Source organism: Klebsiella sp. LY (assembly GCF_004010915.1).
In the GTDB taxonomy this organism is placed as follows: Bacteria; Pseudomonadota; Gammaproteobacteria; order Enterobacterales; family Enterobacteriaceae; genus Klebsiella; species Klebsiella quasipneumoniae.
In genome coordinates this window covers 1,528,741-1,641,045 of the sequence record NZ_CP022444.1, presented here as the reverse complement: position 1 = coordinate 1,641,045, position 112,305 = coordinate 1,528,741, and the positions used below count along the sequence as shown (strand labels likewise).

The window sequence follows — 112,305 nt, the reverse complement described above, 5'->3', positions numbered from 1 at the left end:
CTGACACTTCCGCTGGCGTCACGCCGCTATCGAGCGCGACGGCAATATAGTGCTTCAGCTCGCCTGGCTGGTTGCGGGCAATCAGCATCGCCATGGTCACGATGCTACGGTCGCGGGCGGACAGGGCGTCACGTTGCCAGAGGTCGTTGCTGATGGCCTCGCGGCCGAAGCGCGCCAGCGCCGGCGACACCGCTTGAATATCAGCGTCCGTAAGGGTAGAAGGGGTAATTTTCATCATAGCTTCATCTCTTTGTTCGTTGGCATAAGCAAAATCAGACAGCACAAGCGACAAGGCTGCCGCGGCAATCACGTTTTTCATATTTGCTCCTTTCCGATCCACAGGGCGGATCGTTAGCGCGTCCACACCTGAGGATGGTCTTTTGTTTGCGGCGTGTTTTGCGCCATCACGCCGGTGAGGAAGTGCGGCTGATAGGCTTCTTCCAGATAGCGGATTTCTTCCGGGCTCAGTTGAAGGGCTACAGCGTTGACCGCGCCGTCAACATGATGCTTTTGCGTGGCGCCGACCACCGGGGCGGTGACTTTAGTCAGCAGCCAGGCCAGCGAAATTTCGGTCATGGAGACCTGATGCCGTTCGGCAAGTTCGGCGACGCGGGCAATAATGCTCCGATCCTGCTCTGCCGTGCGGTCGTATTTGCCCCGGGCATAATCATCTTCCACCGCTCGCCGCGTGTGGCCTTCTAAGCGGGCGAGACGGCCGCTGGCCAGTGCGCTATAGGGAGTCATCGCGATATTATCTTCCGCGCACAGCCCGAACAGCTCTCGTTCGTCTTCACGCATAATCAGGTTGTAGTGGCTCTGCACAGAAACAAAGGACGTCAGCCCTTCGCGTTCGGCAAGGGCGTTCGCCTTCGCCAGCTGCCAGGCATAACAATTGGAAATGCCAATCGCGCGCACCTTGCCGGCGGCGACAGCGGCATGCAGCGCCTCCAGCACGTCGATAACCGGGGTGTTGTAATCCCAAATGTGGTAAATGTAGAGGTCGATGTAGTCCATCCCGAGGTTTCGCAGACTCTGGTCAAGCGAGCGGGTGATCGCCTGTTTTCCGCTGATCCCCCCGGCAATCTGGGCAGCGGTTCGTGGCAGAAACTTGGTGGCCAGCACCACATCCTCGCGTTTTGCCATCTCCCGCAGCGCCCGGCCAACGTACCGTTCGCTGGAGCCGTTCTGATAGGCGATGGCGGTATCGTAAAAATTGATGCCCTGTTCCAGCGCGTAGCGGATGATCTCCCTGCTGGCTGTTTCGTCCAGCGTCCAGCGATGCTGGCCCGTTGACGGATCGCCAAACCCCATACATCCCATGCAGATGCGGGAGACCAGTAAGTCACTCTTCCCGAGCCGGGTATACTGCATCTTTATTTTCTCCCTTTGGGTTATTCCACCAGAGTTTTAAGCCGTGCGATCAGTGTGGCCGCGTGTTCCCGGGCACGCGTTTTTTGCTGAGCGATTTTGTCGGCATCCCGGTCGGCGTAGCTAATGCCGCAGGTATAAACCGGCGCCAGCAGCTCAAGATTGCACAGCCTGGCCGTGGTCTCGAAGGGAAGGAGATACTCCTCAATGGCATGGCCAAAGAAACCGTCAGCGGTATAGAGCGTCTGTGGCGCTCCCGTGGTGAAGGAGAGGATCAGCTTTTTACCACCCAGTTTCGCCGTTGAGCCATGGGCGAAGCCGTGGACAAAGACCTCGTCCAGCCACTGTTTCATTAACCCGGGCAGCCCATACCAGCTAAAGGGAAACTGCCAGACAATCACATCCGCCTGCAGCAGGCTTTCCTGCTCTGCGGCGATGTTGAATTTGCCGTCCGGATAGAGCCAGTCCAGACGACGGATTTCCGCATCAGGCAGGGCGGTCGCCAGCTCATCGAGGATGGTGGCGTTGGCGATGGAATGGTTAAGATCCGGATGCCCGGAAACGATAAGGATATGAGGCTTTCTCATCGTTACTCCTGAGGTTTAAATTCGGCAGAGAAGAGGTTTTCCCAGTTAATAAACGAGCCGAGTGGAATACACTCGAAGGTTAATAAACCCGCCTTCGCCAGTGGAAATTCGGCCATGATGTTATTCGCCTCTTCCACGGTGTCGCACTCGAGGAAAATAGCGACGCCGGGTCGGTCCTGACGGAAATAGATGTCGCGGATAAAGCCAGATTTATACAGGCCCCAGGCATGGAGGGCTTCCGCGGTAAGGTGCGGCGCATAGTGTTCCAGCGTTGCGCCGGGCGCGGGGATATCCAGACATAAAATTCGCATCGTTGTCTCCGGAAAGTCGTTATCAGCGGGAAGAGACAAAAGTATACGAGCCACAGGGAGTGAAGATTAGGCGGTCATTGACTTAAGAATATTTAGCCTGTACTTAATAATCAGGCGAGACTGTCGCAAGGAGATGCTATGAATAACGCCCTTTATAATCAAATACGCATCTTTCAGAGCATTGCGCGCGAAGGCAATATCTCGGCCGCGGCGAGGAAATTAGAAATCACGCCGCCGTCTGTTAGCAATGCCCTCAAGTTGCTGGAGGAGCATATCGGTCATCCGCTTTTTGTGCGTACCACCCGGCGAATCGAGCTGACGGAAACTGGCCAACAGCTGCTGGAGCAAACCGCTGCGGCGGTCGAGGTCCTGGAAACATCGCTGGAGAGCCTCCGCGATCAGAATCGGGAACCCTCCGGGGCGGTGAGAATTACGCTCTCGCGCTTTGCCTACCTGCTTATTCTTAAACCGGCGATGGCGGCTTTCTGTCAGCAATACCCGGGGATCCAGCTGGAAATATCGGTCTATGACGGTACCGTCAATATCATTGAAGAACGATTCGACCTTGGGATCCGCTTTGGCGATATTCTCGAAGGCGGGGTGGTCGCCCGCCCGTTAATGAAACCGTTTCGCGAAGGGTTATATGCCTCCTCAACCTATCTGGCCGAATATGGCGTGCCTGAGTCGCCCGCCGATCTCAGCCATCACCGGCTGATTGGCTATCGCTTTATTACCAACCACCGCATCCTGCCGCTGATCCTCAATGACCACGGCGAGCAACTCACCGTGGAGATGCCGGGGCAGTTAATCAGCAATGATATTGACGTCATGGCAGACGGTATCCGCCATGGATTGGGGATTGGCCGCTTGTTTGAACCTATCTGGCGGCTACAGCCCGATCGTGAACAGTTTCTACCGGTGATGGAGGACTACTGGAAAACCTATCCGCCGGTTTATCTCTATTACCCGAAAAACGCGGGTAAAACGAAAAGGGTGAAAGCCCTGATTGATTTTCTGATAGCGCATACTGCGGCATAAAGGCTATTTTGCGTGCGAAATGTCTGAAGACACCGGCCCTGTCTTTCCCTCTGTCTTAACCCTATACTCCCTGCGGATAAAGCGGTTTTTTATCGCGGTGCAACGGCTTATCCCATCGTCAACGCGATGGGCGGGGAATTTCAATAAGGGAGAGGCAGCAATGGGCAGACGCTTAATGGTCTGTGTGTTCGCGCTGGTGGCGTTTTCAGCCACTGCAGCGCATGGCCATCACGGCCAGTCGGTAATATCGGGCGCCGACGGCGGCAACGGTTCGGACGGCGGCAGTAGCGATAACTCCTCGGGCAGGGCAGGGTGCCCGGGCGGCACCGATCCCGATAAGCACGGCCATTTTTACCTGCCCGGCACCCGCGAACCCTGCAATCCTGGCCCTCAGGATGCAGAGAAAGTCGGGTCTTCCCGCTAGCGTTCAGCTCAGATCGTGCAGCGCTTTGTCCAGCGGCGGGGAAAGCTGAATATCCCGAAATGCAACCGCCAGTCCGCCGCGCTCCGGTGAGCAGCACATGACGCCGGCTTTTACCGGGCCTGGCGGAAAGTAGCCGAGACGCAGCAGCGGCCAGCGCTCGCCGTCGGTCGAATACTGCAGCCTTAACGCATCGCCTTTGCGGGTCAGCCGTAGCCAGAAAGTGCGCGGGTCGCCGGGGAAAAGCCCGGTGGCCCAGTCAGAGTGGGTTAACGTCAGCACGCTGCCGATGGCCGGGGCATCGTCATTAAACTCAATCCCCGCCTTCAGCCAGGTCTGCTCGTCTGCCATCATCATCAGCCCGGCCTGGTCGTAAAGCGTGGTGAAATCCGCACAGATTTTTGCCTGCAGGGTAAAATCGCCCTCCACCTCAGCGGCATAAAGATGGCCGGAGAAGCGTTCGAAGCCATACCAGGTATGGCGCCAGAAGTCGGTATGCTTATCGGTGACCACCGTCAGGCCGTCGGCATCGCGGTGCCACTCGGCAGGTTCATTAATCCAGTGAAAGGATGGCTGCATTTTTCCTCCGGAACAGGCTTATAACAGCGACTGCAGCGCGGGCGACGCCATGCTGGCCTCAAAGGGAATAATCTCCGTATGGGCGAGGCCCAGCTGCTGGAAGGGATCCTGACCCAGACGCGATTCCAGAATTTCCCGGCTGTCGCATTTCGCCAGAATCACCCCGCCGGTACGAGGAATACGGCGGCCGGAGGCGAGAAAGAGGCCGTCAGCATAGCATTTTTTGAGCCATTCGACGTGGGCGGGGATCGCGTTGTCAATCTCTTCGAGCGGTTTTATATACGTTAAAACAACCACATAAATCGTACTCATCCTGAAAACCCTGTCAATCCGATGGGATCTTCAGCCTGACACATTTCAATGATGGATAAAAGAAAGCGCGGCATTTTTGCGTGCTATTGAGCAGGAGGCGCGTGTTGCAACTGCAGGGAGATTTATCGCAGCTGTGAAAAAAACATATATGTATTTTCGAATGTATATTGATCTTTAATCGTGGTCCCGTATGCTGTCCGTCACGCTTGAGGAGAAACCATGTCTTTATTACCCCTGCAACTGTTCAAAAACCTCGCCGATGAAACCCGGCTGGGGATCGTGCTGTTGCTCAAGGCGCGGGGAGAGCTGTGCGTGTGCGATCTCTGTACGGCGCTCGCCCAGTCCCAGCCCAAGATCTCCCGCCATCTGGCAATGCTGCGGGAGAGTGGGCTGCTGCGGGATCGAAAACAGGGTAAGTGGGTCCATTATCGCCTCTCTCCGCAGATGCCGGCCTGGGCGGCGCAGGTGATTGAGCAGGCCTGGCTAAGTCAGCAGGACGATGTGCGGCTGATGATCAGCAGACTGACCGACGGGCCAGGTTGTCGGTAAAAAATTTATCTTATCATATATGATTTTTCGAATGTGATTGGTGGAGGAACGATGTTGCTGGCAGGTGCGATTTTTGTCCTGACCCTGGTGCTGGTGATCTGGCAGCCGCGGGGTTTAGGGATCGGCTGGAGCGCGGCCTTTGGCGCGGCGCTGGCGCTGGTCACCGGTGGCGTACAGATAGCCGATATCCCGGTGGTGTGGCATATCGTCTGGAATGCCACCGCCACGTTTATCGCCGTGATCATTATCAGCCTGCTGCTCGACGAGTCCGGCTTTTTTGAATGGGCCGCGCTACACGTTTCCCGCTGGGGAAGAGGGCGGGGTCGTCTGCTGTTTACCTGGATTATCCTTCTCGGCGCGGCGGTGGCGGCGCTGTTTGCCAACGACGGCGCGGCGCTGATCCTCACGCCCATCGTGATTGCCATGCTGCGGGCGCTGGGGTTCAGTAAGGGAACGATGCTGGCCTTTGTCATGGCAGCCGGGTTTATTGCCGATACCGCCAGCCTGCCGCTGGTGGTGTCGAATTTAGTGAATATCGTGTCGGCAGATTTCTTTGCCATTGGCTTCAGGGAGTACGCTTCGGTGATGGTGCCGGTCGATCTCGCGGCAATCCTCTCCACCCTGGCGATGCTGCACCTGTTCTTTCGCAAGGATATCCCACCCGCCTGGGATATGGCGTTACTGAAAGCGCCGGCCACGGCGATAAAAGATCCGGCGACGTTCCGTACCGGCTGGGGCGTGCTGCTGATGTTGCTGGTCGGCTTTTTCGTTCTTGACCCGCTGGGGATCCCGGTCAGCGCCATCGCGGCGCCGGGAGCGGGGATCCTGTTTGCTGTCGCGAAGCGCGGGCGAGTGATTAACACCGGCAAGGTGCTGCGCGGCGCCCCATGGCAGATTGTGATCTTCTCGCTGGGGATGTATCTGGTGGTGTATGGCCTGCGAAACGCCGGATTAACGGATTATCTGACCACGGTGCTGAACATGCTGGCGGAGCGCGGGCTGTGGGCCGCGACGCTGGGCACCGGTATCCTGTCGGCCTTCCTCTCTTCAATCATGAATAATATGCCCAGCGTACTGGTCGGCGCCCTGTCGATTGATGGCAGTGCGGCAACAGGGACGATCAAAGAGGCCATGATATATGCCAACGTCATCGGCTGCGATCTGGGGCCGAAAATCACGCCGATTGGGAGCCTGGCCACGCTGCTCTGGCTGCATGTGCTGGCGCAGAAGCACATCACCATCGGTTGGGGTTATTATTTCCGCTGCGGCATCATCATGACCCTGCCGGTGCTGCTTGTGACGCTGGCCGCGCTGGCGCTGCGTCTCTCTTTCAACCAGCCATGAGAACGTACTATGAGCATCACCATTTACCATAACCCTGACTGCGGTACCTCGCGTAATACCCTGGCGCTGATCCGCAACAGCGGCGCTGAGCCCACCATTATCTATTATCTGGAGACGCCGCCGTCGCGCGATGAGCTGCGTCAGCTGATCGCCGCGATGGCGATCCCGGTGCGGGCGCTGCTGCGGCAAAACGTCGAACCCTACGATGCGCTGGGCCTGGCGGAAGACCGGTTTACAGATGACCAGTTAATCGACTTTATGCTCCAGCATCCGATCCTGATTAACCGCCCGATCGTGGTGACGCCGCGGGGCACTCGACTCTGTCGCCCGTCAGAGGTGGTGCTGGAGATCCTGCCGGCGCCGCAAAAAGGCGCCTTCGTGAAGGAAGACGGTGAGCGGGTCATTGATCGGGCGGGGCAGCGTGTGAAATAGCGCGCAAAATGGCGCCGGCTATAGCAGCCGGCAAGCCTTGTAAATCCTGCCGCACGGTTGGCTCTCCGGGGGTAGCACCTGGATGGCTTAACAATATTCTCCCTTAGCGCTATTTCTGCCTCCTCCGGCCCGTTTCCCTTACTTTTGCTGTCGTTATACGCCCTGTCCGCACCGACGGTTTTTGTCCTTTGTTAATCAATCAACTTACTGTTTTTAATAAATAAAATTATGTATTCTGCACAATGGTATAATGTCAACGCCGTTTACGTTTTTGCGAACATTAAATCTATAAAACTAGATGTTTGTCGACTTTTCATCTAAAAAGGAGCGGTAAGGGGCTGGACAAAACCACTGCATGGTTATCAAATGGTTAAAAATACTCGTATCTGATGTTAAGACAAACAAATTATAAATCGTCAGCCCGCTTTATACGGTTAACTTGCGCTACGGCGCACCTTTTCTGGAGAATTTATGCATTCCTCTGTTAATAAAAACGAAAGCCGTACCTTTTTCGGCCATCCTTATCCGCTGGGCTCCCTTTTCTTCACTGAAATGTGGGAGCGTTTCTCGTTTTACGGGATCCGTCCCTTACTGATCCTGTTTATGGCGGCGACGGTTTACGACGGCGGGATGGGGCTGGCGCGGGAGAACGCCTCGGCGATCGTCGGGATTTTTGCCGGCAGTATGTATCTGGCCGCGCTGCCGGGCGGCTGGCTGGCGGATAACTGGCTAGGCCAGCAGCGCGCCGTCTGGTACGGCTCGATTCTTATCGCCCTCGGGCACCTGTCGATCGCCCTGTCGGCATGGCTGGGCAACGACCTGTTCTTTATCGGCCTGATGTTTATCGTCCTCGGTTCCGGGTTGTTTAAAACCTGTATCTCGGTGATGGTCGGTACCCTGTATAAAAAAGGCGACGCGCGCCGCGACGGTGGTTTTTCGCTGTTCTACATGGGGATCAACATCGGCTCGTTTATCGCGCCGTTAATCTCCGGCTGGCTGATTAAATCCCATGGCTGGCACTGGGGCTTCGGCATCGGGGGGATCGGGATGCTGGTGGCATTGATCATTTTCCGTGTCTTTGCCGTACCGTCGATGAAGCGCTATGACGCGGAGGTTGGCCTCGATTCCACCTGGAACAGCCCGGTGGCGAAAAAGAATGGCGTTGGGGCGTGGCTGCTGGCGCTGGCCCTGGGAGTGGCGGTGCTGGTCACGCTCATTAGCCTGGGCACGATCGTGATTAACCCGGTGGCGGTGGCCAGCGTGCTGGTCTATGTGATTGCCGCCTCCGTGGCGCTCTATTTCATCTGGCTGTTCGTCTTCGCCGGCCTGAGCCGTAAAGAGCGGGCGCGCCTGCTGGTATGCTTTATTTTGCTGGTCTCGGCGGCCTTTTTCTGGTCCGCGTTTGAACAGAAACCGACCTCCTTCAACCTGTTTGCTAACGACTACACCAACCGGATGATCGGCGATTTTGAAATCCCCGCGGTCTGGTTCCAGTCGATTAACGCCTTGTTTATCATTCTGCTTGCGCCGGTCTTCAGCTGGGCGTGGCCAGCGCTGGCGCGCAAAAACGTCCGTCCGGGCAGTATGACCAAATTCGTCATTGGCATCCTGTGCGCAGCGGCGGGCTTTGGCCTGATGATGCTGGCGGCGCAGAACGTCCTGAACAACGGCGGGGCCGGTGTGTCGCCGCTGTGGCTGGTGGGCAGCATCCTGATGCTGACGCTCGGCGAACTGTGCCTGAGCCCGATTGGTCTGGCGACCATGACCCTGCTGGCGCCGGAGAGAATGCGCGGCCAGATGATGGGGCTGTGGTTCTGCGCCAGCGCGCTGGGTAACCTGGCGGCGGGGCTGATTGGCGGTCATGTGAAGGCCGATCAGCTGTCGCTGCTGCCGGACCTCTTTGCCCGCTGCTCTATCGCGCTGCTGATCTGCGCCGCCGTACTGGCCGTGCTGATTGTCCCGGTCCGCCGTATGCTGGAGAACAGTCAGTCCAGCGCCGCGCAAAAATCCGTCAGCAACGCCTGACGCGATCCCCAGGCCGGTCCCCCGGGACCGGCTTGTTTTTTGTCCAACCCCCGCCTCAGCTGTGCAAAATCCCCTTTTCTGAATGCGCGATGTCCCATAACGTGAGCGTGTTCTTTGAAATCACGTCGCTTTCCGGTCCATAGTGTAGTCAGGTTTACTATGTGGTTAATATAAGGACACACCTATGCCAGCAGTCATTGATAAAGCATTGGATTTCATTGGTGGTATGAATACGTCTGAGCCAGTACCACAGTCTATGGATGAAAGTACCGCGAAGGGAATTCTCAAATATTTGAAAGAACTGGGCGTGCCAGCCAGCCCGGCCGATGTCGCTGAGCGCGGTCAGCAGCAGGGCTGGAGCGCCGGGTTTACCGACAAAGTGGCGGAGTGGGCTGAACGGGTCGCCGCCGGCGAACGGCTGGTGATTAAGCATCCGGAATTCTTTTCCACCTACATGCGCGAAGAGCTGCGCGCCCTGGTGTAATCGCCGCGCATCAATCCCGCGTCTTCTGTTAAATGCCTTCCCCATCCGGGAAGGCATTCTTGCTGATGACAAACCTGTTTGGTTATTGTGCCCGCATTTCTGCCGGGTGGCGGCTTCGCCTTACCCGGCCTACGAAAGGCAGCAATATCAAACCGTTATGCGGTTGGCTGTAGGCCCGCGCAAGCGCAGCGCCGCCGGGCAATCCCTGAAGATTGCCCGGTGGCTGATGACAAACCTGTTTGGTTATTGTGCCCGCATTTCTGCCGGGTGGCGGCTTCGCCTTACCCGGCCTACGAAAGGCAGCAATATCAAACCGTTATGCGGTTGGCTGTAGGCCCGCGCAAGCGCAGTGCCGCCGGGCAATCCCTGAAGATTGCCCTTTGGCTGCAGTTTGAATGCCTTCCCCTCCGGGGAAGGCATTTTTGTTACTGGCCGCGGTAGCCGCCGCCCAGGGCTTTGATCAGGGTAATGTCGGTGCTCAGCCGCTGGGCCTCAATGTCCAGGAGCAACAACTGCTGGGCAAGAACCGCCCGTCGGGCCTCTTCGGCGGCGTAGCGGCTGAGCAGGCCGCGCTGATAATGGGCGCGAGCGCTGTCGGTGGTGGTCTGCGCCGCGGTGACCTTCAGCTGCTGCAGCGCACGCTGCTGATTCAGGTCGTTAAGCTGGCTGGAGCTGATGGCGACATCGCGAACCGCGTCCAGCACCGCCTGGTTGTACTGTTTGATCAGAATATTGCTGGCGGTGCGCACCGACTGCAGATTGGCGTTCAGACGACCGCCGTCGAAGATCGGCAGATAGAGCCCGGGCAGCAGGTTGATCTGCTGGAAAGAGGACTTAAACAGATCCCCGACGCTCAGGGCGTTATAGCCCCAGAACGCTTTGATATCAAAATGGGGATAGAAGGCCGCTTTCGCCGCGTCGACCTGGCTCAGGGAGGCGGTCACGTACCCGCGCAGCGCCTGCAGGTCCGGGCGGCGGGCCAGCAGCTCGAAAGAGAGCGACGGCGGTAGCGTCTCCTGGAGCGCAGGCAGCGCTACCGGATGGATCGCCGGCATGCTTTGCGCATCGGCGCCGATCAGCGCCCGCAGGGTTTCACGATACTGGGTCAGCATCCCCTCGGCGCTAATGATCTGCTGGCGGGCGGCGAGCTGTTCGGCCTGGGCGTTGGCCACATCCACGCTATCCTCCACACCGCGTTGGGTCCGGTGCTCGTGGGCCGCCACCGAGAACTGGGCAATGCCCTCCAGCTCCTTCAGCAGCGCGATTTTCTGGAATGTCGCCTGCATGGCGAAATAGAGCTGCGCCACGCTGCTGGCGATGTCGAGCTCAATGCCGGCGGTCTCCGCCAGCCGGGCGTTTTTCTCGCCAATGGCGGCGGCGACCCGGGCGCGATCGGCTCCCCAGAGATCGATATTCAGCTGCGCCCCGACGCCAACGGTGTTCAGCGTATACCACGGACCGTTCTTATCCACCGGCAGGGAGTAGGAGTAGGGCCAGCTAAAGGATTTGTCGGTGATCCGCAGGCGGTTTTGCGCCGCGACGGCGGTGGCCTGCAGGCCCATCGCCGACTGGGCGAGTTCCACCGTAGACTGCGACTGGGAGATGCGCAGCCGGGCGGCCTGCATGGTCGGCGAATTCTGCAGCGCCCGGTTGATCAGCATATTGAGCTGAGGGTCATCGTAGGCCTCCCACCAGCGGGCTGCCGGCCAGTTGCTGTTCGCCAGGTGGATCACCTGCGCCAGCTGGGCCTGCTGCGGATTGACGATGGCGACCTGGGCAGGCTCGTCCTGAATCAGCGCGCAGCCGCTGAGCAGCGTCAGCGTCAGGGTAAGGAGAGTGCCGCGCAGCCGCGCGGAGAAAGGAAGGATCATCATGACGTTTTAGCCTGTTGCTCAGTCGCTATCGGTGTCGGGCCCCAGTCGGGCAGGGTGGCCAGCGCGGCGGCCAGCGCTGGGCCAAAGGGGTTAGTCAGGTCGGTGGCCAGCGGTTCGGCAGGGGCCGTTGCCTCCTGTTCGATACGTTCGGCGTAGCGCCGCAGCTGTTCGGCGCAGCGGGCCAGGGTCGGGTCTCCCGGCGCGGCGTTGAGCCGGTACCCTTCAGTGAGGCGGGCGATCTCCTCGGCCCGGGCGAGGGTGGCGCGCATCGGCCAGTTTTTCGCCTGGGGCCAGGGGTGGGCATACGTGCCCAGCGGTTCGGCGCGAACCCGATGGATAAGCGCTTCGCTGTCGGTGAAGGCGACAAACAGAGGGGCCAGCGGCACCGCATCGTGCGGGGCGGCGAGGCAGTCCGCCAGCCGGCGATAGAGTCCGGCGAGGCGCGATTTCAGCTGCGGCGCTTCGCTGTCCGGCCAGAGATATAAATGGACAATGGAGGAGACCAGCACCCCGAGCAGGATACCCAGCACCCGGTCCCGCAGCTCGGTGAGGTTAGTCAGCGGACCAAACCAGCTGAGGAAGGCCAGCGCAAAGGTGAAGCCAATCTGGATCCCGGCGTAGGCGATACGCTCCGAGCCGGCGGCAATCCAGGCCGCCATCGCCAGCACTGGCAGGGACATCGCCAGCAGCCCCGACAGCGAGTCGGTCCAGGGCTGGACAAAAACGATTAACAGCAGCGCCAGCAGAGTGGCGAACAGCGCGCCGCCGATGCGCAGCCACGTCTTTTGCATCGTGGCGCCCAGCCCGGGCTGGGCGACGATCACGCAGCTCAGCATAATGGTATGCAGTCCCTGCCAGTCGGCAGCGGTATAGAAGACATAGCAGATTAGCGTCGCCAGCAGGGTCTTGAGCGCAAAATGGAGATACGCCGGGTTGCGCCAGGCGTCCGGCGCTAGCAGGGGCGGCTTCTCCACCTCGCCCTGCGGCAGAGCAACGGGCTCACCCAGGGCCAGCCGCTGCAGAAGGGCTACCATCTCCTGCAGAACGGCGCGATTGACGCCGCGGCCGCTGAGCGCCAGGGGAGGAATAGCGCCGTCAAACGGCCCCTCGCTGAGGGCACTCTTCAGCTGCAGCACCGCCTGCGACAGCCGCAGGCGATCGTCGCTATCGGCCTCGTCCGCTTGCAGCAGCGCCGCCAGCTGGTAGCAGCGCAGGGTGGCGGCCAGCCGCGAGCGCCAGGCCTGGGGATCGGCGGCGATCTCCGGCGTCGCCCGGCTGGCCTGGGCGAACAGCGACTGCAGCTGGTTGAACTGCGCGGCGGTCTCGCCGAAGGTCGGTGGCGCTTCAGCGTCCGGGTCTGCCAGCCGGCTGGCGACCGCCTGCAGCATCTCCGCCAGACGCGCCTTAAACTGGTTGCCGGGAAAGGCCTGCTGAAAACAGGCGTTGACCAGCAGGGTGACGAGGATCGCGGTGTTAATCGCCACCCACAGCCAGAGCAGCAGCCGCACCAGGATTTCACTCTGGCTGGTCATCGACGGGAAGGTTTGGGCGTAAATCACCGCCAGCGCCACCACGAAAAAGGCCAGTCCCAGCTTGCCCAGCACCCGCATTAGATAGATGGCGCAGAAAAAGAGCGCCACGGAGGCCGCCAGGCGGATCAGCGGGTAGTCATAGGTCCACTTGATGATCAGCAGCACGCCGCCGAGCGCCACGCTGACGGTGACAAAAAAGACCACGCTGACTAACTTAATCATCAACACGTTAGGCTGGCTGACGTAGAACACGACGATCAGCGCGACGGCCAGAAAGGGGATCTGCAGGGTCATGAACAGGGTGATGAGCACCGCACAGCTCAGCGTCAGGCGCAGCGTGTAGCTGGCGCGTCCCGGTGCGTCGCGCAGTTCCTGGCGTAAAAAATGGGCGAGAGGAAACATCGCGTCGCCCGGCTACGGCTGCAGCACGGCGCTGGCCGAGGCGCCCATGCGGAACAGTTCCGGATCGGGATCGCTGACGGCGATTTTCACCGGGAAGCGCTGCGAGACGTGGACCCAGTTAATGCTTTTCTGGATCAGCGGCAGGCCTTCGATGACGCTCCCGCCTTCGGGCAGGACGCCGGAGCCGACCGAATCCACCACCCCGTTAAAGGTCCGGTTGTGGTTGGTCATCACGGTGATGCGCGCCGCCACCCCAGGGTGCACGTTGTTCAGGTCGGTTTCGCGGAAGTTAGCGATCACATACCAGCGGTCGTCATCCAGCAGGGTGAAGACTGGCTTCAGCGCCGAAGCGTACTGGCCGACGGTGGTTTTCAGCGCCACCACCACGCCGTTGAACGGCGCGCGCACTTCGGTGAATTCCAGATGCAGTTCGGCGAGGGCGATTTGCGCCAGGATCCCGGCGCGTTGCGCCACCATGGCATCCACGCCGGTCACAGCCGCCGAGGCCTGTCTGGCCTGCAGCAGCGTGGCCTCCAGCTCCGCCCGCGCCGCTTTCTCGGCGGTACGCGCCTGATCGAGATCTTCCTGCGAGGCAAACCCCTGCGGCACCAGCGGCTCAAGGCGGATGCGCGTGGAGGTGGTCTGCTTGACCAGCGCTCTGGCGCGCTCGACGGCGGCCGCCACCGACTGGGCGTTATACTCCTGCGCTTTGATGGTGCGCTGGGTCAGCATAATCTGCGCGTCGAGGGTCGTCAGCCGCGCTTTCGCGTCATCGAGCATCGCCTGATAGGGGCGGGGGTCGATGCGGAACAGCAGATCGCCTTTTTTCACCCGCTGGTTATCGCGAATGGGCATCTCCACGATGCGCCCGCTGACCTCGGGCACCACATCGATGGTATCGGCGTAGACATAGGCGTCATTGGTCTCTGGCGACGTTTGCAACTGCCAGATAACCAGGATCAACGCCAGGATGGCGGCCAGGACCAGCGCCAGCAGAGGCCATTTCTTGCGTAACAGGGGAGTGCGGGAAGTAGTCATAAGCGATCAGTGAACAAAAAACAGAAACCACAGCAGTGTGGCGAACAGGAACATCAGCGCGACATAGCTGAAGACCAGGGGAGAAAAGCGAGGCTGCCAGCCTTTACGGGTAATCAGGATATGGCAGGGGATCAGTAAAAACGCCCCGCCCAACAAGCAGAAAAACCAGCCGGGGAATGCGGCGCCCAGTACCGGGATCGCTGGTGAGAGTGAGCAGCCGGTTAGCGGCAAGACGAGCAGTAGCCGCGCTGGGCGGGCTATGGTGGCAATATGATTCAATGGAACATCCCTGAGTGCTCTTACCAGTGTGTCATGAGTGTAATCGCCTCGTTGCGGGAATGAAAGTCAACCGTTCGTTGACTGCGGGATCCTTGCGCGCCGGGAGAGGGGGAGGATGCGCCAAATCGCTCTCCTCACGCCCATTACCGACTTGCGCATAGTCAGCCGTCAAGCGGAGGACTATGCTTAGCCTGAAAGTCATAAAACAAGACCGAGGCAATGTCATGGATAAGGAATTACTGGAAGCCGGCTACCGGGCCTACACCGGGGAGAAAATCGACGTCTACTTTAATACGGCGATCTGTCAGCATTCCGGGAACTGCGTGCGCGGCAGCGCGAAGCTGTTCAATCTCAAGCGTAAGCCGTGGATCATCCCGGATGAAGTAGATGTCGCGACGGTGGTGAAGGTGATCGATACCTGCCCGAGCGGCGCGCTGCAATATCGTCATAAATAAGCGAGGAGAAGATGGAAATACTGGAAGGGCACAACAAATTTTATGTTAACGACGCGCAGGGTAACCAGGTCGCGGAGATTGTTTTTGTTCCCACCGGCGAACACCTCAGCATTATCGAACATACCGATGTCGATCCCAGCCTGAAAGGCCAGGGGGTGGGGAAACAGCTGGTGGCGAAGGTGGTGGAAAAAATGCGCCAGGAGCAGCGGAAGATTATTCCTCTCTGCCCGTTTGCCAAACATGAATTCGATAACACCCGTGAATACGACGATATTCGCGCCTGACGTACCGGCACCGGTGTAAACCGGTGCGCTTTTCTCTCGCCAGCGAATCCACGCCTTTAGTCACTCATCGCTTCCCCTCATGCCTGTACAAACGCCGACCGTGAGTTTGCTGATGAACGAGGCGGCTGCCTGTGCGGAAAGCGAGGGGCCAGATGCGGGTGATATTCCACCAGCTTTTTCACCCCCGCCAGCCGCTGAGCGTAGAGCGTTTTCTGGCTCAATCCGAGACGTTGCGACTGCTCGCCTATCGTCTGCCCTTGCAGCAGGGCGAGGAGCGCTTTGAGCTCGGCATGACTTAAACCGGCGGCCCGTTTTCGGTGGATCAGGGCGGCTTCACTGGCAAGGCGTTCAAGCCGCGGCGCGTTCTTCAGCCGATGGATCAGTTGCGCGCAGGGGAGGTCGGCAGGAGCGGCATGGACGTTGCGCAAACGATCCGGATGGCTCACCTGATAAAGCAGCGTTCGCCACAGCCAGATGGCCGGGCTGCGGCTAAGCATCAGCATCGGCAACGGGCGTGATGCCTGGTCGAGCAGCCTGGCCGCCTGGCGCAGTGTGGTGAGCATCCACAGGGGATCGTCAGGAAGAAAGACCACGATCCGCTTCACCGCGGCCAGCTCCCGCAGAGAGACGCCCTCCACCGGCAGCACGACGGGCCGCTTCCCCGCGTTGTGCATCAGCTGGCTCAACCCACGGGCGGCCAGCGAGCAGGGAGAGAGGATGTACTCGGTCATCATTGATAGACAAAGGTAATGCCGATGATCGACTGCACGTTGCCGGCGGTGACCTGGCCTGTGGTCCGGGCGTAGGTCGCCGTCAGGCCGAGATTGACCGGCGAGGTTCCGACGGTGCCCAGTGAGACAGTGCTGTTCGCCGGCACGGCGCTGCCGTTGCGGGTAAGCTGGACGCCTATCCCTTGCGCCGGCGAGGCGGAGGCGGTGTTAGTGAAGATCGCGTTAGCGCTGTCCGCGGTGGCGCCGGAGAGGTAATACCCCAGCTGTTGGCTCTGCGCGCAGTGCACGGTGAGCGGCACGGCCATGGAGCCCGGGTAGTCGGGGAGGGTGACGGTGACATCGCGGGCGGAGACATCGCAGCCGCCGGTGGGGACCACCACGTCGTTATTGGCGTAGATATTCCAGATGAACTGGAAGGAGTCGCTATTGTAGTTGTTAGTCTGATGCAGGATCAGCACCGCGATTAACGATCCTGCGGTGATCGCCACCCCGCCGGCGGTGCTGACCGGCGTCAGATACAGGACGGCCGGCCAGGGCTTATCGGTCCGGGAATCGTAAATCACCCGCGCCGTTTCCGTGGTGGTCGGGAAGGGGTAAGAGGTGCCGTTATATTTCACGGTGCCAGAGAAACTTGACAGCACACCGCCATAGGCGGATCCGCGCTGCAGGGTCACGTAGTCAGTGATCGTTTCCGGATAGTCGTTATGGCAAAAAATCTGCGTGGAGAGGTCGACCACCAGGTTTTGCCCGACGTTGACCGCCGGGGTCAGGTTAACGTAGACGTTGGCTGAGCCGCCGCCGATGGGGATCGTCGCGCCGGTGGCTGTTTTGCAGGCGAAGGACCAGGCGTTTATCGACCAGCCCAACAGCAGCAGGGTGGTGAATAAAGGGATAATTTTTTTCATCATGATGCTCTCCTGGCTCAGGCGTAGGTATAGGTCACGTTAATCACCGCCTGAATGGTGCCTTGCGTGGCGCCGCCGTTGACCGACAGGGCCCTGACCTGCAACGGGAAGCGGGCGGACTGGCTGGCCTCATCCACCTGTACCGACTGGCTGCTGCCATTGTTCAGCGTGGTGCCATCCTCGCTCTGCAATTCGAGCTGAATATTGCCCGCCGTCCCCTGGTTTTTGTAATAGCCGGTGCTGTCCGCCGTTCCGCTGAAGGTGGCCTTCACCCGTGAGGTACCGACGGGGCAGTTGCTGAGATCCAGCGCCACGCTGTGCCAGGCCGATGCCGAGCCTGCGCCAATCAGGCTGAAGGTGTAGAGATCGCCCAGCTCGACGGTGGCATTGACGGTGGAGACCGTGCAGGGTCTGGCCACCACCTTCCCGTTGACGGTAAGGGTGACGTCGGCCGACCGCAGGGAAGGGCTCGCGGTTAACAGGCCGGCCAGCAGCCAGCCCACGTGGGTCCATTTCATTTCAGCCTCCACTTACTGAAATTCCAGGGTGAATGTTGCTGTCGCATTGACATGCCCGGCGGTGACGGGCACCTGCGTGGCCATCAGACGGGCGTAAAAGTTCAGGATGTTGGTCTGGCCCGGCGTCAGCGTGGTCCAGGCGATGGCTGACGACGGGGCATTGACAGGCAGCCGGGACTGCTGCTGGTCGAGAATGTCCACCCCCATTCCCGCCGCCGCCGAGGCGCCGGCGTCAAGTTTTAACAGGCTGGTATTGACGCTGTCCGCCACGCCGGTGAAGCCGACCTTCACCGCGGTGACGGAAGTGCCGCAGGGCGATAGCACGATACGGAACGGCACCGGCGGGGTCGTCGCCCCGACGGCGTAAAACTGCTTCGCGGCGTTGTCCTGCAAATCGACGGTGAAATCCTTCGACTCTCCGGCCACCGCGCAAGCGTTGTCGCGCACATAGCCGCTGATGGCGATCGTGCTGTCGGCAGCGAAGGCCAGCGGCGCGAACAGAGCGAGCAGGGCGCTCAGCAGAAACTGCGGTGTTCTCATCATCATCTCCTTAGCGACACGCGACGGACAGCTGGCTGAGCGACTGCTGCTGGCTCTCCGGCGGCAGACGATAATCGGCCACGCACTGGGCGTCCGGGGCATCGCCCCATTTCACCCGCACCTTGCCCGCCAGCGGCATCCCGCTCAGGTAGACCTGGCCGTTATCCGCGACGATGCTGCCGCTCTGGTTGCTGTCGCTGGTGGCGAGGGCGCCAAACGGCACCGGTTTGCCGCGATGGGTCAGCGTCATCAGAATCTTCATTCCCACCTGGGCGTTAAAGCTGGCGCGGACGATCGCCCCATGGGTAGGCACCACGCTGACCACTGCATCGTCAAGATCGACATTGTCGGCCAGGGTATTGGTGTCCAGCGCGACCCGGTTTTCGCGATACTCGGTGGCATACGGCAGGACGGCATACCCGCGCCAGTCGGTGCGCACCCCGGTCTGGTTTTCTACCTTCACGCCGCCGGCGCCGGGGGCTTTCACCAGCACTACGGTATCGTTCAGCGGCTGGCTCAGGGTGATGCCGTTGGCGTGCGCCAGCACGCCGCCGCTGACCCCGTAGTAGAGCTGTTTGAAACCATCGCTGCGGCTGTAGCCGACGTTGGCGTTGCCGTAGCCGCCGCGGTAGTTGAGCGCGGTATAGCCGGTGCTCCCGCTGTCGCCGTTGCCGCCGCCCGCATAGCCGGTCTGTACGCTATAGCTGAGGTTATTGTCTTCCAGCAGGGTGCCGTACAGGCCCGCCAGATTGGTCATGCGGCCATTGAGATCGTGCGACAGGCTGTAGCTGGCGCTGGCGTGCCGCCAGACCGAACGGCTATCGGAACGCAGCCAGTGGCTGAAGGGGATATTGACGTTGACCGCCAGCATCTGATCGCGCCCCTGCTGCCAGGCATTTTTCGTCAGGCTGTAGCTTAGCGACCAGTTGATATCGTCTACGGCGGCGTTGAGGCCGGCCTGCAGTTGCTCATCGGCATCGTCGGTGCCCCAGTAGGTCTGGTGGCTGCCGCTCAGATAGAGGGTGGCGGTGCGCCCCAGCTGTTGGGTCACGCTCAGCTGCACCTTACCGCGCTTGCTGTAAGCCAGATTGTAGTAGTCGGTAAATTTGGGTTTCACCTGGATAACCCCGTCCTGGGTTTCCACGCTGTAGCCGCTCATCCGGCGGTAGGTGGTATCGGCAAAGTTATAGTAGCCGCGGGTGGAGTAGCGGTAGCCCACCAGCTGCAGGTTGGTGCCGGTCTCATCCAGTGACTTGTTATAGAGAAAACGCACCGACTGTCCCTGATGCTCGCTGTCGTCAGGCAGGGTGGCGTTGGCCTGGGTGATATCCAGCGATAAGGCGCCGAAATAGCCCATGTTTTTCCCCACCCCGAGGTTAAAGGCGCGATAGCGGTCCGCCAGCTGGGTGCCGCCGTACAGGGTCCAGCCGGCCGGCAGGCCATGCATGGCCGTGCTCTGGAAAAAATCGGGCGTTTCCTGTTGGTTGTTGCCGCTGCGGTACTCCCCGGCGGTGAAGGCGAAGCGGGTATGGCCTTCGCGCTGCAGCACCGGCACCGTTGACCAGGGCACGCTGAAGACCTGGCGGGTGCCATCCGCTTCTTTAATGGTGACCTGCAGATCGCCGCCGTTGCCCGCGGCGTAGAGATCGTCGATGGTAAACGGCCCCGGCGGCACCGTGCTCTGGTAGATTTCGTAGCCGTTTTGTTTGACTGACACCTGCGAGGTGCCGCGGGCGATCCCGTGGATCACCGGCGCGAAGCCTTTCTGGCTGTCCGGCAGCATATTGTCATCCGAGGCCAGCTGCGCGCCGCGGAAGTTGATCCCGTCGAAGACATCGCCGTTGGTGTAGCTATCCCCGAGGGTAAGCCGCGATCGCAGGGAAATGATGTCCCGCTCAAGCCAGCTGTTGACGTGCTGCCAGCGGTTCTCATTGGATGACGCGCTGCCGCCGCTGCTGTAACTCCAGGTGCTGTTATCGCGCAGGCGCCACGGGCCGAAGTTCAGACCGCTCTGCAGGTTCAGATAGGCGTAACGGCTGTTGCCCCCGGTGGTGTTATGGACGTTATTACCGGTGAAGTTATAGTTAATCAGCCCGGCGGTGATGCCGTTATCCCATAGCTCCGGCGGGATATACCCGCGGGCGTGGCTGCCCATAAACGCCTGGGGTACGGTGAGATACAGGCGCTGTTGGCCGACATCGAAGCGGGTGGTGGCTTCGCTGATGAGCGTCGTTAGCGGCACGCAGGCCGTACTGTCCAGGGCCGCCATGCCCGTCACCCGTCCGGTATCCACCCCCATGCTCGCCAGCTGGCCGCGGGTCAGGCAGGGCGACAGGCCATGGCCTTGCGCATCGGCCTGGAAAGTGACGTCCCGGGTGGTCATATAGCCGTTATTGAGATAAATATCGACGCGATAGGTGCCCGGCGGGACCTCCTGGCCTTTTTCAAATCCCGACAGGTCTGCCACCGCCGCCGGATCGTCAGCTAAAAAGCGGGGGTTAAAATAGAGGTCCGCCTGCGCGGCGAACGGCTGTGAGCAGAGCCACAGCGTCAGCGCCGGCGTAATCAGGCGCCGGGCGCTTCGGCGACCCCCATGGTCCAGTCCATATTTTCGATGTGACATAATCCCTCCGGTCCGACGTTGCCCGGCTGTCAGTGCTTCTGGTCATGCGCAGCGTGGCCCGCGCGGCGGGGCACACCAGATTTAACGCAGTACGCCATTCATTTTCGGCGTCAGCGCGCCGTAATCGTTAATGGTGCGATAGGTGATGGTGTTGCCGGCATCCGCGGGCAGCTTGACGCTGGTTTTACCCATCGGCGGCACCAGGGCGTTTTCCAGAATGCGCGTTCCGGCGTTCAGTTCGGTCACCGTCAGGTAATAAGGGGTTGGATTCGTCAGCGTTAGCGACGATCCGTTGCGGCTAAAGGTCAGCTTGTCCGCCGCCTGATCCGGGGGCAGGGTCAGTTTTGCCGGTCGGTAGTAGAGCTTGATGCGGCTGATAATCGCCAACTGGAGGGTGTTGTCGCTGAGCTTCGATTTATCCATTGAGGGAATAGCCTTCACGTTCATCCAGAACAGGCTTTCCCGATCCTGCGGCAGCTGGTTATTGGTCGCATCGATAATGCGCAGGGTGTTCTCTTTTTTGCCCTGCATGGCAAACAGCGGGGGAGTGATAACAAACCGGCCGTCTCGCTGCCCATCGGCATTTTCCACCCATGACTGAATAAGCCAGGTGCTGTTGTCGTCGTTATTGGTCACCGCCAGCTGGACCTGTTTCTGACCCGCCGGGTAGATGACCCGGGTCGCGCCCAGCGCGACGCCCGCGTGCGCGCTGGCGCTCAACGCGCCGGCGGCGAAAAGCACACATCCCGTCAGTATGCCGCGTATCGTCGTTGCTGTTTTTCTCACATTATCTCCTTGTCTGCTCACGGTGTTGTCCTGCTGGTCTGCGGGTTGATTACTGATAGGTTAATGAGAACCAGGCCTGGGCGTTGGCCGCGCCGCCGGTGACCTGGCGTCCGGTCGCCCGATATTTGGCGACGAAATTTAGCGTCGTCGGTCCGCGGTAGAGCGGCACCCAGCGATCCGGCGGACGATTGAGAGGCAGCTGCTGGCCGTGACTGTCGAACAGCGCGATGCCGATCCCGCTGGCGATCCCCGGGCCTTCACCCACCGACAGCACGTCGGGGTTTTTGCCGTCAGCCACGCCGTGAAATGCCACCCCGACATGCTGGCTGACTGCCGTACTGCAATCCTGTAAATGAATCGTGAAAGGGATCGGGTTGCTGTCTTCGCCCACGTCGTGAAATCGGTTACTGCTGATCTGTCCCAGATTGACCGTCATCTGCCGATCGCCGGCTTCGACGCGGCAGGAACTGGCCATGATCAGGCCCTGAAAGCGCATGCTGCCCCCCGGCAGCGTGACGTTCCACTGATTACCGGCCAGCGCCAGCGGAGGCAGCAGCAGTAGCAGACCCGATTTCATTCCCTGCATCGTTTCACCCCGGTTGCAAAATTAAGCGCGGGCCCTCCTGGCCCGGATGGCTTCCTTGCCTGATGTTTGCCTTACTCGTACTGCACTTTGAAGGTGGCGTCAGCGTTCGCGATACCGGCGGTCGCGGCGCCAGTGGCGTAGTAACGTGCCTGGAACGGAATGATGTTGGTGCCGTCATTCAGCGTGGTGGCTGCGCTGAAGGTGGCGCCGTCCAGCGCCAGCGGCGTGCCGGTGTTGTCGAGGATCTGCACGCCGACGTTGGTCGCGCTGCCGGCGGCAGAGTTTTGCAGCGCCAGAACGGTGGTATTGCTGCTGTCGATGGCCGTACCGGCGAAGGCGACGGACGCTTTGGTTGCTACCGTGGTGTCGCAATCATCCAGCTGAATGTTGAAACCAACGGACGAACTGGTGCTCCCCGCCGTGGCCAGCTTCGCGGAACGCACCTGGCCCAACTGGACGGTTTGATCGATAGAGCCGGCATCCACCGCACAGGCCGCGTTAACGACTTCCCCTTTAAAATGGACGGTCCCGCCGTTAACCGTGGTGGTATCGGCCAGGGCCGCCGCGGAGCTCAGAGACAGGGCTGACACAACAATCATTGCCAGTGTTTTGATTTTCATACTGTTTTCCTTTGAACGATGTCGAAATAACGAACCGGATTGGCAGCCGTTGTGCCTTCCAGGCATTTCAGATTTCAGCCGAGTGGTCTGGCTGCCGGCTCTGCACAGTTTTCGCCCAACCGATGAGACAATTGGGGCCATTTTGACTCGTTGAGATAAACGATCTGTTCGTTGTTTAATCTTGCCTGTTTCCCGGTATTAAAATCTGTTTAATGTGGTTTTATTGGTTATTTAATCTGGTGATGTTAGCGAGAGTGCGAAAGGAAGAGAGATACCGCTGGCGAAGGCGCGCCAATGCAACGGGAGGGCAGGGTGGGGAAAAGTGCGTAATTGACGCTTTAAAAATATATTAAAAACATGTAGTTAATAATTTTTCTGCAGAAATATGGCGTGGTGAGTTGCAAAATATGTCAAAACATTTTTATGATATAAACAGTTTGGCCCCAATTGACCTGTTCACGGTTTATTTTTTTAATTAAATTCAATCAGTTGTATCAACTCCCGATTCTGCAATGCTTTCTCCAATAAGATTATTTCTTTCCCATATTCCAGCGAAACGCGCCGCATTGCTGGCGGTGTAGCGTACCGTGTGTCGAATATTACGATGACCGAGGTAATCCTGGATCAAACGGGTATCTGTACCTCTTTCCGCCAGTTCGTAGCCGCAGGCGTGACGCAGCATATGGGGGTGGGTCTGCGTCACGGTACCCGCCTTTTCCCCGGCGGAGCGAATAATACGATACGCCTGCTGGCGTGAGAGCGGGGTCCCGCGACGGGAGATAAAAAGCGCGTCGGTTTTGGCCGCCGCTTTCCAGCCGGCGCGGACCTGACTCCAGCGCTCAATGGCCTCACGTTCATCAAAGCGCAGCGGGTGAATAGTTGAAAAACCGTTCTTCAACCGCCGCACATTGACCCGGCCTTCCCGTAGATCCAGATCGTGATAGTGCAGATCCAGCAGTTCGCTGATGCGCATCCCGTGGCGAAAGGCGAGAAGGATGAGACAGTAGTCCCGCTCGCCGGTGGCGCCCTGACGCGCGGCCTGCATCATAGCCTGAACTTCTTTGGCGGTAAGAAAACGACGTCGGTTCACAATAATTACTCCTGAAAAAGAGGTGAGGGGTCGTCATGGCGAAACCATACGCCATGACGGAAAAGATCCGTAATGTAAGAACGGTACAAGGTGAAGGCGATTAACCACGTATAGATAGCATATTATATTTACAGCCAGTCAAAATATCGCCTGGCGATAATTCTTAATTTTAGAGATTTTAAGCAAGGTCACAATAGATCTGCTCGGGTTTTATAGCATGTGCATAAAATAAAAGGGATTTTTCACTCGGTAGATTTTAAAAAAATAGCGGGATGGATTTTTAGCCAACAATAAAGAATCACGGCAAAACCGGAATTAATACAGGGTCAATTTAACGATGAGACCGCAGGATTAAATAAGAACTTGCGGGAACAGTAATCATAATTAACTGAGGGTTAATTTATTGCTATTTAATTTCCCCGCAACGCGGTACAACGCCATCCGTGGCGTCAGGCTTACTGAAGCAGCGACAGGCGCTGTTTGTCGCGCGTATTGTCCCAGATACCATAGAAGCGTCCCGCGTTGCTGGCGGTATACCAGACGGTATGGCGAATATTGCGGTGTCCGAGATAGTCCTGGATCAGACGGGTATCGATACCCATATTGGCCAGCGCAAAGCCACAGGAGTGGCGCAGCATGTGCGGGTGGATCTCCAGCGGCAATCCCGCCTGGTCGCCAGAGGAGGCGATAATTTGATAAAACTGCTGGCGGGAAAGGGGATTGCCTTTGCGGGAGAGAAACAGCCACTCGCTGGCGGCCTGCGGCCAGGTGTTGCGAATGGCCAGCCAGCGCTTTAGGGCGTGGATCTCTTTATTCAGCAAAGGGTGGGTGGTCGAAAACCCCTTTTTTAGCCGATGGATATAAACGCAGCGGGAAGCAAGGTCGATATCGGATATTCTCAGGCGACAGATCTCGCTGGCGCGCAGACCATGGATGAAGCACAGCAGCGTCAGGCAATAATTACGTGCGGCATAGGGACCGCTATCGGCGGCTTTAAGTAGTGACTCGATTTCATTCTGAGTCAGGAAGTTCCTTTTTTTAATCTCGGCGTTATTCGTCATAGTGTTCCCTTTTATGGCAGGCAAATATTACGCTTTCCAGGCCTGCGTCAGGTCATTGTTAAATGCGACTGCCTTTTTATTTTTAAACAGCGTGCTGATAACGTTTTTATTTGCTACGGGAGCATGCGGTATCATGGGCTATCGCCATCCCCAGCGATAAGACGCCGTATGCTGAAGGGTAAAGAAAGGGTTAGCTGGTTGAACTGGCGAATCTTTCCTGGAGGTTTCCACGTCCTGTACATCCCTGATCCTCTTGATGATGCCCGCTTGATGATGGAGGCACTGGCTTCCGGCCACGGCAAGGCGGCCATCAATGCCGTCATGATTTATTTCCCGGCAGTTGGGGCGGCACGGCGTCAGCCAGCCGGCCTCCCGTATCTCAGCGACGGGAATGGCATGAGTAATTTCTCAGACAGAATACAACCTTGAACCGTCTGGATAGCATTCACTGCAAAACTACAACAGAGATTAAACCATACTGCAAAAAGCCTGGGGATAATAGCCATTGTCTCTGTGAGGGCACTTTACGTCTTATTTAACGGGTTGAGCTTAATCTTAATGGTGCTGTGGGAGCGCGGGCGGTAATCGGCGGAAGCGGTGATATCAGGCGGTGGGTATAAGAGAGGCATAGGCTGCAGACTGGTGTGGGTAATATTCTGCTGCGAGCTAAGAATAAAGAGCAGGTAGGGGACAGACGCGACGGTCCGGCGTCGCAGGCGGTGTTAAAGGCTCCGGTGGCAGAAGTCCGCGATCTGATATCCACCGGAGCAGGCTGACTTACCATTTTTCGTCGCGGGCTTCCTGACGACCTTCGCGGCGGTTTTCCCGCTTATCGTGACGGCAGCTGGCGTTGCTTTGATTATTATTTCTGACGCACTCTTGCTTGGTTTCACGGCCCTGCTCGCGGCTATCCTGGCGGATATAGCGAGCGTCCTGGCGCTGGTCGCTGCGCCAGGTCGCCTGCGCCGAAAGCGAGGGCGTCAGCAGCGCGACGCACGCCAGGGCGAGTAAGCATCTTTTCATGGGGGTGGTCCTGTTAATGAATATATTAAATTAATAGCAGTTAATGAATATTCGTGCCTGATGCGCAGGATGATAAAGTACAAAAAGTGCCAGGATAGCGATAACTGATTTATTTTTATCTTTTTTAGGTGTGTAACGATTGCTCTAATATGTTATGCAGGGCGTCAACAGCAAAAACAAACGTCTGTGGTATGCTGAAAATATGAAAATGCTTTGTGCAAAGGTAGGGCAGAGGGTAGGTGTAGGAGCCCGCTGATGCTGATAATGCGGAGCCTTGTGACCTTAAGCATTGACGAGAAAAATCCGACAAATTATCCAGGCACTATTGTTCGCCGGGCATGAGATTGTCGTCTGGCGGTTGATCTCTTTTCACCATGGCTTACCGATGATGATACCGACTTCGCAACGCGACTGGCGCCTGCTGGCCGCCGGGAGCGGCGGCCTTCTTCTGCTGGCCGCCGGCATCACCTTGCACAGCCACTGGAGCGACTTCCTCCAGTGGTGCCTCGCCACGCAAATTACCTTGCATCGCTATCTGGTGATGTACCTTCTGCTGCTGAACAACCATCAGTACAGCGGCGGCGTCTGGCTGCTGGTGGGCGCTTTTCTCTACGGCGTGCTCCACGCTATCGGACCGGGCCACGGCAAGTTTATCGTCACCACTTACCTGAGCACCAATCAGGAGAGCCTGACCGCGGCGCGGGTGGTGCCTTTTCTCGGCAGCCTGCTGCAGGGCGTCAGCGCCATCCTGTTTGTCTTTATTCTGGCGGTGGGGCTGAATCTGGCCGCTGGCGATCTCAGCGCCAGCCGCTGGTACGTCGAGAAGATCAGCGCCCTGACCATCGCCGCCTTTGGGGTTTACGTTATCTGTCGTGCGCTGCAGAGCCTGCTGCCGGGTAAAAGGAGAATACGCGCCCTGAGGCCGGCGCATCAGCATGATGCCTCGTGCGGCTGCGGGCACCACGGCGTGGGACACGACCTGCAGGGCGCCGACTGGAAGACACGCCTGGGCGTGGTGCTGGCCATCGGCGCCCGGTCCTGCAGCGGAGCGATTATGATCCTGCTGTTCGCCAACGCGCTGGGGATCGTCAGCTGGGGCATCGCCGCGGTGATGACCATGGCGCTGGGCACCGCGCTGTCGATCCTTGGTCTGTCGCTGGCGGTGCACTATGCCCGTCACCGTACCGTCAACCGGCTGACGGCGACCAGCCGTCCGCGGCCCTGGCTGGTGCCGCTGGTGAAGATCCTCGGCGGGCTGGCGCTGATCCTCTTTGCCGCGACATTGTTTTTCACCGTGGTGCCGATCAGCGCTAACGGCGACTTTATCGCCGCCGGCTGTTAACGGCTCTCCAGCAGGCGCATCAATACCCGCAGCGCCTGATCCAGCTGCTGGCGCTCGCCATCGCTGAGCCCCGCCAGCAGCTGCCGTTCATTATCGACATGGGTCTCCACCGCTTCATCGATGCGTTCACGTCCGGCGGGCGTCAGGGCGACCAGCATACTGCGGGCGTCTTCCGGATTGGGCAGGCGGGTAATAAATCCGCGTTTCTCCAATGCCTTCAGGCGATGAGTCATGGTGCCGGAGGTGATCATCAGCGTGGAGAAGAGCTGGGTAGGCGAAAGAATAAACGGCGCCCCGGCGCGGCGCAGCGTCGCCAGCATGTCAAACTCCCAGCGCACCAGCTCATGGCGTGTAAAAGCCACTTCCACCTGCGGCTCCAGCAGCATGGCGCATCGTTTCAGACGGCCAATTGGCCCCATTGGGCTGCAGTCGAGGTCCGGCCGCTCGCGCTGCCACTGGGCGAGGATCCGATCAACGGCGTCGATCGGCGGTGATTTGTCCATAAGTGCTCACTTGTCTTGATATCAAGATAATTGCGTGTACATACTTGCGGCACCAATTTAACTTGAAGTGAAGATAAAATCATGGCTTTTCTCTCGCGTAGTCTGATGCTCGACCTGCTGCTCACGGCGCTGGCGCCCGCTATCTGGGGGACGACCTACATCGTCACCTCCCAGTTTCTTCCCCCCGACCGGCCGTTTATCGCCGCCCTGCTGAGGGTTTTGCCGGCAGGCATCGCCCTGCTGATCTGGAGCCGCCGCTTTCCACAGCGCGGCGAATGGCTAAAGCTTATCGTTACCGGCATCTTAAATATCGGCGCATTTCAGGCGCTGCTGTTTATCGCCGCCTATCGCTTACCCGGCGGTCTGGCGGCAGTGATTGGCGCGATCCAGCCGCTGCTGGTGATGCTTCTCGCCTGGTGCGTAGACCGGCAGCGCTCGCCCTGGCTGGCGGTATTCTCAGCCCTCGCCGGCATACTCGGTATGGCCATGCTGCTGCTGTCGCCGCGCACCGTCCTCGACCCGCTGGGCATCGGCGCGGCGTTTCTCGGGGCGATCAGTATGGCGCTGGGCACCTGGCTCTCCCGCCGCTGGGCGCTCTCCCTGCCGATCGTCGCGTTAACCGGCTGGCAGCTGGCGATCGGCGGGGTGGTGCTGGCGCCCGTGGCGCTGATCGTTGATCCCCCTTTACATCAGGTGACAGCGCTGCAGGTGGCCGGCTATCTGTGGCTGTGCGTGGCCGGCGCGATGCTGGCCTATGGCCTGTGGTTCCGGGGGATTGGCCGCCTCTCGCCGGTGGCGGTATCGGCAATGAGCCTGCTGAGCCCGGTGACCGCTGTGGTGTTGGGGTGGATTTTCCTTGGCCAAAAGATCCAGGGGATGGCGCTGGTCGGGCTGATCGTGGTGCTGGCGAGCGTGTTGTCTATTCAGCGCGCGCTGGCGCGTCAGGCGGCGGGGGCAAAAACGAAAAAAGCCCCATAACGGGGCTCGACATTGCTGTGTGCGGGGTGGGCGGCGGGAGCCAGACCAGCCGCCCGCAGGCGGCCTGTCCGGCAGCTCCCTCTGCAACCATTCGCTTATTTAGAGAGCTCGGCGGTCATATGGACCTGGTTGCCGGTGTACGCTTCAGTGATGTGGTAGGAAGCGCCTTGTTCTTTCGCAATGGTCGCGATTTTCGCTTCTGCGCTGTCCAGGGTGTCTGCTGTTACGCTCACCGGATGAGCGAAGCTAGCGAAAGAGACCAGGGAGAGCATACCGGCAGCGGCGAGTAATTTTACGTTTTTCATGGTGTTTGTCCTTTTAACTTTTATGGTGGAAAGCGTGTTTGCTTTCGATGGGCTTATAATAAGTCTGCTAACTATAACGCGCGTGGCAAAAAGTGCGATTTAGATCACATTTTTATGGCGGTTTGATGACGGAGATATGAATGTTTCTCTATTTTTTAATTTAAAAACAATGGATTAGTGATTATTTTTTGATGGGAGTATCACGCGGACTGCCTGCGATCAGAATGTAGAAGGCGCCTCATTTACGCGGTTACCATTCATTGTATGAATTAGTTGGGCGGTTTTTAGCCGCCGTTGGGGCGGATTCGGACGATTCGCAATAGCCCTCTGGCGGCCATTTCGGCATGCTGAGACGGCCATTTCTCTCATGCCCTGGCGTTAGGCTTTCCGCGCTGTAAACATCCATCACCCCGTTTTGATCTATCAATAAGCATTTATTAATAGTTATCGATTATCTGTTATATAACTTAATGAAACGTGAACAAATGTATATTTGTCGGCGAATAAATAGCATTCTTTGACGCCGATAGCACCAGCGAACTTATATTTTTAAGTTCGTTACCTGACGCCTTAAATATTGCGGCTCCCGGTCAGTCGAAGATTCTATTAGCAGTGGCATAAATCAGCATCGCCTGATGTTTCTGGTTCTATGCGAATTCACAGTGTGCTCATTGATTCGTAATTCACTCTGACAAGGAAATGGCAATGAAAAAGGTTCTTCTCTCTGCAGCAATGGCAACCGCGTTTTTTGGCATGACTGCTGCCCATGCAGCTGATACCAATGTTGGCGGCGGCCAGGTTAATTTCTTCGGTAAAGTTACCGATGTATCCTGTACTGTTTCTGTTAACGGCCAGGGCAGCGATGCGAACGTTTACCTGTCTCCGGTAACTCTGACTGAAGTTAAAGCGGCAGCAGCGGATACTTACCTGAAACCGAAATCTTTCACCATTGACGTCTCTAACTGCCAGGCTGCTGACGGCACCAAACAGGATGACGTAAGCAAACTGGGCGTAAACTGGACCGGCGGTAACCTGCTGGCTGGCGCTACCAGCAAACAACAGGGCTACCTGGCGAACACCGAAGCTTCCGGTGCTCAGAACATCCAGCTGGTACTGTCTACTGACAACGCTACCGCGCTGACCAACAAAATCATCCCGGGTGACAGCACTCAGCCGAAAGCGAAAGGCGACGCTTCCGCTGTCGCTGATGGCGCGCGTTTCACCTACTACGTAGGCTACGCCACCAGCGCGCCGACCACTGTGACCACTGGTGTGGTTAACAGCTACGCGACTTACGAAATTACTTACCAGTAATTCCGTCAGAAAATAAAACTGCCCCGCGATGGGGCAGTTAATAACAATAATAAAGCGGCGATGACCGCCGCTTGTATTTTTATTCTGAGGTCAGCATGAAGCGTATTGCCCTTTTTTTCTGTTTCATTTTTAGTTTTGCGGCCCACGCCAACAATATTATTGTTAACGGTACCCGCTTTATTTATCCAGGAAATGAAAAAGAAATAACGGTACAGCTTTCAAATAACGCCGACCGTCCGGCGCTGGCGCAGGCCTGGCTGGATAACGGCGATGCCGATGCCACACCGGATACCATTACCACCCCGTTTATTATCACCCCGCCGATTTCGCGCGTTGACGCCAAGAGCGGCCAGACGCTGCGTATTAAGCTCGGCAGCAGCGCCGGTCTGGCGAAAGATAAAGAGACGCTGTGGTGGCTGAATCTGTTGGAAATACCGCCGGTGGTGGCCAATCAGAAAAATGAAGGCCAGAACGTGCTGCAGCTGGCGATCCGTTCGCGCTTTAAATTTATTTATCGTCCTGCCGGACTGGGCAACCGCGATGCGGCGGCCGAGAAGCTGACCCTGACCGCCAGCGGCAGTAGTCTCGCCATCAACAACCCGACGCCGTTCTACATTACCGTCAGCCGTATTTCCCGCGACGGCGGTAAAGCCCTGAACAGCAAAACCGTGATGCTGGCGCCGCAGTCCAGCCAGACGGTGGCGCTTTCCTCAGCCGTCAACCGCGGCGAAACCCTGACCGTTAACAACATTAATGACTATGGCGCCGATGTCGCAGTGAAAGTGGCCGTTAAATAAGGGAAAAGCTAATGAAGCAGAGGTCATTCTGCCCGGGAAGATTAAGCACCGCGATCGCCATCGCGCTGTGCTGCTTTCCGCCATTTTCCAGCGGACAGGAAAACCCGGGAACGGTATATCAATTTAACGACGGCTTTATTGTCGGCAGTCGCGAAAAGGTCGATCTGTCACGCTTCTCGACCAGCGCGATTACCGAAGGCACTTACTCCCTTGACGTCTACACCAACGACGAATGGAAAGGGCGCTACGATCTGCGCATCGCGCGCGACAAAGACGGTAACCTTGGGGTCTGCTACACCAAAGCGATGCTGACGCAGTACGGCATCGCGGCGGAAAAGCTCAATCCGCAGCTGAGCGAACAGGAAGGCTACTGCGGTAGCCTCAAATCCTGGCGCAACGAAGACAACGTCAAAGACAACCTGGTCCAGTCCTCCCTGCGGTTGAACATTTCGGTGCCGCAGATCTATGAAGATCAACGCCTGAAAAACTATGTCAGCCCGGAGTTCTGGGACAAAGGCATTACCGCGCTTAATCTTGGCTGGATGGCCAACGCCTGGAACAGCCACACCTCTTCGGTCGGCGGGTCGGATAACAGCAGCGCCTACCTTGGCGTCAATGCCGGCCTGTCGTGGGACGGCTGGCTGCTGAAGCATATCGGTAACCTGAACTGGCAGCAGCAGCAGGGTAAAGCGCACTGGAACAGCAACCAGACCTATCTCCAGCGGCCGATCCCGCAGATCAACTCCATCGTCAGCGGTGGGCAGATCTTTACCAATGGTGAATTTTTCGACACCATCGGTCTGCGTGGGGTTAATCTTTCCACCGATGACAATATGTTCCCGGACGGCATGCGCTCCTATGCCCCGGAAATTCGCGGCGTGGCGCAGAGCAACGCCCTCGTCACCGTGCGCCAGGGCAGCAACATTATCTATCAGACCACCGTTCCGCCGGGGCCGTTTACCCTGCAGGATGTCTATCCATCCGGCTATGGCAGCGATCTTGAGGTTTCGGTAAAAGAGGCGGATGGCTCGGTGGAAGTGTTCAGCGTGCCTTACGCCTCCGTTGCTCAGCTGCTGCGTCCGGGCATGACCCGCTACGCGCTCTCCGCCGGTAAAGTGGACGACAGCGGGCTGCGCAATAAGCCGATGCTCTATCAGGCGACCTGGCAGCACGGGATCAATAACCTGCTGACCGGCTACACCGGGGTCACCGGCTTTGACGACTATCAGGCCTTCCTGGTGGGCACCGGGATGAACACCGGGATCGGCGCCCTCTCTTTTGACGTCACCCATTCTCGGCTGAAAAGCGATAGCCATGATGACTCGGGGCAGAGCTATCGCGCCACCTTTAACCGCATGTTCACCGATACCCAGACCAGCATCGTGCTGGCGGCGTATCGCTACTCGACGAAAGGTTATTACAACCTCAACGACGCGCTGTACGCCGTCGATCAGGAAAAAAACAGCCGCAGCAACTACACCCTCTGGCGGCAAAAAAACGGCATGACCTTCACGGTAAACCAGAACCTGCCTGACGGCTGGGGCGGGTTTTATCTCAGCGGTCGTATTTCCGATTACTGGAACCGCTCCGGGACCGAGAAGCAGTATCAGGTCAGCTATAACAATTCGTTTGGTCGTCTCTCCTGGTCGGCGAGCGCCCAGCGCGTCTATACCCCGGACAGCTCCGGCCATCGCCGCGACGATCGCATTTCACTCAACTTCAGCTACCCGCTGTGGTTTGGCGACAACCGCACCGCCAACCTGACGTCGAACACCTCGTTCAACAACTCGCGCTTTGCCAGCTCGCAGATTGGTATCAACGGTTCGCTGGACAGTGAAAACAACCTTAACTACGGCGTGTCGACCACCACCGCCACCGGCGGTCAGCATGATGTGGCGCTCAACGGCAGCTACCGTACGCCATGGACCACCCTCAACGGCAGCTACAGCCAGGGCGAAGGCTATCGTCAGAGCGGCATTGGCGCCAGCGGGACGATGATCGCCCACAGCGGCGGCGTGGTGCTCTCACCGGAAAGCGGCTCGACGATGGCGCTGATTGAAGCCAAAGACGCGGCCGGCGCTATGCTCCCGGGATCGCCGGGCACCCGCGTGGACAGCAATGGTTACGCCATCCTGCCGTATCTGCGCCCGTACCGAATTAACGCCGTCGAGATCGACCCGAAAGGCAGCCATGACGACGTGGCCTTCGATCGCACCGTGGCGCAGGTTGTGCCGTGGGAAGGCAGCGTGGTTAAGGTGGCGTTTGGCACCACGGTGCAGAACAACCTCACCCTGCAGGCGCGCCAGGCGAACCATGAGCCGCTGCCGTTTGCGGCGAGTATTTTCTCCCCCGACGGCAAGGAGATCGGCGTCGTCGGTCAGGGCAGCATGATGTTTATCAGCGATGCGAACGCCAAACGCGCGATTGTGAAGTGGAGCGGCGGGCAGTGTTCGGTGGATCTGGGACAGCAAACAACAAAGGATAGCGTATGTCGCTGAGGAAATTACTGACGCTTTTTATCGTCTTGATGGCGCTGGGCACCACCTCGTCCTGGGCCGTCTGTACGCGCCTTTCTTCGCCAACGGTGATGCTGGACATGGTGGTGGGCAGGGTGGTGGTGCCCCCGGATCTGCCGGTGGGTTCGGTGATCCTTACCCGCGACTGGACGATGAGCGCCCCCGGCGGGGCGAGCTATCGCTGTACCTCCGGCACCAACCGCTTCGCGGCGAAGATCGTGTCGCCAGGGGCCACGGACCTGGGGAATAAAATTTATTCCACCAACGTGCCGGGAATTGGTATGCGTTTCAGCCGCGGCGGCGCGACGGTGAATATCGTCTATCCCGACGTCTATTCGTCCCGAGTGTATAACACCACCAACTATTCCCTTGAAGGATCACGTTTTACGCTGGAGATTATCAAAACCGCGGCAACCACCGGCAGCGGTACCCTCGCGGCGGGAAAATACACCTCCTACGACTGGGAGAGCGGCGGCAACCCGATCCTCGAAACCTATCTGAGCGCCAACGCGATCACCGTGGTCTCGCCCTCCTGTTCGGTATTGAGTGGGAAAAATATGAATGTTGATGTGGGTGCCATTAGACGTACTGACCTGAAAGGGGTTGGCACCACCGCGGGCGGGAAGGATTTTAATATTGAGCTGCAGTGCAGCGGCGGCCTGAGTGAAACGGGATATGCCAACATCAGCACCTCTTTCTCCGGCACCCTGGCTACCAGCACCACCGCCACCATGGGCGCCTTGCTGAATGAAAAGGCCGGCAGCGGGATGGCGAAAGGCGTCGGCATCCAGGTGCTGAAGGATGGATCCCCGCTGCAGTTTAATAAGAAATATACCGTTGGCCGCTTGAATAATCAGGAGACCCGCTACATCACCATACCGCTGCACGCGCGCTTTTATCAGTATGGCCCGACGACCAGCACCGGCGAGGTGGAGTCGCATATGATCTTTAACCTGACGTACGATTAATACGGGAGGGGGAATGAAGGGATTGCCGAAACATACTATCGCGTGGCTGCTGCTCTGCGGCAGCCTCGCCGCCCCCTCGGCGTGGGGTTTCGAGACCAATTACGACCGCGGACGGGTCGATTTTGCCGGGCGGGTGACGGATATCTCCTGCAGCGTCGCGCTCAATGGCGGCCAGCATGCCGGCAGCGGCAACGTCTGGCTGGCGCCGGTCAGCCTGGCGGAAGTGCACGATCGCGGGGCCGGGGCGTTTATGAAGCCGCAGCCTTTTACCCTGGCGCTGTCAAACTGCCAGCTACGTCATGACGGCGGCGCCGCTTCGCAGGACGAGGTGCGGCGGGTCAGCGTTCGCTGGATCGACGGTTTTTTACTGACGGCGGTCGGCAATGAGAACGCGGGCTATCTGGCTAATACCTTGCCAGACGGCGCGCAGAATATTTATCTGGCGCTGTCGACCAATGATAATAATACGCTGGATAATAGTAATAAAATTGTCCCTGCGGATCCGCAGCAAAATCAGGTGCATTTACAGGAAAACGCGGTCAGCGGCGGCCTGTTCACCTATTATGTGGGCTACGTTTCGCCGACCCCGAAAAGCGCCACCAGCGGGCCAATTACCAGCTGGGCAACGTGGGAATTAGTTTATAATTAAGCGGGACGAAAAAGCCGGGCAAGCCCGGCTTTTTTATATGCCAATATCGTCGGCAACCAGTTGCTCAATGCTGACTTCCTGCCAGTAATGCCCCTGAATAGCAAACCACTCCATACCCTGCAGCCATTTTTTATGGGCTTCGCTTTCCACGCCTTCAATAATCACGTTGTGATGATTGCGGGATAAAAAGGTGACCAGCGCATCCATCAGCTGACGGCCGGACTCTTTGCGCATCAGATGCCAGAAAAAATCTTTATCAATTTTGACATAGTCAAAATGATAACCGCTGATGGCGTTAATCCCCGCGTAGCCAGAGCCGAAGTCATCGAGCCACAGCGAGGTATCCTGCGGGCTTTGCCAGGCGGCCAGGGAATTATTCAGAAGTTTCTCGGCGTTTTCGGTCACTTCAAAATGGACGCAGGTCAGGGCGGCGATTTTCTCTTTTATTTCCTTCTGGCGCAGCAGAGTCAGGATATGGTCATCAACGTTAATGGTAGCGGAAATATGGTTACGTAAAAACCATGCTTTATGCTGTTCAATCAACCCCAGTTGCTCGAGAAAAATACGTTCACGAACTGCCGCGGTGGCATGGCGGAAAAAATATTCTGGCGAAACGGGAAGATTATCGAAGCGGCTTAAGCATTCAACCGCGACTAAGGTACCTTGTGGGGAAAACATTTTCTGAAAGACGTAGCGTACAGCGATATCATTACGAGATAAAATGTTGTCTTCGAATATTTTAGTGTTCATTATCCCTCTTCACGAGGTTAGTCAGACAATAAGCAGAGGATAGGTTAATTATAGGCTACCTGATGATTAATGGGAATGGCAGGAAATGTAAATCAACAACGAATAAGTACGCTTTATCCGCTATTGATTTACCTGTGCGTAATTTAACATTGATGGAGGGCGGCAATACGCTGGTTCATCGTGCGGGAATTATCAATGCCCAGCTTTTGCATGATATGGATTCGATGGCTGTGGACCGTTTTATGGGCAATGCCGAGCAGGGCGGCAATCCGCTTATTATTATTGTTGGCAATCAGCAGCTCGAGGATCTGGCACTCCCGCGGCGACAGCTGTTTGCGCAATCGTCGCGGCGGTTGTTCGCTGGCGCCCTTCGCCCGCTGGATAATAGACGCAAACATAGATAGCGGCGATTTTTCACTAATAATCATGGCATTATCGACGGTTATTAACTCTCTGCACAGTCCGGCAATGTCGCTTTTTATCATCAGCACCGGCTGCTGGCAGCGTTGCAGGGAAAGGCGGAGCGCATTCAATAGATCAACGATTCTGATGGCAGAAATATCCTTATTGATTAAATTGAAAATAACCGTTTGGGCCTCAGGCAGCTGTTTCCCATGGATGACTTCGTCATAGCCAAAACGGGTGGCGTTTTCATGACTATCAATAAGGTAGTGATAGATTGAGTGACCAATGAGATTATCATTGGTGTACAGCAATATACTTTCCAAGGGTATCAGATTCTCTTTTTTCGCTTGGCTTCTAAGATCAGGTCCAGCAGAATTTTCTCTATTCTGCGCTGGTCGTCGAGATGGCGGAACTTAAACTGGCAGGATATCTGATAGTAGCTTTCGCTCTCTTCATTAGGGTCATCAAGGGTGATAATAATGACATTCTTTACCACCAGGTCGATGGTGATCTCGCCATATTCCGCCAGCATCAGTACGGCGTTTTTCAGCAATGCGTTATGACTGAGGAATTTCAGATTCGGCGTTTTGGTCATCAGTGCGCAACCGCCGTCTGAAATGTCCTTGATGTCGAAAAGATAGTTTTCGCCATTTTTATGGCGACCGCGGCAATAAAAATCATGCTCGTGGCGTAAACGAAAGCGGGGATCGCGGCGACGCTGCACCACCTGCAGGCATTCAGGCAAGGAAAAGGCGTAGCGGATACCTTTATCGACACCGCTATTGTCATGTTTTGTCAGGGCCGCATTAAACTCTATTTTCCCTGAATCGCTATGCAGGAGAAAGCGAATTTTATGCCCGGGCGGGATTTTGCGATGGGTCTGAATATGGAACTCGGCAAAGTCCACGCGCGTCAGTTGGGTTATGATACTGGTGTTGTTAAAAAATATTTCAATTTCAGTACGTTTGCGCAACTCCTCTCTGAAAATAGCAATAATTTCATACTTACTGGTCTTTATCGTTCCCTCTGTCATGTGCATCCCTTGTAAATAGTTGTCGTGAGGCGTTTGATTTTTCTTATAGCAATAGCAACATTCTGATTGGGTTAATCAGATGTTTTTATGAGCGTTTGATGTTATTGACTATCTTTGCAGCCAGATTGATATGTATAAACTTGGAATTCGATATTGTGTTTCCTGTAATCAAGCGTTTCAAATTTTGGTCATGACAAAAACGACAACGGCCTCCAAGCTGGAGACCGGTCGAAGGATAAAAAACTTAAGTTTAATTAACGGGGATAATGAGAGAACGATCGTCGATCACGCCCCATTTGTAGGATCTATAGTGCCAGCAGTGATGAGGTTTTTCCAGGCAAATATTGAGGAGGGAAGTCGTTCCCTCCTTTCGGCCTGACGGGTCAGGGATGCTTGCGGGTGGCGATATTATCCAGGGTGCGCAGCGCATCCGCCGGCAAAATTAGCCCGGCGGCGGCAATATTTTCCGCCAGGTGCGTCCGGGATGAGGTGCCTGGGATCAGCAGAATATTGGGCGCGCGCTGGAGTAGCCAGGCGAGGGCGACCTGCATCGGCGTCGCCTCAAGCGAGGCCGCGACCTCGTTCAGCTCCTGCGCCTGCAGGGGAGTAAAACCGCCCAACGGGAAGAAGGGAACCCAGGCGATGTGCTGGGCGGCCAGCGCATCCACCAGCGCGTCGTCGGCGCGATGGGCAATGTTATAGAGGTTTTGCACGCAGACGATAGGCGTCATTTTCTGTGCATCCGCCACCTGCTTTGCCGTCACGTTGCTGAGGCCAATATGGCGGATCAATCCTCGCTCCTTCAGCTCCAGCAGGGTGGCGAGCGGCGCCTCCAGCGACCCTTCTACCGGGCCGTGGGGGCTCAGCATACTGCGCAGGTTCACCACCTCCAGCACGTCGAGCCCCAGGTGACGCAAATTGTCCTCGACGGCCTGGGTCAGTTCAGCGGGCGACATGGCCGGCAGCCAGTTGCCTTTCTCGTCACGACGGGCGCTGACCTTGGTGACAATGCACAGATCGTCGGGGTAGGGGTGGAGCGCTTTGCGGATCAGCTGATTGGTCACATGGGGGCCATAGAAATCCGAGGTATCGATATGGTTTACCCCGGCTTCGACGGCGGCCTGCAGCACGCGCACCGCTTCTTCTGGATCTTTCGGCGGGCCGAAAACGCCGGGGCCGGCCAGCTGCATGGCGCCGTAACCCAACCGATAGACCTGGCGATCGCCGAGCGTGCCGCGACCGGATAAGGTGACACTGGACATAGGAACTCTCCTCACGGTGGCTAAGCCGTAAGTGTAATGCGCTAACAAGGAAGAGAAGGGTGAGAATATTGTCAGAATGTGCGACAGCGGTCAGGCAAGCCGCTGTCGCCGGAGACGGATTAGCCGAAGAACATCACGGAGACGCAGAGCAGGCCGACCACCAGAGTGATGGCGTTACCCACCGAGCGATACGGCTTCAGCGCCGGGATAAGCCAGGTTGACAGGGTGGGCATGATAAACAGGATCATGGCGATAAGCGGTCCGCTGATGGCGTAGATCATCGAGATCGCATTCGGGTTGATAAAGCACACCGCAAAGGTGAAGGCAGAGACCAGCATGATCGACATCGCGCGGTTGAAGGCGCGGCTCTTGCGCACGCCCATCAGGCCCAGCGAGCTTTTGACGATTTCGCTGGCGCCTTCAATGACCCCGAAGTAGGTGCCGAGAAAGGATTTCGACATGGCGACCACGGCGACAATAATGCCGGTCACCGCCAGCCAGCCCGGCGCGCCCGGCACCATCGACAGGGCGGAGAGGATGGTCACCCCCTGATCGCGGGCGGTCTCAATATAGGTCGCCGGGATGGCCAGCAGGCAGCTGAAGACGAAAAACAGCACGCTGGCGCAGATGATGGTATAGGCCACCTTCATGATTTTTTTGCATTTACCCATGGCCAGGTCGCCGTGCTTCTCCTGCTGGTCGATAGCAAAAGTCGAGATGATCGGCGTATGGCTAAAAGCGAAAACCATCACGGGTATGGAGATCCAGACCTGGTGGAGCGTCTGCGAGCTGAACTGCATCTGGCTGGTGAGATGTTCCGGATGCCAGTCGCGGATTAAATAGAGGGAGAGAAACAGGAAGCAGGCGATAAGCGGGAAGACCAGAAAGCCCATCACCTTGATGGTGATTTGCCGGCCCATGAGAAAGATCAGGTTAAGGACCAGCACGACCCCCAGGCTCAGCAGCGCGCGTAGCGCAGGCGTCATCGGCGTGCGATGTGCCACCTGCTCGGCCAGCGAGTTGGTGATGGCCACGGCGTAGATCAGCACGACCACAAAGAAGGCGAGGAAATAGAGCCCGGTGATCAGGTTGCCAATTTTCTTACCATAGTAGTGATTTACTGCGCCGGTGATCCCGGTTCCCGGCGCGATATTGGCCGAGAGAATAAACTGGCTCAGCGCTTTGTGAGGCCAGTAGGTGAGCGGCCAGGCGACCAGCGCGGTGATGAAAAGGACAATGGCGCCAGCCGAACCCAGCTGGATCGGTAGAAATAGCGTCCCAGCGCCTACTGCAGTGCCATATAAGGCAAAACTCCATAGAGTTTCTTCTTTAGACCAAATTTTAGACATTATGCGACTTTATCAACCGTCAAACCAAAAAAAAGGAGTGCAATTTACCATATTTATGGTTCGTCTGTTGCGATAGTTTTTGGTGATAAAGTGGCAGCGGATCGCGAAGGATCCGCCGCGAGGCTAGCCGCGCGCCGCCTGGCGCGGGCGGCGGTGACGGATAACGCGCTCGCGCAGGGTGTCCCAGACCCAGTTAAACGCCATGGTGTAGGGCAGGAAGAAGAGCATGAAGCCGATCTCCAGCATAAACGCCTGCAGCAGCGATACCCCCAGCACGATGGCTACCATGGTGACGCCGATGATAACAAAGCCGGTCTCGAAGCCGATCGCGTGCAGCGCCCGCACTTTCAGCCGGCGAGGGACGCGGGAGACTGGCCACAGGCGATCGAAAGCCGCGTTATAAATGATGTTCCATACCATCGCCAGGGTGGCGAGCAGAATGCTCAGTCCGCCCATCTCCACCACCGAACGCTGCATCAGCCAGGCGGCGGTGGGGGCGAGGATCAGCGTCGCCAGCCCTTCGAAGGTGATGGCGTGGATAACGCGCTCGGTGAGCGTCTTGCGCTGATGTGGGGTCTGTTGCATGGCGAGCTACCTCCAGTTTTAGCCTGAACAGGAAATTACCCGGCAGTTTATGGAAAAATGTGATAAACAAAAGATAGAAACCATCGATAAAGTAGATACATCATGCGTTATTCACCGGAAGCGTTAACCGCCTTTGTCGAGGCCGTTGACAGCGGGTCGTTCTCCGCCGCCGCCCGTCGCCTGCGCAAAAGCCAGTCGACGATCAGTACCGCTATCGCCAACCTGGAGGCTGACCTCGGGGTGACCCTCTTCGATCGGGCAACGCGGCAGCCGACGCTGACGCCGCAGGGGGAGCAGGTGCTGAGCTATGTCAAAGCGATCCTCGCCGCCAGCGAGCGGCTGGATGAGCTGGCGGTATCGCTGTCCGGCGAGACGGAGCCGCGGCTGACCTTTGTGCTCTCGGACACCCTGCACCCGGACGTGCTGGAAGATCTGCTTGTGCAGTTTGACCGCCGCTTCCCTCATACCGAATTTGAATGCTTGATTGGCGAAGATGAGGACGTGATCGATCTCCTGCAAAAATCCCGCGCCCAGGTGGGACTGATTGAGGCGAGAGAGCGCTACCCGACCGATATCGGCAGCACCCGCCTGCCGCTGCAGACGGCGATGGGCATTTACGTGGCGCCTGACCATCCGCTGGCGGGGCAGGGCAAGGTTGTCTGGGATGAGCTGCGCAGCTGGCGCGAGCTGCGTTTGAGCACCTTTCTGGCCAGCGCGACGGAGCCTGCCGCCGGGCAGGTCTGGTCGGCGCCAAACTACCTGCTGCTGCTCAGCATGGCGGTGCAGGGCTTCGGCTGGTGCATTCTGCCCTGTGCGCTGGTGGCGGAGTTTGCGCCGCAGGGCGGACTGGTGGCGCTCGATATCCCCGGCTGGCCGCGGGCGATTTCGGTGGATCTGCTGTGGAATAAGAAAGCGCCGCCCGGGGCGGCCGGCAGCTGGCTGCGTCAGCATCTGCAGCGGCGTGAGCGTTAACGAATAGCTATTTCTTTGTGATTGGCTTCACTTTTTTTAAACAATTACAAAGTTTTTTGATAACAATTATCTAGTATATCGCTGTTTCTTTGCGCAAAAGTACGGGCAGGGGTAGAGGATGAAGGATGTCGTGATCGTCGGGGCGCTACGTACGCCGATTGGCTGCTTTCAGGGCGCGTTATCGCGCCATTCAGCCGTTGAGCTGGGCAGCGTGGTGGTGAAGGCGCTGGTGGAGAAGACGGGAATCGATCCGCAGAGCGTGGATGAGGTGATCCTCGGCCAGGTGCTGACCGCGGGAACCGGGCAAAACCCGGCTCGTCAGTCTGCTATTCGCGGCGGGTTGCCCAACACCGTATCGGCGATCACCATTAACGACGTCTGCGGTTCCGGCCTGAAAGCCCTGCACCTCGCCACCCAGGCGATCCAGTGCGGGGAGGCGGACGTGGTGATCGCCGGCGGCCAGGAGAACATGAGCCGCGCTCCGCATGTCCTCACCGACAGCCGCACCGGCGCCCAACTGGGCAACAGCCAGCTGATTGACAGCCTGGTCCATGACGGCCTGTGGGACGCCTTCAACGATTATCATATGGGCGTCACGGCGGAGAACCTCGCCCGGGAATATGGCATCAGCCGCGAACTGCAGGACGCCTGGGCGCTCAGCTCGCAGCAGAAGGCGCGCAAGGCGATTGATTCCGGACGCTTTCGCGATGAGATTGTCCCGGTCGTTACCGAGCATAACGGCGCGGCGCGCACCGTGGATACCGATGAACAACCGCGGGTGGATGCCAGCGCGGAAGGGCTGGCCAGCCTGCAGCCTACCTTCGATCGTCTCGGATCGGTAACCGCCGGCAACGCCTCCAGCATCAATGACGGCGCGGCGGCGGTGATGATGATGAGTGAGGCGAAAGCCGAGGCGCTGGGGCTGCCGATCCTTGCGCGGATCCGCGCCTTCGCCAGCGTCGGCGTCGATCCGGCGCTGATGGGCATCGCGCCGGTGCACGCCACTCGTCGCTGTCTTGAGCGGGCCGGCTGGCGGCTGGACGACGTCGATCTGATCGAAGCCAATGAGGCCTTTGCCGCTCAGGCTATCTCCGTTGGCCGGGTACTGGAGTGGGATGAGCGACGGGTCAACGTTAACGGCGGCGCGATCGCCCTCGGCCACCCCATCGGCGCCTCCGGCTGTCGGATTCTGGTGTCGCTGGTGCATGAAATGATCAAGCGCGATGCGCGTAAAGGGCTGGCGACGCTGTGCATCGGCGGCGGTCAGGGCGTGGCGCTGGCGGTAGAACGCGCGTAGCGCTGCATGTCGATTTCCATGGCCTCCTGCGGGAGGCCTTTTTTATGCGCCGCGCTTTGCCGACCCCTCTTTTTTCACCCGTATTTCCCTCACCCACCGCCAATTTATTGAGCTCTGTCACGTCTTGTTGTGCCACCTTTTTTGAAACAAATAACTACGATCCTGGTCACTAAAACTAAGGTGCTTAAAAAATAAAATAACGTTTCATAAAAACGAAATGACATTTTATTTATTATAAGGGGTACCCTATGTTGAAACGATCTCTGGTTCTGGCCGCCCTCTGCGGTATGTCTTTTGCGGCAACCGCGGTCACGATAGATTTACGTCATGAATTTATTGATGGCGGCAAGAGCGATAAAAGCAATGCTGACCGCGTCTCGGTGTCCCACCGCTTCGCCAACGGGCTAGGCTTTACCGTAGAGGCCAAATGGCGTTCAGGCGGCGACAACGGTTCGCAACCCTATTCGGACGTGGTGGGCAACGGCCATGAAGACACCATCAGCTGGCGCTGGAAAGCGACATCGAACCTGTTCCTCACCCCCGGGTTTACCATAGAGAGCAACGACAGCCGCTCCATCTACAAGCCGCACCTGCACGTACAATACAGTTTCGACAATGGCTTCTATGTCGCCGCTCGCTATCGCTATGAGTACACCCGCTATCCGAATGATGCCGGCAAAGATGATGACAAGGTGAATCGCGGCGACGCGTGGGCCGGGTTTGCTCTCGGCGACTGGCGCACCGAGCTGAACTATGTCTATGCCCGCAGTTCGGAAGGGGTGAATCGTAACGACAACAAACCCTACTCGCAGGAATATAACGTGAAGGTGGCCTATAAGCTGGATAACAACTGGTCGCCGTATGGTGAAATCGGCAACGTCGGCGTGAATGACCGCAGCGATCGCCAGACCCGTTTCCGCGTCGGGGTGGCTTACTCATTCTGATTTCCATCAGGCCCTCATCGTCTGTTTTCCCCGGCGCCGTCAGCCGGGGTTTTTTATGGGCCAAAGCGGGGGAACAAAAAAAAGCCCTCCGCGAAGGAGGGCAAGGCCAGTTACAGAAAAACGTTCGCCGGGGCTCAGGCGCTCAGCATCGGCGGATGGTCAGGTAATTTCGCGATATAGATGGCCGGCTTGCCGTCTTTATCAGAGCTGAACAGAATGGCGCTGTCGTCCGGCGTAAACGAGGGGTGCGGGTGCGTCACCTGGCGGCTGTTGGCCACCGTCGCCCACGAGGTATCATGGCGCGCGACGCGGAAGTAGCGCTTCTCCGCCACGTTAAAGACGTACAGATAAGGATCGTTATCAATGGAGTAGCCGCCGGTATCTTTGACATCCACCGGCGTGCCTGATCCATCGCCCACCAGCAGCGTACCGTCGAAATTGCTCATCAGATGCGAGCAGGCGGGCATCGTCATCAGGGCCTCGTTGACGCAGCTCTCCGGATCAAAGCGATAGATCGTCCGCCCCTGCTGGCCTTTCAGATAGGAGACGTAGATCAGCGCTGAACCGTCCGGGACCCAGAATTCATGGGTGCAGCTTTCCCCCGGGGCATGCGCTTTGACTTTACGCACGTTGCTGCCATCTTCATTGACCAGCCACATGCGGGCGTCAACCAGATCGTGCGGCCCTTCATGGCAGAAGGCGACGGTATGGTCGTCGAAGGGACGATAGATCGGGTGTCCCAGCCAGATTTTTTCCTCATGGATCACCTGGCTCTCACCGCTGCACAGGTCGACGCGCAGCAGGCGGCAATGCGGTCCTTTGTGGAAGAAGTCATGGAAAATCTGCCAGTCGTTGAGCGGCGTCCAGTCGCTTTTCGCAATCTCAATGCCTACCAGTTTGCTGCAATCGCTGTTTGCCACCCAGGTGCCATAGCCGACCCACGCCTCGCTGACGCGGTAAACTTCACGCTCGGCGAGGGTGGTGAGGTTCACCTCCAGCAGGGTACGGTCATTTTTCACGTAATAGAGTGACTTATCGTCCGGGGAGAGGAAGCCGCCGAAGGTGTTATCCCCGGCGCCTTCCGTCAGCTGGACGGCTTCGGCGCTGGCGATATTCAGCAGATAGTAGTTCCAGTGGCCGTCAAACTCGCCGGCGAACAGTAAATGGCTGCCATCGTTAAAAAAGCACTTCTGATAGAAGTAGTTGCGATGACAGGTGACCTCCGGGGGGGTTAAGCGGGTGACTTCCGCCCCGGTATCCGGATCGCGGCTGACGTGGTAATTCAGTTTGACCCGCATGCCTTTAGCCATGTAGTGCTCCTTTCTTTCCTGCGATGCCGCTGGACCAGAGGCGTGTCGCTGAGTGATATGTTTTAAAAGATGGGTGTTAATTTATCAAAACAACGTTTCATTATTTGTGATGTCCCACGCAGTTCGGCGTAATTCCCGCATCTTCTGCGGCCTGCTGGCCTCAATTTGGCCGCCTCTCCGGACAACCGGCTGAATCATCATCCTTTTAAAACCGCTTCCTGTCCGGTGCGGGTTGCCGGAACCGTTCGCGTTTTCTTTTTTTTGTAATCTTCGTCATAAAAAATGAAACAACGTTTTAAATATCATTGAAAATGACAGAGGGCGGGGCTAAGATGGCACCCATCAGTAAAACGGAACTCTGTTTTATTTTTTATGATGGGCTCTGCCCATGAGTTCGCCCCACGCTCAGTCGCGCCGCCGGCGCGAGCCGGGCCGAGAGAACCTTGCCTGCATACTGCAGGCTCTGAACGACTAAGGAACACATTATGATTCTTGATGCATTCTCCCTGCAGGGAAAAGTGGCCGTCGTGAGCGGATGCGATACCGGTTTAGGTCAGGGGATGGCCCTCGGGCTGGCGGAAGCGGGCTGCGATATTGTCGGTATCAATATTGTCGAGCCGGTGGAAACCATCGAGCGGGTGACGGCGCTGGGACGCCGCTTTCTCAGCCTGACCGCCGACCTGCGCCAGATCGACGGTATCCCTCAGCTGCTGGAGCGGGCGGTGGCGGAGTTTGGCCATATTGATATTCTGGTCAACAATGCCGGCCTGATCCGCCGCGAGGACGCGCTGGCGTTCAGCGAAAAGGACTGGGACGACGTGATGAACCTCAACATCAAGAGCGTATTTTTCATGTCCCAGGCGGCGGCGAAGCACTTTATCGCCCAGGGCAGCGGCGGGAAGATCATTAACATCGCCTCGATGCTGTCGTTCCAGGGCGGGATCCGTGTGCCGTCGTATACCGCGTCCAAAAGCGCGGTGATGGGCGTTACCCGCCTGCTGGCCAACGAGTGGGCTAAACACAATATCAATGTCAACGCCATCGCCCCGGGGTATATGGCGACCAATAACACCCAGCAGCTGCGCGCTGACGAGCAGCGCAGTAGCGAAATTCTCGACCGCATTCCCGCCGGGCGCTGGGGCCTGCCGGCCGACCTGATGGGGCCGGTGGTCTTCCTCGCTTCCCCAGCCTCCGATTATATCAATGGCTACACGGTGGCGGTGGACGGCGGCTGGCTGGCGCGCTAACCGACGGCGACGGCCGGCGCGGCACTCACCGCTCCGGCCGTCTGAGCAATTATTGTCCATACCGTAAAATGAGGATCGTCCATATTCCAGAGTGAAGAATTAATGTTACCGCCCTGTATGAACAGGGTTATTAACGATGCGAAACGAATTTTTCGTTACGTTGAAAGTTTAATGTCCATCACAAAACCCATCTTGCCAGCAAAATAGTCCATATCTTTGGCGTATCCAGCCTGACAAATTCCTCCGCCAGTCACGTACTTTCGTCCTATGTCTTTCTCTGTGTGGCAGGAATAAAAATGACTTCAATCAGTAACGACTCTGCATTAACGCCGCGGGCGCAACGTGACACCCGGCGGATGAACTGGTTTGTTTCTATCGCCGCGGCGGTGGCGGGGTTGCTCTTTGGCCTGGATATCGGCGTGATATCCGGGGCGCTGCCCTTTATTACCGACCACTTTACCTTATCCAGCCAGCTTCAGGAGTGGGTGGTCAGCAGCATGATGCTGGGGGCGGCGATAGGCGCGCTGTTTAACGGCTGGCTGTCGTTCCGCCTTGGCCGCAAATACAGCCTGATGGCGGGAGCCGTGCTCTTTGTCGCCGGCTCTATAGGCTCCGCTTTTGCCGCCAGCGTCGAAGTGCTGCTGGTGGCCCGCGTGGTGTTGGGGGTGGCCGTCGGGATCGCCTCTTACACCGCGCCGCTGTACCTCTCCGAAATGGCCAGCGAGAACGTGCGCGGAAAAATGATCAGTATGTATCAGCTGATGGTGACCCTCGGCATTGTGCTGGCGTTTCTTTCCGATACCGCCTTTAGCTACAGCGGTAACTGGCGCGCCATGCTGGGCGTGCTGGCGCTGCCGGCGGTGATCCTGATCGTTCTGGTCGTCTTTCTGCCGAACAGCCCGCGCTGGCTGGCGGAGAAAGGGCGCCATATCGAAGCGGAAGAGGTGCTGCGGATGTTGCGCGATACCTCGGAGAAGGCGCGCGATGAGCTTAACGAGATCCGCGAAAGCCTGAAGCTGAAGCAGGGCGGCTGGGCGTTGTTCAAGGTCAATCGTAACGTACGCCGGGCGGTGTTCCTTGGCATGCTGCTGCAGGCGATGCAGCAGTTCACCGGCATGAACATCATCATGTACTACGCCCCGCGTATTTTCAAAATGGCGGGCTTTACCACTACCGAACAGCAGATGATCGCCACCCTGGTGGTGGGCCTGACCTTTATGTTTGCCACCTTTATCGCAGTGTTCACGGTGGATAAAGCAGGCCGCAAGCCGGCGCTGAAAATCGGCTTCAGCGTGATGGCGCTGGGCACCCTGGTGCTCGGCTACTGCCTGATGCAGTTCGACAATGGCACCGCCTCCAGCGGCCTCTCCTGGCTTTCCGTCGGCATGACCATGATGTGTATTGCCGGGTATGCGATGAGCGCGGCGCCGGTGGTGTGGATCCTCTGCTCTGAGATCCAGCCGCTGAAATGCCGCGACTTCGGCATCACCTGCTCCACCACCACCAACTGGGTGTCGAACATGATCATCGGCGCCACCTTCCTGACGCTGCTTGACGCGATCGGCGCCGCCGGGACCTTCTGGCTCTACACGGTGCTCAACGTGGCCTTTATCGGCGTCACCTTCTGGCTGATCCCGGAGACCAAAAATGTCACCCTCGAACACATTGAGCGCAACCTGATGGCGGGCGAGAAGCTGCGCAATATCGGTAACCGTTAATGCGAGGCGCGCGGCAACCACGGGCTGGCGACCTTGCGCGTCTCCCGATGGTTGTCGCCGTGAATGATATGCAGGGCGCTCAGGCGCCCGATGTCGTAGTGCGGCAGCTGCACCGTGGAGAGCGGCGGCAGAAACAGATCGCCAATGCCCACCATATTGTCGTATCCCACCACCGCCACGTCCTGTGGAATGCGTAACCCCTGGCCCAGCAGCGTCTGATAGACCATAAAGGCGATGCGATCGTTACCGCAGATCACCGAGTCGAAGCCGGGTTTACCCGCGCGGATATGCGCCAGCACCACCGCGGGAATATCGTGGTAATGCTCATCGCCCTGGGCCATATACGAGTGGGTCAGGCTCTCAGGTTCGATGCCCGCCTCCCGGCAGGCGCGCTCCAGCCCCTGGCGGCGGCGGATTGTCGCCAGCTGGCTGGCGGGTAAGTGCAGGCACAGCGGACGACGATAGCCGGCGGCAAGCAGGGCTTTTACCGCGTCGTACTGGCCCTGTTCATCGTCCGGGATATAGCTGGCCACCGGTTGGCTGAGGCTTTCGCAGTTAGCCAGCACGCAGGGCAGGGTCAGCAGTTTGTCCGGCAGCGGCACCTGACGCAGGCCCATGGTGGTAAAGATGATGCCGTCCGGACGGTGGGAGAGGAGCAGGTCGACCACTGCTTCCGGCCGATCGTCAGAAAACATATTGACCACAAAGCTGTTCCAGCCGTGGGCGCGGGCCGTTTCTTCGATCGACAGGGTGATTTCCACCGAAAAGGGCGTGGTGACGGTATCCAGCGCCAGCACGCCGATGGTGCTGGGGGTGGCCCGCGCCCCGCGGATCTTTTTCGCCGACAGGTCGGGGACGTAGTTGGTTTCGGCGATGGCGGCCTGCACGCGGGCCAGCGTCTCCGGCTTGAGCCGCTCCGGGGTGTTCAGCGCCCGTGAGACGGTCATCAGAGATACATTCGCCAGTTTTGCTACATCTTTCAGGGACGCCATTTTTTCCTCCGCCATTGCTGCAGAGTACAGGCTATACAACTAAGTCGCTGATGTAAAAGCATGAAACGATTTTCTGCTAACGCCGTCGTGAGCGATGTTGCGGTTGATTTTTGATCGCGATCGCATCTTCATTATGTTAACGTTAACTTTTGTGATTAACATCATATATCGCAGCGAATCCCTCTGCGCTTTGTTTTTTGTTAACGTTACCATAATTGCATTCCTCTAACACGAGAATGTCATGATGAAAGCGCATCACTCACACAGCTACCCGTTGCTCAGTGCCTTACTGTTTTTCTTTTTCGTGACCTGGTCGTCATCCGGCTCCTTGCTTTCCATCTGGCTGCACCAGGAGGTGGGGCTGAAGGCCGGCGATACCGGTATCATCTACGCCGTGCTGTCGGTTTCCGCGCTGTTTGCGCAAGTTTGCTATGGCTTTATCCAGGATAAGCTGGGGCTGCGCAAACATCTGCTCTGGTATATCACCGCGCTGCTGATCCTCTCCGGTCCGGCGTATCTGCTGTTCGGCCATCTGCTGAAAATTAACGTCCTGCTGGGCAGCATCTTCGGCGGGATCTACATCGGCTTGACCTTTAACGGCGGCATTGGCGTGCTGGAATCCTATACCGAGCGCGTGGCGCGCCAGAGCCAGTTTGAATTCGGCAGGGCGCGGATGTGGGGCTCGCTGGGCTGGGCGGTGGCCACCTTCTTCGCCGGTCTGCTGTTTAACATCAACCCGCAGCTTAACTTCCTCGTCGCCAGCTGCTCCGGACTGGTGTTTTTTATTCTGCTGGCCCGGCTGCGCGTCTCCTCGGCACCGCATGCGATGCAGGAGGCGGTTTCAGGCGGCAAGGTGGCCCTGGAAGATGCGCTGCGCCTGCTGACGCTGCCGCGCTTCTGGGCGCTGGTCTTCTTCGTCATCGGCACCTGCATCTACGGCGTCTATGACCAGCAGTTCCCGGTCTATTTCTCATCGCAGTTCGCGACCCTGCAGGAAGGCAATGAGATGTATGGCTACCTTAACTCCTTCCAGGTGTTCCTCGAGGCGGCCGGCATGTTCTGCGCGCCGTGGCTGGTGAACCGCATCGGGGCCAAAAACGGTCTGATTTTCGCCGGCATGGTGATGGCGATGCGCATGGTGGCCTCCGGCCTGGTGGAGGGGCCGCTGCTGATCTCCATCACCAAACTGCTGCACGCGGTGGAGCTGCCGATACTGCTGGTGGCTATCTTTAAGTACAACAGCATTAACTTCGATAAACGCCTCTCCTCCACCCTCTATCTGGTGGGCTTCGCCTGCACCAGCTCGATTATCGCCAGCGTATTGTCGCCGCTGGCGGGCTACAGCTATGAAAAATATGGCTTCGCCCAGTCCTATCTGATCATGGGCCTGCTGGTGTTCTGCACCACCTTTATTTCCATCTTCTTGTTGCGCTCCGGCAAATCCTCCGCCGATCCGCTGATGTCGCAACCTACCGCTATCTGAATCAAAAAGAGTGAAAACGATGACTTACACAATCTCCAGGGCTGAACAGGTACTCCAGACACAACGCCAGGCGCTCAATCTGCGCTGGTATCCGCACTATCACCTGGCGGCCCGCGCCGGGTGGATCAACGACCCAAACGGTCTGGTGTGGTTCGACGGCTGGTACCATGCTTTTTATCAACATCACCCGTACTCCACCCAGTGGGGGCCGATGCACTGGGGGCATGCACGGAGCAAGGATCTGGTGCACTGGGAGCATCTGCCGGTGGCCCTGGCGCCGGAGGGGCCGGAGGATAAAGACGGCTGCTTCTCTGGCTCGGCGGTGGTCGATGGCGATACCCTGGCGCTGATTTACACCGGGCATAAATTCCACGGCGACCCTGGCGACGAAGCCAATCTGTATCAGGTACAGTGCCTGGCCACCAGCCGGGACGGGATCCACTTCGAGCGCCAGGGGATGGTGGTCGACACTCCGCCGGGCATGCACCATTTCCGCGATCCGAAGGTCTGGCGGGAGGGAGACAGCTGGTACATGATCGTCGGCGCGCGCGAAGGCGACACCGGTCAGGTACGGCTGTACCGTTCAGCCGATCTGCGCCAGTGGCAGGACGCGGGGGTGCTGGATGAAGCGGAAAGCACCATGGGCTATATGTGGGAGTGCCCGGACTTCTTCACCCTCAGCGGCAAACGCGTCCTGATGTTTTCCCCGCAGGGGATGCAGGCCGAGGGGTTCCGCAACCGTAACCTGTTCCAGAGCGGCTATCTGATCGGCGAGTGGCAGCCGGGGCAGCGATTCGTCCGTCACGGCGAGTTCACGGAGATGGATCACGGCCACGATTTCTATGCGCCGCAAAGCTTCGCCACCCCCGATGGCCGGCGGATCGTGATTGGCTGGCTGGATATGTGGGAATCGCCGCTGCCGGAGCAGCAGGACGGCTGGGCGGGCATGCTCTCCCTGCCGCGCGAGCTGAGCCTGAGCGCGGATAACCGCCTGCAGATGCGCCCGGCGAAAGAAGTGGAGAGCCTGCGCGGCGCCTGGTTCCCGTGGCCGGTAAGCACCCTGAACAATCAGCAGACCACTATGGTCGACAACTGCGAGGCGATGGAGGTCAACCTGCGCTGGAACTGCGCCAGCAGCAGCGCCGAGCAGTATGGTCTGCGCTTTGGCGATGGCCTGCGCCTCTACGTGGATGCCCAACAGCAGCGTCTGGTGCTGGAGCGGCATTATCCGCAGTATGGCCTGTGCGGGACGCGCAGCGTACCGTTGACCGCCGGGGCGGATCTCAATCTGCGGATATTTTTCGATAGCTCTTCGGTGGAGGTTTTTGTCAATGACGGCGAGGCCTGCCTGAGCAGCCGTATCTACCCGCAGGCTCCCCGCCGTGAATTAGCGTTATTTGCCTGGAGCGGTTCGGCGGCATTAACCGAAGCCGGAGCCTGGCAGCTCGAATAATAAAAAGGCTGTTGTCGTTAATAACCCGTCTTTGACGATGGGCGGGTTATTATTGCCTGTATCGTCGTGCATTACCCATTAATAAAAAATTCAGTTCATTCCATAATAAAAGGGTTTACCGATGAATAAAATCTGGGTCGGGTGTTTTCTCACGTCTTTGTATCTGCCACAGGCGATGGCGCAGGCGCCGTTATCGCTGGAAGAGCGGCTGGCGCAAATGGAGCAGCGGCTGAAGGCGACGGAGGCGCGCGCCGCCAGCGCAGAGGCGGAGATTAAGACGCTGAAAGGCCAGCAGCAGGCCACGACGGTCGCCCGCGCGGCGCCGGCTACGCCGCGCCTGCAGCTGAACGACAATGGCGAATTAAAATTTTATGGCGACGTCGAATTTAATCTTGATGGCGCCAGCCGCACCGGTAGCCTAACGTCGGTCAAAACCAGCGCGAATAAAAGTTGGGCGCCCGGCGAGAAAGAGCGCTGGGATATTAACGGCCGTATTCTGCTGGGTTTTGATGGCAGACGTAATGGCGACGACGGGAAATATGCCGGATTCAGCGTGCAGCCGCTGGCGGATATGGATGGCAAAATGAATCTCGACGATGCGGTATTTTTCTTTGGTCAGCAGGATGACTGGAAAATAAAAATAGGCCGCTTTGAAGCCTGGGATATGTTCCCCCTGAATCAGGATACCTTTATTGAATATTCAGGAAATACCGCCAACGACCTTTATTCCGACGGCTATGGCTATATTTACATGATGAAAGAGGGGCGCGGGCGCAGCAGCAGCGGCGGCAACCTCCTGTTCAGCAAAACCGTAGATAACTGGTATTTCGAGGTCAATACCCTGGTGGAGGACGGCAGTTCGCTGTTTGTCGATCAGAACTATCACGGTAATGCGCTGGAAAACCGCAAAAACGTAGTGTACGTGCGGCCGGTGGCGGTGTGGCAGTCCGGCGCCTGGTCGGCGGCGGCAGCGATAGAGAGCAACCTCGTCAACAACGCCTACGGCTATCAGAATCAGAGCGGGCGCTGGGTCGACCAGTCAAACCGCACCGGCTACGGGATGACCATGAGCTGGAACACCCTGAAAAGCGATCCGCACGATGGGGCGGTGGTCAATCTGAGTACTGCCCTGCTGGACGCGGCGGATGAAACCGACTTCAGCGCCGGAATCAATGCCCTGTGGCATCGCGTGGAGCTGGGCTATATCTACGCGCATAACAAAATCGATCAGTTCAACATGGCCGGGGTGAATGGCGAGTGCGATGGCGACTGCGCAATCCTCCCGCCGGGGCGCTATGACATCCATACCGTGCATACATCCTGGCAGTTGCCGAATATTATGGCGATGCCGAACTTCAATATTTACCTTGGCGCCTACGCCTCGTGGCTCGATTCCACGGCGGCGAAGAGCGGGAATCCCGACGAACGCTATGGTGCCCGGGTGCGCTTTAAATATTTCTTCTGACAAGATGCTCAGGCAGGCTCTCCCGCGGCGGACGCCGCGGGAGAGTTCAGGCAGGTTAACGCATCGCGCGGCGCAGAATGCGGTCGGTCTGGCGCTGGAAGTCCTCGGCCGCTTCTTCCACCGACTTTTTACCGTAGTCGATGTACTGCAGGGTGGTGCCGAACTGGGCGACGATCTGTGGGTCGTCGAAGTACGGCGAGACCGGCAGGGTGGTGGGCAGGGATTGCGCCAGCTTCAGGCCGGACACCGCCGGATCGTCGGCTTTGATGATCCCGTCCTCGGTCAGGTAGGTGACCGCCGCTTTGCTCAGCGGCACGCCACGCTCCAGACCCAGAATATCCACCCCTTCTTTACTGTTCAGCAGGAAGTTAATCAATTTCGCCGCCGCCTGCGGGTTTTTCGTCGATTTGCCAATGGACAGCATCTGCGCAGGCTTGAAGAACAGTCCGGCATCGGTGGCGCCGGGGAGCATCGGGTATTCCCCCAGCACCAGCTTCGCCGGCGGCTTCAGATTGTCGGAATATTTATTGATGGTGGAGTTCCACATGTAGGTCCCGCCCCATTCACCCTGGATCCACGGCTTCATCTCGTACATGTTGCTCTTGCCGAACGAGGCATAGTAGCGGGTGTCCGGCATCACATGGCTGTCGATAAGCTTCTTATACATGCCGAAGAAGTCCGCCCACTGCGCTTTGCTGTAGGAGAATTTGCGGCCCTTCTCATCGATGGCCGGCTGGTTGTATTTTTGCACCATGTAAGAGTTGAGCAGGGCCAGCACGTCCTGGTGCTCAAGCACCACCGGGTAGTACTGTTTCCCGAGTTTGCTTTCGAAAGTTTTTCCCGCCGCCAGCAGTTCATCCCAGGTTTTCGGGAAGGGGATGCCCGCCTTTTTCCACGCTTCGTCGTTAAAGTAGAAAACGCGGGCGGTGACCGACACCGGGATGCCGTTGAGCTTGCCGTTGACCGTGGTGGACTGCAGCTCTTTGGCGTCAAACTGGCTGAGATCGATCTCGTCTTTCAGAGTATTGAGATCGTAAAAGCCATCGCCATTTTTCGAAAAGATCGGCAGCCAGTTCCAGTTGGTCTGCATCACGTCAGGCTCGGTGCCGCCGGCTATCTGGGTGGTCAGGCGCGAAAGATGGCCGTCCCAGCCGGTATATTCCGCTTTGACATTGATATCAGGATATTGCTGGTGAAAAGCCTCCAGCGCCTTGAGGGTCACCTGATGGCGGCCATTGCCCCCCCACCAGGACATGCGCAGGTCGACATCCTGCGCCAGCGAGGAGAAGGCGCTAAGGCCCAGGGTGGCGGAGAGGGTGGCGCTTATCAGCACGTTTTTCATTGTTATGCTCCAGGGTTCACAGAGAGAGGTTCTGTTCGGTTTTGGCGTCAAAGATGTGACACTTGTTAAGATCAAAGGTGAAATAGACTTTTCGATTCAGTCCCTTAGCAATCATCGGCTTCGCATCGTCCGACGGCACGCGAGCGGTCAGCTCGTAGCCCGCGACCTGCAGATAGACAAAGAACTCATGACCCATGTTTTCCACCCGCACCATCTCGCCCATGCAGCCGCCTTCGGCGAACGGTGCGTCGGAGAGCGACACGAATTCCGGGCGGACCCCGTAGAACACCTCCTGATGCTGATAGGCGCCGACTTTCTCCGCCAGACGGTCGTTCAACGGCAGGCGCTGGTCGCCAAGGGTCAGGCACAGGCGGCCGTCGTGCTCAACCAGCTGGCTGGGGCGAATATTCATCTCCGGCGCGCCGATAAAGCCGGCGACAAACATATTTTTCGGCTGGTGGTAAAGGTTGTCCGGGGTATCGACCTGCATAATGTGGCCGAGCTTCATCACGCAGATGCGGTCGCCCATGGTCATCGCTTCCGTCTGATCGTGGGTAACGTAGACGGTGGTCGCCGGTTTACCGGATTTCTTCAACTGCTTATGCAGATCGGAAATGCGAATGCGCATCGAGGCGCGCAGCTTGGCGTCCAGGTTGGAGAGCGGCTCGTCGAACAGGAAGACGTCCGGTTTTTTGACGATCGCCCGGCCCACCGCCACGCGCTGCGCCTGGCCGCCGGAGAGCTGGCGCGGCAGACGTTCCAGCAGCTCCTCCAGTTCGAGGATTTTCGCCGCTTCCTCCACCTGCCGATCAATCTGCGCCTTGGGCAGCTTGCTCAGCTTCAGGCCAAAGGCGAGGTTTTCGCGCACCGTCATATGCGGATAGAGGGCGTAGTTCTGGAACACCATCGCAATACCACGGGATTTAGGCGCCAGGTTGTTGACGATCTTGTCGCCGATCCGCACCTCGCCGCCGCTGATGGTCTCCAGACCCGCCAGCATGCGCAGGGTGGTCGATTTGGCGCAGCCGGAAGGGCCGACGATCACCATAAATTCGCCATCGGCAATCTTCAGGTCGATACCATGCACCGCTTTAAACCCGTTGGAGTAAACTTTTTCCAGTTTGTTGAAAATCACTTCAGCCATGATATTTCCCTCTTAACCTTTGATTCCGCTGCTGGTCACGCCCTGCACGAAGTAGCGTTGAGCCAGGAAGAAGACGATGATGGACGGCAGAATGGAGATGCTCGCCATTGCCAGAATTTCGTTCCACGGCGCGCCTTCCGTGACGTCGATAGACATTTTTAGCGCCAGCGCGATGGGATACTTATCGACGCTGTAGACGTAGATCAGCGGACCGATAAAGTCATTCATCGACCACATGAACTGGAACAGCGCCACCGAGATAATGGCCGGCTTGAGGATCGGCACCACCACATACCACAGCACCTGGATGGAGTTGCAGCCGTCGATCTGCGCCGCCTCTTCCATATCGCGCGGCACGCCGCGCAGAAACTGGATCAGCATGAAGACGAAGAATCCCTGGGTGGCGAAGGCCAGCGGCAAGTACAGCGGCAGATAGCTGTTCAGCATCCCCATTTCGCGGAACATCAGGTACTGCGGGATCAGCAGGACGGTGCTCGGCAGCAGCATGGTGGTGATGAGCGTCGCGAACCAGAACTTCTTCCACGGGATCTCAAAGCGCGCAAAGCCGTACGCCACGATGGTGGAGGAGATGATGGTTAACACCACCTTCGGGATCACATACTTAAAGGTGTTCAGCATATAGTGGCCGAAATGGTATTCGGTGCCGGTCTTCCAGCCGTTGATAAACCCGTCCCAGGTGGCGTGGGTCGGCCACAGCCCGAGGGTGGTGAAGATCTCATGGTTCGGCTTGAACGAGGCGGAGAACATCCACGCCAGCGGGTAGAGCATCAGCAGGCCGACGAATATCAGCACGACGTAGCGCACCACCCGGCTCACTTTTTCCCGGCGCAGCGTACGGGCGACCTCACGATCGGCGTCGCTTATCACCGGCGCCATCTGTTGAATATCAGCCATTTTTGCCTCCCTTATCGGCGGAGTAGAAGACCCAGTATTTCGATGACTTAAAGGCGATCGACGCAAAAACCGCCACGACGAGGAACAGCACCCACGCCAGCGCGGCGCCATAGCCCATGTCGAAGTACTTAAAGGCGGTATCGTAGATGTAGAGCGAGAACAGGTAGGTGTAATAGGTCGGGCCGCCGCCGGTTATCACGTACAGGCCGGTAAACTCCTGGAACGCCTGGGTAGTCTGCATAATAAAGTTGAAGAAAATCACCGGGGTGATCAGCGGCACGGTGACCTTCATAAACATCTGCCACTTCGAGGCGCCGTCGATCATTGCCGCCTCATACTGCGACTGCGGGACGTTCTGCAGGGCGGCGAGGAAGATGACCATCGCGGAGCCAAACTGCCAGACGCGCAGCAGGGTGACCGACATTAAAGCCAGCGAGGGTTCCCCCAGCCAGTTGACGGCATCGATGCCAAAGACGGCGAGAAAGCTGTTCAGCAGGCCGTCAATGGCGAACAGGGCGCGCCACAGCACGGCAATCGCCACCGAGCTGCCGAGGATCGACGGGATGTAGTAGGCGGTGCGGAAAAAGCCGATGCCGCGCAGTTTGAAATTGAGCACAAAGGCAATGCCGAGGGCGAAAGCCAGTTTTAAGGGGATGGTTAAGAAGACGTAGGCAAAGGTCACCCCCATCGATTTCCAGAACAGGCTATCCTCGGTCAACATATAGCGATAGTTTTCAATGCCGTTAAATACCGGCGGACTCATCAAGTCGTACTCAGTAAAACTGAGAAAGAAAGATGAAACAAAAGGAAAAGCAGTAAAGACAATCAGCCCGATGATATAGGGCGATATCCATGCCAATCCCAGCAGCTTGTTTTCATTCATACATACCTACCTGGCTTACGAGTTGTAATACGGATCGGGTGACGCGGCGCTGTCGGCCTTTTGCCGCGACCAACGCAAAAAGTCTGAACGTTTCCTCTGGTTAACATATCCTTGTTAATGAATGGCTTAAGTTTTAACTGGCCCAGCGTGGAGGGGCCATTAGGCTCTTTTTTTATGCTGATCTTTTTTTATAAAACACCGTTTTAATTTCATTTTATTGCGATTTATTTCCGCGTCATGCAGATCTGGATGGAAATGTGATCAAAGTCGAAACGATGTTTCAAAAAGGTGAGGTGGTAAGCACTTTAAGGATCTGAGGGAGCTTGAAAACAAGGAACAATCAGTCTGAACTGAGCGGGAAATATTATTACCAGGATAATGATTGGGGCGGCATCTTTTTTAGCGCGTGCTGTGAAACCTGAATCGGGGGCGGCGATCGCCCCCGTTTTTCATCAGCGTGCGAGAAAATCTTCGCGGATCGGGGTAAAGGTGTCGAGCAGCGTGCCGGGCTGCAAACAGACGCAGCCGTGCATGATCCCCGGCTGCTTATACAGCGTATCGCCAGCGCTGACGACGCGCGTCTCCTCGCCGATAGTGAACTCGAACTCGCCCGAGAGCACATAGGTGAGCTGTTCGTGAGGATGGTTATGCATCGGGCCGACGGCGCCGGCGGCAAAATTCACCTCTACGGCCATCATTTTGCCGTCGTGCGCCAGAATGCGGCGGGTTACGCCATTGCCGAGGTCTTCAAGGGTGGTGTCTTTATGGAAAATAAACATCGGGCGATCCTGTTGTTAAAATGAAACGTTGTTTCACTTAACTTATCCCACTCTTCATGAAAAAGAAATACGCGGCCAGAGAAGTGGAAAGTTGATCACAAGTTTGTTTCACTGGCAGAAACGACATAAGGAGCAGAAGATGAAAACCATTGGCCTGTTAGGTGGCATGAGCTGGGAGTCAACGATCCCTTACTATCGCCTGATTAATGAAGGCGTGAAGGCGCGACTGGGCGGGCTGCACTCCGCCAGCCTGGTGCTGCACAGCGTCGATTTTCACGACATCGAAGCCTGTCAGTCCGCCGGCGACTGGGATCGCGCCGGGGCGATCCTTGCCGAAGCCGCGGTCGGGCTCCAGCAGGCGGGCGCCGAGGGCATTGTCCTGTGCACCAACACCATGCACAAGGTAGCGGATGCCATCGCCGCCCGCTGCCAGGTTCCCTTTCTGCATATCGCCGACGCCACCGGGCGGGCGATTGCCGCCAAAGGCCAGCGGCGGGTCGCGCTGCTGGGCACTCGCTATACCATGGAGCAGACCTTTTATCGCGGTCGTCTGCAGGAGCAGTTTGCCATCGAGACGCTGATCCCCGAGGCCGACGATCGGGCGCGGATCAATCAGATCATCTTCGACGAGCTCTGTCTCGGCACCTTCAGCGAGGCATCGCGGGACTATTATCTGCAGACGATCGCCGCCCTGGCGGAGCAGGGAGCGGAAGGGGTTATTTTCGGCTGTACAGAGATAGGCCTGCTGGTGCCTGCCGAGCTCAGCCCGCTGCCGGTCTTTGACACCGCGGCGATCCATGCGGAAGACGCGGTCAACTTTATGCTCTCTGCAGGACCGACGCCAGCGGCGTGAGGATCTGCGGCAGACTCTGCTGCAGGTGCGTCACAAAGGCATCGACCAGCGCCGAGCGCGGGCGATGGAGCGGGCGGATCAGGCTGACGGTAAACGGCACCTCGACGCTGAAGCGGCGCACCACCACGCCGCTATCGGCATAGTCCAGGGCGGTCAGCGGGTTAACCACCGAGATCCCGGCGCCGGCGCGCACCATGGCGCAGATCGAGGCCGCACTGTGGGTTTCGACCACCATCCGCCGTTTAACCTGATGCTCAAGGAACAGGGCGTCGAGCAGCTGGCGATAGCTGTCGGTGCGCGACAGGCTGATGTAGTTTTCGCCCTGAAAATCGGCGGGGGTCAGCGTCGTCTGCGCCGCCAGCGGATGGCCGGCAGGCAGCACGCAGACTTCATTCAGCGTCAGCAGCGGCGTGCGTTCGGTGCCCGCCGGGGTATGCAGGGTCTCCGTCAGGCCAAGGTCATGGCGCTGGGCGGAGAGCCACTCCTCCAGCAGCGGCGACTCCTGAGGGACGATCTGCAGGCTGACCTCCGGGTAGCGGGCGAGAAACGGCGGCAACAGCAGCGGCAGAAAGGACTGGGAAAACACCGGCAGGCAGGCGATCGACAGCTCGCCCTGGCGAAACTCGCGCAGGCTCTCGGCGGCGCTGACGATGCGGTCCAGGCCGTACCAGGAACGCTGAACCTCCTCAAACAGGCGCAGGCCCTGCACGGTTGGCTGCAGGCGACCGCGGGTCCGCTCAAACAGCTGAAGGCCGAGCACCTTCTCAAAGCGCGCCAGCTCGCGGCTGACGGTGGGTTGCGAGGTGTGCAGCATCCTCGCGGCTTCGGTCAGGTTGCCGGTGGTCATCACCGCGTGAAAGATTTCGATATGGCGCAAATTGACGGCTGGCATGCGGTCTCCCTGAGGCTCGGCTGTAACCATATCATTTTTGCATAGAGTCGCGATAAAACGATATTTTTTATTGGTCAGGCACTGTGGCGTAATCAGAAAAAACAGCGACCAACACACGCACTGCACCGGAGTTTTTATGCCACATTCTCTTTACGCCACTGATACCGATCTAACCGCGGACAACCTGCTGCGCCTGCCGGCGGAATTTGGCTGCCCGGTCTGGGTCTATGATGCGCAGATTATTCGCCGCCAGATTGCCCAGCTCAGCCAGTTTGACGTGGTGCGTTTTGCGCAAAAAGCCTGCTCTAACATCCATATTCTGCGTCTGATGCGTGAGCAGGGGGTGAAGGTGGACTCGGTGTCGCTGGGGGAGATCGAGCGTGCGCTGGCGGCAGGCTACGATCCGCAGCAGAATCCAGAGGATATTGTCTTCACCGCCGATCTGATCGACGACGCCACCCTCGATCGCGTCAAGGCGTTACAGATCCCGGTGAACGCCGGTTCGATCGACATGCTAAGCCAGCTGGGGGAGGTGTCGCCGGGCCATCGCGTCTGGCTGCGCGTCAACCCGGGCTTTGGCCACGGCCACAGCCAGAAAACCAATACCGGCGGTGAGAACAGCAAGCATGGCATCTGGTACAGCCATCTGCCGGCGGCGCTGGAAGTGATGCGTCGTTATCAGCTGCAGCTGGTGGGGATCCATATGCATATCGGCTCTGGCGTCGACTACGGTCACCTGGAGCAGGTGTGCGGCGCGATGGTGCGCCAGGTTGTCGACTTTGGCCAGGATCTGCAGGCCATCTCCGCCGGCGGCGGCCTGTCTATTCCTTACCGCGAGGGTGAAGAGGCCATCGACACCGCCCACTATTACGGCCTGTGGAACCGCGCCCGGGAGCAGATCGCCACCCATCTGGGGCACCCGGTGAAACTGGAGATTGAGCCCGGACGCTTCCTGGTGGCCGAGTCCGGCGTGCTGGTGTCGCAGGTGCGCAGCGTGAAAGAGATGGGCAGCCGCCACTTCGTGCTGATTGACGCCGGCTTTAACGACCTGATGCGCCCGGCGATGTACGGCAGCTATCACCATATCACCGCTCTGGCGGTGGATGGCCGCGATCTCAGCGCCGCGCCGCAGGTGGAGACCGTGGTGGCCGGGCCGCTGTGCGAGTCCGGAGACGTCTTTACCCAGCAGGAAGGGGGTAAAGTCGAGACCCGTCTGCTGCCGGCGGTGGCCCCAGGGGATTATCTGGTGCTCCATGACACGGGCGCCTACGGGGCCTCGATGTCATCCAACTATAACAGCCGTCCGCTGCTGCCGGAGGTGCTGTTTGATGGCGGCAAGGCGCGGCTGATCCGTCGTCGCCAGACCATCCAGGAGCTGCTGGCCTTAGAGCTTATTTAAAAAAAGGTCCCGTCGTTACCGACTCGCGCAACACCAGCGTGCCGGTGAACGGCGGGATCGTTTCGATCGGCTGCTGATTAGCAAGCTTGATCGCCTGATCGATAGCCGTGGTGATCATGTTGTCGATGGGCAGATAGACCGTCGACAGCCCCGGCTCCAGCCATTTCGCGCTTGGCGCATCGTCGAAGCCAAACAGCGACACATCCTGCGGAATACGCAGCCCCGCCTGATGCAGCGCCTTTGAGGCCCCCAGCGCCATATCATCGTTACAGGAAAACAGCGCGCTGAAGCGGGCTTTCTCGTCCAGCAGTTCCCGGCACAGCTCGTAGCCGCGGGTCATCGTCGAGTCCCCGTATTTCACCCGGCTCGGATCCCATTCAATACCATGTTTTATCAGCGCGTTGCGATAGCCCTGCAGGCGCGCCTGGCCGGTGGGGGTGTGCATCGGGACGGTGATGCAGGCGATATCGCGGTGGCCCTGGGTAATCAGATACTCCACGGCCTGGAAGGCGGCTTCCTGCTGTTCGAAAAACACGCAGCGTTCGCGGGCCTGCGCCACATCACGGTTAATCACCACCAGCGGCATGGCGATCGAGTTAATCAGCGACATGATCGCCTTCTCGCTCATATGCCGGGTATAGAGGATGATCGCATCGCACTGCCGGTCGGCGAGCATCTGCACCGCTTCCTCTTCGCGCTCCGGCGTATCATGGCCGTCGGTGACGATAAGCTGTTTTCCCCAGGCTTCTGTCTGGCGTGACGCCTGCTGCAGCAGACGGCCAAAGTAGAAGCCGTCAAAGGTGGAGACAACCAGCCCGATACTGTTGCTGGTCTGATTGGCCAGCGAGCGGGCAAGGAAATTCGGCCGGTAGCCCAGCTCTTCCATCGCTTTAAAGACCTGTTGGCGGGTGCTCTCTTTCACCTGACCTGTGCCGTTCAACACGCGGGAAACCGTCGCTTTCGAGACGCCTGCGCGAATTGAGACATCCAGCATTGTAGCCATTCATCGATTCCTGATTTCACGTGGTAAGGCGCAGTTTATCACAGACCGAAAAGGGACATATCGACGGGGCGGGGCGGAAAAACCATCGCGATCACGCTTTTAGCAGGAACTGACCAACCGGCGTTATCTGGTATGCCAATGGCTGTTTTTATCGATATTTGGGATACCACGAAGCGGGTTGCGAGCGCTGTCACAGAACAATTTTTGCCTGGCGACTATGTTTTGGTATGCCAAAAGTCACTGGCTGTCCACCTGGCCGCAATAAGCCCTTTACTCTGAGGTACTCTTTTATGGCATTACAGGACAAACTGATCGACGCGCTGGGGCGTTTCGCGACGACATTCAACAGCTATCGCTACATTATGGCGATCAAATCGGCGTTTATTACCCTGATGCCGGTGATCATCGTCGGGGCCTTTTCGGTGCTGATCTCCAATATGGTGCTGGATCCGAAGAATGGGCTCGCCAGCTTTTCCTCACTCTCCTTTCTCGCGGCTCTGAAGCCGATCACCAGCGCGCTGAACTACGCCACGCTCAACTTCCTCAATATCGGCGCCGTGTTTCTGATCGGCATTGAGCTGGGGCGGATCAACGGCATCAAAAGCCTGTTTCCCGGCCTGCTGGCGGTGATCTGCTTTATCTGCGTCACGCCGACCACGGTGGAGATGATGGTCGATGGCCAGATGCACGTGGTGAAAGATGTCCTGCTGCGTCAGTTCTCCGATACCCGTAGTCTGTTCCTCGGAATGTTCATCGCCATTCTGTCGGTCGAGATTTACTGCTGGCTGGAGGGGCGCAAGGGGCTGAAGATCAAGATGCCGGATACCGTGCCGCCGAACGTTTCTGCCTCTTTTTCCGCGCTGATCCCGGCGATCATCACCACCACCGCGATCGCCACCTTTGGTTTTCTCTTCCACCAGCTGACGGGAATGTATCTCTACGATGCGGTCTACCAGGTGGTGCAGCAGCCGCTGGAGCGGGTGGTGCAGAGCCTGCCGGGGATCCTGCTGCTGATGTTCGTCGCCCAGCTGTTCTGGGTGATCGGTATTCACGGCAACCAGATGATCAAGCCGATCCGCGAGCCGCTGCTGCTGGGGGCGATCACCGTCAATATGAGCGCCTTTGGGCAGGGGAAAGAGGTACCGAACATCATCACGATGCCCTTCTGGGATGTTTACATGAGCATCGGCGGCTCGGGGCTGACCATCGGCCTGCTGATTGCGGTGATGATCGCCACCAGGCGCAAAGAGATGAAAGAGATCGCCAAGCTGTCGATAGGCCCGGGGCTGTTCAATATTAACGAGCCGGTGATCTTCGGGATGCCGATCATGCTCAACCCGATCCTCGCCATCCCGTTTATCATCACCCCGCTGGTGACCGGCAGCATCGGCTATTTCGCCACCCTGACCGGCTTCGCCGGCAAGGCGGTGGTGATGGTGCCCTGGACCACGCCGCCGCTGATCAACGCCTGGCTGTCCACCGCCGGCTCGATGGGAGCGGTGGTGACCCAGCTTATCTGCATCGTCGTCGCGGTGCTTATCTATCTGCCTTTCGTCAAAATTGCCTCCCGCCGTGCCGATGCCGCACAGCGTCAGGCCGACAATCAACAGACCGCCAACCCTGTCTGAGGAGCCTATGACTACCGTACGGATGACCATTCCCGATGATTTTATCCTTGGCGCGGCGGCTTCCGCCTGGCAGACCGAGGGCTGGAGCGGAAAAAAACCGGGGCAGGACTCCTGGCCCGATCTCTGGTACAAAAACGACCGCCACGTCTGGCATAACGGCTATGGCCCGGCGGTGGCTACCGATTTTATTAACCGCTTTCAGGAAGACGTGCAGCTGATGAAGCTGGCCGGGCTGACCCACTACCGCACCTCGATCAACTGGTCGCGCTTTCTGATCGACTATGAAAACGTCACGGTGGATGAGGAGTATGCGGCCTATTACGACCAGCTGTTCGATGCGCTACTGGCCAACGGCATTACGCCGATGATCTGCCTTGAGCATTACGAATTACCGGGCTATCTGCTGGAAAAGTATGGCGGCTGGGGGTCGAAAAAAGTGGTTGAGCTGTTTGTGCGCTACGCGGAGCAGGTCTTTGCCCGCTACCACCTGAAGGTAACCCGCTGGTTTACCTTTAATGAGCCGATCGTGGTGCAGACCCGGGTCTATCTGGATGCCCTGCGCTGGCCCTATGAGCAGAACACCAGCACCTGGATGCAGTGGAACTACCATAAGGTGCTGGCGACCGCCTGCGTGGTGAAGCGATTTCGCGAACTCGGCTATCCCGGGACCGTTGGCTGCATCCTCAATCCGGAGGTGACCTACCCACGCTCCCGCGCCCCGCATGACCTGCGCGCGGCGGAGATCTACGATCTGTTCTACAACCGTATGTTTCTCGACCCACTGGTGCACGGGGTCTGGCCGCCGGCGCTTCTCGCGCTGCTTGAGCAGCATCAGGTGACGTGGCAGGCCAGCGCTGAGGAGCTGGCGATTATCCGCGAGCACACCGTCGATGAGCTGGGGATTAACCTTTACTATCCGCACCGGGTCAAAGCCCCGTCGCGGGCCTGGCATCCGCATACCCCGTTCCATCCAGCCTGGTATTATGAGCCGTTTGAGCTGCCCGGCCGGCGGATGAACGCCTCCCGCGGCTGGGAAATCTACCCGCAAATCATCTTTGATATGGCGATGCGGATCAAAAATGACTATCGCAACATCCCGTGGTTCGTGGCCGAGAGCGGGATGGGGGTGGAAAACGAAGGCCAGTTCCGTAACCGCGAAGGCGTCATCGATGACAGCTACCGCATTCGTTTTATCAGCGAACATCTCTGGCACACCCTGTGCGCCCGCGAGGCAGGGGCCAACTGCCAGGGCTATATGCTGTGGGCGTTTACCGACAACGTGTCGCCGATGAACGCCTTTAAAAACCGCTACGGGCTAATCGAAATCGATCTGCAAAACCATCGCGCCCGGCGGCCCAAAGCTTCGGCGCACTGGTTTCGTCAGCTCGGCGAACGGCGTGAGCTGGTGCTGGATATCGACGATGAATACCGCTAGCCGGGAGCAATCTTTGCTAAGATAGCGGCGTATTTGACTCGCAGGCATGTAACGCACAGGTGATTTTGTGGAAAAAGCGATAATTCCGCCGGAAAAGAAGCCCTATCAGGAGATTGGTGATGACCTGCGCGCCCAGATTGCGCAGGGGCGCTACCCGGTCGGGTCGCGTTTGCCGCCGGAACGCCATATTGCCGAAACCTATGGCGTCAGCCGGACCATTGTGCGCGAAGCGCTGCTGATGCTGGAGCTGCAGGGGACGGTGGATATCCGTCAGGGATCCGGGGTGTACGTCATGCGTATCCCGCATGAAAACGACAGCGAAGAAGAGCAGTTGCTCAGCAGCGACGTCGGTCCGTTTGAAATTCTCCAGGCGCGCCAGCTGCTGGAGAGCAATATCGCCGCCTTTGCCGCGAAAATGGCCACCCGCGCCGATATCGACAATCTGAAGCGGATTATCGAGCAGGAGCAGCGGGCTATCGCCCTCAACGACACCGCCCAGGATAACGCCCGCCTGTTCCATCTGGTGCTGGCCGGGGCGACGCAGAACCAGATGCTGTTGGCGACGGTGGAGCGGATCTGGCTGCAGATGGACAGCAGCCCGCTGTGGCAGCAGTTCAATGTGCATATTGCCAGCCGCGCCTGGCGGCTGAAGTGGCTCGGCGACCGGCAGACGCTGCTCGCCGCGCTGCGGCGTCGCGATGTGATGGGCGCCTGGCAGGCGATGTGGCAGCATCTGGAAAACGTCAAAAACAGTCTGCTGGAGCTGTCCGATGAAGACGCCCCGGACTTTGACGGCTATCTGTTCGATTCGGTGCCGATTTTTCAGGGGAAGCTGGTATGACGATCCTGCCGCTGTACGCCGCGCCGCAGTTCGCCCGGCAGGTGACCGACTGGCTGTGGCAGGCCTTTGGCGGCGAGGCGCTGCCGCGGGAATTTTTCGCCAGCATTGTGCAGCATAGCCAGACGGCGGAGGCGCTACCGCTGACCTTTATTGCCGTGGAAGGGGAGCAACTGCTCGGAACGATTGGCCTCTGGCGCTGCGATTTGATAAGCCGCCAGGATCTGTTTCCCTGGCTGGCGGCGCTGTACGTCGCGCCCGCCGCTCGCGGTCAGGGGCTGGCCGGACAGCTGCAGCGGCATGTGATCGATTATGCCCGCCGCGCGGGCTATCAAGAGCTTTATCTCTACTCCACCTGCCGCGATTTTTATGAACGCTTCGGCTGGCGCTACATCGGCGAGGGGCTGGATTACCCGGCCACCGCCGTGCATCTCTATCGCTACGACTTATCGCCTTCCTGCGGGGCCACCACCGAATGACGGCGCACCAGCGTCGGGCTGAACAGGTGGGTGATCTCCGGCGCCGGGCGCTGCTCCGCCAGGGCTAAGGCCAGCTCGGCCGCCTGGGTCGCCATCGTGACGATCGGGTAACGGACAGTGGTCAGCCGCGGGCGGACATAGCGCGAAATCAGGACATCGTCGAAGCCGATCAGCGAAATTTCCCGCGGGACGTCGATACCGTTGTCGTTCAGCACCCCCATCGCGCCGGCGGCCATCGAGTCGTTATAGCAGGCGACAGCGCTAAAGTGGCGGCCGCGGCCAAGCAGTTCGGTCATCGCCTGTTCGCCGCCGCTTTCATCCGGCTCGGCAAACGTGACCAGCCGGTCGTTGCACGGCAGGCCGCTCTCCTCCAGCGCCGCGTAGTACCCCTGCAGGCGATCTTCCGCATCAGAGATATCGTGGTTTGAGCACAGATAGCCGATACGCGTGTGCCCCTGCTGGATCAGATGGCGGGTCGCCAGCCAGGCGCCGTAGCGATCGTCCAGCGCCACGCAGCGGGTTTCATATCCGGGCAGGATGCGGTTGATCAGCACCATGCCGGGGATCTGTTTCATCAGCCCGGCGAGTTCCTCATCGGGGATCATTTTGGCATGCACCACCAGCGCCGCGCAGCGGTGGCGGATCAGCTGCTCTATCGCCTGGCGCTCCTTTTGCACGTTGTGGTAGCCATTGCCAATCAGCAAAAAATTGCCGGTGCGGTAGGCCACCTGTTCGACGGCTTTGACCATCGCGCCGAAGAAGGGGTCGGAGACATCGCCCACCACCAGGCCGACGGTTTCCGTGGACTGCTGGGCCAGCGCCCGGGCGTTCGCGTTGGGGTGATAGTTGAGGGTTTCCATCGCCGCGCCCACGGACTGACGCGAGGCTTCGCTGGCTTTGGGAGAGTTGTTGATGACGCGGGAGACGGTAGCGACGGAGACTCCTGCGAGTCGGGCTACATCCTTAATTGTCGCCATACCATGCCTTTTATAGGGTAAGCGTTTACATACTGCTATGTTACGGGAAAGAGCGGCAGATTCAAGGCGCGGCGGCGAAGGAATGGCGCAAATGTGATTCAGAGCGGGCTTATCGGTGACCTGTTTACATTGACGCTATCAGTAATTGAAACCGGCTCGGGGAAATACAAACCTTTGCTTACACTTTGCGATGCGCTGTTGCGAATGTTCGCTGGTTTGTCCGCCGAGCAGGTTGATATTCTGGCTATCCCAGAGGTATTGATAGGTGGAGTCAACGTCAAGTTGACCACTTTACTTACACCAGCCTGCGCAGATGCGCAGGTTTTTTTTTGCCCGTCGCCGGCGTTGTTACAGATAGCGAAAATCGTAATAACTGGTTGCACTTAGGCTCACTCACTTGCGTTTTCCCGCTGGCCCGAAGCGGGCGAAAAACGCGACAATCGAGATCCCAGAGGTATTGATAGGTGAGTTTCTCAGGTACGCTCTTCGTACTGGACGTCTTACACCAGCCTGCGCGGATGCGCAGGTTTTTTTTATTCTGAAAATCCCCCCGCCGCACTGCTTTCCCACGCCTTCTCGTGTAACCTGCTTTGACTCATCACCGGTCACATGGAGTTGTTATGCTATTGGGATTTTTCAGACTGCTGTTCAAGGGGTTATACCGGGTCAGACTGACCGGCGACACGCAGGCTTTGCACCAGCAAAAAGTCTTAATTACCCCGAACCACGTCTCTTTCCTCGACGGCATTCTGCTGGCGTTGTTTTTGCCGGTCCGACCGGTTTTTGCCGTCTATACCTCAATCAGCCAGCGCTGGTTTATGCGCGCGCTGACACCGATTATCGATTTTGTGCCGCTGGACCCGACCAAGCCGATGTCGATCAAACATCTGGTGCGCCTGATCGAACAGGGGCGGCCGGTGGTCATCTTCCCGGAAGGGCGAATCTCGGTCAGCGGCTCGCTGATGAAAATTTATGACGGCGCCGCCTTTGTCGCCGCCAAATCGCAGGCGACCATCGTGCCGCTGCGCATTGAAGGCGCTGAACTGACGCCCTTCAGCCGGCTGAAGGGGCTGGTAAAGCGTCGCCTGTTCCCGCGGATTCAGCTGCACCTGCTGCCGCCTACCCATCTGCCGATGCCCGAGGCGCCGCGCGCCCGCGACCGGCGCAAAATCGCCGGGGAAATGCTGCATCAGATCATGATGGAGGCCCGGATGGCGGTGCGCCCGCGGGAAACCCTGTATGAGTCGCTGCTGGCGGCGCAAGACCGCTTCGGCGCGCGCAAACCCTGCGTGGAGGATATCAATTTCCAGCCGGATACCTATCGCAAGCTGCTGACCAAAACCCTGTTTGTCGCCCGCATTTTGGAAAAATACAGCCAGCAGGGTGAGAAGATAGGCCTGATGCTGCCCAACGCCGGCATCAGCGCAGCGGTGATTTTCGGCGCGATCGCCCGCGGGCGCATTCCGGCGATGATGAACTATACCGCCGGGGTGAAAGGACTCAGCAGCGCCATCGCCGCCGCGGAACTCAAGACCATTTTTACCTCGCGTACCTTCCTTGATAAAGGCAAGCTCTGGCACCTGCCGGAGCAGCTGACCCAGGTGCGTTGGGTGTTCCTGGAAGATCTCAAAGGCGATATCACCCCCGCAGACAAACTGTGGATTTTCGGCCATCTGCTGGCGCCGCGTCTGGCGCAGGTTAAGCAGCAGCCGGAAGACGCGGCGATGATCCTCTTCACCTCCGGCTCGGAGGGCAACCCGAAAGGGGTGGTGCACAGCCATAAAAGCCTGCTGGCCAACGTCGAGCAGATCAAAACCATCGCCGACTTTACCGCTAACGACCGCTTTATGTCGGCGCTGCCGCTGTTCCACTCTTTTGGCCTCACCGTCGGCCTGCTGACGCCGCTGCTTACCGGCGCGGAGGTGTTTCTCTATCCCAGCCCGCTGCACTATCGCGTGGTGCCGGAGCTGGTCTACGATCGCAACTGCACGGTGCTGTTCGGCACCTCGACCTTCCTCGCCAACTATGCTCGCTTCGCTAACCCCTATGATTTCTATCGTCTCCGCTACGTGGTCGCCGGGGCGGAGAAGCTGCAGGAGAGCACCAAACAGCTGTGGCAGGATAAATTCGGCCTGCGTATTCTCGAAGGCTACGGTGTGACCGAGTGCGCCCCGGTGGTCTCGATCAACGTGCCCATGGCGGCGAAGGTCGGCACCGTGGGGCGGATTCTGCCGGGGATGGACGCCCGCCTGCTGGCGATGCCTGGCATTGAGCAGGGGGGACGACTGCAGCTGAAAGGGCCGAACATTATGAAAGGCTACCTGCGGGTGGAAAATCCCGGGGTGCTGGAAGCGCCGACGGCGGAAAATCAACACGGCGAAAAGGAAGCGGGTTGGTATGACACCGGCGATATCGTGACTTTCGATGAGCAGGGCTATGTCCGCATCCAGGGCCGTGCGAAGCGCTTCGCCAAAATCGCTGGCGAAATGATCTCTCTTGAGATGGTGGAGCAGGTGGCCCTCGGCGCGTCGCCGGACAAAATGCACGCCACGGCGATTAAACAGGACGCCAGCAAAGGCGAGGCGCTGGTGCTGTTTACCACCGATACTGAACTGACTCGCGAAGCCCTGCTGCGCTACGCTCGCCAGCACGGCGTACCGGAACTGGCGGTGCCGCGCGATATACGCTGGCTGAAACAGCTGCCGGTGCTCGGCAGCGGCAAGCCAGACTATGTCACCCTGAAAAATATGGTCGACGAGGCGGAAACAACCCATGAGTGAGTCAGTGCATACTAACCCGTCGCTGTATTCGAAAGGGATGATGGCGGTGATCTGCGCCCAGTTCCTGTCGGCCTTCGGCGACAATGCGCTTCTCTTCGCCACCCTGGCGCTGATGAAGCAGCTCTATTATCCGGAGTGGAGCCAGCCGGTCCTGCAGATGTTGTTTGTGGGCGCTTACATCCTTTTTGCCCCCTTTGTCGGCCAGTTCGCCGACAGCTTTGCCAAAGGCCGGGTAATGATGGTGGCCAACGGCCTGAAGCTGCTTGGCGCCGGCTGTATCTGCTTCGGCGTGAATCCGTTTCTCGGCTATACGCTGGTGGGGATTGGCGCCGCCGCCTATTCGCCGGCCAAGTATGGCATTCTCGGCGAACTGACCACCGGCGATAAGTTAGTGAAGGCTAACGGACTGATGGAGTCCTCGACCATCGCGGCGATCCTGCTGGGCTCCATGGCCGGCGGGATCCTCGCCGACTGGCACGTGCTGGCGGCGCTGATCGCCTGCGCGCTGGTCTACGGTGGGGCGGTGGTGGCTAACCTGTGGATACCCAGGCTGCCGGCGGCGCGTCCGGGGCAGTCATGGCGTTTCAAGCCGATGACGCACAGCTTCTTCAGCGCCTGCCGCACGCTGTGGCGCAATGGCGAAACCCGCTTTTCGCTGATGGGCACCAGCCTGTTCTGGGGCGCTGGCGTGACCCTACGCTTCCTGCTGGTGATCTGGGTGCCGGTGGCGCTGGGCATTACCAGCAACGCCATGCCCACCTATCTTAATGCGATGGTGGCGGTGGGGATTGTGCTGGGTGCCGGGGCGGCGGCGAAGCTGGTGACCCTGGAGACGGTGTCGCGCTGTATGCCGGCCGGGATTTTGATCGGTATCGCGGTGATAGCCTTTGCCGTGCAGCAGTCGCTGCTGCCGGCGTTCGGTCTGTTGCTGCTGCTCGGGGTGTTCGGCGGCTTCTTTATCGTGCCGTTGAATGCGCTGCTGCAGGAGCGCGGGAAACATTCGGTCGGGGCGGGTAACGCCATTGCGGTACAGAACCTGGGCGAAAACGTGGCGATGCTGCTGATGCTGGGGCTCTATTCCCTGGCGGTGAGCGTGGGCGTGCCGCCGGTCGCTGTGGGAATAGGCTTTGGCGCGGTGTTTGCTGTAGCCATCGCCGCGCTGTGGGTCTGGGGGCGGCGTAAATAACTTCTCGTCGCGGTTGACTTGAAATCGTCGCCCTGCCAGGCGCGCGGCAGAGAGAAACTCCCGGGTTGCGGCTTGCGCCTGATCCGGGCTACCGCGGCTACTGAGGCGGCTACCCGCCCTGGGTAGCGTAGGCCCGGTAAGGCGTAGCCGCCACCGGGCAATAACGCGACGCCAGAAGCTGGCGTCGACAGGTCGTGCTACGGTGCCGGGTAGGTATAAACCTGATGTACCGCTTCAATCTCCGCTAATACCTCTTCGCTCAGCTCAAGCTGCAAACTTTCCACGTTGGCCTGCAGCTGCGCCATGGTCGTCGCCCCCAGCAGGGTGCTGGCGACAAACCGCTGCCGACGCACAAAGGCCAGCGCCATTTGCGCCGGATCGAGGCCGTGACGTCGGGCGATATCCACATAGGCCGCCACCGCTTTCTGCGACTGCTCGCCGCTGTAGCGCGTAAAGCGGCTGAACAGCGTATTGCGCGCCCCCGCCGGCTTCGCGCCGTTGAGGTACTTCCCGGTCAGGGTGCCGAAAGCCAGGCAGGAGTAGGCCAGCAGCTCCACGCCTTCGAACTGACTCACTTCCGCGAGGCCGACTTCAAAGCTGCGGTTCAGCAGGCTGTAAGGATTCTGAATCGTCACGATCCGCGGCAGGTCGTGCTTATCCGCCAGGTGCAGATAACGCATCACGCCGAAGGCGGTTTCATTCGATACGCCGATGTAGCGGATCTTGCCGGCGCGCTGGAACTCGGTCAGCGCTTCGAGGGTATCCAGCAGCGTCACTGCAGGGGCGGCGTCGGCCCAGGTGTAGCCCAGTTTGCCAAAGCAGTTGGTGGGGCGCTGCGGCCAGTGTACCTGGTACAGGTCGAGATAATCGGTCTGCAGACGCTTCAGGCTGGCGTGCAGCGCCTCGCGGATATTTTTCCGGTCCAGGACGTGGTTTGGTCGAATACTGCTGTCGTTATTGCGCGCGGGCCCGCTGACCTTCGAGGCGAGCACCAGCTTTTCGCGATTGCCGCGTTTCGCCAGCCAGTTGCCGACGTAGGTTTCGGTCAGCCCTTGGGTCTCCGGGCGCGGCGGGACAGGGTACATTTCGGCGACATCGATCAGATTGATGCCGTTGGCGACCGCGTAATCGAGCTGCTGATGGGCATCAGCTTCGCTGTTTTGCTCGCCAAAGGTCATAGTTCCCAGCCCGAGGGTGCTGATTTCAAGTGAACTGTGTGGGATACGGTGATACTGCATAGCCAGCTTCCTTTTTATTTATAAGGTCAGGCATTCCCCGACAAAGGAGTATCAACATGGCAGAGGGTGAGAAAAAGAGGAAGTAAAAAATCAAAAAAGCCGGGTGACGAGGAGGGGCGGTGGGTGGAACCCGCGGTGTCCTGGTGTGTCCCGACTCTTCTCAGAAGGCTGGTTGTCGGTAAGCGCAGCGTCAACAGAGGCTGGGGCCGACGGGGAAAAATTAACGCTTAATGATTTGCGAAACGTCGTCACGATTGATCTGCATTTTATTACCCTGCTGATCTTCGTAGCTGATAAGACCGGTATCGTCATCCACGGTAGGTTTACCGTCGGTCAGGATCATGCGCCCATCTTTGGTCGCCATGACGTAATCGCTGCTGCAACCGGAAACCGAGAACGCCAGTCCTACGGCGGAAATCAATACTGCCCATTTTTTCATCGTCATCACCTCTTGAGTAGCTGCACCCCATACCCATCTATTAATAGCCTGATTTGTGAGACATAAAAAGCAGTAAAGTCTGAAAAAGGGTTGCAGCCTGTGACCAGGCTGCAATTTTGTGGTTTACAGCGGGTTTTTCTTATTGCGCAGCAGGTTAAGACTCTCAACGGCAATAGAGAAGAACATGGCGAAGTAGATGTATCCCTTCGGCACATGGACGTCGAAACTTTCCAGCATTAGGGTAAAGCCGACGAGGATCAGGAACGACAGCGCCAGCATTTTCACCGACGGATGACGGTCAACGAAATCGCCGATAGGTCGTGCGGCGAACATCATTACCCCCACCGCAATCACGACCGCCGCCATCATAATAAACAGATGGTCCGACAGACCGACGGCGGTGATCACCGAGTCGAGGCTAAAGATGATGTCCAGCAGCATGATCTGCACGATGGCGCCGAGGAAGGAGTGAACGTTAGTTTTCAGCCCCTCCTCTTCACCTTCGATAGACTCATGGATCTCTTTACTGGCTTTCCAGATAAGGAACAGTCCGCCTAACAGCAAGATCAGATCGCGAAACGAAATCTCCTGACCGAGGACGGTGAAGAGCGGGTTGGTCAGCTTAACGACCCAGGCGATAGAGGCCAGCAGCGCCAGGCGCATGACCATCGCCCCCATTAAACCGATCCGTCGCGCGTGAGCGCGCTGGGCGGTGGGGAGCTTGGCCACGACCAGAGAGAGAAAAATAATATTATCGATCCCGAGCACGATCTCCAGCAGCGTCAAGGTGCCCAGCGCCAGCCAGGCGTTAGGATCGGTTATCCATGCAAATAACATTGTTCAAAGTCCTGCAAAATAGAAAGCAGCAATTATATGCACGCCCCAACGCAGAACAAAAAATTAATCGTGTTGTAACAAGAAATGGCGGGCGAGCAGGGCGGCGGTGAAATTCTTTTTCAGGTAGAAACCGCGCGGCAGGGTGAGGATCGTCTCCCCGCGGGCGCCGATGGCTTCGGTCAACGCCTTGCTGTTGGCCGCTTTCGGTCTTAACTGCAGCACCTCGCCGTGGCGGGCGGTAATGCGCTCCACCTCACCGAGGACAATAAGATCCATCAGCTCTTCCCAGTCCATGCGCAGCTGGCGCTCCTCTTCTTCGTTCGGACTCCACAGCAGCGGTGCGCCGACGCGCCGCGCCGCCAGAGGAATGGCGCGCTCTCCTTCCACCGGGATCCACAGGACGCGCTGCAGCTTATGCCGCACATGGCTGCTCTCCCAGGTGACGCCGCTATTGCCGGTTAACGGAGCGACGCAGACAAAGGTGGTCTCCAGCGGACGACCCCGGCTGTCGATAGGGATCGTTTTGAGCTCCACCCCCAGCGCGGCGAAATCCTGTTCGGGTTTACTGCCCGCGCTGGCCCCCAGCCACAGCTCCAGCAGGATGCCCGTCCAGCCTTTATCACGCTTCAGATCGCGGGGAATGGGGATCCCGGCCAGCGCCGCCAGCTCGCCCAGCGTATAGCCGGCCAGCTGTCGGGCCTGGGCCAACAGCTGTTCCTGACTTTGCGGCGGAGAGGAGAGAGGAGCGATAGCGGGCATAGGGCGACACCTTTGGCTAAAAAATGAGCGCTAATTTTGCGCATTGTGGATAGAGTTTACCGTTTTCTGAGTAACTATACCAATCCCATGATTTATATGCCTTTTTAAGGTCATTGCGCTGCGGGTGAAAACCATGAAAACAGGTTTTCCAGAACTGGTCACTGACAATAAACAGGATCTTACACCATGTTATCCACAGAAAAGTGGGATAACTGGGGAAAAGCCCCACTACTGGTTCGATTTACAGCCTTGACGTGCGACGAAAATCGAATTTTTAGAGAAAATCTGCCCGCGACCTGCGCGTAATCTGTGGATAAAATCGACATTGTTCGATCTTTCATCAGTCGGCGGATCGTATGTGTGATGATCGTCACGTTATGCTGTAATAAGTGAAAGGAATATATTCTAACTTAATGAATATGCTATCATTATTATAAGGTGTTAGCGGTGCGATGTTCAGATTACTCCGGGTTTTCCCGGGTTAATTCCGTACTTCTTCACAACTCTATCCACAGAAAAAGTGAATAAAATCGGCAGTCGGGCGCTTTCGCTGTTTATAACTCTGGCAATTACTGTGAGTTATTCAAATGTTATCCGTTCTCAGTGTGCGAACAGAGTGGTTTACCGTTTCCGACGAGTGTGAAACAATCATTCACATTGAAGCTTATCTTGAGGTAGTCCGGTGATTGATGACGATGGCTACCGCCCAAATGTCGGTATTGTAATCTGTAATCGTCAGGGCCAGGTCATGTGGGCCCGACGCTATGGTCAGCACTCGTGGCAGTTCCCGCAAGGGGGCATAAATCCAGGAGAATCCGCAGAGCAGGCGATGTATCGGGAATTGTTTGAAGAGGTCGGGTTAAGCCGTAAAGATGTGCGGATCCTGGCCTCAACCCGTAACTGGCTGCGTTACAAGTTGCCTAAACGTTTGGTGCGTTGGGACACAAAGCCGGTTTGTATCGGCCAGAAACAAAAGTGGTTTCTTTTGCAGTTGATCGGTAACGACGCGGACATCAATATGCAAACCAGCAGCACGCCTGAATTTGATGGCTGGCGCTGGGTGAGTTACTGGTACCCGGTTCGTCAGGTGGTGTCGTTCAAACGCGACGTCTACCGCCGGGTGATGAAAGAGTTCGCCAGCGTAACCATGTCGCTGGCGGAGAGCGCCCCTAAGCCGCAAAGCGCGCCTGCTTATCGACGTAAAAGAGGTTAAGCCACGCACATTATGCTCACTCGGTTGCGAGAAATAGTCGAGAAGGTCGCGAGTGCGCCGCGTTTAAACGAGGCGCTGGATATTCTGGTGACAGATGTCTGCCAGGCGATGGAGACGGAAGTCTGCTCGGTTTACCTGGCTGACAATGACCGACGCTGCTATTACCTGATGGCCACCCGCGGATTAAAAAAACCTCGCGGGCGCACCGTTGCGCTGGCGTTCGATGAAGGCCTGGTGGGGCTGGTTGGCCGCCTGGCGGAGCCCATCAACCTCGCCGATGCGCAAAAACACCCCAGCTTCAAGTATATCCCCGCCGTCAAAGAGGACCGCTTCCGCGCCTTCCTTGGCGTGCCGATCATCCAGCGCCGCCAGCTGTTGGGCGTGCTGGTGGTCCAGCAGCGTGAGCTGCGCCAGTTTGATGAAAGCGAAGAGTCTTTCCTCGTCACCCTCGCCACCCAGATGGCGGCGATCCTCTCCCAGTCCCAGCTGAACGCCCTGTTTGGCCAGTATCGTCAGACGCGCATTCGCGCGCTGCCGGCCTCTTCCGGGGTGGCGATCGCCGAGGGCTGGATGGACGTCAGCCTGCCGCTGATGGAACAGGTGTATGAAGCCTCGACGCTGGATACCGCCTCGGAACGTGAACGCCTGACCGGCGCGCTGGAAGAAGCGGCCAACGAGTTTCGTCGCTACAGCAAACGCTACGCCGCCGGCGCGCAAAAAGAGACGGCGGCGATCTTCGATCTCTACTCGCACCTGCTCTCCGATGCCCGCCTGCGTCGCGAGCTCTTTGCCGAAGTCGACAAAGGCGCCGTCGCCGAGTGGGCGGTCAAAAAGATCATTGAGAAGTTCGCCGAACAGTTTGCCGCGCTGAGCGACGGCTATCTGAAAGAGCGGGCCGGCGACCTGCGCACGCTGGGTCAGCGTCTGCTGTTCCATCTCGACGACAGTATTCAGGGCCCCAACACCTGGCCGGCGCGCATTATCCTCGTGGCGGACGAGCTGTCGGCCACCACCCTCGCCGAAGTGCCGCAGGATCGCCTGGCCGGCGTGGTAGTGCGCGATGGCGCCGCCAACTCCCATGCCGCCATTATGGTGCGGGCCCTTGGCATCCCAACGGTGATGGGCGCCGATATTCAGCCCTCGCTGTTGCATGGCCATACGCTGATTGTCGATGGCTATCGCGGTGAGCTGCTGGTGGATCCTGAACCTGTTCTGTTACAGGAATATCAGCGCCTTATCAGTGAAGAGAACGAGCTCAGCCGCCTGGCGGAGGACGATCTCCAGCGTGCGTCGGAGTTGAAAAGCGGCGAGCGGGTAAAAGTCATGCTCAACGCCGGCTTAAGCCCGGAGCACGAAGAGAAGCTCGGCAGTTTTGTGGACGGCATTGGTCTGTACCGTACCGAAATTCCCTTTATGCTGCAGAGCGGCTTCCCCTCTGAAGAGGAGCAAGTCGCCCAGTATCAGGGCATGCTGCAGATGTTTAACAGCAAACCGGTGACCCTGCGTACCCTGGACATCGGCGCGGATAAACAGCTGCCGTACATGCCGATCAGTGAAGAGAACCCATGCCTCGGCTGGCGCGGGATCCGCATCACCCTCGATCAGCCGGAGATCTTTTTGATCCAGGTGCGGGCGATGCTGCGCGCCAACGCCGCCACCGGCAACCTCAGCATTTTGCTGCCGATGGTGACCAGTCTGGAAGAGGTCGATGAGGCCCGCCGACTGATCGACCGCGCCAGTCGGGAAGTGGAAGAGATGATCGGCTACGCCATCCCGCGTCCGCGTCTGGGGGTGATGCTGGAGGTGCCGTCGATGGTCTTTATGCTGCCGCAGCTGGCCAGCCGGATCGATTTTATCTCGGTAGGAACGAACGACCTGACCCAGTACCTGCTGGCCGTCGACCGTAACAATACCCGGGTCGCCAGCATGTATGACAGCCTGCATCCTGCGGTATTGCGGGCGCTGGCGATGATCGCTCATGACGCGGAGCGCTTTGGCATCGATCTGCGACTGTGCGGCGAGATGGCAGGCGACCCGATGTGCGTGACGATCCTTGTCGGTCTCGGTTATCGCCACCTGTCGATGAACGGCCGCTCGGTGGCGAGGGTGAAATATCTGCTGCGCCGCATCGATATCGAAGAGGCGCAGGAGCTGTCTCGTCGCAGCCTCGAAGCCCAGATGACCGCCGAGGTGCGCCATCAGGTGGCGGCCTTTATGGAGCGTCGCGGTCTCGGCGGCCTGATCCGCGGCGGGCGGTAGCGATAGCCCGGGTGAGGCGTAAGCCGTAACCCGGGAATCCTCTGTTCACACCATCCGGCAAAATACAGTACAGCCGGTGAAACGGCTTCTGTTAGCATCCGTATACATATCTTTTACACGCCGGCGCGGATCGCACTCCTGGCTTATGCTATGATTCGCCTCCTTCGGCGTGCCCGTTTTAATCGGGCATGGATCATCACCGCTGTCCACTTTCGGCGGAATAACAAGTCTTTATGGTGACAGATGAATAGTGGCTACCTGCATTTTCCGGAGTTCGATCCGGTCATTTTTTCTCTAGGCCCGGTCTCCCTCCACTGGTACGGTTTGATGTACCTGGTGGGCTTTGTCTTTGCGATGTGGCTGGCCACCCGTCGGGCGAATCGTCCGGGCAGCGGCTGGACGAAAAATGAAGTGGAAAACCTGCTTTACGCGGGCTTCCTCGGCGTCTTTCTGGGCGGCCGTATCGGTTACGTGCTGTTTTACAACCTGCCGGTATTTCTTGCCGATCCGTTGTATCTGTTCCGCGTCTGGGACGGCGGCATGTCGTTCCACGGCGGCCTGATCGGCGTGATCCTGGTGATGATTATCTTCGCCAGACGCACCAAACGCACCTTCTTCCAGGTCTCCGATTTTATCGCGCCGCTGATCCCGTTTGGCCTTGGCGCCGGGCGTCTGGGCAACTTTATCAACGGCGAGCTGTGGGGCCGAGTGGACCCGAGCTTCCACTACACGATGATTTTCCCGGGCTCCCGTGCCGAAGACCTGGCGCTGCTGCCGACCCATCCGGAATGGCAATCGCTGTTTGATACCTACGGCGCGCTGCCGCGCCACGCGTCGCAGCTGTACGAGCTGGCGCTGGAAGGCGTGGTGCTGTTCCTGATCCTGAACCTGTTTATCCGTAAACCGCGCCCGACCGGTTCCGTTTCCGGCCTGTTCCTGATTGGCTACGGCCTGTTCCGCATTATCGTGGAATTCTTCCGCCAGCCCGACGCCCAGTTCACCGGCGGCTGGGTGCAGTACATCAGCATGGGGCAGATTCTTTCGATCCCGATGGTGCTTGCGGGTATCATCATGATGGTTTGGGCTTACCGCCACCGTCCGCAGCAACTGAATTCTTGAGGAACCATGAAACAGTATCTTGATTTGATGCAGAAAGTGCTCGCCGAGGGCACGCCAAAAAATGACCGCACCGGCACTGGCACGATCTCTATTTTCGGCCATCAGATGCGTTTTAACCTGCAGGAAGGCTTCCCGCTGGTGACCACCAAGCTCTGTCATTTACGCTCCATCATCCATGAACTGCTGTGGTTCCTGCAGGGCGACACCAACATCGCCTATCTGCACGACAACAACGTCACCATCTGGGACGAGTGGGCAGATGAAAATGGCGACCTGGGACCGGTCTACGGCAAACAGTGGCGTTCCTGGCCTGCGCCGGACGGTCGTCATATCGACCAGATCAGCACAGTGATGGACCAGCTGAAAAACGACCCGGACTCCCGCCGGATCATCGTCTCGGCGTGGAACGTCGGCGAGCTGGATAAAATGGCCCTGGCGCCGTGCCACGCCTTCTTCCAGTTCTACGTCGCTGACGGCAAGCTCTCCTGCCAGCTGTATCAGCGCTCCTGCGACGTATTCCTCGGCCTGCCGTTCAACATCGCCAGCTACGCGCTGCTGGTGCATATGGTGGCGCAGCAGTGCGATCTGCAGGTCGGCGATTTCGTCTGGACCGGTGGCGACACTCATCTGTACAGCAACCATCTCGAGCAGACCAATCTGCAGCTGAGCCGCGAACCGCGTCCGCTGCCGAAGCTGGTCATCAAACGCAAGCCGGAGTCGATATTCGACTACCGCTTTGAAGACTTCGAGATTGAAGGTTACGATCCGCACCCGGGAATCAAAGCGCCGGTGGCGATTTAACCCCCTCTGCAGATATGACCAACCGGCGTCTGATGGCGCCGGTTTTTTTATGCCGTTTTCACCACCTGAATAGGGGGGGCTACCCTCGTTGCCATTACGATAGGAACGCTTCATCCCGCCCGCTGGCCGCAGGCGTTGGTGGGCGGGAAAGCTGGAAAGAGGCTCGCAAAAAAATGTTCTGCTGTTGGTCATGCAAACCTTTTTTGCGTGTCTGGCCGGGAAAGCCATTTTCCGTCGTCGCGCCAGGGCTAACCGCAGCGGCATACTCTGCGCCATGAACAGAGAACATGGTTATACCCTGATGGAAACCCTGGTGACGCTGACGTTAATGATGATCCTCAGCGTCGGCGGCCTGTACGGCTGGCAGCGCTGGCAGCAGCAGCAACGACTGTGGCAAACCGCCGTTCAGGTGCGGGATTTCCTGGTTTTCCTGCGCGATGACGCCAACGCCTACAACCGGGACCGCGTGCTTCGCGTCGGCCAGGATGAAGAGGGATGGTGCCTGAGTGCCCAGGGGGAGGGGCCGGCGTGCGCCTCCGGGTCGCCCTTAACGCTGCGCCCGCGCTGGCCGGGGATCTCGCTGGCAGGCGTCACCCCTGGCCTGGGATTCTATGGCCTGCGCAGCACCGCCTGGGCGGGGAATCTGCGTCTGCAGAGCGAGGCCGGCAGCTGGAGCATTGTGATTTCACACTGGGGGCGGATTCGTTTATGCCGCAGTGACAGCGCAGGAGGATGTCAGTGAGCCGCCGCGGATTTTCCCTCGCGGAGGCGCTTATTGCCATGGCGATAGGCTCGCTGCTGCTGATCGGCGCCTGCCGCTTTCTACCCGCTCTGCAGCGCCATATTCTGCGTCAGGGCGAACAGCTGGCCCTGGAGAACGAATTGTGGCAGCGGGTGCATGCCGTGGGGAAGCATCTGCAGCGCGCCGGATACTGCCGGGGAGTGTGCGGCGGAGCCGGGCTGGAGCTCGCCGCCGACGGCGAGTGCCTGATTGTGCGCTGGGACGCGAACAGCAATGGGACATGGGAAACCTCCCCCGCGGCAGCGGCGGAGAGCACCGGCTTTCGCCTGCGCGACGGCGCGCTGGAGACTCTGCGCGGAGCCAGCGACTGCCGCGGAAGCGGATGGGAGAAAATCACCAATCCGGCCGCTATCGTGGTGACGCGCTTTGCGGTGCAGCATCGGCTGACCGAGGGCTTCGCGCCGGAGCTGAGCGTGACGCTGGCAGCGCGCTCTGCCCGGCAGATGGGTCTGGCGGCCGAGGTGGAGCAGCGGGTGACGGGGTATAACCTGTGATCCGCCAGCGTGGAATGTCGTCGCTGTTGATGGTGCTCCTGTTGCTGACTCTCGGCAGCCTGCTCCTGGAGGGGCTTAACCTGCAGCAGCGGGCGCTGCTGGCGCAAACCACCAGCGAAACGCAGGCGATCCGCGATACGGCGGTGGCCCATTCGGCGCTACAGTGGGGAAAACAGCAGGCCTGGTCGGCGCAGGCGCCGCTGGCCTGCCGCGAGCAGGCGCAGCAGGGCTGGCGCGCCTGTCTGCGCATCTTCGACGACGGTTCGCTGCTGCTCAGCAGCGCCAGCGGCGAGGTGCAGGTCTGGCAGTCCGGCGAGGTGCGCGGCGGGCAAGTGCATTTCTCCGCCCATGGCTGGAGCGATTTTTGCCCGCTCAGGGAGGTGAGCCTATGTCAAATGCCATGAAGCGCCAGCGGGGTTTTAGCCTGCCGGAGACCGTTCTGGCGATGGCGCTGATGGTGCTAACGGTCACCGCGCTGGGCGGCTATCAGCGCGGAATGGCGCAAGGGGTCCACCAGCTGAACAAGACGCGTCAGCTATGGCGCGACGCCTGGCGCTATAGTCAGCTCTCTGCGCCGTCTCCGCCGGCAGGCGGACAGGTAAGCCGTATGCAGACATCGGCGCAAAGATGTGTCAGCATCACGGTAACGATCAGTATGCCCGTTGCAAAGCGGGCGCAGATGACCCGGCTGCATTGCCCGGTCAGCCAGTAGTCAGGAGCAATTATGTTAAGGGTTTACCACTCAAACCGGCTGGATGTTCTCGAAGCGTTGATGGAGTTTATCGTCGAGCGCCAGCGGCTGGATGACCCTTTTCAGACTGAAATGGTGCTGGTGCAGAGTACCGGTATGGCGCAGTGGCTGCAGATGACCCTGGCCTCGCGCTTCGGCATTGCCGCCAACATCGAGTTCCCGCTGCCGGCGAGATTTATCTGGGATATGTTCGTGCGCGTCCTGAAGGATATCCCTGGCGAAAGCGCCTTCAGCAAGCAGAGCATGAGCTGGAAGCTGATGACTCTCCTGCCGCAGCACCTGGAAGAGGACGATTTTATCCTGCTGCGCCAGTATCTGAGCGATGACGGCGACAAGCGCAAGCTGTTTCAGCTGGCCGCCCGGGTAGCGGACCTCTATGACCAATATCTGGTTTATCGCCCGGAATGGCTGATGCGCTGGGAGGCCGACCAGCGGGTTGACGGCCTCGGCGACGCCCAGCAGTGGCAGGCGCCGCTGTGGAAAGCGCTGGTGCGCTATACCGCCGAGCTGGGGCAGCCGCAGTGGCACCGCGCCAATCTCTATCAGCGCTTTATCAGCGCCCTGGAAAAGGCGGATGAACCGCCCGCCGGGCTGCCGTCGCGCGTCTTTATCTGTGGAATTTCCGCGCTGCCGCCGGTCTATCTTCAGGCGCTGCAGGCGCTGGGTAAGCATGTCGATGTCTATGTGCTGTTCACCAACCCCTGCCGCTATTACTGGGGTGATATTAAAGATCCGGCGTTCCTGGCGAAGCTGCTATCGCGTCAGCGGCGCCATCACCGCGAGGCGCGCGCGCTACCCCTGTTTCGCGACACCGAGCAGGCGCCGGGGTTGTTTAATGACGCCGGGGAGCAGGATGTCGGCAACCCGTTGCTCGCCTCCTGGGGTAAATTGGGGCGCGATTATATCTACCTGCTGGCGGGGCTGGAGCGCTATGAGGAGCTGGACGCCTTTGTCGATATCGTTCCCGATAACCTGTTGCATAATCTACAGTCGGATATCCTGGAACTGCGCAACGCGGCGGTGGCCGGGCAGAGCGCGGAGGCTTTCGCCCACAGTCGCGACAAACGTCCGCTGGCGCAGGATGACCGCAGCCTGAGCATTCATGTCTGCCACAGTCCGCAGCGTGAAGTGGAGGTTCTGCACGATCGGCTGCTGGCGATGCTGGAGGCGGATCCGACGCTCACGCCGCGGGATATCATCGTCATGGTGGCGGATATCGACAGCTACAGCCCCTATATACAGGCGGTGTTTGGCGCCGCCAGCGGCGACCGCTGGCTGCCGTGGGCGATCTCCGATCGCCGCGCCCGCGAGTCGCACCCGGTGCTGCAGGCGTTTATCACTTTGCTCTCGCTGCCCGACAGCCGCTTCGCCAGCGAAGATGTGCTGGCGCTGCTGGACGTGCCGGTGCTGGCGGCGCGCTTTAACATCAATGAAGAGGGTCTGCGCTACCTGCGCCAGTGGGTCAACGAGTCCGGGGTCCGCTGGGGAATGGATGACGACAACGTCCGTGAGCTGGACCTGCCGGCGACCGGCCAGCACACCTGGCGGTTCGGCCTTACCCGCATGCTGCTGGGCTACGCGATGGACAGCCGGGAGGGCGAATGGCAGTCGGTGCTGCCCTATGACGAATCCAGCGGTTTGATCGCCGAGCTGGTAGGTAACCTCGCATCGCTGCTGATGCAGCTTAACCTGTGGCGACGCGGTCTCGCCCAACAGCGGCCGCTGGCGGAGTGGCTGCCGGTCTGTCGCGATCTGCTGAATGACTTTTTCCTGCCGGACAGTGAGACCGAAGCGGCGCTGGCGCTGATTGAGCAGCAGTGGCTGGCGGTGATTGATAGCGGTCTGGAGGCGCAGTATGGCGACCAGGTGCCGTTGACGCTGCTGCGCGATGAGCTGGCCCAGCGCCTCGATCAGCAACGGATCAGCCAGCGCTTTCTCGCCGGCCCGGTCAATATCTGCACCCTGATGCCGATGCGCTCTATTCCTTTCAAAGTGGTTTGCCTGCTGGGGATGAACGATGGGGTTTATCCGCGAACGCTGCCGCCGCTGGGTTTTGATTTAATGAGCCAGAAGCCGCAGCGCGGCGACCGCAGCCGGCGCGATGATGACCGCTACCTGTTCCTGGAGGCGCTGATGTCCGCCGAACAGACGCTGTATATCAGCTACATCGGCCGTTCTATCCAGGACAACAGCGAGCGCTTTCCCTCGGTGCTGGTGCAGGAGCTGGTGGATTACGTCGGCCAGAGCCACTGTCTCGCCGGCGATGAGGAGCTTGATTGCGACGCCAGCGAGGCGCGGGTTAAAGCCCACATCACCCATCTGCATACCCGCATGCCGTTCGACGTCGCTAATTTCCAGGATAACGAGAATAAGAGCTACGCCCGGGAATGGCTGGCTGCCGCCGGCCAGCAGGGGGAGGCGCATAGCGACTTCATTCAACCGCTTACCCCGCCGCCGATAGACAGCCTGCCGTTCGAGCAGCTCCTGCGCTTCTGGCAGCACCCGGTTCGCGCGTTCTTTCAGCAGCGTCTGCGGGTCAATTTCCGTGCGGAAGAGGATGATATTCCCGATGACGAGCCCTTCACCCTGGAAGGGCTGAGCCGTTATCAACTGAACCAGCAATTGCTTAATACCCTTATCGAGGAGCAGGACGTCTCGGCCATGTTCCGCCGCTTCCGCGCCGCCGGCGAGCTGCCGTATGGCGCCTTTGGCGAACTGGTGTGGGAGACGCAGCGACTGGAGATGCAGGCCCTGGCCGAGCGGGTGATGGCCGAGCGCCAGCAGGCGCAGAGCATGGAGATCGATCTCCAGTGCGGCGGCGTAAATCTGACCGGCTGGCTGCAGCAGGTGCAGCCGGACGGGCTGCTGCGCTGGCGGCCTTCGCTGCTGAGCGTCTCCCAGGGGATGCAACTTTGGCTGGAACACCTTGTCTACTGTGCCAGCGGCGGTACCGGCGAGAGCCGGCTGTTTGTGCGTAAAGAGGGAGAGTGGCGTTTTCCGCCGCTGGCGCCCGCCGAGGCGCAGGCGTACCTGAATGAGCTGGTGGATGGCTATTTGCTGGGGATGTCGCAGCCGCTGCTGCTGCTGCCGGAAAGCGGTGGCGCCTGGCTGAAAGCCTGTTATGACGCCGAAAAGGATGTCATTTTAATGGACGAAGAGACGCAGCAGAAAGCGCGGAGCAAATTCCTGCAGACCTACGAAGGTAACATGGTGGTCAGCGGGGAGGGGGCCGATATCTGGTATCAACGCCTGTGGCGTTCGCTGGAGCCGGCGCATTACGAAGAAATCATTGCCCAGACGCAGCGTTATCTGTTACCGCTATATCGTTACCATCAGTCCACACAAATTTAAATAGTATAAAAATTGCGCAGTGAATGGCGGTTCATTTATTATGCGCAACGTATCACGGACTGATGGACATAAAAGGCTGCACGCTGTGCAGCGCAAGTTTGTTAATGATGAGGTTCGTGAATGCCCCGCAGTTTATGGTTCAAGATTTTTGTTGTGCTGGCCGCCCTCTGGGCGCCGTTTAGTCAGGCCGACACCGGATGGCAGCCTGTTCAGGAGACGATCCGCAAAAGCGAAAAAGATACGCGTCAGTATCAGGCGATCCGTCTTGATAACGACATGGTCGTGCTGCTGGTTTCCGATCCGCAGGCGGTGAAATCGCTGTCGGCGCTGGTGGTGCCGGTGGGATCCCTGCAGGATCCGGCCGATCATCAGGGGCTGGCGCATTTTCTGGAACATATGACGCTGATGGGGTCACAAAAATATCCCCAGCCTGACAGTCTGGCAGAGTTTCTTAAACTGCACGGCGGCAGCCATAACGCCAGCACCGCGCCCTACCGCACCGCGTTCTATCTCGAAGTGGAGAATAATGCGCTGGACGGGGCCGTAGACCGCCTGGCGGATGCCATTGCCGCGCCGCTGCTGGATAAAAAATATGCCGACCGCGAACGTAACGCGGTCAACGCCGAGCTAACCATGGCCCGGACGCGAGACGGGATGCGCATGGCCCAGGTCAGCGCAGAAACCATTAACCCAGCTCACCCGGCGGCCCACTTTTCTGGCGGCAACCTCGAGACGCTCAGCGATAAGCCCGGCAGCCCGGTACTTGATGCGCTGCATACCTTCCGCGATAGCTGGTACTCCGCCAATCTGATGAAGGCGGTGATCTACAGCAACAAGCCGTTGCCGGAGCTGGCGCGCATGGCCGCTGACACCTTTGGCCGCGTGCCGAATCGTCAAATCAGCAGGCCGGAAATAAGCGTGCCGGTGGTAACCGATGCGCAAAAAGGCATCATTATTCACTATGTGCCGGCGATGCCGCGTAAAGTGCTGCGCGTCGAGTTTCGCATCGACAACAACAGCGATCGCTTCCGCAGCAAAACCGATGAGCTGGTCACTTACCTGATCGGCAACCGCAGCCCGGGGACGCTCTCCGACTGGCTGCAAAAGCAGGGACTGGCGGAAGGCATCCGCGCGGATTCTGACCCGGTGGTGAACGGCAACAGCGGCGTGCTGGCGATCTCTGCCACCCTCACCGATAAAGGCCTGGCGCACCGCGACGAAGTGACGGCGGCCATATTCAGCTACCTCGACCTCCTGCGTACCCAGGGCGTCGACAAACGTTACTTTGACGAGCTGGCGCATGTGCTGGCGCTGGATTTCCGCTATCCGTCGATCAACCGTGATATGGATTACGTGGAATGGCTGGCGGATACCATGATCCGGGTGCCGGTCGAGCATGCGCTGGACGTGGTCAACATTGCCGATCGGTACGACCCGCAGGCGATTAAAGACCGGCTGGCGATGATGACCCCGCAGAACGCGCGCATCTGGTATATCAGCCCGCAGGAACCGCATAACAAGACCGCCTATTTTGTCGATGCGCCGTATCAGGTGGATAAGATTAGCGAGCAGACCTTCGCTGACTGGCAGCAAAAAGCGCAGGCCATCAAGCTGCAGCTGCCGGTGCTCAACCCCTATATTCCGGATGATTTCACCCTCATCAAAAGCGATAAAGCCTGGCCGCACCCGCAGCTGATCCTCGATGAACCGACGCTGCGGGTGGTTTATGCCCCGAGCCAGTATTTCGCCAGCGAGCCGAAGGCGGATATCTCCCTGGTGCTGCGTAATCCCCAGGCGATGGACAGCGCTCGCCGGCAGGTGATGTTTGCCCTCAACGATTATCTCGCCGGCATCGCCCTCGATCAGCTTAGTAACCAGGCGGCGGTCGGCGGCATTTCGTTCTCCACCGGCGCCAATAACGGGTTAATGGTCAATGCCAACGGCTATACCCAGCACCTGCCGGCGCTGTTCAGCGACCTGCTGCAGGGATACTTCAGCTATACGCCGACCGAGGAGCAGCTGGAGCAGGCCAAATCGTGGTATGCGCAAATGATGGACTCCGCTGAGAAGGGCAAAGCCTATGATCAGGCGATAATGCCGATCCAGATGGTCTCCCAGGTACCGTATTTCCAGCGCGAAGTACGCCGGGCGTTGCTGCCTTCCATCACTTTGCAGGAGGTGCTCGACTACCGCGCCAACCTGAAAACCAAGGGGCGCCCTGAACTGATGGTGATCGGCAATATGTCCGCCGATGCCGCCACGACGCTGGCTCGCCAGATCCAGCAGCAGCTGGGCGCTGACGGCAACGAATGGTGCCGCAATAAAGATGTAGTGGTGAACCGGCAGCAGCTGGCGATCTTCAACAAAACGGGCAACAGCACCGACTCTGCGCTGGCCGCGGTGTTCGCACCGCCCAACGTGGATGAGTTCAGCAGCACCGCCGCCAGCACCCTGCTGGGACAGATTATTCAGCCGTGGTTCTATAACCAGCTGCGTACCGAAGAGCAGCTCGGCTACGCGGTCTTTGCCTTCCCGATGAACGTGGGACGTCAGTGGGGCATGGGCTTCCTGCTGCAAAGTAGCGATAAGCAGCCGGCTTTCCTCTGGCAGCGGTTCCAGGCCTTCTTCCCCACCGCGGAGGCGAAGCTGCGGGCGATGAAGCCGGAAGAGTTTGCCCAGCTCCAGCAAGCGGTGATAAGCCAGATGATGCAGGCGCCGCAGACGCTGGGCGAAGAGGCATCGAAACTGAGCAAAGATTTCGATCGCGGTAATATGCGTTTTGATTCACGTGATAAAGTAGTGGCTCAGATTAAACTGCTGACGCCGCAAAAACTTGCTGACTTCTTCCATCAGACGGTGGTGGAGCCGCAGGGCATGACGATATTGTCCCAGATTTCCGGTAGCCAGAATGGCAAAGCGGACTATGCCCAGCCGGCAGGCGGCAAAGTGTGGGAAAACGTCAGCGCATTGCAGCAATCCTTACCCCTGATGCGAGAGAATGAATGACCGACACCGCTGAGTCTTTGGATCCCCTGCGCTTGCCCTTGAGGGGCGAGCGCCTGATAGAAGCCTCTGCGGGCACCGGAAAAACCTTTACCATCGCCGCGCTGTATCTGCGGCTGCTGCTGGGGCTGGGCGGCGAGGCAGCCTATCCCCGCGCCATCAGCGTTGAAGAACTGCTGGTGGTGACCTTTACCGAGGCGGCGACCGAAGAGCTGCGCGGGCGTATCCGCAGCAACATCCACGAGCTGCGCATCGCCTGTATGCGCGGTGAATCCGATAACCCGCTCTACAGCGCGCTGCTGGCGGAGATCGTCGATAAAGACGACGCCGTAAAGACATTGCTGCTGGCTGAACGGCAGATGGACGAGGCGGCGGTGTTCACCATCCACGGTTTTTGCCAGCGGATGCTGAGCCTTAACGCCTTCGAATCGGGCATGCTGTTCGAGCAGCAGCTGATAGAGGATGAATCCCGCCTGCGCTATCAGGCCTGCGCCGACTTCTGGCGCCGTCACTGTTATCCGCTGACCCGCGATATCGCGGCGGTGATCCACGATGTCTGGAAAGGGCCGCGCGATCTGCTGAAGTCCCTTGACCGCTGGCTGCAGGGCGAAGCGCCGCAGCTTAAGTCGCCGCCAGCCGCCGACGAGACGCTGGCCGAACGCCATCAGCAAATCATCGACCGCATTGACTCGCTCAAGCAGCAGTGGCGCGAGCAGGTGGGCGAGATCGAAGGCGTGCTTGAAGATTCGGGTCTTGACCGGCGGAAGTTCAATCGCGGCAACCAGGGCAAATGGCTTGAGAAAGTGACCGCCTGGGCGCAGGAAGAGACGTTGAGCTATCAGTTACCCGACGCGCTGGAGAAATTTGCCCAGTCGTTTCTGCTTGAGCGTACCAAAGCCGGTGGCGAACCGCCCGTACATCCTCTGTTTAGCGCCGTAGAATCGCTGCTGGCCTCGTCGCTGACGCTCACCGATCTGGTGCTGGCGAGAGCGATGGTCGAGATCCGCGATGCGGTCGCGCGCGAAAAGCGCCGCCGCGGCGAGCTGGGGTTTGACGATATGCTCAGCCGGCTTGACGAGGCGCTGCGCGGCGACAGCGGCGAGGCGCTGGCCAGCGCCATTCGCCAGCGTTTTCCGGTGGCGATGATCGACGAATTTCAGGATACCGACCCCCAACAGTACCGGATTTTCCGCCGTATCTGGCGCCAGCAGCCGGAGACGGCGCTGCTGCTGATCGGCGATCCGAAGCAGGCCATCTACGCCTTTCGCGGCGCCGATATCTTTACCTATATGAAAGCGCGCGGCGACGTTGCCGCGCACTACACGCTAGACACCAACTGGCGCTCCTCGCCGGGCATGGTGGGCAGCGTCAACCGGCTGTTCAGCCTCAGCGATAACCCCTTCATGTTTCGCGAGATCCCGTTCCTGCCGGTGAAGGCGGCGGCGAAGAACCAGGGGCTGCGCTTTACCGTTGACGCGGCGGACGTACCGGCGATGAACGTCTGGTTGATGCCCGGCGACACCGTGGGCGCCGGCGATTATCAGACGTTTATGGCGCAGCTCTGCGCCACGCAGATCCGCGACTGGCTAAGCGCCGGTCAGCAGGGGCGCGCGCTGCTGTGGCGTGGGGAAACCTCGCGCCCGGTGCAGGCTTCGGATATTACCGTGCTGGTGCGCAACCGGCTGGAGGCGGCGCAGGTGCGTGAAGCGCTGCAGGCGCTGGGCATCCCTTCGGTCTACCTCTCCAACCGCGACAGCGTTTTTGAGACGCTGGAGGCCCAGGAGCTGCTCTGGCTGCTGCAGGCGGTGTTGTCCCCGGAGCGGGAAAATACCCTGCGCAGCGCGCTGGCGACCTCGATGTTTGGCCTGACCGCGCGGGATATTGAAAATCTCAATCAGGATGAGCAGGCGTGGGACGCGCTGGTGGAGGAGTTCAGTGAATACCGCCAGATCTGGCGTCAGCGCGGGGTGATGCCGATGCTGCGGGCGCTGATGACGGCCCGGCATATCGCCGAGAACCTGCTGGCGACCCGGGGCGGCGAGCGGCGCTTAACCGACATATTGCACATCAGCGAACTGCTGCAGGAGGCGGCCAGCCAGCTGGAAAGCGAGCATGCCCTGGTGCGCTGGCTTACGCAGCATATCGCCGAGCCGGACAGCAACGCTGCCAGCCAGCAGATGCGTCTGGAAAGCGATAAGCACCTGGTGCAAATCGTCACTATTCATAAGTCAAAAGGGCTGGAATATCCCCTGGTCTGGCTGCCGTTTATCGCCCGGTTTCGCAAACAGGACCAGGCGTTCTATCACGATCGCGAGACGTTCGCGGCGGTGCTGGATCTGGGCCAGGATGAGGCCAGCCTCGAACTGGCGGAGGCGGAGCGGCTGGCGGAAGATCTGCGCCTGCTGTACGTCGCCTTGACCCGCGCGGTCTGGCACTGCAGCCTCGGCGTAGCGCCCCTCAGCAGCCGAAAGTCCGGCAACAGCGATTTTCATCTGAGCGCCCTGGGGCGGCTGCTGCAGGCGGGCGAAGCCATGGATGCCGCCGGGCTGGCCGCGCGCTTAGCGGACTTCTGCCATGGCGATATTGCATTGCAGAGGCCGGGCGAGCTGGATCTGACCCCGTGGCAGGCGCCGGCGGCGAGCATCCCCCCGCTGTCGGCGCGCGAGCTGCAGCGCCGCATCGCCGATGACTGGCGGGTAACCAGCTATTCCGGTCTGCAGCAGCATGGCTTCAGCAGCGGGCAGGATCTGCTGCCACGTCTGGATATCGATGCCGTCGGCGTCGGCGAGGTGGTGGAAGAGCCGCAGCTGACCCCGCACCAGTTCCCGCGCGGCGCTGCGCCGGGGACCTTCCTGCACAGTCTGTTTGAGGAACTGGACTTTACCCAGCCGGTGCCGGACGGATGGATGGCGGAGAAACTGCAGCTGAGCGGATTTGACGCACAGTGGGCGCCGGTGCTGACCGACTGGCTGGGGGGCGTGCTGAAGACCCGCCTGCCGGGGCCGGATATCGCGCTCAATCAGCTTGCGGCGCGGGATAAACAGGTGGAAATGGCATTTTACCTGCCCATCGCGCAGCTGCTGACGGCGGAGCGCCTTGATGCGCTTATCCGCCAGTACGATCCCCTTTCCGCCGACACGCCGCCGCTGGATTTCCGCCAGGTGCGCGGCATGCTGAAGGGTTTTATCGATCTGGTCTTCCGCCACGAAGGCCGCTATTACCTGCTGGATTACAAATCCAACTGGCTGGGGGAAGATCGCGAGGCCTATACCCGGCCGGCGATGGAGCAGGCGATGCGGGCCCACCGCTACGATCTGCAGTATCAGCTGTACAGCCTGGCGCTGCACCGCTATCTGCGCCACCGGCTGGCCGATTACGACTATGACCGCCACTTCGGCGGCGTGATTTATCTCTTCCTGCGCGGCATGGACGGTCAGGAGGGGGGGCAGGGGATCTTCACTACCCGGCCGGTGCGACCGCTGATTGACGGTCTGGATCAGCTTTTTGCCGGAGAAACTCAGGAGGAGGCCTCATGACTTTTGATCAACTACTGCTGGCGGCGGTGGAGCAGCGTCTGCTGCGGCCGCTGGACGTCCAGTTTGCCCTGATGGTGGCGCAAAACGACCCGCCGGCGGTCAAGCTGGCGGCGGCCTTGCTGAGCCGTGATGCCGGAGAGGGGCACGTGTGCCTGCCGCTCTCGCGGCTGAGCGGCGACGAGGCGCTGAGCGGGAAAGCGGGGGAGATCCGCGATCGGCTGCTGGCCGACGCCGGCGCGCCGGAGGACTGGCCCGCGCTGCTGCTCGCTTCGTCGGCGGTGAGCTGCGGCGATGCCCCGGCGCCGATGATTTTATGCGGCGACCGGCTCTATCTGAACCGGATGTGGCGCAACGAACTGACCGTCGCCCGCTTCTTCAACGAAGCCAACCGGGTGCTGGAGATGGATGAGGCCCGGCTGGCGGCAACCCTCAATGCCCTGTTCCCTGCCACCGGCGAAACCGACTGGCAAAAAGTGGCCGCGGCGGTGGCGCTGACCCGCCGCATCTCGGTGATCTCCGGCGGTCCCGGGACCGGGAAGACCACCACCGTGGCCAAACTTCTGGCGGCGCTGATCCAGATTGAAGATAGTCCGCGCTGTCGTATTCGTCTGGCGGCGCCGACGGGGAAAGCGGCGGCGCGCCTGACCGAATCGCTGGGCGCGGCGCTGAGAAAACTGCCGCTGACCGACGCGCAGAAAGCGTTGATTCCCACCGAGGCCAGCACGCTGCATCGTCTGCTGGGCGCCCAGCCAGGCAGCCAGCGCATGCGCTATCACGCCGGCAACCCGCTGCATCTCGACGTGCTGGTGGTGGATGAAGCCTCGATGATCGACCTGCCGATGATGTCGCGGCTCATCGACGCGCTGCCGGCTCACGGGCGGGTGATCTTCCTCGGCGATCGTGACCAGCTGGCCTCGGTAGAAGCGGGGGCGGTGCTGGGGGATATCTGCGCCTGGGCGAGCTCGGGCTACACCGCCGCGCGGGCGCAGGAGCTGACCCGGCTGACCGGTTCGCCGGTACCAGCGGGCGAGGGGGCTATCGCTGGCGCGCTGAGAGACAGCTTGTGCCTGCTGCAAAAGAGCTATCGCTTCGGCAGTCACTCCGGCATCGGGAGCCTGGCGCGGGCGGTGAACGCTGGCGCGCGCGCGGAGGTGAAGGCCACGCTGCGCCAGCCGTTTGACGATATCGCGCTTCATCCCCTCAGTACGACCGAAGAGTACGAAGCCATGCTCGGCGCGGCCCAGCTGGGCTATGAGCACTACCTGCAGCTGCGCCGCGAGCGGGTGGAACCGCAGGCCATGCTGGCCGCCTTCAGCGAATTTCAGCTGCTGTGCGCGCTGCGGGAAGGGCCGTACGGCGTGAGCGGCGTCAATGAGCGGCTGGAGCAGCGGCTCAACCGCCAGCGGGCGATCGCCCTGCCGCGCCACTCCCGCTGGTATGACGGCCGGCCGATTATGATCGCGCGCAACGACAGCGCGCTGGGGCTGTTTAACGGCGATATCGGCATTGCCCTGGAGCGCAACGGCGAGCTGCGGGTATGGTTCCTGATGCCCGACGGCGCCATCAAGTCGGTGCAGCCGAGCCGCCTGCCGGAGCATGACACCGCCTGGGCGATGACCGTGCATAAATCGCAGGGCTCCGAGTTCGACCATGCGGCGCTGATCCTGCCGGCGCGCAGCGTTCCTCTGGTGACACGCGAACTGGTCTATACCGCGATCACCCGCGCAAAACGGCGATTGTCGCTCTATGCCGACGAGCAGGTGCTCTCCCAGGCCATTGTGACCCGCACCGAGCGGCGCAGCGGCCTGGCGGAGATTTTCGCCGGGCGTGAAGCCCCCTGAGACGCCGGGTCCGGGCGATGGAAAATGCTGCAGCCGTTGCCCGGGCTGGCGGAAAAATCAGTAACTGAAGAACAGAGGGATAAGCCAGAGCGCCGAGATCGAGTTCATGGCGAAAAAGCGGACTGCTGCGCCGCCGGCCAGCGGTGGGGTGGAACAGCGGGCACAAAAAATCACCAGCGAGGAGATGAGAAGATTCATGCCGGACGTCAGGGCCAGCAGAAATAATATCGCCACGGCGGCGCCAAGCGCGGCATAGCCATTCTGATGATGGCGCTGGTTGTCCCAGAGCAACAAAATCAACAGCAACCACGGATAGAGGGCGACCGCGGCGGTAATGAGGTTGATATGTCTGACCAGCCAGTTCGGTTGGGTTTCCATTCGTTAAGCGATCCTTGCAGGGCGGGTGGTGGCCGTGGCGCCAGTCGATATCCTGTCGACAGCCAGTAGCATATCGGTGAGCCAGCGAGAAAGATATGGTCTGCGTGGAAACCAGGAATTTAGCCCTCGTGCCGCACGTCAGATCGGCGCGAAGAGGGGGATACCGGCCGGGGTTAACGTGATGAGCGTCGCGCTATCCTCGGCCGTTAGAAAGGGGGGAGAAAGAGCTAAGCGAGGTCGGCCATCAGCACCTTCGACCGGCGCTGATAGTTATACATCTGCTTTTTACTCTCCGGCAGCAGGTCGATATCCACCGGCGTGAAGCCGCGCTCCTGGAACCAGTGAATGCTGCGGGTGGTTAACACGAACAGCTTGCTCAGGCCCATCTGTCTGGCCTGGGCGGCAATACGCTCCAGCAGCACCTCTCCCCGCGACGAGCTCCGGTAATCCGGATGCACCGCCACGCAGGCCATTTCGCCGATCTTCTCTTCCGGGAAAGGATAGAGGGCGGCGCAGGCGATGGTGGTGTTATCGCGCTGAATAATGGTGAACTTGTCGATCTCCATCTCCAGCTGTTCGCGGGAGCGGCGCACCAGGATGCCCTGCTGCTCCAGCGGGCTTATCAGCTCAAGAATACCGCCGATATCGTTGATGGTCGCCCGACGGATCTGCTCCGCGCTCTCCATGACGATTTGGGTGCCGATGCCGTCGCGTGAGAACAGCTCCTGCAGCAGCGCGCCATTTTCCTGATAGCTGATCAGGTGGCAGCGCCGCACGCCGCTGCGGCAGGCCTTCACCGCCCCGCGCAGGAAGCGCACGGTGCCAGAGTTATAATCTTCGTCCGCTTCCAGCTCTTCGACGCGGGCCTGCGCTTCATTGGGGAACAGTTCAGAGACAATTTCCCCGGCCTGGTTGTAAACCCCTTGCGACGAACAGAAGCCGATCATTTTCTCCGCCTTCAGCTTGATGGCCAGCTGGGTGGCGATCTCCTCCGAAGTCAGGTTAAAGCTCTCGCCGGTGACCGACACCGCGACCGGCCCCATCAGGACAATGGCGCCGCTGTCGAGCTGGCGATGAATCGCCTCTTCGTCAATGCGGCGAATGCGCCCGCTGTGGCAATAATCGACGCCGTCATCGACGCCCAGCGGCTGGGCGATGATAAAGTTGCCGCTGACGACATTGATATGGGCCCCCTGCAGCGGGGTGTTGTTGAGGCTCATCGACAGGCGGGCGGTGATCTCCAGCTGCAGCATCCCCGCCGCCTGCTTAACCAGCTCCAGCGTTTTGGCGTCAGTCACTCGCGTCTGCTTGTGATAGACCGGCTCGTGGTGGTGCTCGGCGAGATTAGCGTCAATCTGCGGGCGGGCGCCATAGACCACCACCAGGCGAATGCCCAGGCTATGCAATAGTCCTATGTCATTGACAATATTTGAAAAGTTTTCATGCTCAATGGCTTCGCCGCCCAGCATGATGACAAACGTTTTTCCCCGATGGGCATTTATATAGGGAACAGAATGGCGGAATCCTTCTACCAGTTCAGTGCGACGTTCCTTCACCATGACAAACCCTCAATGCATGATTATTCGTAATTATTGTATTTTTATTCTGTTTTGCCGTTAAACGCAAGCCCCAATTTGAGGCTAAGCCACGAAAAACATGTGACCCGGCGCAGGGTGTCAATGAATGTTTACCCTTTTATAGATGACAGGTTATATGCCTTTCGTTAAAGTTTCTGGTCAATCTGTTTGTTTTGGGTATAAATGCGTTTTTATTGCTTGGGAGTGGCATGTCGGGAAACAACTCTGGATTAAGCCGTCGCCGTCTGCTGCAGGGCGCGGGCGCCATGTGGTTAATGAGCGTGAGCCCCGTTGGGCTGGCCGCCGCCGCGCGGGTGGTCGCTGTTCGCGTCTGGCCAGCATCGACCTACACGCGCGTCACGGTGGAATCGAATCATGTGCTGAAATACCGGCAGTTTGCCCTCAGTAATCCGGAACGGGTGGTGGTGGATCTGGAAGGGGTTAATCTCAACTCGGTGCTGAAAGGCATGGGGGGGCAGATCCGCGATGACGATCCCTTTATTAAGTCCGCCCGCGTGGGCCAGTTTGATCCGCAAACCGTGCGCATGGTCTTCGAGCTCAAGCAGAACGTTAAGCCGCAGCTGTTTGCCCTCGCGCCGGTAGCTGGCTTTAAAGAGCGTCTGGTGATGGATCTCTACCCCGCCAACGCCACCGATGTTCAGGATCCGCTACTGGCGCTGCTTGAGGATTACAACAAAGGCGATCTGGAGCGACAGGTGCCGCCGGCGCAAAGCGGGCCGCAGCCGGGCAAAGCCGGGCGCGACCGGCCGATTGTCATCATGCTCGATCCCGGCCACGGCGGCGAAGACTCCGGCGCCGTGGGCAAGTATCGCACCCGCGAGAAAGATGTGGTGCTGCAAATTGCCCGCCGCCTGCGGGCGCTGATCGACAAAGAAGGCAATATGAAGGCCTATATGACCCGCAACGAAGACGTGTTTATCCCGTTGAAGGTGCGTGTCGCCAAAGCGCAGAAGCAGCGCGCCGACCTGTTCGTTTCGATTCACGCCGACGCCTTTACCAGCCGCCAGCCCAGCGGCTCCTCGGTGTTTGCGCTCTCCACCAAGGGGGCCACCAGTACCGCGGCAAAATATCTCGCCCAGACGCAGAACGCCTCGGATCTGATCGGTGGGGTCAGCAAGAGCGGCGATCGCTATGTCGACCACACCATGTTCGATATGGTGCAGTCCCTCACCATCGCCGACAGCCTCAAATTTGGTAAGGCAGTGCTGGAGAAAATGGGCAATATCAATAACCTGCACAAGAACCGGGTAGAGCAGGCGGGCTTTGCGGTGCTGAAGGCGCCGGATATCCCCTCCATTCTGGTGGAGACGGCGTTTATCAGTAACGTGGAAGAGGAGCGGAAGCTGAAAACGGCCAAATTCCAGCAGCAGGTGGCCGAGTCGATCCTCGCCGGGATTAAAGCCTACTTCGCCGACGGCGCGACGCTGGCCCGCCGCGGATAACCATACAGGAAAGGGACATGGCCTTACTGAAAAGCGCCCATGGCGGCAATATCCGCGAGGCCGCCGCCCTGCTGGGCATTGCGCCCGGCGAACTGCTGGACTTTAGCGCCAATATCAATCCGCTGGGAATGCCCGCCTCGCTCAGGCAGGCGATCGTCGACAATCCCGGCTGCGCCGAGCGCTACCCTGACGTTGAGTATCAACAGCTGCATCAGGCGCTGGCAGCCCACCATCGGCTGCCGGCGGCGCATATCCTCGCCGGCAACGGCGAAACTGAATCGATCTTCACCCTTGTCCAGGGCCTTAAGCCGCGGCGGGCGATGATCGTCATTCCCGGATTCGCAGAGTACCGGCGCGCGCTGCAGACTGTGGACTGCGAGGTGGTGGAGTATGCCCTGCAGGAGCGCGATGGCTGGCAGCTGACCGACGGGATCCTCAATGCTCTCACGCCGGCGCTGGACTGCCTGTTTCTCTGCACCCCGAACAACCCCACTGGTCTGCTGCCGGAGCGTGGCCTGCTGGAAGCCATTGCGCAACGCTGTCGGGCGCTAAATATCAGCCTGATCCTCGATGAAGCCTTCCTCGACTTTATTCCCGATCAGCCGGGGTTTATTCCCCTGTTGGCGCAGTATCCGCACGTCTGGGTTCTGCGCTCGCTGACTAAATTTTATGCTATTCCGGGGCTGCGTCTAGGCTACCTGCTCAACGCTGACGCCCGGGCGGTGGCCCGGCTGCGCGAGCGACAAATGCCATGGTCCATCAATGCCTATGCCGCTCTGGCCGGGGAGATCATTCTTCAGGACCGGGCGTATCAGCGGGCCACCTGGCAGTGGCTGCAGGAGGAGGGAGCGCGTTTCTACGCGCAGCTTCAGGAGATGGCCGGGCTGACCGTGTGGCCCGGGCGCGCCAACTACCTGTTCTTGCGCTGTGACAGACCCGATCTTGACCTGCAATACGCCCTGCTGCGCCAGCACGTGTTGATCCGCAGCTGCGCCAACTACCCGGGGCTGGATAGCCGCTATTTCCGGGTGGCGATCCGCAGCGCCGGCGAAAACGACCAGCTGCTGGCGGCGCTGCGCCGGGCGCTGGCCTGAGCCCTACTGCAGGGTGACGCCCCCCGGCACCATCGCCAGCAGATGCTGTTGCGGCCAGTGGGCGGCGATGCCGCGCTCTGCCAGCCGCCATTGCAAAAAATCCACGTCATGACGACGGCGGTCCAGCAGCAGGCCGACGACGCTGCCGCTGTGCGCCACGTTGAGGCCATACAATCCTGCGCTTTCCACCAGCTCCAGCAGCGCGTCAAACCCCGGCTTGGGCAACAGCTGCTGGCTGGCGATGGCGCTAATAGTGGCCGCTTCGCCCAGCAGCTGCGGGCTGCCATGCTGGCAGGCCTGCTGCACTTTCTCCCACGCCAGCTGCAGCCGGGAGGCGTTAGCCAGCAGACCCGCCTCGCGCGGCAGCTGATGGTAGTCGGTGGTACGCAGCGTCAGCGGGCTCTCCAGCACTAACAGGTCGAGCGCCGGTGGCGCAGGGCAGGCGATTTGGGTAGCGGCGGTATTATGATCGAACAGCGTCAGTTGGTGGAACAGGGTGCTGTCGGTGGGCTCCAGCGCGACGCACAGGCGCGCCAGCGTCGGCTCATCCAGCGCGTGGCCCAGATGATGGGCGGTGGCCACCGCGGTGGCGGCGATATCGGCGGTGCTGCTGGCCATCCCTTTGGCTACCGGGATCGTCGAGTGCAGGGTGATGCGGATCTGCTGACTCAGCGCCGCCGGGTAGCCCCAGTGGGCCAGCAGCTGGTCGACCATCGCCCGCGACAGCGGCCGCTCATCGTTGCGCGGTTTGCCGGTCTCGACCTCGACGGTGCTGTACCAGTCCACCGGGCAGGAGATCAGCTTCTCGCTGCCGAGGATCCAGCCCTGGATAAGTTCTCCGCACGAGGCGGGACATTGTGCAACGGCCACGTTTTCACCTTTCCGCTTACCTTCGCCAGGGCGCATAGTGGCACGGCGACCCGCCGGTTACCATGATTCTCCGCAAAGGGGAGAGGCGTCGTTTAGGCTGGTACCGCCAGCTCGCGCGCCTGCGGCAGCGCCAGGCGCATCACATCGCGGGCGATCATCAGCTCTTCATTGGTATTGATCACCGCCACTTTGACCATCGCATTTTCGGCCTGAATAAAGGTGGCGTTGTGCTGGTTTTTCTCTTCATCGACCGAGAGCCCGAGGAAATTCAGGTTATGGCAGATGGCGCTCCTGGCTCGGGCGGAGTTTTCGCCGATGCCGCCGGTAAAGATCAGCGCGTCCAGGCCGCCCATCTGCATAATATAGCTGCCGATAGTGGCGCGAATGCGCTCAGCAAACAGCGAGAGCGCCAGGGCTGCCTGACGATTACCGCTGTCCGCCGCCTGCTCGACATCGCGATAATCGTGCGAGACGCCGGAAACGCCCAACAGGCCGGACTCGTTATTCAGCAGCTGATTCAGCTGCTCCGGCGTTTTACCCTCATGCAGCGCCAGCCACGGTAGAATCGACGGATCGATATCGCCGCTGCGGGTGCCCATCATCACCCCAGACTGCGGCGTAAAGCCCATTGAAGTGTTAACCGAACGCCCGCCTTTGATTGCGCAAACGCTGCTGCCGTTGCCGAGATGACAGCACACTACGCGCAGAGCGCTCAATGGTACGCCCAGCTTTTCCGCCAGCGTCGCGCTGACGTACTTATGGCTGGTGCCGTGGAAGCCGTAACGGCGAATGCCCAGCTCGCTGTAGTAGCGCCACGGCAGCGGATAGATAAAGGCGCGCTCATCCAGCGTCTGGTGAAAAGCGGTATCAAACACCGCCACCGACGGCGCGTCGGGCAGCAGCTGGCGGAACACTTTGATGCCTAAGGCATTTACCGGGTTATGCAGCGGGGCCAGCTCTGCCAGGCGCTCGATTTCCGCTAAGGTTTCATCGGTGACCGGCGTCGAATCCTTAAAGCGCTCCCCGCCGTGCGCCACGCGGTGGCCGACGCCATCGATATCCTGCAAGCTCTGGATAATCCGATGGTTGAGGAGCTTTTCAAGCAGCAGGGTGACGGCTTCACGGTGATCGGCGATCGGCGCCGTCTCCTGCCATTTCTGCTCCGGCGTTTTGAGAGTCACCTGGGCGTTTGCCATGCCGATACGTTCGATTAATCCCTGGCAGAGCATGTCGCCCTGCGGCATCTCCAGCAGCTGGAATTTTAACGATGAACTGCCGGCGTTAATGGCCATGATTTTGTAAGACATCATAAAGGTTCCTTCGAATTCAGAAAATTCAGCACGGCATCAAGACCCAGGTTATTCAGCGCGCTGGTGATAAAAATTTGCCGGGCGCCAGCCTGCCTGAGCCACTCGCCGATCAGCGATATCCGCTGCGGGTCGGCGAGGTCAGCTTTGGTGACCAGGCCAATCGTCGGACGGTTCATCGGGACGGTAAAACCCGGAGAAAACGGCGACCACTGGGCGTCGGCATTCAGCACCAGCGCGATAACGTCGGCCTCGCAGGCGCTGGTCAGCAGGGCGCTATAAAGGCAGCGGTTCTCCAGATATTCGCCCGGCGTGTCGATGGCCATCGGCGACCATTCAATCGCCTGAGTTTTCTTGTAATGGAGCGCTTCGCCGCGCAGACCCTGGGTAAGCGAGGTTTTCCCGCACTGGCTGGGGCCGATAAGCATCAGACGTTTCATTGCGCTACGTCCGGGTGATCGTGCAGGTAGTGAACTGCATCATTTCGCCCAGCGTGCGCGTCACCTGCTTGAGGGCATACTCGACGGCGGAAACGTCGCCGGTCAGCACCACGGCGCCGGTAAAGCGGTCAAGAAAACCAATCTCTACCGCGCCGGATTTGGTGGCGATATCGCAGGCGATAATCGACGCCTCGCTGGGCGTAATGGTGAGGATGCCAATGGCGGATACCGCATCCTGCAGGCCCAGCTTCTTAAAGAGATCTTTCCCTGGATTGGCAATCAGGTGCGCGAGGGTCACCTGTTTTCCGGGAACATATTCCTGAATCATGCGATCCGTTGTTGGCTGCCTTTCCATCATCCCTCCACCATCTGTCGCCACATCGCTTCATGCGGGCGCGGGATCACCGAGCGGTAAACCAGCAGCCCTTTTTCGCCCGCGCTTTCGCTGGCAACCGTCACCGCGTTGTTGACATCAGAAACGTCGCCCGCCACCACCATGTAGCATTTACCGCCGATGCCGAAAGCCATATGCACCCGCACCAGGGTGACGTTTGAGCCTTTCACCGCCCGGTCAGCGGCGCTGATGCAGGCCGCCACGCTCCAGGTTTCAACGATGCCGACCGCCTGGCGTCGGTCTACGCTGTTCAGGCCGCTGATGGCCGGAAGGACGCTGGGATGAATATTCGCCAGAACCAGGCTGTCGACGAGCATTTCGCCGGCCTGCGAAGTGCCGGTTTCAATGGCCTGCTGGACAGCGCCGATATCGCCGCCGAGCATCAGCAAAAACTTCCCCGGACAGATGGTCTTACTGACCAGCAGATTGACGTTGGCGCTTTTCAGCATCGCATCGCCGAGTTCCATCCCTTTGGCAATGCTGGTGAGTTCTAAAATTCCTATAGCCTGAGACATGGTTAACCTCTTACCACCGTGATGGCCTGTTCGCTGATGGCCGTAACAACGCCGTCAATGCTGGCGTGAACCGGCGCGCCTAATGCACCTGCCGGAATATCGGCAACGCATTGTCCGCGCGTTACGCGCTCCCCAACCGCAACGTTGGGCACCGCGCCGGCGCCGATATGCTGGCGCAGCTGCAAAGTCACTTTTTCTACCGATGGTTGGTGTTCAACCAGCGGCGCCTCCTGGTACCAGGGGCTTAATCCCAGTTTGGCGATCAATCGCTTCACCGGTACGAGGCGGTATTTCGCCATTTCGTCGGCAGGATACAGCGGCCCTTCATAGCGCTGGTTTTGCGCGCGCAGCTCGCGTTTCAGCATGCGGTTGATGCGCATCGGCGAAATGCCGACCGGGCAGGCCACGCTTTCGCAGACGTTGCACTCCGAGCAGGTGAGGGCGCTAAGCAGCAGCTGCGGCGTAGCGGCCTGATGAAAGTTCACTGCCCGCACCAGCAGGTGCGGAGAGAGTTCGTGGCCGATCAGATGCCGGGGGCAGAGATCGGTGCATAGCCGGCACTGTTCGCAGACGGTACGGGCCACGGAAAGCACCGTGCGTTCGTCCTGCATTCTCCGCTGAATAAGCGGATGGCTTTTCGGCAGCACCAGCAGGCCGCCGGTGGTTTTGGTCACCGGGTTATCGAGAGAGGTGATCAGGCCGCCCATCATCGGACCGCCGTTAATAAAACCGGGGTCATCGACCGTCGCGCCGCCCGCCAGCGCCAGTACTTCGCGCAGCGACATGCCAACAGGTACGGTAACGGTCAGCGGTCGGGCGACCGCGCCGTTTACGGTCAGCGTACGGCGAGTGACCGGAAACTGTTGTTCAACCGCCCGGGCAATATTCAGCACCGTTTGTACGTTATTGACCACCACGCCGACGCTGGCAGGCAGCGCGGCGGGCGCGACCCGGCGACCGGTTGCCAGCCAGATGGTCAGCACTTCATCGCCCGCAGGATAGACGTCCGGCAGAATATGCAGACGGATACCGGCAGGCAGCAGCGGGGTAAGGGCGTCGATAGCCCGGCGGTATTTTTCTTTCAGGGCAATGACCCCTTCGCGCGCGCCGGTCGCCGTCATGGCGTACTGCACGCCGCGCACAAGGCGAGCAGCCTGCTGCCACATCAGCTGTTGGTCGACCTTGAGCATCGGTTCGCACTCGGCGGCGTTGACCAGAAAAATCTCTACCTGCGCCTGTAGCTTAACGTGGGCGGGAAACCCCGCTCCGCCCGCGCCGACGACGCCCGCTGCGCGCACGCGCTCGCGGATTTCATCGGCGCTATGGGTTATTTCAACCGCGTTGACCGCGCTATTCATAGCAGTTCCTCCAGCAGTTCGCGAATTTCCCCGGCGCTAGCCGGGCGCGGGTTGGTGCGTAGCGTGACGTCCGCCAGCGCGGCCTGCACCATTGCCGGAATACGCGCGGAAAAGTCGGATCTTCCTTCTTTAAGCGCAACGGCCAGTGAAGGCAGCGCACAGCTCTGCTTGAGTCGTTCGATCTGCTGAATCAGCGCATTGATCGCTGTGACGTCGTTGGCCTCTGCCGGGCAAAAGCCGCAGGCTTTGGCCAGCCGCGCATAGCGTTTGCCAGCGCGGGGAACAGCGGCGTTAAAGCGGATAACCGTGGTTAACAGCAGCGCGTTTGCCAGGCCATGCGGCAGATGAAACTGCCCGCCAAGCTGGTGGGCAATAGCGTGATTAAGCCCCAGTCCCGCCTGGCTGAAGGCCATCCCGGCGAGGGTTGAGGCGTTATGCATTTTCCCGCGCGTCGCCACGCAGTCGCCTTTTTCTACCGCCGTGGGCAGATACTGGAACACCAGTTTGGCGGCTTTTTCCGCCAGCGCGTCGGTAAAGTCGCTGGCGTGCGGCGAAACCCACGCCTCCAGCGCATGGGTCAGCACGTCCATACCGGTGTTGGCCGTAATCTGCGGCGGTACGCTGACCACCAGCTCCGGGTCCAGGATCGCCATATCCGGATACAGCGCATTGTTGAACATTGGATACTTAATGCCTTTATCCGGGTCGCTAATTACGCAGGCGCTGGTCACTTCCGAGCCGGTGCCGCTGGTGGTTGGTATGGCCACGCAGGTTTCGATGTTGATGCCGCTCTGCTGGCTGAACCAGACGATAGCTTTCGCTGCGTCCATTGCCGAACCGCCGCCGAAGCCGATGACCACCTGCGGACGCAGGGCCTGCATTTGCGCAATCCCCTGCACCACGGTATGGATAGTAGGGTCCGGCGTTATCTCGCTAAAGACGCTAATGCGGTTATCTGCGGGCAACGCGTTACGCAGGGTATCCAGCAGCGGCGAACGCGCCAGAAAGCCATCGCAGATTATCCAGATGTGCTTATTGGTAAAGCGCTTGAGCACCGCCAGACTGCCCTGACCGCTGTACAACCGCGTTTGTAGTGAGAAAGTATTCATCGCGACCTCGGTTAGCGGATGGAAAAGCCGTTGGTCAGCACGCAGCGCCGGGAGCGGGCAAAGGTGCGCGCCGAGGTTGTCCCTTCACCGGTTGGCGTGGCAATGGTAAAGGTGGTAAAACCTTCGCCGCCGACGCCGATCCCGGCATAGGAGGGGCCGTTCTTGACGAATATCGAGGTTTGCAGGGTGCGGGCCGCAAGGTTCAGGCGCGACACGTTCTGCGAGTGCATAATGGCGGTATGATGCAGCCCCTCTTCAACCTTGAGGGCCAGCGCCAGCGCGCTATCGAAATCGCGGACTTTCACCACCGGCAGCATCGGCATTAGCTGTTCGCTGGTGACCCACGGGTCATCGGCGTTGACGATAGCAATCAGCAGACGCGGCGCTTTCGCCGGCACGGCGATCCCGGCCGCTTCCAGCATGGCCGACGGGCTTTTGCCGACCAGTTTTTTGTTCGCCTGGCCTTCAGGCAGGCAGGCGGCGCGGAGTTTGTCGGTATCGGCTGGACTGAGCAGCAGCGCGCCGAAGGTTTGCATTTGCTGCACCAGGCGTTCAGCCACGCTCTCCACCACAATCAGGCTCTTCTCGGCGATGCAGGGCAGGTTGTAATCGAACGAAGCGCCGTTGATGATATCTTCCGCCGCCTTCACCAAATCCGCCGTTTCATCAACGATACAGGGCGGGTTGCCTGCGCCTGCGCCAATCACTTTTTTACCGCTCTTCATGCCCATTGCCACAATACCCGGGCCGCCGGTGATAGCCAGCACCGCGATGCGCGGGTGGGCCATCATCTGCTGGGTCGCTTCAAAGGTTGGTTCCGCTACGGTGACCACCAGATTGCGGATGCCGCAGCAGCGGAAAACAATCTCTTCAATCAGGCTGATGAGCTTGAGAGAGACCTTTTTCGCTCCTGGATGCGGGCTGAAGTAGACGCTGTTGCCCGCCGCCAGCATGCTGATGCTGTTGTTGATGATGGTTTCCGTCGGGTTGGTGCTCGGCGCGACGGAGCCGATAACGCCAAACGGCGAATATTCAAAGAGCACCATGCCGCCGTCGCCGGTCAGCGCGGTGGTGGTGAGGTCTTCTACGCCCGGGGTATTGTCGAGCGCGGCCTTGTTTTTCAGGAATTTATCTTCTTTGTTGCCCATCCCCGTTTCATTGGCGCTCTCTTCCGCCAGCGTCGCCAGCAGCGGCGTCAGCTCCTGACGTATTGCGCTGATAATGGCGCTGCGGGTTTTTAGCGGGCACTGCTGATAACGTAAGAACGCCTGGTGCGCGGCGTCGATAGCCTCGCTGACGGACTGAAAAATCCCTTTGCCCTGAGGTTGGACCGGCGTTTGCGCTGGCGTGGTTAATTGCTCGCTAAGAATGGTGCGAATCAGGGTTTCGAGTTCAGAAGTATTCATTGATGTGTTCCCACGTTAATAGCCGCGATGGCGGTCTGTGCTATGTCCATGTCCTGCTCAACGCTGCCGCCGCTGATGCCAAGACCCCCAATTAATAAGCCGTCGCGCCACAGGGCGTAACCGCCGCCAAAGGTGACCACTTTTCCCTGTAAATGCGTTTCGAGGCCGTAAAGCGCCGCGCCCGGCTGAACGACATCGCTCAGCTCATGGGTCGCCGTTTTCATCGCCACCGCGGTCCAGGCCTTTTTCGGCGCCAGTTCGCTGCTGACCAGCAGGGCGTCCGGCATCCGCCAGGTGACGGTTTCCGTACCGTGGGCATCAACGATGCTGATCACCACCGGCACCTGAAGCTGCTGCGCGCGCTCAACCGCGGCGCGGGTGAGTTGGTGCAGATCGTGGAATGAGAGCGCCATGGGCGTCGTCTCCTTGCTGTGGCTCGGCTGGCTGGCGGCCAGATAGCGCCTGCTAACCTCACGAATAATATTGTTCTGGTGCGCATCGCTATCTTCCGCGCGGGCCAGGGCGTACAGGCAGTCTGATAAGCGGTTGATGTAGCGCATCAGCACCTGGCGTACGGTAACTTCCGCCGCCAGCTCAACCAGACGGCGTTCGGCGCGGCGGGCCAGCGTGCGGGCAAAATGCAGGCGGCTCGCGGCTTCGCAGCGGCCGGGTAAAATAAAGCTATGCAGCGGTTCGACGCGGGCCATGGCCCGATCAATGGCGGCTTCCAGGGCGGAAATCTCTTCGCTGCTGATATAGCGCTGTTTGGGCGACGGCTGTTCGCTGTCGCTGGCCAGTTCTGCGCTAAACCAAAATATTTGCTGCTGGATGGCCTCGAGTAAGGCGCGGTGTTTTTTATCCGCGGCGGCGCAGGCGCACAGGCTCAGCGCGGCGTTCAGTTCGTCCAGCGTGCCGTAGGCTTCAACCCGCGGGTGCGTTTTGCTCACCCGCTGGCCGGTAAAGAGTGAGGTGGTGCCAGCGTCGCCCGTTCGGGTATAAATCGCCATATTCGCTCCTTAACGTGAAAGCGTATCGACAATGCCGACAACGGCGAGGTCGATGGCCTCGTTTGGCCCGGAAAAAACGTGCCTGGCGCTGGAGCCGCCGCTAAGCAGAACCAGCTCGCCGATCCCTGCGCCGACGGAATCCACGGCAACTTCATCGCCGGAGGTGGGGGAGGCGGGGAGTTCGCCATCGGCGCTGACCCGCCGCACCAGCAGCAGCTTTTTGCCGATCAGGGAAGGCGATTTTTGCGTGGAGACAACCGCGCCCGTGACTCGTGCCAGATGCATGATTTACTCCTGCTTAATTAATTGAATATTCCGCGCATTTGCGGCTTCGCGTGCCAGGGCGGTCACGATGCATTTGCGGTGGATAACCAGACGCCCCTGGCCCAGCTGCGCGACGTCGCGATAGCTCAGCACTGAACCTGCATGCAGGATCAGCGGCCGTCCGCGCTCGTCGGTGAATATCACCGGCAGGCGCGCCAGTTTTTTGAGCGGGATAACCGGCAACAGCTGGCTGTGCAGGGTGAGCTGCACGCGGATGCCAAACGCCAGCGCCTCGTGAATTTTCCGCGCCGCGGGATCGTCGGTTTCCGTATCCGCAAGCTGACCCAGCAGCGGCAGGTCAACGAGCAGAATGCGCAGCGAGGCGTGCTGACAGAACAGCGCTGGACAGTCGGCATCACGGAGCTGCGCAACGCTCAACGTCGCCGTGCTCTGGGCGCGACGCTGCAGCCGGGAGACAATCTCCTCCACAATGCGCTGCAGAATTTCGCCGTTCATCGCGGGCCTACCAGCCGGGCAAAGGCCTGCGGGTTATCTGCACCGGCGGCGTTGGCTTCATCGGTATCAATGTGCATTTCAAGGCGCATATCCGGTGAAACGCGAATCGCCACGTTGCTGAAGATCAGCCCGCGATCGTCGCCTTCAATGGCCACGGAGACCCTGTCGCCATGGGAAACCCGCAGGATAAGCGCATCGAGCGGCGACATATGGATATGCCGCTGCGCGACGATAACCCCTGTCGAGAGTTCTAGCTCGCCAAAAGGGCTGACCAGACGGATGCCCGGCGTCCCTTTCAGATCGCCGGACATTCTCAGCGGCGTCGCAACCCCCAGGGTTCTGGCATCGGTACGCGATATTTCCACCTGGCTTACCGAACGCAGTGGGCCGAGCAGGCGCACATTTTTAAGCTGCCCCTTCGGCCCTACCAGGGTGACGGTTTGCTCCGCAGCGTACTGTCCCGGCTGCAGCAGCGCTTTTTTCTCGCTGATGGGATGACCGGGAAACAGGCGTTCATAATCCGACGCCGACAGGTGGATATGACGATTTGAAACCCCCAGCGGAATGGGCCGCAGACGCATCTCGTCGAGGACTTTACTGACCGTTGATTCGAGAAGCTGTTTATCCATTACGCTTCACCTCGCTTGCCGGGATGAATGCAAAGGGTGCGCGGCTCGCCCTTCTGGCGCGGACATTTTGGATCCAGGCACAGGTTGCAGCTCACCACGCCTTGTTGCTGGAGGGGCTCTTCTGCTGGCGCTTCAGAAACGACATCAGCCGTCTCTGACTCTTCAGGCTCAGGTTCCATGACGGAGGGTGGGGGAGCCTCTGCTGGCAGGATCCCTTCTCCGGGTCTGGCGATGACTTTATGAGCCACCAGACCGTTTCGCTGTTCGGCAAACTGTGCACCGGTGGTGATGGCCGCCTGTACTGAGGCCACATCACCGGTAATTTTAATGACCATCCAGCCTGAACCATTGGTCTTTTCGAGGGCGACCAGCGTGATAGAAGCGGATTTCGCCATGATATCGGCGCAGCTAATAGCCAGTGCCAGACCACAAACTTCAAGTAATCCCAGTGATTGCTTCACGCGGTGCTCCTTATTCGCCATCAATCAGGCTGATTTCGGTAAAATGGCCTCAACGTCGCTGTGCGGACGCGGGATCACGTGGCAGGATTTCACTTCACCCACCACGCTTGCCGCCGCGCTGCCCGCATCCACCGCCGCTTTGACCGCGCCGACATCGCCGCGAACCATGACGGTCACCAGACCCGAGCCAATTTTTTCGTAGCCGACCAGCTGCACGTTGGCCGATTTCACCATGGCATCGGCGGCTTCAATGGCGCCTACTAACCCTTTTGTTTCAACCAGTCCCAGTGCGTTATTCATACTGCTGTTCTCCTGTTGCTTAGCTATTCAGATCCCGGAAAGGGATCCCTTTGACCAGCCGTGCCGCGTTATTACCGGTGTTGCGGTGGGCCTGACTGTCCTGATGATGCATCAGCGTAAAAAGCGGCGCCGATGCGGGTAAATTCTTGTAGTGCACGACCAGCGTATGGCGGTCGCAGGCGATGCCGACCAGCAGCGGCGAGCTGCGCGCCGCCTGCCAGGCGCTGTCCACGACATCCCCGGCCGGGTGATGCTGGAGCAGGAAAGGAATGCCTTCCTCTTCGATACCCAGCAGCACTTCGCGCCACAAGCCATCGCAGCCGTCGATGGCGGCGATCACAATAGCCGGGGCGCTGTGATTACTGTCCATGTGCAAACTCCTTATGCCAGGAGAGAATCAGCCCGGTAGCTACCGCGTTTCTGGGGCCTTCGCTGCCGCGAATATTTCCTCGCCCGGCCACCAGCCGGTAGTGCGCCAGCGCATCGGTGACCAGCTGCGGAACTTCGAAATCCAGCGACGAGCCACCGACCAGCACCACGAAGGGGATATCGCGAATGTTGCCGGTCGGGCTGACCTGGCGCAGCGCGCGCAGGGCGTTGGTGACAAAGACGCGCTCTTTGGCGCTGCGGCGAATGGAGCGCACTTTTTCCAGCGCTAAGTCGCCGGGTAGCGGCACCAGTTCGTCCGGTTTCACCACGCAGACGCGGGCGAATACGGCGGGGGGCAGCGGCGTGGAGAAGAACTGCACGCTGCCGTCCTCGTGGCGCAGATGAAACAGACTTTCCACCTTCGCCAGCGGGTATTTCTTGATCTCTTCCGCCAGATAGCGATCCTCCAGCCCCAGCTCGCGGGCAATGATCATCGTCACCATATCGCCAGCTCCGGCGAGGTGAGTGGCGATGATTTCGCCTTTGGGGTTGATGATGGAGGCATCGGTGGAGCCTGCGCCGAGGTCGAGGATCGCCAGCGGACGCGTGGTGCCGGGGGTGGTCAGCGCGCCCAGAATGGCGGCTTCGGCCTCTGCGCCGCCGATCTGTACGTCGATATTGAGCTTCTGCTCGATCTCGCGGGCAATCATCGCCATCTGCAAACGGTCAGATTTCACCATGGAGGCGATGCCCACGGCCTGCTCCAGCGAGAACTCCCCGGCAAGACCGCCGGTGACGCTCACCGGAACCGAGGTGTCAATGGCCAGCAGATCCTGAATAAAAATCTCGCTGCTGGGCTTGTTGGTCAGCTCGGCCATGGTCTGGCGCACGTGTTCCAGCATGCCGCCGATATTGGTCCCCGACTCGCCGGTGACGTTATCGAGTTTGCCGCAGCCGTCGACCGCTTTCATGATGGCTTCGGCTCCGGCGGCGACATCCACGCGCACGCTCCGGCCCTGGGCCAGCAGCTCAATGTTACCGGCGGGTATCGCGCGCGCTTTGACGTCACCGGATGGCGTTTTGACCACCACGGCGGAACGGTTGCCAATCAGCGCGCGCGCCATCGGGACGATGTTTTTCGTCTCCTCGGCGTTGAGGTGGAATACGGTGGCGATGCCGTAGGGGTTAGAGAGCGTTTCGATGACCTTTCCCGGTACGGCGACTTCTATCGCCGCCAGCATCCCCAGCGGTATGCGGTCGATGTAGAGCACTTCGTCAACGATCGGCAGCGGTTTTTCCAGCCGGTTGCTGACCAGCACGCCATCGTCACGTTGCAAAATGACGCCGGTAATCTGATATCCGGCGCGCAGGGAAGCGTTAATCACGCTGGCGATATCGGCAAAGTCAAACGCCGACGACACCACCAGGATATAGGGCGCGTCCGCCGGGCGGGTTAACAGCTCCTGCGGCGTAATGGTGATGCCCACGCCAAGCCCCGCGCCGCCGGGCGTTTTCGGGTTATGGCCGATCATGGTTGATTCGGTGATGATGGTTTCGGTAATGGTTTCCATCGCCACATCGCCAATCACCGGCGTCGCTTCGTTAATGCGGATGAGCGAAATATCGCTGACACTGATCCCCGCGCGCTTTGCGACCAGCGCGAGGGCCTCCTGAATGCCGAACACGTTACGCAACGTGCCTTTGATCCCGGTGGTTTCCGCCAGCGCGCTGTGCGTAATCGTCAGCGCGCCAGCCTCATTCAGGGTCGCCAGGGCGACTTCCGTCGATGAGTTGCCGATATCAATGCCTGCTATATATCGCATCACATGCCCCTGTAATTAATCGTCGCCCTTGAGTTTTTTACGCTCGACGTACAGCGTTGCCGCTTCACGCACGAAAGCGGCGCAGATCTTCGCCTGGTAGCGGCTTTCGAGATCGTCGGCGATCGCCAGCAGCTCCTCTTTCGTTGAACGATAGGGACGAAGGGCGTTGTAGATTTCAAGAATGCGATCGTCCGGTACCGCGGTCAGTTCGGCGGCGCGTTCGAAGTTCATCGCCAGCCGGTCGCGGCCCGCGTCACTGGCGATAGAAGCCTGTAAGCGCAGCGTTTCCGGGGTAATACGCATATCCTGAGCGGTGACTTTATTGCTCAGCACGTTTTCCAGCGTAAAGTCGTCCAGCGTTTTATTGGTGGCGGTTTTCACCCATTCCGGGTGCTTATTCGCCAGCGGGTAGTCGCTGACCTTTGCGCTACGGGGCGCGCCGCCAGCCGCCGGAGCCGCCGCTGGCGCCTCGCCCTGCAGGCTGTTCATACGGCTTAATACGTCGCGCACCATCGATTCAATTGCGTCGGTATTCATGGAGTTATCCTTTATCAAAGCGCCACGCGCAGTTCCTGCGGGTTTTTGCCCGTCACCACGTACTTGGTCTCTTTAATG

At 59.2% G+C, this 112,305-nt stretch carries 110 protein-coding genes and 2 pseudogenes (2 of these 112 cut by a window edge); 48 read left to right on the top strand and 64 right to left on the bottom strand.

Features of this window, described 5'->3' with window-relative positions; all coding sequences use genetic code 11:
• The 4 genes in view from CE636_RS10810 to CE636_RS10795 are tightly spaced (at most 32 nt apart) and all read right to left on the bottom strand, a layout consistent with a single transcriptional unit that may run on beyond the window.
• Positions 1–319, bottom strand: partial view of a carboxymuconolactone decarboxylase family protein gene (locus CE636_RS10810; protein ID WP_004205332.1) — the beginning only. The gene continues 485 nt to the left of window position 1, outside the view; only the first 319 of its 804 coding nucleotides appear in the window; the start codon lies at positions 317–319; its stop codon lies beyond the left edge, outside the window.
• A gap of 32 nt (positions 320–351) precedes the next feature.
• Complete coding sequence (locus CE636_RS10805) at positions 352–1,371, bottom strand: aldo/keto reductase (protein ID WP_017899804.1); 1,020 nt, start codon at positions 1,369–1,371, stop codon at positions 352–354.
• Positions 1,372–1,391: 20 nt separating this feature from the next.
• The gene (locus CE636_RS10800) at positions 1,392–1,955 is read right to left on the bottom strand and encodes an NAD(P)H-dependent oxidoreductase (RefSeq protein ID WP_017899805.1); all 564 of its coding nucleotides are present in this window, start codon (positions 1,953–1,955) and stop codon (positions 1,392–1,394) included.
• Between the two features lie 2 nt (positions 1,956–1,957).
• The gene (locus CE636_RS10795) at positions 1,958–2,266 is read right to left on the bottom strand and encodes a hypothetical protein (RefSeq protein ID WP_017899806.1); all 309 of its coding nucleotides are present in this window, start codon (positions 2,264–2,266) and stop codon (positions 1,958–1,960) included.
• Positions 2,267–2,404: 138 nt separating this feature from the next.
• On the opposite strand from CE636_RS10795, the gene CE636_RS10790 reads away from it, so the two are divergent.
• Complete coding sequence (locus CE636_RS10790) at positions 2,405–3,304, top strand: LysR family transcriptional regulator (RefSeq protein ID WP_017899807.1); 900 nt, start codon at positions 2,405–2,407, stop codon at positions 3,302–3,304.
• A gap of 160 nt (positions 3,305–3,464) precedes the next feature.
• Positions 3,465–3,728, top strand: coding sequence for a hypothetical protein (locus CE636_RS10785; RefSeq protein WP_017899808.1), 264 nt, complete (start codon positions 3,465–3,467; stop codon positions 3,726–3,728).
• Between the two features lie 3 nt (positions 3,729–3,731).
• Here the strand turns inward: CE636_RS10785 and CE636_RS10780 are convergent, their stop codons facing one another.
• Both CE636_RS10780 and CE636_RS10775 read right to left on the bottom strand, forming a co-directional pair.
• Complete coding sequence (locus CE636_RS10780; protein WP_004205340.1) at positions 3,732–4,304, bottom strand: DUF1349 domain-containing protein; 573 nt, start codon at positions 4,302–4,304, stop codon at positions 3,732–3,734.
• An 18-nt stretch (positions 4,305–4,322) separates the two neighbouring features.
• Positions 4,323–4,616, bottom strand: coding sequence for a YciI family protein (locus CE636_RS10775; RefSeq protein ID WP_004205341.1), 294 nt, complete (start codon positions 4,614–4,616; stop codon positions 4,323–4,325).
• Between the two features lie 219 nt (positions 4,617–4,835).
• On the opposite strand from CE636_RS10775, the gene CE636_RS10770 reads away from it, so the two are divergent.
• The 5 genes from CE636_RS10770 to CE636_RS10750 all read left to right on the top strand — a co-directional run bounded on the left by CE636_RS10770 (position 4,836) and on the right by CE636_RS10750 (position 9,450).
• On the top strand, positions 4,836–5,165 hold the full coding sequence (locus CE636_RS10770; RefSeq protein ID WP_004205342.1) for a metalloregulator ArsR/SmtB family transcription factor: 330 nt from the start codon (positions 4,836–4,838) through the stop codon (positions 5,163–5,165).
• 51 nt (positions 5,166–5,216) lie between these two features.
• A complete protein-coding gene (locus CE636_RS10765) occupies positions 5,217–6,509 on the top strand; it encodes an arsenic transporter (protein WP_017899272.1) in 1,293 nt (430 codons plus the stop codon).
• Between the two features lie 9 nt (positions 6,510–6,518).
• Entirely contained in the window at positions 6,519–6,941 is a 423-nt protein-coding gene (gene arsC / locus CE636_RS10760; RefSeq protein WP_017899271.1) for a glutaredoxin-dependent arsenate reductase, read from the top strand.
• A gap of 471 nt (positions 6,942–7,412) precedes the next feature.
• Positions 7,413–8,966 carry a peptide MFS transporter gene (locus tag CE636_RS10755; RefSeq protein WP_017899270.1) on the top strand — a complete coding sequence of 518 codons (1,554 nt, stop codon included), beginning with the start codon at positions 7,413–7,415 and terminating at the stop codon, positions 8,964–8,966.
• 184 nt (positions 8,967–9,150) lie between these two features.
• Entirely contained in the window at positions 9,151–9,450 is a 300-nt protein-coding gene (locus tag CE636_RS10750) for a DUF1889 family protein (protein ID WP_004205347.1), read from the top strand.
• A 425-nt stretch (positions 9,451–9,875) separates the two neighbouring features.
• Here CE636_RS10750 and CE636_RS10745 read toward each other — a convergent pair whose 3' ends face one another.
• The 4 genes from CE636_RS10745 to CE636_RS10730 are packed head-to-tail and all read right to left on the bottom strand — an operon-like array spanning position 9,876 to position 14,575.
• Positions 9,876–11,324, bottom strand: a complete 1,449-nt coding sequence (locus CE636_RS10745) for an MdtP family multidrug efflux transporter outer membrane subunit (protein WP_017899269.1) — start codon at positions 11,322–11,324, stop codon at positions 9,876–9,878.
• Positions 11,321–13,258 carry a multidrug efflux transporter permease subunit MdtO gene (mdtO, locus tag CE636_RS10740; RefSeq protein ID WP_017899268.1) on the bottom strand — a complete coding sequence of 646 codons (1,938 nt, stop codon included), beginning with the start codon at positions 13,256–13,258 and terminating at the stop codon, positions 11,321–11,323. The genes CE636_RS10745 and mdtO overlap by 4 nt, the downstream gene beginning before the upstream one ends.
• 12 nt (positions 13,259–13,270) lie before the next feature.
• The gene (gene mdtN / locus CE636_RS10735) at positions 13,271–14,296 is read right to left on the bottom strand and encodes a multidrug transporter subunit MdtN (protein WP_004205352.1); all 1,026 of its coding nucleotides are present in this window, start codon (positions 14,294–14,296) and stop codon (positions 13,271–13,273) included.
• Positions 14,297–14,302: 6 nt separating this feature from the next.
• Positions 14,303–14,575: a YtcA family lipoprotein gene (locus tag CE636_RS10730; RefSeq protein ID WP_004205353.1), complete on the bottom strand. Its 273-nt coding sequence runs from the start codon at positions 14,573–14,575 to the stop codon at positions 14,303–14,305.
• Between the two features lie 224 nt (positions 14,576–14,799).
• On the opposite strand from CE636_RS10730, the gene yjdI reads away from it, so the two are divergent.
• Together yjdI and CE636_RS10720 are read left to right on the top strand one after the other, a co-directional pair.
• Positions 14,800–15,030 carry a 4Fe-4S mono-cluster protein YjdI gene (gene yjdI, locus CE636_RS10725; protein ID WP_004205354.1) on the top strand — a complete coding sequence of 77 codons (231 nt, stop codon included), beginning with the start codon at positions 14,800–14,802 and terminating at the stop codon, positions 15,028–15,030.
• A gap of 11 nt (positions 15,031–15,041) precedes the next feature.
• On the top strand, positions 15,042–15,314 hold the full coding sequence (locus CE636_RS10720) for a GNAT family N-acetyltransferase (RefSeq protein ID WP_002916201.1): 273 nt from the start codon (positions 15,042–15,044) through the stop codon (positions 15,312–15,314).
• 83 nt (positions 15,315–15,397) lie between these two features.
• Here CE636_RS10720 and CE636_RS10715 read toward each other — a convergent pair.
• From CE636_RS10715 to fimB, 10 genes and pseudogenes are all read right to left on the bottom strand, one after another.
• Positions 15,398–16,048 (bottom strand): annotated as a pseudogene (locus CE636_RS10715) (fimbrial protein); the annotation flags it as partial.
• Complete coding sequence (locus CE636_RS10710; RefSeq protein WP_025999153.1) at positions 16,045–16,950, bottom strand: fimbrial protein; 906 nt, start codon at positions 16,948–16,950, stop codon at positions 16,045–16,047. The gene CE636_RS10710 and the pseudogene CE636_RS10715, both read right to left, overlap by 4 nt.
• A gap of 17 nt (positions 16,951–16,967) precedes the next feature.
• Positions 16,968–17,453 carry a fimbrial protein gene (locus tag CE636_RS10705; RefSeq protein ID WP_072500825.1) on the bottom strand — a complete coding sequence of 162 codons (486 nt, stop codon included), beginning with the start codon at positions 17,451–17,453 and terminating at the stop codon, positions 16,968–16,970.
• Positions 17,454–17,480: 27 nt separating this feature from the next.
• Entirely contained in the window at positions 17,481–18,008 is a 528-nt protein-coding gene (locus CE636_RS10700) for a fimbrial protein (protein ID WP_004205358.1), read from the bottom strand.
• 10 nt (positions 18,009–18,018) lie between these two features.
• Positions 18,019–20,631, bottom strand: coding sequence for a fimbrial biogenesis usher protein (locus CE636_RS10695; RefSeq protein WP_017899264.1), 2,613 nt, complete (start codon positions 20,629–20,631; stop codon positions 18,019–18,021).
• Between the two features lie 81 nt (positions 20,632–20,712).
• Entirely contained in the window at positions 20,713–21,396 is a 684-nt protein-coding gene (locus CE636_RS10690; RefSeq protein WP_369707419.1) for a fimbria/pilus periplasmic chaperone, read from the bottom strand.
• A 70-nt stretch (positions 21,397–21,466) separates the two neighbouring features.
• Positions 21,467–22,003, bottom strand: a complete 537-nt coding sequence (locus CE636_RS10685) for a fimbrial protein (protein ID WP_004205362.1) — start codon at positions 22,001–22,003, stop codon at positions 21,467–21,469.
• Positions 22,004–22,074: 71 nt separating this feature from the next.
• Positions 22,075–22,623, bottom strand: a complete 549-nt coding sequence (fimA, locus tag CE636_RS10680; protein ID WP_004205364.1) for a type 1 fimbrial major subunit FimA — start codon at positions 22,621–22,623, stop codon at positions 22,075–22,077.
• Positions 22,624–23,104: 481 nt separating this feature from the next.
• Positions 23,105–23,713 (bottom strand): type 1 fimbria switch DNA invertase FimE, encoded by a 609-nt coding sequence (fimE, locus tag CE636_RS10675; protein ID WP_004205365.1) that lies wholly within the window; start codon positions 23,711–23,713, stop codon positions 23,105–23,107.
• A gap of 455 nt (positions 23,714–24,168) precedes the next feature.
• On the bottom strand, positions 24,169–24,774 hold the full coding sequence (fimB, locus tag CE636_RS10670; protein ID WP_004205366.1) for a type 1 fimbria switch DNA invertase FimB: 606 nt from the start codon (positions 24,772–24,774) through the stop codon (positions 24,169–24,171).
• Between the two features lie 168 nt (positions 24,775–24,942).
• Between fimB and CE636_RS28675 the strand changes: the two genes are divergently transcribed.
• On the top strand, positions 24,943–25,203 hold the full coding sequence (locus CE636_RS28675) for a hypothetical protein (protein ID WP_017899261.1): 261 nt from the start codon (positions 24,943–24,945) through the stop codon (positions 25,201–25,203).
• A 348-nt stretch (positions 25,204–25,551) separates the two neighbouring features.
• Here the strand turns inward: CE636_RS28675 and CE636_RS10660 are convergent, their stop codons facing one another.
• Positions 25,552–25,797: a hypothetical protein gene (locus CE636_RS10660; protein ID WP_017899260.1), complete on the bottom strand. Its 246-nt coding sequence runs from the start codon at positions 25,795–25,797 to the stop codon at positions 25,552–25,554.
• A 385-nt stretch (positions 25,798–26,182) separates the two neighbouring features.
• Between CE636_RS10660 and CE636_RS10655 the strand changes: the two genes are divergently transcribed.
• The gene (locus CE636_RS10655; protein WP_025999152.1) at positions 26,183–27,139 is read left to right on the top strand and encodes a nickel/cobalt transporter; all 957 of its coding nucleotides are present in this window, start codon (positions 26,183–26,185) and stop codon (positions 27,137–27,139) included.
• Here CE636_RS10655 and CE636_RS10650 read toward each other — a convergent pair.
• The gene (locus tag CE636_RS10650; protein WP_004205381.1) at positions 27,136–27,642 is read right to left on the bottom strand and encodes a MarR family winged helix-turn-helix transcriptional regulator; all 507 of its coding nucleotides are present in this window, start codon (positions 27,640–27,642) and stop codon (positions 27,136–27,138) included. The genes CE636_RS10655 and CE636_RS10650 overlap by 4 nt on opposite strands.
• Positions 27,643–27,723: 81 nt before the next feature.
• Here CE636_RS10650 and CE636_RS10645 point away from each other — a divergent pair, with 81 nt between their 5' ends.
• On the top strand, positions 27,724–28,620 hold the full coding sequence (locus CE636_RS10645; protein WP_004205382.1) for an EamA family transporter: 897 nt from the start codon (positions 27,724–27,726) through the stop codon (positions 28,618–28,620).
• Positions 28,621–28,715: 95 nt separating this feature from the next.
• Here the strand turns inward: CE636_RS10645 and CE636_RS10640 are convergent, their stop codons facing one another.
• A complete protein-coding gene (locus tag CE636_RS10640; protein ID WP_002916131.1) occupies positions 28,716–28,925 on the bottom strand; it encodes a DUF1471 domain-containing protein in 210 nt (69 codons plus the stop codon).
• Positions 28,926–29,630: 705 nt separating this feature from the next.
• On the opposite strand from CE636_RS10640, the gene mrkA reads away from it, so the two are divergent.
• From mrkA to mrkF, 5 genes are all read left to right on the top strand, one after another.
• Entirely contained in the window at positions 29,631–30,239 is a 609-nt protein-coding gene (mrkA, locus tag CE636_RS10635; protein ID WP_000756959.1) for a type 3 fimbria major subunit MrkA, read from the top strand.
• Between the two features lie 95 nt (positions 30,240–30,334).
• Positions 30,335–31,036, top strand: a complete 702-nt coding sequence (gene mrkB, locus CE636_RS10630) for a type 3 fimbria chaperone MrkB (protein WP_000820818.1) — start codon at positions 30,335–30,337, stop codon at positions 31,034–31,036.
• A gap of 11 nt (positions 31,037–31,047) precedes the next feature.
• The gene (gene mrkC, locus CE636_RS10625; protein WP_004205384.1) at positions 31,048–33,534 is read left to right on the top strand and encodes a type 3 fimbria usher protein MrkC; all 2,487 of its coding nucleotides are present in this window, start codon (positions 31,048–31,050) and stop codon (positions 33,532–33,534) included.
• Positions 33,525–34,520, top strand: coding sequence for a type 3 fimbria adhesin subunit MrkD (mrkD, locus tag CE636_RS10620; protein WP_004205385.1), 996 nt, complete (start codon positions 33,525–33,527; stop codon positions 34,518–34,520). The genes mrkC and mrkD overlap by 10 nt, the downstream gene beginning before the upstream one ends.
• A 13-nt stretch (positions 34,521–34,533) precedes the next feature.
• The gene (mrkF, locus tag CE636_RS10615; protein WP_017899258.1) at positions 34,534–35,169 is read left to right on the top strand and encodes a type 3 fimbria minor subunit MrkF; all 636 of its coding nucleotides are present in this window, start codon (positions 34,534–34,536) and stop codon (positions 35,167–35,169) included.
• Positions 35,170–35,202: 33 nt separating this feature from the next.
• On the opposite strand, the gene CE636_RS10610 is transcribed toward mrkF, so the two are convergent.
• The 6 genes from CE636_RS10610 to CE636_RS10585 form a co-directional block, all read right to left on the bottom strand.
• Entirely contained in the window at positions 35,203–35,919 is a 717-nt protein-coding gene (locus tag CE636_RS10610; protein WP_004205387.1) for an EAL domain-containing protein, read from the bottom strand.
• 143 nt (positions 35,920–36,062) lie between these two features.
• Complete coding sequence (locus CE636_RS10605; protein WP_004205389.1) at positions 36,063–36,635, bottom strand: LuxR C-terminal-related transcriptional regulator; 573 nt, start codon at positions 36,633–36,635, stop codon at positions 36,063–36,065.
• A 17-nt stretch (positions 36,636–36,652) separates the two neighbouring features.
• Entirely contained in the window at positions 36,653–37,357 is a 705-nt protein-coding gene (mrkH, locus tag CE636_RS10600; protein WP_004205390.1) for a transcriptional activator MrkH, read from the bottom strand.
• A 383-nt stretch (positions 37,358–37,740) separates the two neighbouring features.
• Entirely contained in the window at positions 37,741–38,619 is an 879-nt protein-coding gene (locus CE636_RS10595) for an aldo/keto reductase family oxidoreductase (protein WP_017899257.1), read from the bottom strand.
• 119 nt (positions 38,620–38,738) lie between these two features.
• On the bottom strand, positions 38,739–39,968 hold the full coding sequence (locus CE636_RS10590) for an amino acid permease (RefSeq protein ID WP_004205392.1): 1,230 nt from the start codon (positions 39,966–39,968) through the stop codon (positions 38,739–38,741).
• A 123-nt stretch (positions 39,969–40,091) separates the two neighbouring features.
• Positions 40,092–40,553, bottom strand: a complete 462-nt coding sequence (locus tag CE636_RS10585; RefSeq protein WP_017899256.1) for a multidrug/biocide efflux PACE transporter — start codon at positions 40,551–40,553, stop codon at positions 40,092–40,094.
• A gap of 102 nt (positions 40,554–40,655) precedes the next feature.
• On the opposite strand from CE636_RS10585, the gene CE636_RS10580 reads away from it, so the two are divergent.
• From CE636_RS10580 to ompK26, 3 genes are all read left to right on the top strand, one after another.
• Positions 40,656–41,525 carry a LysR family transcriptional regulator gene (locus CE636_RS10580; protein ID WP_004205395.1) on the top strand — a complete coding sequence of 290 codons (870 nt, stop codon included), beginning with the start codon at positions 40,656–40,658 and terminating at the stop codon, positions 41,523–41,525.
• Positions 41,526–41,643: 118 nt separating this feature from the next.
• Complete coding sequence (locus CE636_RS10575; RefSeq protein ID WP_004205397.1) at positions 41,644–42,822, top strand: acetyl-CoA C-acetyltransferase; 1,179 nt, start codon at positions 41,644–41,646, stop codon at positions 42,820–42,822.
• 248 nt (positions 42,823–43,070) lie between these two features.
• Positions 43,071–43,766, top strand: a complete 696-nt coding sequence (ompK26, locus tag CE636_RS10570; protein WP_004205398.1) for a KdgM family porin OmpK26 — start codon at positions 43,071–43,073, stop codon at positions 43,764–43,766.
• A gap of 134 nt (positions 43,767–43,900) precedes the next feature.
• Here ompK26 and CE636_RS10565 read toward each other — a convergent pair whose 3' ends face one another.
• Complete coding sequence (locus CE636_RS10565; RefSeq protein ID WP_017899255.1) at positions 43,901–45,076, bottom strand: oligogalacturonate lyase family protein; 1,176 nt, start codon at positions 45,074–45,076, stop codon at positions 43,901–43,903.
• 485 nt (positions 45,077–45,561) lie between these two features.
• On the opposite strand from CE636_RS10565, the gene kduD reads away from it, so the two are divergent.
• Complete coding sequence (gene kduD, locus CE636_RS10560; protein ID WP_012540639.1) at positions 45,562–46,323, top strand: 2-dehydro-3-deoxy-D-gluconate 5-dehydrogenase KduD; 762 nt, start codon at positions 45,562–45,564, stop codon at positions 46,321–46,323.
• Positions 46,324–46,619: 296 nt separating this feature from the next.
• Entirely contained in the window at positions 46,620–48,041 is a 1,422-nt protein-coding gene (locus tag CE636_RS10555) for a sugar porter family MFS transporter (protein WP_004205402.1), read from the top strand.
• On the opposite strand, the gene CE636_RS10550 is transcribed toward CE636_RS10555, so the two are convergent.
• Positions 48,038–49,033 carry a LacI family DNA-binding transcriptional regulator gene (locus tag CE636_RS10550; RefSeq protein ID WP_017899253.1) on the bottom strand — a complete coding sequence of 332 codons (996 nt, stop codon included), beginning with the start codon at positions 49,031–49,033 and terminating at the stop codon, positions 48,038–48,040. The two genes, CE636_RS10555 and CE636_RS10550, sit on opposite strands and share 4 nt — an antisense overlap.
• A 94-nt stretch (positions 49,034–49,127) precedes the next feature.
• On the opposite strand from CE636_RS10550, the gene CE636_RS28670 reads away from it, so the two are divergent.
• From CE636_RS28670 to CE636_RS10535, 4 genes are all read left to right on the top strand, one after another.
• Positions 49,128–49,262, top strand: coding sequence for a hypothetical protein (locus tag CE636_RS28670; protein ID WP_017899252.1), 135 nt, complete (start codon positions 49,128–49,130; stop codon positions 49,260–49,262).
• 12 nt (positions 49,263–49,274) lie between these two features.
• Positions 49,275–50,516: an MFS transporter gene (locus CE636_RS10545; RefSeq protein WP_017899251.1), complete on the top strand. Its 1,242-nt coding sequence runs from the start codon at positions 49,275–49,277 to the stop codon at positions 50,514–50,516.
• A gap of 19 nt (positions 50,517–50,535) precedes the next feature.
• The gene (locus CE636_RS10540; RefSeq protein ID WP_017899250.1) at positions 50,536–51,969 is read left to right on the top strand and encodes a glycoside hydrolase family 32 protein; all 1,434 of its coding nucleotides are present in this window, start codon (positions 50,536–50,538) and stop codon (positions 51,967–51,969) included.
• Positions 51,970–52,090: 121 nt separating this feature from the next.
• Complete coding sequence (locus CE636_RS10535; protein ID WP_017899249.1) at positions 52,091–53,434, top strand: carbohydrate porin; 1,344 nt, start codon at positions 52,091–52,093, stop codon at positions 53,432–53,434.
• Between the two features lie 55 nt (positions 53,435–53,489).
• Here CE636_RS10535 and CE636_RS10530 read toward each other — a convergent pair whose 3' ends face one another.
• From CE636_RS10530 to CE636_RS10510, 5 genes are all read right to left on the bottom strand, one after another.
• Positions 53,490–54,776: an ABC transporter substrate-binding protein gene (locus CE636_RS10530; protein WP_004205415.1), complete on the bottom strand. Its 1,287-nt coding sequence runs from the start codon at positions 54,774–54,776 to the stop codon at positions 53,490–53,492.
• A 16-nt stretch (positions 54,777–54,792) separates the two neighbouring features.
• Entirely contained in the window at positions 54,793–55,920 is a 1,128-nt protein-coding gene (locus CE636_RS10525) for an ABC transporter ATP-binding protein (protein ID WP_017899248.1), read from the bottom strand.
• Between the two features lie 12 nt (positions 55,921–55,932).
• Entirely contained in the window at positions 55,933–56,835 is a 903-nt protein-coding gene (locus tag CE636_RS10520; RefSeq protein WP_017899247.1) for a carbohydrate ABC transporter permease, read from the bottom strand.
• The gene (locus CE636_RS10515) at positions 56,828–57,718 is read right to left on the bottom strand and encodes a carbohydrate ABC transporter permease (protein WP_017899246.1); all 891 of its coding nucleotides are present in this window, start codon (positions 57,716–57,718) and stop codon (positions 56,828–56,830) included. The genes CE636_RS10520 and CE636_RS10515 overlap by 8 nt, the downstream gene beginning before the upstream one ends.
• 452 nt (positions 57,719–58,170) lie before the next feature.
• Positions 58,171–58,497, bottom strand: coding sequence for a cupin domain-containing protein (locus CE636_RS10510; protein ID WP_004205420.1), 327 nt, complete (start codon positions 58,495–58,497; stop codon positions 58,171–58,173).
• Positions 58,498–58,636: 139 nt separating this feature from the next.
• Here CE636_RS10510 and CE636_RS10505 point away from each other — a divergent pair, with 139 nt between their 5' ends.
• The gene (locus CE636_RS10505) at positions 58,637–59,350 is read left to right on the top strand and encodes an aspartate/glutamate racemase (RefSeq protein ID WP_004205421.1); all 714 of its coding nucleotides are present in this window, start codon (positions 58,637–58,639) and stop codon (positions 59,348–59,350) included.
• Here the strand turns inward: CE636_RS10505 and CE636_RS10500 are convergent.
• The gene (locus CE636_RS10500) at positions 59,316–60,242 is read right to left on the bottom strand and encodes a LysR family transcriptional regulator (RefSeq protein ID WP_004205422.1); all 927 of its coding nucleotides are present in this window, start codon (positions 60,240–60,242) and stop codon (positions 59,316–59,318) included. The genes CE636_RS10505 and CE636_RS10500 overlap by 35 nt on opposite strands.
• A gap of 136 nt (positions 60,243–60,378) precedes the next feature.
• On the opposite strand from CE636_RS10500, the gene lysA reads away from it, so the two are divergent.
• A complete protein-coding gene (gene lysA / locus CE636_RS10495) occupies positions 60,379–61,641 on the top strand; it encodes a diaminopimelate decarboxylase (protein WP_017899245.1) in 1,263 nt (420 codons plus the stop codon).
• Here the strand turns inward: lysA and CE636_RS10490 are convergent.
• The gene (locus tag CE636_RS10490) at positions 61,634–62,635 is read right to left on the bottom strand and encodes a LacI family DNA-binding transcriptional regulator (protein WP_004229436.1); all 1,002 of its coding nucleotides are present in this window, start codon (positions 62,633–62,635) and stop codon (positions 61,634–61,636) included. The genes lysA and CE636_RS10490 overlap by 8 nt on opposite strands.
• Positions 62,636–62,934: 299 nt before the next feature.
• Between CE636_RS10490 and CE636_RS10485 the strand changes: the two genes are divergently transcribed.
• The 4 genes from CE636_RS10485 (at position 62,935) to CE636_RS10470 (ending at position 67,024) form a co-directional block, all read left to right on the top strand.
• The gene (locus tag CE636_RS10485; RefSeq protein WP_017899243.1) at positions 62,935–64,272 is read left to right on the top strand and encodes a PTS sugar transporter subunit IIC; all 1,338 of its coding nucleotides are present in this window, start codon (positions 62,935–62,937) and stop codon (positions 64,270–64,272) included.
• Between the two features lie 7 nt (positions 64,273–64,279).
• On the top strand, positions 64,280–65,707 hold the full coding sequence (locus CE636_RS10480; protein ID WP_017899242.1) for a glycoside hydrolase family 1 protein: 1,428 nt from the start codon (positions 64,280–64,282) through the stop codon (positions 65,705–65,707).
• 67 nt (positions 65,708–65,774) lie between these two features.
• Positions 65,775–66,548 (top strand): GntR family transcriptional regulator, encoded by a 774-nt coding sequence (locus CE636_RS10475; protein ID WP_004205433.1) that lies wholly within the window; start codon positions 65,775–65,777, stop codon positions 66,546–66,548.
• On the top strand, positions 66,545–67,024 hold the full coding sequence (locus tag CE636_RS10470) for a GNAT family N-acetyltransferase (protein WP_017899241.1): 480 nt from the start codon (positions 66,545–66,547) through the stop codon (positions 67,022–67,024). The genes CE636_RS10475 and CE636_RS10470 overlap by 4 nt, the downstream gene beginning before the upstream one ends.
• Here the strand turns inward: CE636_RS10470 and galR are convergent.
• A complete protein-coding gene (gene galR / locus CE636_RS10465; RefSeq protein ID WP_002915981.1) occupies positions 66,985–68,001 on the bottom strand; it encodes an HTH-type transcriptional regulator GalR in 1,017 nt (338 codons plus the stop codon). The genes CE636_RS10470 and galR overlap by 40 nt on opposite strands.
• Positions 68,002–68,621: 620 nt before the next feature.
• Here galR and aas point away from each other — a divergent pair.
• The gene (aas, locus tag CE636_RS10455; protein ID WP_017899239.1) at positions 68,622–70,781 is read left to right on the top strand and encodes a bifunctional acyl-ACP--phospholipid O-acyltransferase/long-chain-fatty-acid--ACP ligase; all 2,160 of its coding nucleotides are present in this window, start codon (positions 68,622–68,624) and stop codon (positions 70,779–70,781) included.
• Positions 70,774–71,967 (top strand): lysophospholipid transporter LplT, encoded by a 1,194-nt coding sequence (gene lplT, locus CE636_RS10450; RefSeq protein ID WP_017899238.1) that lies wholly within the window; start codon positions 70,774–70,776, stop codon positions 71,965–71,967. The genes aas and lplT overlap by 8 nt, the downstream gene beginning before the upstream one ends.
• Positions 71,968–72,164: 197 nt before the next feature.
• Here the strand turns inward: lplT and CE636_RS10445 are convergent, their stop codons facing one another.
• The 5 genes and pseudogenes from CE636_RS10445 to CE636_RS10425 form a co-directional block, all read right to left on the bottom strand.
• Positions 72,165–73,205, bottom strand: a complete 1,041-nt coding sequence (locus CE636_RS10445) for an NADP(H)-dependent aldo-keto reductase (protein WP_017899237.1) — start codon at positions 73,203–73,205, stop codon at positions 72,165–72,167.
• A 220-nt stretch (positions 73,206–73,425) separates the two neighbouring features.
• Positions 73,426–73,644: a YgdI/YgdR family lipoprotein gene (locus tag CE636_RS10440; RefSeq protein ID WP_002915974.1), complete on the bottom strand. Its 219-nt coding sequence runs from the start codon at positions 73,642–73,644 to the stop codon at positions 73,426–73,428.
• Positions 73,645–73,767: 123 nt separating this feature from the next.
• Positions 73,768–74,481, bottom strand: coding sequence for a TerC family protein (locus tag CE636_RS10435; protein ID WP_004205441.1), 714 nt, complete (start codon positions 74,479–74,481; stop codon positions 73,768–73,770).
• Between the two features lie 63 nt (positions 74,482–74,544).
• Positions 74,545–75,240: a DNA mismatch repair endonuclease MutH gene (gene mutH, locus CE636_RS10430; protein ID WP_017899236.1), complete on the bottom strand. Its 696-nt coding sequence runs from the start codon at positions 75,238–75,240 to the stop codon at positions 74,545–74,547.
• Between the two features lie 88 nt (positions 75,241–75,328).
• Positions 75,329–75,469: pseudogene (locus tag CE636_RS10425) on the bottom strand (hypothetical protein); the annotation flags it as partial.
• A 453-nt stretch (positions 75,470–75,922) separates the two neighbouring features.
• On the opposite strand from CE636_RS10425, the gene rppH reads away from it, so the two are divergent.
• From rppH to recD, 12 genes are all read left to right on the top strand, one after another.
• The gene (rppH, locus tag CE636_RS10410) at positions 75,923–76,453 is read left to right on the top strand and encodes an RNA pyrophosphohydrolase (RefSeq protein WP_004205443.1); all 531 of its coding nucleotides are present in this window, start codon (positions 75,923–75,925) and stop codon (positions 76,451–76,453) included.
• A 12-nt stretch (positions 76,454–76,465) separates the two neighbouring features.
• Positions 76,466–78,712, top strand: coding sequence for a phosphoenolpyruvate--protein phosphotransferase (gene ptsP / locus CE636_RS10405; RefSeq protein WP_004205444.1), 2,247 nt, complete (start codon positions 76,466–76,468; stop codon positions 78,710–78,712).
• A 243-nt stretch (positions 78,713–78,955) separates the two neighbouring features.
• A complete protein-coding gene (gene lgt, locus CE636_RS10400; protein WP_004205445.1) occupies positions 78,956–79,831 on the top strand; it encodes a prolipoprotein diacylglyceryl transferase in 876 nt (291 codons plus the stop codon).
• 6 nt (positions 79,832–79,837) lie between these two features.
• Positions 79,838–80,632: a thymidylate synthase gene (gene thyA / locus CE636_RS10395; RefSeq protein ID WP_017899235.1), complete on the top strand. Its 795-nt coding sequence runs from the start codon at positions 79,838–79,840 to the stop codon at positions 80,630–80,632.
• Positions 80,633–80,822: 190 nt separating this feature from the next.
• Positions 80,823–81,374, top strand: a complete 552-nt coding sequence (locus CE636_RS10390; protein ID WP_004205447.1) for a prepilin peptidase-dependent protein — start codon at positions 80,823–80,825, stop codon at positions 81,372–81,374.
• Positions 81,371–81,928, top strand: a complete 558-nt coding sequence (locus CE636_RS10385; RefSeq protein ID WP_004205448.1) for a prepilin peptidase-dependent protein — start codon at positions 81,371–81,373, stop codon at positions 81,926–81,928. The genes CE636_RS10390 and CE636_RS10385 overlap by 4 nt, the downstream gene beginning before the upstream one ends.
• A complete protein-coding gene (locus CE636_RS10380; protein WP_017899234.1) occupies positions 81,925–82,332 on the top strand; it encodes a DUF2509 family protein in 408 nt (135 codons plus the stop codon). Before CE636_RS10385 ends, CE636_RS10380 begins: the two co-directional genes overlap by 4 nt.
• A complete protein-coding gene (locus CE636_RS10375) occupies positions 82,317–82,640 on the top strand; it encodes a prepilin-type N-terminal cleavage/methylation domain-containing protein (protein WP_004205450.1) in 324 nt (107 codons plus the stop codon). Before CE636_RS10380 ends, CE636_RS10375 begins: the two co-directional genes overlap by 16 nt.
• Positions 82,641–82,652: 12 nt before the next feature.
• The gene (recC, locus tag CE636_RS10370) at positions 82,653–86,030 is read left to right on the top strand and encodes an exodeoxyribonuclease V subunit gamma (RefSeq protein ID WP_017899233.1); all 3,378 of its coding nucleotides are present in this window, start codon (positions 82,653–82,655) and stop codon (positions 86,028–86,030) included.
• Between the two features lie 120 nt (positions 86,031–86,150).
• A complete protein-coding gene (gene ptrA, locus CE636_RS10365) occupies positions 86,151–89,036 on the top strand; it encodes a pitrilysin (RefSeq protein WP_017899232.1) in 2,886 nt (961 codons plus the stop codon).
• Positions 89,033–92,569 carry an exodeoxyribonuclease V subunit beta gene (recB, locus tag CE636_RS10360; protein ID WP_017899231.1) on the top strand — a complete coding sequence of 1,179 codons (3,537 nt, stop codon included), beginning with the start codon at positions 89,033–89,035 and terminating at the stop codon, positions 92,567–92,569. Before ptrA ends, recB begins: the two co-directional genes overlap by 4 nt.
• Positions 92,566–94,410 (top strand): exodeoxyribonuclease V subunit alpha, encoded by a 1,845-nt coding sequence (gene recD, locus CE636_RS10355; RefSeq protein WP_017899230.1) that lies wholly within the window; start codon positions 92,566–92,568, stop codon positions 94,408–94,410. Before recB ends, recD begins: the two co-directional genes overlap by 4 nt.
• Before the next feature lie 57 nt (positions 94,411–94,467).
• Here the strand turns inward: recD and CE636_RS10350 are convergent, their stop codons facing one another.
• The gene (locus CE636_RS10350; RefSeq protein ID WP_017899229.1) at positions 94,468–94,788 is read right to left on the bottom strand and encodes a hypothetical protein; all 321 of its coding nucleotides are present in this window, start codon (positions 94,786–94,788) and stop codon (positions 94,468–94,470) included.
• Positions 94,789–95,015: 227 nt separating this feature from the next.
• Complete coding sequence (argA, locus tag CE636_RS10345) at positions 95,016–96,347, bottom strand: amino-acid N-acetyltransferase (RefSeq protein ID WP_004149616.1); 1,332 nt, start codon at positions 96,345–96,347, stop codon at positions 95,016–95,018.
• 227 nt (positions 96,348–96,574) lie between these two features.
• On the opposite strand from argA, the gene amiC reads away from it, so the two are divergent.
• Positions 96,575–97,828: an N-acetylmuramoyl-L-alanine amidase AmiC gene (gene amiC, locus CE636_RS10340; protein WP_017899228.1), complete on the top strand. Its 1,254-nt coding sequence runs from the start codon at positions 96,575–96,577 to the stop codon at positions 97,826–97,828.
• A 17-nt stretch (positions 97,829–97,845) separates the two neighbouring features.
• On the top strand, positions 97,846–98,922 hold the full coding sequence (gene cobD / locus CE636_RS10335; protein WP_017899227.1) for a threonine-phosphate decarboxylase CobD: 1,077 nt from the start codon (positions 97,846–97,848) through the stop codon (positions 98,920–98,922).
• A gap of 3 nt (positions 98,923–98,925) precedes the next feature.
• On the opposite strand, the gene CE636_RS10330 is transcribed toward cobD, so the two are convergent.
• From CE636_RS10330 to pduD, 18 genes are all read right to left on the bottom strand, one after another.
• On the bottom strand, positions 98,926–99,792 hold the full coding sequence (locus CE636_RS10330) for an L-threonine kinase (RefSeq protein ID WP_032447002.1): 867 nt from the start codon (positions 99,790–99,792) through the stop codon (positions 98,926–98,928).
• 92 nt (positions 99,793–99,884) lie between these two features.
• Positions 99,885–101,099 (bottom strand): acetate/propionate family kinase, encoded by a 1,215-nt coding sequence (locus CE636_RS10325; protein ID WP_004205466.1) that lies wholly within the window; start codon positions 101,097–101,099, stop codon positions 99,885–99,887.
• On the bottom strand, positions 101,099–101,539 hold the full coding sequence (gene pduV / locus CE636_RS10320) for a propanediol utilization protein PduV (RefSeq protein ID WP_017899224.1): 441 nt from the start codon (positions 101,537–101,539) through the stop codon (positions 101,099–101,101). The genes CE636_RS10325 and pduV overlap by 1 nt, the downstream gene beginning before the upstream one ends.
• Before the next feature lie 4 nt (positions 101,540–101,543).
• Positions 101,544–101,894 carry a propanediol utilization microcompartment protein PduU gene (gene pduU, locus CE636_RS10315; RefSeq protein ID WP_004205469.1) on the bottom strand — a complete coding sequence of 117 codons (351 nt, stop codon included), beginning with the start codon at positions 101,892–101,894 and terminating at the stop codon, positions 101,544–101,546.
• Positions 101,894–102,448, bottom strand: coding sequence for a propanediol utilization microcompartment protein PduT (pduT, locus tag CE636_RS10310; RefSeq protein ID WP_017899223.1), 555 nt, complete (start codon positions 102,446–102,448; stop codon positions 101,894–101,896). The genes pduU and pduT overlap by 1 nt, the downstream gene beginning before the upstream one ends.
• Positions 102,449–102,450: 2 nt before the next feature.
• Positions 102,451–103,806, bottom strand: coding sequence for a cobalamin reductase PduS (gene pduS / locus CE636_RS10305; RefSeq protein WP_017899222.1), 1,356 nt, complete (start codon positions 103,804–103,806; stop codon positions 102,451–102,453).
• A complete protein-coding gene (gene pduQ / locus CE636_RS10300) occupies positions 103,803–104,915 on the bottom strand; it encodes a 1-propanol dehydrogenase PduQ (RefSeq protein WP_017899221.1) in 1,113 nt (370 codons plus the stop codon). Before pduQ ends, pduS begins: the two co-directional genes overlap by 4 nt.
• An 11-nt stretch (positions 104,916–104,926) precedes the next feature.
• Positions 104,927–106,321 carry a CoA-acylating propionaldehyde dehydrogenase PduP gene (gene pduP, locus CE636_RS10295; protein ID WP_004205473.1) on the bottom strand — a complete coding sequence of 465 codons (1,395 nt, stop codon included), beginning with the start codon at positions 106,319–106,321 and terminating at the stop codon, positions 104,927–104,929.
• Positions 106,318–107,328 (bottom strand): two-domain cob(I)yrinic acid a,c-diamide adenosyltransferase PduO, encoded by a 1,011-nt coding sequence (pduO, locus tag CE636_RS10290; protein WP_017899220.1) that lies wholly within the window; start codon positions 107,326–107,328, stop codon positions 106,318–106,320. The genes pduP and pduO overlap by 4 nt, the downstream gene beginning before the upstream one ends.
• A gap of 9 nt (positions 107,329–107,337) precedes the next feature.
• Positions 107,338–107,613: a propanediol utilization microcompartment protein PduN gene (gene pduN, locus CE636_RS10285; protein WP_000549823.1), complete on the bottom strand. Its 276-nt coding sequence runs from the start codon at positions 107,611–107,613 to the stop codon at positions 107,338–107,340.
• A gap of 3 nt (positions 107,614–107,616) precedes the next feature.
• The gene (gene pduM / locus CE636_RS10280) at positions 107,617–108,108 is read right to left on the bottom strand and encodes a microcompartment protein PduM (protein ID WP_017899219.1); all 492 of its coding nucleotides are present in this window, start codon (positions 108,106–108,108) and stop codon (positions 107,617–107,619) included.
• Positions 108,105–108,737, bottom strand: coding sequence for a phosphate propanoyltransferase (locus CE636_RS10275; protein ID WP_004205476.1), 633 nt, complete (start codon positions 108,735–108,737; stop codon positions 108,105–108,107). The genes pduM and CE636_RS10275 overlap by 4 nt, the downstream gene beginning before the upstream one ends.
• Positions 108,737–109,219, bottom strand: a complete 483-nt coding sequence (locus CE636_RS10270) for a BMC domain-containing protein (RefSeq protein ID WP_085955473.1) — start codon at positions 109,217–109,219, stop codon at positions 108,737–108,739. The genes CE636_RS10275 and CE636_RS10270 overlap by 1 nt, the downstream gene beginning before the upstream one ends.
• A gap of 3 nt (positions 109,220–109,222) precedes the next feature.
• The gene (gene pduJ / locus CE636_RS10265; protein WP_001057755.1) at positions 109,223–109,498 is read right to left on the bottom strand and encodes a propanediol utilization microcompartment protein PduJ; all 276 of its coding nucleotides are present in this window, start codon (positions 109,496–109,498) and stop codon (positions 109,223–109,225) included.
• A gap of 19 nt (positions 109,499–109,517) precedes the next feature.
• Complete coding sequence (gene pduH, locus CE636_RS10260; RefSeq protein WP_004205479.1) at positions 109,518–109,868, bottom strand: propanediol dehydratase reactivase beta subunit PduH; 351 nt, start codon at positions 109,866–109,868, stop codon at positions 109,518–109,520.
• Positions 109,858–111,690 (bottom strand): propanediol dehydratase reactivase alpha subunit PduG, encoded by a 1,833-nt coding sequence (pduG, locus tag CE636_RS10255; protein WP_017899218.1) that lies wholly within the window; start codon positions 111,688–111,690, stop codon positions 109,858–109,860. Before pduG ends, pduH begins: the two co-directional genes overlap by 11 nt.
• A 15-nt stretch (positions 111,691–111,705) precedes the next feature.
• Positions 111,706–112,227 (bottom strand): propanediol dehydratase small subunit PduE, encoded by a 522-nt coding sequence (gene pduE, locus CE636_RS10250; RefSeq protein ID WP_017899217.1) that lies wholly within the window; start codon positions 112,225–112,227, stop codon positions 111,706–111,708.
• Between the two features lie 14 nt (positions 112,228–112,241).
• Positions 112,242–112,305 carry the 3' end of a propanediol dehydratase medium subunit PduD gene (gene pduD, locus CE636_RS10245; RefSeq protein WP_017899216.1) on the bottom strand. 611 nt of this gene lie beyond the right edge of the window, so the window shows 64 of its 675 coding nt (coding positions 612–675); the start codon falls outside the window, past its right edge; the stop codon is at positions 112,242–112,244.

Excerpts from the sequence above, each read along its gene's own strand:
- CE636_RS10795 (WP_017899806.1), bottom strand. The coding sequence starts at position 2,266 with ATGCGAATTTTATGTCTGGATATCCCCGCGCCCGGCGCAACGCTGGAA.
- CE636_RS10790 (WP_017899807.1), top strand. The coding sequence starts at position 2,405 with ATGAATAACGCCCTTTATAATCAAATACGCATCTTTCAGAGCATTGCG.
- CE636_RS10695 (WP_017899264.1), bottom strand. The coding sequence starts at position 20,631 with ATGTCACATCGAAAATATGGACTGGACCATGGGGGTCGCCGAAGCGCC.
- aas (WP_017899239.1), top strand. The coding sequence starts at position 68,622 with ATGCTATTGGGATTTTTCAGACTGCTGTTCAAGGGGTTATACCGGGTC.
- pduP (WP_004205473.1), bottom strand. The coding sequence starts at position 106,321 with ATGAATACTTCTGAACTCGAAACCCTGATTCGCACCATTCTTAGCGAG.
- CE636_RS10485 (WP_017899243.1), top strand. The coding sequence starts at position 62,935 with ATGGCATTACAGGACAAACTGATCGACGCGCTGGGGCGTTTCGCGACG.
- CE636_RS10660 (WP_017899260.1), bottom strand. The coding sequence starts at position 25,797 with ATGAAAAGATGCTTACTCGCCCTGGCGTGCGTCGCGCTGCTGACGCCC.
- CE636_RS10655 (WP_025999152.1), top strand. The coding sequence starts at position 26,183 with ATGATGATACCGACTTCGCAACGCGACTGGCGCCTGCTGGCCGCCGGG.
- CE636_RS10550 (WP_017899253.1), bottom strand. The coding sequence starts at position 49,033 with ATGGCGTCCCTGAAAGATGTAGCAAAACTGGCGAATGTATCTCTGATG.
- CE636_RS10540 (WP_017899250.1), top strand. The coding sequence starts at position 50,536 with ATGACTTACACAATCTCCAGGGCTGAACAGGTACTCCAGACACAACGC.
- CE636_RS10640 (WP_002916131.1), bottom strand. The coding sequence starts at position 28,925 with ATGAAAAACGTAAAATTACTCGCCGCTGCCGGTATGCTCTCCCTGGTC.
- arsC (WP_017899271.1), top strand. The coding sequence starts at position 6,519 with ATGAGCATCACCATTTACCATAACCCTGACTGCGGTACCTCGCGTAAT.
- CE636_RS10575 (WP_004205397.1), top strand. The coding sequence starts at position 41,644 with ATGAAGGATGTCGTGATCGTCGGGGCGCTACGTACGCCGATTGGCTGC.
- CE636_RS28675 (WP_017899261.1), top strand. The coding sequence starts at position 24,943 with ATGCTGAAGGGTAAAGAAAGGGTTAGCTGGTTGAACTGGCGAATCTTT.
- mrkB (WP_000820818.1), top strand. The coding sequence starts at position 30,335 with ATGAAGCGTATTGCCCTTTTTTTCTGTTTCATTTTTAGTTTTGCGGCC.
- pduU (WP_004205469.1), bottom strand. The coding sequence starts at position 101,894 with ATGGAAAGGCAGCCAACAACGGATCGCATGATTCAGGAATATGTTCCC.
- CE636_RS10765 (WP_017899272.1), top strand. The coding sequence starts at position 5,217 with ATGTTGCTGGCAGGTGCGATTTTTGTCCTGACCCTGGTGCTGGTGATC.
- fimA (WP_004205364.1), bottom strand. The coding sequence starts at position 22,623 with ATGAAAATCAAAACACTGGCAATGATTGTTGTGTCAGCCCTGTCTCTG.
- kduD (WP_012540639.1), top strand. The coding sequence starts at position 45,562 with ATGATTCTTGATGCATTCTCCCTGCAGGGAAAAGTGGCCGTCGTGAGC.
- CE636_RS10580 (WP_004205395.1), top strand. The coding sequence starts at position 40,656 with ATGCGTTATTCACCGGAAGCGTTAACCGCCTTTGTCGAGGCCGTTGAC.
- pduG (WP_017899218.1), bottom strand. The coding sequence starts at position 111,690 with ATGCGATATATAGCAGGCATTGATATCGGCAACTCATCGACGGAAGTC.
- pduE (WP_017899217.1), bottom strand. The coding sequence starts at position 112,227 with ATGAATACCGACGCAATTGAATCGATGGTGCGCGACGTATTAAGCCGT.
- mrkF (WP_017899258.1), top strand. The coding sequence starts at position 34,534 with ATGAAGGGATTGCCGAAACATACTATCGCGTGGCTGCTGCTCTGCGGC.
- pduM (WP_017899219.1), bottom strand. The coding sequence starts at position 108,108 with ATGAACGGCGAAATTCTGCAGCGCATTGTGGAGGAGATTGTCTCCCGG.
- yjdI (WP_004205354.1), top strand. The coding sequence starts at position 14,800 with ATGGATAAGGAATTACTGGAAGCCGGCTACCGGGCCTACACCGGGGAG.
- CE636_RS10750 (WP_004205347.1), top strand. The coding sequence starts at position 9,151 with ATGCCAGCAGTCATTGATAAAGCATTGGATTTCATTGGTGGTATGAAT.
- amiC (WP_017899228.1), top strand. The coding sequence starts at position 96,575 with ATGTCGGGAAACAACTCTGGATTAAGCCGTCGCCGTCTGCTGCAGGGC.
- CE636_RS10275 (WP_004205476.1), bottom strand. The coding sequence starts at position 108,737 with ATGGATAAACAGCTTCTCGAATCAACGGTCAGTAAAGTCCTCGACGAG.
- CE636_RS10325 (WP_004205466.1), bottom strand. The coding sequence starts at position 101,099 with ATGTCTTACAAAATCATGGCCATTAACGCCGGCAGTTCATCGTTAAAA.
- CE636_RS28670 (WP_017899252.1), top strand. The coding sequence starts at position 49,128 with ATGTTGCGGTTGATTTTTGATCGCGATCGCATCTTCATTATGTTAACG.
- CE636_RS10755 (WP_017899270.1), top strand. The coding sequence starts at position 7,413 with ATGCATTCCTCTGTTAATAAAAACGAAAGCCGTACCTTTTTCGGCCAT.
- CE636_RS10375 (WP_004205450.1), top strand. The coding sequence starts at position 82,317 with ATGTCAAATGCCATGAAGCGCCAGCGGGGTTTTAGCCTGCCGGAGACC.
- CE636_RS10595 (WP_017899257.1), bottom strand. The coding sequence starts at position 38,619 with ATGTCCAGTGTCACCTTATCCGGTCGCGGCACGCTCGGCGATCGCCAG.
- thyA (WP_017899235.1), top strand. The coding sequence starts at position 79,838 with ATGAAACAGTATCTTGATTTGATGCAGAAAGTGCTCGCCGAGGGCACG.
- CE636_RS10505 (WP_004205421.1), top strand. The coding sequence starts at position 58,637 with ATGAAAACCATTGGCCTGTTAGGTGGCATGAGCTGGGAGTCAACGATC.
- pduT (WP_017899223.1), bottom strand. The coding sequence starts at position 102,448 with ATGTCTCAGGCTATAGGAATTTTAGAACTCACCAGCATTGCCAAAGGG.
- CE636_RS10610 (WP_004205387.1), bottom strand. The coding sequence starts at position 35,919 with ATGAACACTAAAATATTCGAAGACAACATTTTATCTCGTAATGATATC.
- CE636_RS10440 (WP_002915974.1), bottom strand. The coding sequence starts at position 73,644 with ATGAAAAAATGGGCAGTATTGATTTCCGCCGTAGGACTGGCGTTCTCG.
- CE636_RS10590 (WP_004205392.1), bottom strand. The coding sequence starts at position 39,968 with ATGTCTAAAATTTGGTCTAAAGAAGAAACTCTATGGAGTTTTGCCTTA.
- pduV (WP_017899224.1), bottom strand. The coding sequence starts at position 101,539 with ATGAAACGTCTGATGCTTATCGGCCCCAGCCAGTGCGGGAAAACCTCG.
- CE636_RS10780 (WP_004205340.1), bottom strand. The coding sequence starts at position 4,304 with ATGCAGCCATCCTTTCACTGGATTAATGAACCTGCCGAGTGGCACCGC.
- mrkH (WP_004205390.1), bottom strand. The coding sequence starts at position 37,357 with ATGACAGAGGGAACGATAAAGACCAGTAAGTATGAAATTATTGCTATT.
- CE636_RS10545 (WP_017899251.1), top strand. The coding sequence starts at position 49,275 with ATGATGAAAGCGCATCACTCACACAGCTACCCGTTGCTCAGTGCCTTA.
- CE636_RS10350 (WP_017899229.1), bottom strand. The coding sequence starts at position 94,788 with ATGGAAACCCAACCGAACTGGCTGGTCAGACATATCAACCTCATTACC.
- mrkA (WP_000756959.1), top strand. The coding sequence starts at position 29,631 with ATGAAAAAGGTTCTTCTCTCTGCAGCAATGGCAACCGCGTTTTTTGGC.
- pduJ (WP_001057755.1), bottom strand. The coding sequence starts at position 109,498 with ATGAATAACGCACTGGGACTGGTTGAAACAAAAGGGTTAGTAGGCGCC.
- CE636_RS10650 (WP_004205381.1), bottom strand. The coding sequence starts at position 27,642 with ATGGACAAATCACCGCCGATCGACGCCGTTGATCGGATCCTCGCCCAG.
- CE636_RS10535 (WP_017899249.1), top strand. The coding sequence starts at position 52,091 with ATGAATAAAATCTGGGTCGGGTGTTTTCTCACGTCTTTGTATCTGCCA.
- pduO (WP_017899220.1), bottom strand. The coding sequence starts at position 107,328 with ATGGCGATTTATACCCGAACGGGCGACGCTGGCACCACCTCACTCTTT.
- CE636_RS10520 (WP_017899247.1), bottom strand. The coding sequence starts at position 56,835 with ATGGCTGATATTCAACAGATGGCGCCGGTGATAAGCGACGCCGATCGT.
- mrkD (WP_004205385.1), top strand. The coding sequence starts at position 33,525 with ATGTCGCTGAGGAAATTACTGACGCTTTTTATCGTCTTGATGGCGCTG.
- lysA (WP_017899245.1), top strand. The coding sequence starts at position 60,379 with ATGCCACATTCTCTTTACGCCACTGATACCGATCTAACCGCGGACAAC.
- CE636_RS10390 (WP_004205447.1), top strand. The coding sequence starts at position 80,823 with ATGCAAACCTTTTTTGCGTGTCTGGCCGGGAAAGCCATTTTCCGTCGT.
- CE636_RS10565 (WP_017899255.1), bottom strand. The coding sequence starts at position 45,076 with ATGGCTAAAGGCATGCGGGTCAAACTGAATTACCACGTCAGCCGCGAT.
- CE636_RS10270 (WP_085955473.1), bottom strand. The coding sequence starts at position 109,219 with ATGGCGAATAAGGAGCACCGCGTGAAGCAATCACTGGGATTACTTGAA.
- CE636_RS10500 (WP_004205422.1), bottom strand. The coding sequence starts at position 60,242 with ATGCCAGCCGTCAATTTGCGCCATATCGAAATCTTTCACGCGGTGATG.
- pduS (WP_017899222.1), bottom strand. The coding sequence starts at position 103,806 with ATGAATAGCGCGGTCAACGCGGTTGAAATAACCCATAGCGCCGATGAA.
- ptsP (WP_004205444.1), top strand. The coding sequence starts at position 76,466 with ATGCTCACTCGGTTGCGAGAAATAGTCGAGAAGGTCGCGAGTGCGCCG.
- CE636_RS10800 (WP_017899805.1), bottom strand. The coding sequence starts at position 1,955 with ATGAGAAAGCCTCATATCCTTATCGTTTCCGGGCATCCGGATCTTAAC.
- CE636_RS10685 (WP_004205362.1), bottom strand. The coding sequence starts at position 22,003 with ATGCAGGGAATGAAATCGGGTCTGCTACTGCTGCTGCCTCCGCTGGCG.
- CE636_RS10470 (WP_017899241.1), top strand. The coding sequence starts at position 66,545 with ATGACGATCCTGCCGCTGTACGCCGCGCCGCAGTTCGCCCGGCAGGTG.
- ompK26 (WP_004205398.1), top strand. The coding sequence starts at position 43,071 with ATGTTGAAACGATCTCTGGTTCTGGCCGCCCTCTGCGGTATGTCTTTT.
- lplT (WP_017899238.1), top strand. The coding sequence starts at position 70,774 with ATGAGTGAGTCAGTGCATACTAACCCGTCGCTGTATTCGAAAGGGATG.
- ptrA (WP_017899232.1), top strand. The coding sequence starts at position 86,151 with ATGCCCCGCAGTTTATGGTTCAAGATTTTTGTTGTGCTGGCCGCCCTC.
- CE636_RS10775 (WP_004205341.1), bottom strand. The coding sequence starts at position 4,616 with ATGAGTACGATTTATGTGGTTGTTTTAACGTATATAAAACCGCTCGAA.
- CE636_RS10490 (WP_004229436.1), bottom strand. The coding sequence starts at position 62,635 with ATGCTGGATGTCTCAATTCGCGCAGGCGTCTCGAAAGCGACGGTTTCC.
- CE636_RS10525 (WP_017899248.1), bottom strand. The coding sequence starts at position 55,920 with ATGGCTGAAGTGATTTTCAACAAACTGGAAAAAGTTTACTCCAACGGG.
- pduQ (WP_017899221.1), bottom strand. The coding sequence starts at position 104,915 with ATGAATACTTTCTCACTACAAACGCGGTTGTACAGCGGTCAGGGCAGT.
- pduN (WP_000549823.1), bottom strand. The coding sequence starts at position 107,613 with ATGCATCTGGCACGAGTCACGGGCGCGGTTGTCTCCACGCAAAAATCG.
- CE636_RS10435 (WP_004205441.1), bottom strand. The coding sequence starts at position 74,481 with ATGTTATTTGCATGGATAACCGATCCTAACGCCTGGCTGGCGCTGGGC.
- CE636_RS10555 (WP_004205402.1), top strand. The coding sequence starts at position 46,620 with ATGACTTCAATCAGTAACGACTCTGCATTAACGCCGCGGGCGCAACGT.
- cobD (WP_017899227.1), top strand. The coding sequence starts at position 97,846 with ATGGCCTTACTGAAAAGCGCCCATGGCGGCAATATCCGCGAGGCCGCC.
- CE636_RS10445 (WP_017899237.1), bottom strand. The coding sequence starts at position 73,205 with ATGCAGTATCACCGTATCCCACACAGTTCACTTGAAATCAGCACCCTC.
- CE636_RS10785 (WP_017899808.1), top strand. The coding sequence starts at position 3,465 with ATGGGCAGACGCTTAATGGTCTGTGTGTTCGCGCTGGTGGCGTTTTCA.
- CE636_RS10700 (WP_004205358.1), bottom strand. The coding sequence starts at position 18,008 with ATGAGAACACCGCAGTTTCTGCTGAGCGCCCTGCTCGCTCTGTTCGCG.
- CE636_RS10585 (WP_017899256.1), bottom strand. The coding sequence starts at position 40,553 with ATGCAACAGACCCCACATCAGCGCAAGACGCTCACCGAGCGCGTTATC.
- mrkC (WP_004205384.1), top strand. The coding sequence starts at position 31,048 with ATGAAGCAGAGGTCATTCTGCCCGGGAAGATTAAGCACCGCGATCGCC.
- CE636_RS10515 (WP_017899246.1), bottom strand. The coding sequence starts at position 57,718 with ATGAATGAAAACAAGCTGCTGGGATTGGCATGGATATCGCCCTATATC.
- CE636_RS10710 (WP_025999153.1), bottom strand. The coding sequence starts at position 16,950 with ATGAAAAAAATTATCCCTTTATTCACCACCCTGCTGCTGTTGGGCTGG.
- mutH (WP_017899236.1), bottom strand. The coding sequence starts at position 75,240 with ATGCCCGCTATCGCTCCTCTCTCCTCTCCGCCGCAAAGTCAGGAACAG.
- CE636_RS10645 (WP_004205382.1), top strand. The coding sequence starts at position 27,724 with ATGGCTTTTCTCTCGCGTAGTCTGATGCTCGACCTGCTGCTCACGGCG.
- CE636_RS10745 (WP_017899269.1), bottom strand. The coding sequence starts at position 11,324 with ATGATGATCCTTCCTTTCTCCGCGCGGCTGCGCGGCACTCTCCTTACC.
- CE636_RS10530 (WP_004205415.1), bottom strand. The coding sequence starts at position 54,776 with ATGAAAAACGTGCTGATAAGCGCCACCCTCTCCGCCACCCTGGGCCTT.
- CE636_RS10770 (WP_004205342.1), top strand. The coding sequence starts at position 4,836 with ATGTCTTTATTACCCCTGCAACTGTTCAAAAACCTCGCCGATGAAACC.
- recD (WP_017899230.1), top strand. The coding sequence starts at position 92,566 with ATGACTTTTGATCAACTACTGCTGGCGGCGGTGGAGCAGCGTCTGCTG.
- CE636_RS10510 (WP_004205420.1), bottom strand. The coding sequence starts at position 58,497 with ATGTTTATTTTCCATAAAGACACCACCCTTGAAGACCTCGGCAATGGC.
- mdtN (WP_004205352.1), bottom strand. The coding sequence starts at position 14,296 with ATGACTACTTCCCGCACTCCCCTGTTACGCAAGAAATGGCCTCTGCTG.
- CE636_RS10480 (WP_017899242.1), top strand. The coding sequence starts at position 64,280 with ATGACTACCGTACGGATGACCATTCCCGATGATTTTATCCTTGGCGCG.
- recB (WP_017899231.1), top strand. The coding sequence starts at position 89,033 with ATGACCGACACCGCTGAGTCTTTGGATCCCCTGCGCTTGCCCTTGAGG.
- CE636_RS10805 (WP_017899804.1), bottom strand. The coding sequence starts at position 1,371 with ATGCAGTATACCCGGCTCGGGAAGAGTGACTTACTGGTCTCCCGCATC.
- galR (WP_002915981.1), bottom strand. The coding sequence starts at position 68,001 with ATGGCGACAATTAAGGATGTAGCCCGACTCGCAGGAGTCTCCGTCGCT.
- mdtO (WP_017899268.1), bottom strand. The coding sequence starts at position 13,258 with ATGTTTCCTCTCGCCCATTTTTTACGCCAGGAACTGCGCGACGCACCG.
- CE636_RS10720 (WP_002916201.1), top strand. The coding sequence starts at position 15,042 with ATGGAAATACTGGAAGGGCACAACAAATTTTATGTTAACGACGCGCAG.
- pduH (WP_004205479.1), bottom strand. The coding sequence starts at position 109,868 with ATGGACAGTAATCACAGCGCCCCGGCTATTGTGATCGCCGCCATCGAC.
- fimB (WP_004205366.1), bottom strand. The coding sequence starts at position 24,774 with ATGACGAATAACGCCGAGATTAAAAAAAGGAACTTCCTGACTCAGAAT.
- recC (WP_017899233.1), top strand. The coding sequence starts at position 82,653 with ATGTTAAGGGTTTACCACTCAAACCGGCTGGATGTTCTCGAAGCGTTG.
- lgt (WP_004205445.1), top strand. The coding sequence starts at position 78,956 with ATGAATAGTGGCTACCTGCATTTTCCGGAGTTCGATCCGGTCATTTTT.
- argA (WP_004149616.1), bottom strand. The coding sequence starts at position 96,347 with ATGGTGAAGGAACGTCGCACTGAACTGGTAGAAGGATTCCGCCATTCT.